The sequence below is a fragment of the Clostridium folliculivorans genome (assembly GCF_024341905.1).
Classification (GTDB): Bacteria; Bacillota; Clostridia; order Clostridiales; family Clostridiaceae; genus Clostridium_AR; species Clostridium_AR folliculivorans.
Genome location: NZ_BQXY01000008.1, coordinates 1 through 115,343 on the forward strand (window position 1 = coordinate 1; position 115,343 = coordinate 115,343).

The following is a 115,343-nucleotide window of genomic DNA, read 5'->3' on the forward strand; positions in this document are numbered from 1 at the left end:
GCTCTAGCAGCTGTTATATTCGGTAACTGGAAACCAAAAGGAACGCTACTTGCATGTTTACTATTTAGTTTTGCAGATGCATTCCAGTTAAAATCACAGCTACTTGGACTTAAGCTTCCAACAGAAATATATTCAGTATTCCCTTATGTAATTACAATGATAGCCTTAGCAGGATTTGTAGGTAAGACACAAGCTCCAGCAGCTGATGGTGTACCTTACGAAAAGGGACAAAGATAACTAATTTTAATGACGATATTAAATATATGAAAAAATCACTGAAGACCACTTTCTTCAGTGATTTTTTTGCGCATCTGCCTTTTTTGAACGTAGTTAAGAATCTTACAAGCTACAAATTTGTATTTTTATTCTTTAAATCATATTATGTTTTAAGTCTTTACTAATATTTATCCAAAGATATAATTTAGTATGAATTCCTAAAGAATAAAAAAAGCATCTCATATAGTCAAAGCCTAGATACGAGATGCTTTTTGGATTGAAGTATTTAATCTTTATGATCCTATAGAGTAACTTAATATATTCTTTACCTTAGGAACTAGATATTTAGTTCCACCAATTGACTTGGCATCTTCCATTATCATAGATACAACGATTTTTGGGTTATCTACATTCATACCTACAAACCAAGAATTTTCTTTGCCAGTTGTATCATTTTGGCTTGTTTTTAGTTCAGCGGTTCCTGTCTTTCCTCCTATGTTTACTCCATTTATTTTAGCTAGGTTTGCTGTAGCAGAAGGACTATTCACAACAGCTACTAAATCATCTTTTAAAATAGATATGTTTTCTTTTTTTATTGCTCCTTCTTTCCAAACCTTCCCTTTGTTCTTATCATTAAGTTCTAGAACTGGAGTCATTATATTACCATCATTAACAACTGGACTGTATAGAAAAGCTGCTTGGAGAGGGGTTATAAGCAGTTCGCCTTGACCATATCCAGTATCTGCAAGAAGTTCTTCATTCTTTATATTGTTGTCATTTGCTAGTTGATTTTTTGACATAGGATATGCAAATGGAAAATCTTCTCCTATGCCAAATGCTTTGGCACCTTCGATAAATTTATCTTTTCCTATCTTTAAAGCTTGTTGTGCAAAATATATGTTATGTGAGTAAATTAGAGCATCTCTTAAATTTACAGGCTTTCCAGGGTCTACAGTTGTAGTAATTTGTTTACCTCCCCAAGAACTATCTTTTTGCCAACTTGTACCTTTAATATCAAGTGCTTCATCAGGGTTAATTATTTTGTTGTTTAATCCTATTGAAGCTGTAACTAATTTGAAGATTGATCCAGGAGCATAAGAATTATTAAACCTGTTGTCAGACATATCCTTCCATGAAGAATCGAGTTTACTTTTTATGGTGTTTGTCTTATATGTTACAAATATATTTGGGTCATAAGATGGAGAGCTAACGAGAGCGAGAACTTCACCTGTCTTTGGATTTATTGCGGAAGCTGCACCTTTTTGGCCGCTCATTTCAGTATAAGCTTTTTGCTGTAAGGTTAAATCAATAGAAAGTTGAATGTTTTCACCAGCAACAGCATCTTTCTTGGTGATTATAACTTCTGTATCCTTGTCGTTAACTTTTCTAGAAATATAAAGTTTTAAACCATCTTCACCTTTTAATCTTTTTTCAAAAATTTGTTCTAAGCCAGCTTTACCTATATAGCTAGAGTTGCCATAACCATTTCCTTTATTTTTTTCTAATTCTTCTGAAGTAATTGGTGCAACATAACCAATTAATGAGCCAATGGCTTCTCCACCATTATATACTCTAGAGGATTTTTCCAAGTACTTAACACCAGGTATTGATATAGCTTTTTGAAGTTTATCTTTTTCGTTTAAGGAAACATCTACTAATGGTATAAACTCATCTAGTTTATTTTCGGCCCCTTTAATTTTAGCATTTATAAAATCAACGCTTAAGTCTAGAGTTGAAGCAAGAAGTTGAATGCTGGAATCTTTTGAAGGAAGGAACTTCCTTGGGTGAATTCCAAGAGAAGCAACTTTATCGTTGTATGCTAATTTAGTCTGAGATCTATCAGTTAATTCACCTCTAGCAGCGGTGATTCTTTGGATTTTAACTTTTTCTCCCTTTTCCATCTGAGGAAATATAAGTTTTTCACTCCACTGAATTTTCCAAAGATTATCCTTATCTTTCTTATCAGAGCTTTTTATTAGGCTTAGATTGTAATCCTTAATATCTAGTTTTCCAAAGCTGCTGTCCATTGATAAATCAAAGGGGATGTTAATAGTTGAATCTTTAGATTTATCTGCTTGCGATAAATCTTTAGCAGTAATAATAATATTATCGCTGTCAAGACTTTTATATATACTGTCATACTTGTCTGTAAAATCTTTTTCTGTTATATAACTTTTTGATTTATCGTCTAAAAGTGAATATAGGGTTTTATAATCTTTTTTTGTTAATGATTGCTTAAACTTATTGAAAGTATCAGATGGTTTTTCTTGCTTAGAGCAACCAAGAATAGACAATGGAATTAATAGCATAATGAACATTAAAAGAATTTTATTAAGTTTTTTCATAATAATTACCTCCTCGAAATTATTAATAATTCTTTATGTAAAATACTGAAATTTAAAAAGTTTAATATTAATATGGTAAGACAACTGAGTGATGTAACTGATAGTCAATAAAATTATAACATAAAATTCCTTTACAGTATTAATATGTAATAATAATTCATTTAATTTACTAGAATAATAAACTTATATTGTCGTAAATTATATGTATATAGATAAAGCACTTCGCTAATGAATTAGTCATAAGATTAATTTTAAACTAAAAGTTAATCTACATAATTGAAGGGATTTATCTTGATTTTTAATCCATCATCTAAGTTTGGAGGGGTTAATGTGAAAAAAAGGATATTTAATTTTCTATTAAGTATAATTGTAATATCTAGTATGTTAAGTGCATGTAGCAAGAAAGAAGACTCATCCAAAGGTGGGAGTAGTAAATCTAAAGTAAAGATATCTTTAATAACCGATGAGGGCGGAATAAAGGATAGATCATTTAATCAGGCAGTTTATGAGGGAGTTGAAAAAGCTTCTAAAGATTTAGGGATAACAGCAAATGTAATAGAATCAAAAAGTAAGAATGACTTTCAAAAAAATATAGATAAAGCAGCAAAAGATAGTGATTTAACCTTCGGAGTAGGATATGGTATGGTAGATGCTATAACCAAGGCAGCCAAGAATAAAAGTGACAAGAATTTTGTTATTGTTGATGCTATGATTGATGCGCCTAATGTAAAATCAATAACCTTTAGCAATGAAGAAGGGGCATTTTTAATGGGAATTATAGCTGGTAAAATGACTAAAACCAATAAAATAGGTTTTGTTGGAGGTACTGAGACTCCTATTTCAGAAAGCTTTGAAGTTGGATTTGCATGTGGAATAAAAACTGTTAATCCGTCAGCTTTTGAACCTATAATAAGCAAAAAGAATGTTAGGTATGTAGGGAATTTTACTGATAAAGATAAGGCATATAAACTTGCTAAAGAGTTATATGATAGAGGGTGTGATATAATATTCCACGCAGCTGGAACTGCAGGAGAAGGAGTTTTTAAAGCCGCAAAAGAAACCAAGAAGTTTGCAATAGGTGTTGATACAGACCAAGGCGAGATATATGAAAAATATACCGATGTAATTTTGTCTTCAATGGTGAAAAATCTAGATAAGGTTGCATACCAGGCTTGTCAAGAAACTATAGATGGAAAATTTAGAGGAGGGGAAAACAACGTTGTAAAGTTAGGATTGTCTGGTGGAGGAATAGAAATGGCAAAATCTACTTCAAACAATACTCCTAAAGAAATAATAGAACTAGCAGAAAAATATAAAGCAGAAATAACAAGTGGCAAATTTAAGATACCTACTAGAACTGAAGAAGCAAGAGAATTTAATCCTCCTCTTATACAATGATTATTAGTGTAAAATAAAAATTCTAATATATTGATTTGTATAGAAACTTTTATAAAGATGAATCACTTCAATCTGAAATCTATTTCTTAAACTCTCACGGTTTCTGGTGAGAAAATTTTAAAATATAAACTTTATTACGAAGTGGTTCGTCTATAGATGTTAAAATTCTATTATTAAACAAACACACAAATAAGCAAGTTAACTATTAATGGTATTTAACTCGATTTATATCTTTATAAATATAAATTTTAATAAAATGATGATTATATCAACATCAGCGCTCTTAATACTTGTTATTTTTATGATTTTAAAATAGAATAAAATTATAGGATTTTTAGTTTGGATATGGCTATTAATTAGTTAAAGATACTAATTTTGGGGATGTTTTAACTTTAGAGCTTTAATATATGAAATGATGAAGAGGTATTTATATGGGGATGGAATTATCGTTTAAATTAACTCAAGAACAAAGATTAATTTTAACTCAAAAAATGCAGCTTTCAATAAAAATACTTCAAATGTCCAATATAGATTTAGTTCAGTATATTGAAAGAGAGTATTCGGAAAATCCTGTTCTTGAAGCTGAGTATAATAATAATTATCAGGAAAAGACTGAAATTAATGATAGAATAGATTACAAAGAAATTATAAAGTATCTGGAATTTGATAACTATGGTGCTCAATCTTCTTCTAGTTATGATGAAGAAGTATCACCATTCATGTTTATTTCTTCTAAAAAGTCATTAAAAGATCATCTTCATGAACAAGTTTTAATCTTAGACATAGATGAATATATGAAAAATATATGTGATTACATTATTGAGAGTATAGACAGTAAAGGTTATTTGGATATAAGTTTAGAAGCTTTGAGCAACGAAATAAATATATCGGATGACTTAGCAGAAGACGCACTTTATTTAGTGCAGAATTTAGATCCAGTTGGTATAGGTGCAAGAGATTTAAAAGAATGTCTTAAAATACAGCTTATGCATAAAGGCATACTAGATGAGATTCTAGAAGTGATTGTAAACGAACACTTAGAGGACATTGCTGAAAATAAATACAATAATATAGCAAAAAAACTTGGAATAAGTGTACAAGATTCTCAAAAGTATGGAGATCTTATTAAAACATTGGAACCTAAACCTTCAAGAGGTTTTTTTACAGGTGATGAAGAGAAGTTCATAATACCAGATGCTGAGATAAGAAAATTAAATAATGAATTTATAATTATTATGAATGAGAAAGTTCTGCCTAGCCTTACAATCAATCCTTTATATAAGGAAATTATTTCACAAAGTAAGGACAAGGATGCTGAGAGCTATGTAAAAGATAAGATAGACAGTGCTATGTTCTTAATTAAGAGCATCGAACAAAGGAAAAGTACTTTGCATAAAGTTTTGGAACGTATAGTGGATAAACAAAAGGAATACTTTGAAAAGGGTGAACAATACTTAAGGCCGATGACTTTAAAAGAGATAGCTGAAGAATTAGATATACATGAATCAACTGTAAGTAGAGCAATTAAAGAAAAGTATATTTTAATTTCTAGAGGTACTATAAAGATAAAAGATATGTTCACTACTGGAATACAAACACAAGGTTCAGGGGAAGATTTAGCTGTTATAAATATAAAGAACGCAATTAAAGAGTTAGTAGGTGCAGAAGATAAAAGTAAGCCACTTTCAGATCAAGCCATATGTGATGAACTGAATAAGAAAGAAATGAATATTTCTAGGAGAACTGTAGCAAAATATAGAGAGGAAATTGGTATAAAGTCTTCTAGTAAAAGAAAAAGATTTTAATATACATAAAATAGAATAATTTAAAGATATAAAACTACTTTAATACCGAAAGGTGGATAATTTATTTAAGTATAAAATGTTATTCTACCTATGGTTTTAAAGTAGTTATTGTTTAATGCTTTTTACTGAATAGGAAATTATATAAGTTTCATCTGAAATGAATTTAATAAATTCATGTGATTAAGAAAATTTTTTGGGAAATATAGTGAAAATAAAACTTATTCGCCTGTAAATTTCCTCATGTACATTCGGAAAGGCAGATGCGTGAAAAAAAGCTCACTGAAGAAGAATGCTTTAGCGACTTTTTTAGTAAATATTTTCTAAATCAACTTTTAAAATATGAAATGTTGGTTTATAATATTATTTGTGGGACATAAAAGTATTTAGTGGGACGTTGAAGGGCCAAAGGAGTGTTTTTCTTGCAAGAAATATTGAAGCTACAAAAAAAGATAGTACCTGAACTAGTGGAGCTACTTGAGAAGAGATATAGCATACTAAGAGCTATATACTACAATCAACCGATAGGAAGAAGAATATTAGCTAACATGTTAAGTTTAGGAGAGAGAATAGTAAGAACAGAGATAAATTTTTTAAAGTCTCAAGGATTAATAGAAATAAATACTCCAGGTATGACGGTAACAAAAGATGGAGAAGAAATCTTAGAAAGTTTGAAAGATTTTATACATGAAATAAAGGGATTGTCAGATGTAGAAGAGTTCATTAAAAAGTCTCTTGGAACAAAGAAAGTAATAGTAGTTCCTGGAGATATGGATATTGATAATTCAATAATAAAAGAACTAGGAAAAGCAGCTGCTAATTATGCAAAATCCATTATAAAGAGTGGAAACATAATAGCTATCACTGGAGGAAGTACAATAAAAGAAGTTATAGATAATTTTCCTAAGATGAATAATATTCATAATGCAATGGTGGTTCCAGCTCGAGGCGGTATGGGGAAGAAAGTTGAAACACAGGCGAATACACTTGCCGCTAGGCTAGCAGAAAAATTAAATGGAAGCTATAAGATGCTTCACGTTCCAGAGAATTTAAGTGAAGAAATATTAGAAACTATTATCCAAGAAAAAGAGATAAAAGACGTAATAGATACTATTCATAAAGCCGATGTACTGGTATATGGTATTGGAAGAGCAGATAAAATGGCTATAAAAAGAGGTTTGTCACAGGAACAATTTGATAGACTAACAAGCTTAGGTGCTGTAGGTGAGGCTTTTGGATTTTATTTTGATAAACAAGCTAAGGTTATAAGTGTAAATCAGACCTTGGGAATAAATATAAATGATGTAAATAAAATATCTACTCATATTGCAGTAGCAGGTGGGAAGAATAAAGTAGAGGCCATTCTTGCTACAGAGTTAAACAAAAGCAATGGTGTGCTTATTACAGACGAAGGTGCTGCAATGAAAATCATAGAATATTTAAATGGATTCAATACCCAGGAATAAAATAAAACTATTTAAAAAAACTATAGTAGTATATTTGGTTAGTTAAAATGTTAATGCTATAGTGATCTTTATTTAATAATCTAAATTATATGAGGTTACAATATTTGATTAATAGCGATAATAATTTAATATATGGTTTAATTTATAACAATTTTACCATTAAAATCGCAATGTTTTCTTAAATAAAGTAAAATTTACAGTTTTTTTTGAAAATACTATTTAAAAATTCTTATAAATATTCTATAATAGACATGTGGGACGAAATAATATTCACTGGGAGCATTAGTGACCAGGTTGTTATTTTGGCTTAGCTGACAACTGTAAAAATGTTATAAAGTATTTTTACAAATATTTTAAATAAAAATTATATCTTTTAGGAGGTACTTTCAATGGCAAATATTAAAGTAGCAATTAATGGGTTTGGACGTATTGGACGTCTTGCATTCAGACAAATGTTCGGTGCAGAGGGATATGATGTTGTTGCAATCAACGACTTAACAGATCCTAAGATGTTAGCACACTTATTAAAATATGATTCATCTCAAGGTAGATATGACGGAACAGTAGAAGTTAAAGAATCTTCTATAGTTGTAAATGGTAAGGAAATTCAAATATATGCAAAAGCTGATGCTTCAACACTTCCTTGGGGAGAAATCGGAGTAGACGTAGTACTTGAATGTACTGGTTTCTATGTATCTAAAGCAAAATCTCAAGCACACATCAATGCAGGTGCTAAGAAAGTTGTTATATCAGCTCCAGCTGGTAACGATCTTCCAACAGTTGTATTCAATGTAAACCAAGATATATTAACTGCTGATGATCATATAATTTCAGCTGCATCTTGCACAACTAACTGTTTAGCTCCAATGGCTAAAGCTCTTAATGACTTAGCTCCAATTCAATCAGGTATAATGTCAACAATCCATGCTTATACTGGAGACCAAATGGTATTAGATGGACCACACAGAGGAGGAGACTTCAGACGTGCTAGAGCTGCTGCTGTAAACATAGTTCCTAACTCAACTGGTGCTGCTAAAGCTATAGGATTAGTTATTCCAGAATTAAACGGAAAATTAATCGGTTCAGCACAAAGAGTTCCAGTTCCAACTGGTTCAACTACAATCTTAGTTTCAGTTGTTAAGGGTAAAGACATAACTGTTGAAAGCATCAACGCTGCTATGAAGGCTGCTTCAAACGAATCATTCGGTTACACTGAAGAACAATTAGTATCTTCTGATATCGTTGGAATGAGATTTGGTTCATTATTTGATGCAACTCAAACTATGGTTTCAAAAATCGGAGAAGATTTATACCAAGTTCAAACTGTTGCATGGTATGATAACGAAAATTCATACACTAGCCAAATGGTTAGAACTATAAAGCACTTCGCTAACTTCTTAAAGTAATTTAAGTATTTAGTTAAAAGTATTTAAACATCAAAAATAGGTCTGGTTTTGTAGTTATGGCTATAAGGCCAGACCTTTTTAAATTATAAAATTAAGAGGTGAAAATCCATGAGTTTCAATAAGAAAACAATTGAAGATATCGAAGTTAAAGGTAAAAGAGTATTAGTAAGATGCGATTTTAACGTTCCATTAAAAGATGGGGTTATAACAGATGAAAACAGATTAGTTGGAGCACTTCCAACAATAAAATATTTAATAGAAAATGGTGCAAAGGTTATACTTTGCTCACATTTAGGAAAAGATGCTTCTAAGTCATTAGCTCCAGTTGCTAAGAGATTAAGCGAAATGCTAGACAAAGAAGTTGTTTTTGCTGCGGATGAACAAGTAGTTGGCGAAAATGCTAAAAAAGCTGTAGCAGAAATGAAAGAAGGAGACGTTGTTCTTCTTGAAAACACTAGATTTAGAAAAGAAGAAAGCAAAAACGGAGAAGAATTATCAAAGGAATTAGCTAGTCTTTGTGATGTATACGTTAATGATGCTTTTGGAACTGCTCATAGAGCTCACTCATCAACTGAAGGAGTTACTAAGTTTGTTGATACAGCTGTATGTGGATACTTAATTCAAAAAGAATTAAAGTTCTTAGGAGAAGCTGTAAACAATCCAGTTAGACCTTTCGTTGCTATATTAGGTGGAGCTAAGGTTTCAGATAAGATAGCTGTTATAAACAACCTATTAGATAAAGTTGATACTATAATTATAGGTGGAGGAATGGCTTACACATTCCTAAAAGCTCAAGGATATGAAATCGGAAGCTCACTAGTAGAAGCTGATAGATTAGATTATGCTTTAGAAATGGTTGAAAAAGCTAAGGCTAAGAATGTTAATTTCTTATTACCAGTAGACCATAGAATAGCTGCAGAGTTCAAGGATGTTGAACCTAAGGTTACTGAAGATCAAAACATCGAAGCTGGATTTATGGGATTAGATATCGGACCAAAGACAGAAGCTTTATATGCTGAAGCTATAAAAGATGCTAAAACTGTAATCTGGAACGGACCAATGGGAGTATTCGAATTCGAAAACTTCAACAAGGGAACAGTTGCAGTTGCTAAGGCTATGGCTGATGCAGATGCTACAACAGTAATAGGTGGAGGAGACTCAGCTGCTGCTGTTAACATATTAGGATTTGGAGACAAGATGACTCACATCTCAACTGGTGGTGGAGCATCACTTGAATTCTTAGAAGGAAAAGACCTTCCAGGAATATCAGCTTTAAACGATAAATAGTAGATTTTATTAGTGTGGGGGGCGGCTTTTGTCGCTCCTTATAAACTAGTATATATATTATAAAAAAAAAATTAAAATATAACTTTTTATATTTTTAACAATATAAAAAGTTAACAATTTATTGATTTTGTGGGGCTTAGGCTTTCGAGAAGTTAATAAAAAAACTAAAACAAATATAATTTAGAGGTGAAAGATATGAGAAAAGCAATAATCGCAGGAAACTGGAAAATGCATTACACTGTTGATGAAGCAGTTAAGTTTATAGAAGAATTAAAGCCATTAGTGGAAGGTGCTGCTAGTGAAGTAGTTGTTTGCCCAACATTTGTAGCTTTAGATGCTGTTAAAAAGGCAGTAGCTGGAACTAACATAAAAGTTGGAGCTCAAAACATGCATTGGGAAGAAAAAGGCGCTTTCACTGGAGAAATAGCTCCAGGAATGTTAGAAGCTTTAGCTATAGATTATGTAGTAATAGGACATAGTGAAAGAAGACAATACTTTGCTGAAACTGATGAAACAGTTAACAAGAAGTTAAAAGCTGCTTTTGCACATAAGATAGTTCCAATACTATGCGTTGGTGAAAGCTTAGAAGAAAGAGAATCAGGAAAGACTAATGCAGTTATAGAAGCTCAAATAAAAGTTGACTTAGCTGGATTAACTAAAGAACAAGTTGAAGAATTAGTTATAGCTTACGAACCAATCTGGGCTATAGGAACTGGTAAAACAGCTACATCAGAACAAGCTAACGAAACAATAGCTGCTATAAGAAAAATGGTTGCTGATATATTTGGAGCAGAAGCTGCTGATAAGACTAGAATCCAATATGGTGGAAGCGTTAAGCCTTCAACAATAAAGGAACAAATGGAGCAATCTGACATAGATGGTGCTTTAGTTGGTGGAGCAAGCTTAGTAGCTACTGATTTCGCAGGAATCGTTAAATATTAAGATATAGCTGTGATTAATAATTGTATTGAAATTAAGGTGTCAAACATCTGGTACTTTAATGATTTTCGCAATAACACTTTAATTTAAGCAATAATATTAAGCTGAGCTTGAAATTTAAGCAATAGTAACAGGCAACTAATACCAATTGTTTGTTGCTATTGTTTTTTATTTTCTTGCATATTATAATTGTGATTGTAGATGTAGTACTTCAATCAGAAAATTATTTTCAAAACCCATATAGGTTCTGGGAGGAGAATTTGAAAATATAAGTTTTATTATGAAGAGGTACATTCATAGAACATAGTCATAATAAAAAAATAAATGCCATTATGAAGTGGCACATCCAAAACAAAATGTTTATAAATACGGAGGGTAATATGACTAAAAAGCCAGTAATGTTAATGATATTAGACGGATTTGGAGTAGCTCCTAAGTCAGACGGAAATGCTGTAGAAGCAGCTAACAAGCCGAATTTTGATAGATTCTTTAAAGAATATCCAAACACAACAATTCAAGCAAGTGGTATGGATGTAGGACTACCAACAGGACAAATGGGTAACTCAGAAGTTGGTCACTTAAATATAGGTGCAGGAAGAATAATATACCAAGAACTTACAAGAATAACTAAAGCTATTGCAGATGGAGACTTTTTTGATAATGAAGAGTTAAATCTTGCAGTAGATAACGCTTTAAAGAATGATAGTGCATTGCATCTATTAGGTCTTCTTTCTGATGGTGGAGTTCACTCACATATAGATCATATAAAAGGATTATTGTCTTTAGCTAAGAAAAAAGGATTAACTAAAGTTTATGTTCATCCTTTCATGGATGGAAGAGACGTTGCTCCTTCATCAGGTAAGGGTTTTATAGAAGCTTTAGAAAGTTACATGAAGGAAATTGGAGTAGGTAAGATCGCTACAGTTAGCGGAAGATACTACGCTATGGATAGAGATAATAGATGGGAAAGAGTTCAATTAGCTTATGACGCAATAGTAAATGCTAAAGGCGAAACAGCTAATAGTGCAGTAGAATGTATGGAAAGCTCATACCATGACAACAAAACTGATGAGTTCGTTTTACCTTGTGTTATTTTGGAAGATGGACATCCAACAGGAAACATTAAAAACGGAGATTCAGTAATATTCTTCAACTTCAGACCAGATAGAGCTAGAGAAATCACTAGAGCAATAAACGATAAAGAATTTGCTGGATTTGAAAGAGAAACTTTAAATCTTACTTATGTTACTATGACTCAATACGATAAGAGTTTGGAAGGAGTACATGTAGCGTACAAGCCACAAACTATCACAAATACATTAGGACAATATGTTGCTGATAAGGGGTTAAACCAATTAAGAATAGCTGAAACTGAAAAATATGCTCATGTAACTTTCTTCTTCAACGGGGGAGTTGAAGCTCCAAATAAAGGTGAGGATAGAGCTCTTATACCTTCACCAAAGGTTGCAACTTACGACTTGAAGCCAGAAATGAGTGCTTATGAATTAACTGAAGAACTTTTAGCTAAGTTAGATTCAGATACTTATGATATGATAATACTTAACTATGCTAACCCAGATATGGTTGGACATACTGGAGTTTTCGAAGCAGCTAAGAAAGCTATTGAAGCTGTAGATGAATGTGCTGGTAAGGTAATAGCAAAGGTTCTTGAAAAAGACGGTACAGTATTTGTAACAGCTGACCATGGTAATGCAGAAGTTATGATAGATTTCTCCACTGGTGGTCCTATGACTTCTCATACAACTGAACCAGTTCCATACTTATGGATAGCAAACAATGCTAAAGGTAGAGAACTTAGAGAAGGTGGAAGACTTTCTGATATAGCTCCAACAATGCTTGAAACTATGGGCTTAGAAGTTCCAGCTGAAATGACAGGAAAATCACTTATAAAGTAATGATATAAGATTAAAATAAAAAGGCTTCTCTTAAAGAGAGGTCTTTTTATTTTGTGTATAACTAAATCCTGTGTTGAAATTAAGGGGGGGCTTAATCTGATAACTTAAAGAAGTTTCTCATAGATTATAAGTTGGAATTAATACAAGTTTTGTTTTGTAAGAAGTTATAAAATAATTTTAAGTATCAACTTAATAGTAACTATACAAGTTAAAAAGTATGGTGAATTACGAATTTGTTAATAAAAGTATTTAATTTATATTTGATAATATAAAAAAGTTTGCAAGTTATACGAAAATGTTCTAGAAGTTAAGGAATTGTAAAGAATCTGGTGAAACATGTATTTGCAAAGTAATAAAATAGAGAAAGGTATAATGCTATTTTCGTAATGTAAAGGTTTTGCGTGGAGGTAAATATAGAACAATGATAAAAAAATGCAGGAATGAATCTATGATTATGCAAAGTTTTGAATATTTATTGACTAGATAACTTTAACTTGATAATATATAAATAGGTAAAATATTTAGTTTTTATACGAATTATTATTAAAAAAATAATGATATTTTTGATATAACGATAAAAATACAGTGAACTTAATGACGTTTTTAAATTTGGGGAATTAACTAAAAGGGGGACTATTATGATTAAACTTGAAAGAGTAAACAAGCATTTTGGAAAGCTACATGTATTAAAGGATATAGATTTAACAGTAAATGAAGGTGAAAAGCTAGTAGTTATTGGACCAAGTGGTTCTGGAAAAAGTACTTTAATAAGGTGTATTAACTTTTTAGAAGTACCGACTTCAGGAAAGGTTATAGTAGACGGGGTTGACCTTACCGAACCTAGAGCACCTATAACAAAAGTTAGGCAATCAGCGGCCATGGTATTTCAAGGCTTTAACTTATATCCTCACAAGACTGTGCTTGAAAACTTGACACTTGCACCAATTAAGATACAGAAGGTATCTAAAGAACAGGCAGAGAAAACTGGACTTGAATATTTAGAAAAGGTTGGGCTAAAACATAAAGCAAATGCATATCCATCACAGTTATCTGGAGGGCAACAGCAAAGAGTAGCAATAGCAAGGGCTCTTAATATGCATCCTAAGATAATACTTTTTGATGAACCAACATCAGCTCTAGATCCAGAAATGATACAAGAAGTTCTAGATGTTATGGTTAACTTATCCCATGAAAAGATAACAATGGTAGTTGTTACACATGAGATGGGCTTCGCAAGACAAGTTGCAGATAGGGTTATATTTATGGATGGAGGAGAGATAATCGAACAAGGGACGCCGGAGCATTTCTTCAAAAATCCAACACATGATAGAACAAAAGCTTTCTTAAGTAAAATTTTAAGATAATTAGGGGGTAAAAAAATGAAAAAGATAACTTCAATTCTAGTCCTTGCACTTACACTTACTTTAGCTGGATGCTCATCGGCTCCAAGTAAGACTTCTTCAAACAGTGGTACTAGCGGTAAACCTGCGGATATACAAAAGATTATAGACAGAGGAACTCTAAAGGTTGGGGTAAAAGTAGATGTTCCAAAGTACGGTTATAAAGATCCTAGTACTGGAAAGATAGAAGGATTTGAAATTGATATAGCAAAAGCTGTAGCAAAGAAAATACTAGGTGATGAAAATAAGGTTGATTTTCAAGCTGTAACGGCTAAAACTAGAGGGCCACTTTTAGATAGTGGAGAAATAGATATGGTAGCTGCCACATTTACAATAACTGATGAAAGAAAGAAGAGTTATAACTTTTCTGATCCATATTTTACAGATGGAGTAGGTTTGTTAGTTAAAAAAGATGCAGGAATAAGCAGCTTCAAGGATTTAAATGGTAAGAAGATAGGTGTTGCTCAAAGTTCTACGACAAAGAAAGCATTACAAGAAGAAGCTGATAAGCAAGGTATTAAGGTAACTTTCTCAGAATTTGCAAGCTATCCAGAAATAAAAACAGCTTTATCTTCTGGAAGAGTTGATTGTTTCTCAGTAGATGGTGCTATATTACTTGGATACTTAGATGATAATACTAAGATATTATCAGATAAATTTAGCCCTCAAAACTATGGTATAGCTTCAAAAAAGGATAATACTGAGCTTGCTAAAGTTATTAATGAAACCATCACAGAAATGAAATCGTCAGGAGATTTACAAAAGTTAATCGACAAGTGGGGGCTTAAATAATGAATGGTCCTTTCGCTTGGTTTAAATGGCAAGCAGTATTCACTGATTGGAGAGTATTTTTTGATGGTTTCGCCATGACTCTTAAAGTGTCTATTTTAGCATTGTTGCTAGCTTTGGCTGTGGGAGTGTTGTTTGGAATATTCTCAAGCTCTAAGATAAAAGTACTAGAGATAATAAGTAGGATATACGTAGAGTTTATACAAAATACTCCATTACTTATACAGGTATTCTTTTTATACAATGGCCTTCCACACTTAGGTTTAGTTTTGTCAGTTTTCGTAATAGGTGTGTTGGGAATTGGTATGTATCATGGGGCATATATTGCAGAGGTTGTAAGAGCCGGAATAGAGTCAATAAATAAAGGACAACTTGAAGCGGCTTACTCTCAAGGGTTCTCTTACTGGGAAGCTATGATATATATAATACTTCCTCAAGCTAAAAATGTAATGCTTCCACCTATGACAAACCAAGCTGTTAATCTTATAAAAAATACATCTATACTTTCAATAATCGCAGGTGGAGATTTAATGTATCAGACAGATTCATGGTCTAGTGCTAACCTATACTATGGACCAGCATATGTTATTACAGGTTTACTATATTTAGCATTATGTTTCCCATTAACTAGCCTTGCTAGAAGTTTGGAGAATAGAGAAAGTAAAATGCTTCGTAGAAATGATGTTGAAGAAGCTCCGTTAGATTACAAAGAGGAGGCAACTGCATGATGAATGAATTGTTTTCTTTTGCCAATATAAAGTTCATACTTCAGGGGTTTGGGCTTACTCTGTATATTGCTCTCGTAACTATAATTCTAAGTATGATATTTGGTACAATACTTGGAATACTTAGAAGTACTTCCAAAGGGATACCTGGAAAATTAGCAGCTTTATATATAGAGATTGTTAGAAATACTCCAGCGCTTTTATGGATTTTAGTTACCAGGTTTATTGCAAATATGAAACCTGTAAATGCAGGAATATTAGCATTGACTATATTTACATCCTCTATAATAGGTGAGATTGTAAGAGGTGGGCTTAATTCCATTAAGAAAGGTCAATGGGAAGCAGCGCATTCTCAAGGATTTACTAATATCCAGACTCTTAGATATATTATAATACCACAAGCCTTTAAGAATATGATTCCTGCTCTAGTATCTCAGTATATTACTGTAATAAAGGACACATCATTTTTATGGGGTGTTGGAATAGAAGAGGTTACAGGAAAAGGAATGATTCTCATGGGAATGTACGCAAGTACAACACAAGTGTTCCTTATATTTGGTACAATTGCGGTTATGTATTTCGTAGTGAATTATATCTTATCTGTGGTATTTAGAGCTCAGCAACAAAGATTAATATTGCAAGTATAATTTTCTCATAATGGGTAATAATATGAATATGTTAAGCTTTCAACTATAATATAAAGATATTTTATGAGAAATATGTTATAAAGATAAATCACTTTATAGGATAGATATTAGAAATTCAGTTGGGTACTGATGAAGGGTTCCTTTACAAAAAATTAGGCTTGTTTGAAAAGCGAAACTTTTAGGCTTTCACACATAAGTTAATTGTTTGAGATGGAACTTCATATGTCTAAGAATAATATGTTAAATATATATAAAGTGATTTATCCATACATATTAATGATCAAAATTAAATAGTAATTTACTTAATGTTTGTTTGAAAATGCCAGCTTAACGGTATTTTCAAGCATACATTTTAATAGTGGTGCTAAATCTCTATGTCCCCCATAGAGTTGCCTCCTGGATTTATTTCTAGGAGGCTTTTATTTTTTGTATATATATGTGGATGACTAGCTCTAAATAAAATAAAAAGTTATTAGCTAAATTATCATCAAGAGTTAATGTAGCTTCAAAAGTACATTATTCAATAGAATAGGAATATCTATTCCTCTGAGCAGATAGACTACTTCAATGATCTTAAAATAGAAAAGCAAAAGATGCTATTTTAAAAACATAAAAAAGAATAGAAGTTACAGTAAAAGATAAAGATATAAAGGTCGGAGTAAAGGAAGATAAATTGGATAAGTTTAGAATTCTTTTAAAATATTAAATATATTAAATATATTAAATATATAAAATTTGTTATAGAAATATAATAAACATTACAGTAAATTAGAGAAAACTCAATAGAAATTAAGTTAAATTATTAGAAAATTGCCATTTCAATGTGAATTGTAATGAAAATTATTATCAAATGATTGAAAAAGTTAATAATAAGGCTTATAATAAATTTAACCAAATGAGGAAATGCAATAATAATTTACTAAAATAAAGAATAAAAATATTATTAATGCACAAACTTGTAATAGTTAAATACTTTTTAGAGATAATACTATAGGTACTTATTTACCTATGATAATAAAGGAGGAAATAATAATGAAACAATATGTTGAAATCGTAGATGTGCTTGCAAGACAAATTTTAGATTCAAGATGCTTCCCAACTATAGAGGTAGAAGTAGTTCTTGAGGATGGTACAATAGGAAGAGCAGCTGTTCCATCAGGTGCTTCAACTGGTATTTATGAAGCTGTTGAGTTAAGAGATGATGATAAAACTAAATATCAAGGCAAAGGTGTTTTAAAAGCTGTTCAAAATGTAAATGAAACAATAGCAACAGAGCTTATTGGAATGAATGTTTTTGATCAAACATTAATAGATGAAAGTTTAATAGTATTAGATGGAACTGATAACAAAGGTAAATTAGGAGCTAATGCTATACTAGGTGTTTCTTTAGCAGTTGCAGAGGCTGCAGCTAAGTACTTAGGACTTCCATTATACCAATATATAGGTGGAGTTAATGCTAAAGTTTTACCAGTGCCTATGATGAACATAATCAATGGTGGAAAGCATGCTGATAACTCAGTAGATTTACAAGAATTCATGATAATGCCAGCTGGTGCTGAAAGTTTTAGCGATGCATTAAGAATGAGTGCAGAAGTTTATCATACATTAAAGAAGATATTAAATGACAAAGGATATGCTACTGGTGTAGGTGATGAAGGTGGATTTGCTCCAAACCTTAAATCAAATGAAGAAGCTTTACAAGTTATTATAGAAGCTATAAATAAAGCTGGCTACAAACCAGGTGAAGAAATCTTCATAGCTATAGACTGTGCTTCATCAGAATACTACAAGGATGGTAAGTATGTTTTAGAACATGAAGGAAAGACTTTAACTGCAGCAGAAATGGCTGATTTCTTAGCTGCTTGGGTTGAAAAATATCCAATAATCTCAATTGAAGATGGTATGGCTGAAGAAGATTGGGAAGGATGGAAGATACTGACTGATAAGTTAGGTGGAAAGATTCAATTAGTTGGTGATGATTTATTTGTAACTAACACTGAAAGATTATCAACTGGAATTCAGAAGAAGGTTGCGAACTCAATCTTAATTAAGCTTAACCAAATCGGTACTTTAACTGAAACTTTAAATGCTATTGAAATGGCTAACAGAGCAGGTTATACTGCTGTAATTTCTCATAGATCAGGTGAAACTGAAGATACAACTATAGCAGATCTTGTTGTAGCTGTTAATGCAGGTCAAATTAAAACTGGAGCTCCAGCTAGATCAGAAAGAGTTGCGAAGTATAATCAATTACTTAGAATTGAAGAAGAATTAGATGAAATTGGAGAATATAGAGGATTAGGCGCATTCTTTAATATAAAGAAATAATTTCACTTAATCATAAAAAAGCAGTTATCTTATAGGTAACTGCTTTTTTACTGTAAAGAAAAGTATAAAGTCTTCAAGTTAGCTAAATCTAGAGATTTAAATAGCTTTAGAAGTTTTTATGGTTATGCAGTAAAAGATAAAATTTATTCACCTATAAATTTTTTATTATACATTCGGAAAGGCAGATACGCAAAAAAAAGTGGCTTCATCCACCTTTTTAATTTGCTTTGTAACTAATTATTGTAAATAATATTATGGTATGCTATTATAAAGTCATATGTGTATAGTTTTATAATCTATACAGCCGCAATATTTTAATTTATAATTATATTATATAAGTTAACCTAAGGTTGAAAGTATAGTTAAATTATGCAAAAAGATGAAAAGCTAATGAATGCAGGAGGTGACTATAATGCATAACGTTTTAACAGCATTAGAAGTTATTATCGGAATAATCATAATAGTATCAGTATTACTACAACCAAGCAAAGCTGATGCACTAAGCGGATTAATCCAAGGTAAAAGCGAAACTTTTTACTCTAAAAATAAAGGAAGAACAAAAGAAGCTGCACTTAGAAATGTGACTATAATTGCATCAATATTATTTGCTCTAAATACAGTTGCTCTAAACTTTATATAATAAGTTTGATATAAAGGCTGGCCAGATTTGGTCAGCCTTTATATTTTAACAATTTTCACTAAGACTATATAGTTTTTTCGCATCACTGTATCTGAAAAAGTTATTTAATTTTAAAAGCTTGCTGTTAGAGGATCTCCTGTATAAACACTTCGTTTCAATAATAGTATTAAAAAAATCCTAAATATAAGAATAATTCTATAAATTTATCTAGAGTATTAAATATATTTGAAGCAAAAAACAAATAATTTAATTAGATGACTGAATATTCAGAAATTTGGCCTTAAATACATAGGAAATCAGTTTTATATATGTTATAATGTATTTGATAGACTTAAATGGAGGAATTTGTATGAATTATCTAATAGTTTCTGTCCTTACAGGTCTACTCGCTTTAGCCTTTGCTTTTATGCTACGCAGTAGTATAGTTAAGAAAGAGGTAAAAAACGAAAGAATGAAAGAAATAGCTGGATACATTGAAGAAGGGGCGATGGCTTTTTTAAGAAGAGAATATAAATACTTAGCTGTATTTATATTAGTTGTTGCTATCTGTCTCGGAATATTTGTTCATATACAAACTGCAATTTGTTTTGTTATTGGGGCCATATTCTCTATAGGAGCAGGTTTTTTTGGAATGAAGGTAGCAGTAAAAGCAAATGTAAGAACTACTGAAGCTGCTACGAAAGGAATAAAAGAAGCTTTAACTATAGCATTTTCAGGTGGATCTGTTATGGGAATGTGCGTTGTAGGTTTAGGAATACTAGGTTTAGGACTACTATCCATAATATTTGATTTAAAAGTAGAATATATCACAGGTTTTGGATTTGGTGCTTCATCTATAGCACTCTTTGCAAGAGTTGGAGGAGGTATTTATACAAAAGCTGCAGATGTAGGTGCAGATTTAGTTGGAAAGGTTGAAGCTGGTATACCAGAAGATGATCCTAGAAATCCTGCAGTTATAGCAGATAATGTAGGAGACAACGTGGGTGACGTAGCTGGAATGGGGGCTGACTTATTTGAAAGTTATGTAGGTTCAATTATCTCAGCAATCACTTTAGGAGCTGTTATTAGACTAACTTCAGGGAAGGAAGGCATACTATTCCCTATAGCAATATCCTGTGTTGGTATAATAGCTTCAATTATAGGTTCAATAGTAGTCAAGAATTTAAAGGGAGATAATCCTCAAAAAATATTAAATACTGGTACGTATACTGCTGGAGTTATTATGATAATAGGTTCTGCTATATTTAGTAATACAATGTTTGGTAGCTTAAAACCCTTTGGAGCTGTAATAGTTGGTATATTAGTAGGGCTTGCTATAGGCAAAATAACTGAAATATATACTTCGTCTGATTACAAGTATGTTCAGGGTATAGCAGATCAATCAGAAACAGGGCCCGCAACTAATATAATAGCAGGGCTTTCAGTAGGAATGAGGTCAACAGTAGCTCCTATAATACTAATATCCTTAGGTATTTTAGTAGCTTACTTTATAATAGGTGGAAGAGATGATTCAATGCTAGGTCTTTATGGTATAGCTCTTTCTGCAGTAGGTATGTTGTCAACCACAGCTACAACGGTGGCAGTAGATGCTTATGGACCTATTGCTGATAATGCTGGTGGTATAGCTGAAATGGCTAACTTGCCTGAAGAGGTACGTAATATCACAGATAAATTAGATTCTGTAGGGAATACTACAGCGGCTATAGGTAAAGGATTTGCTATAGGATCTGCCGCTTTGACCGCATTAGCATTGTTTGCGTCCTATGCTCAAGCTGTAAATTTAAAAGTCATAGATTTATTGAACCCACTCACTCTTATAGGGCTTCTTATAGGCTCTATGATTCCATTTATATTTGCTGCGCTTGCTATGGAGGCTGTAGGAAAGGCTGCAAATAATATGGTAGAAGAAGTAAGAAGACAGTTTAGAGAGCATCCAGGAATAATGGAGGGAACAGAGAAACCTGATTATACTAAGTGCGTAGATATCTCAACTCAAGCTGCACTGACACAAATGGTATTGCCAGGAATAATAGCTGTGGCTACACCAATAGTTATGGGAATGCTACTTGGTACTGAAGCGCTTGCAGGGACCATTGCTGGAGCTGTAGGTACTGGTGTACTTATGGCTGTAATGATGGCAAATGCAGGAGGAGCTTGGGATAATGCAAAGAAGTATATAGAGGCTGGGGCTCATGGTGGAAAAGGAAGCTTTGCTCATAAGGCAGGGGTTGTAGGAGATACAGTAGGAGATCCGTTTAAGGATACTGCAGGTCCTGCGATGAATATCTTAATAAAGCTCATGACTATAGTTTCTTTAGTATTTGCAACAGTGATTGCGAATTACGGGGGAATAATCTCTAATTTATTTTCTAAATAGATTTATTTAGCTACAAAAAGATGTTTGAAGAAAATCAAACATCTTTTTTAACTTATATGAAATTACATGCATTATTAATAGTTATAACTAGTAATATTAATTACCTTGCTAACTTTTTGAGTTATAGAATAAAGGATATTGATATATACTTTTTTTACACATTCTTAAGAAAAGGTGAACGTACAAAAAATCACTAAGGCTAACGCCATAGTGATTCTTTGTTGTGAATAGTATTAAAAGAGTGAGGTCGGTTTTGAATAGGAAGTAAGTATTAATAATCTAGTTCTTCAAACATATCTAAGGGCTCCCCACAAATTGGGCAAAGCCAGTATTCAGGCAAATCTTCAAAAGCTGTGCCTGGTACTATATCTTGAGAACTATCGCCAATAGCTGGGTCATAAATATAACCACATTCTATGCAAACGTATCTTTTCATGACTTCCTCCTATGTAGCTTGTGAATTCATTATAATACATATGAAAATAAATATCAATAGAAAATTATTATTAATTAATGAAATTTTAAGATTAAAGTTAAATTGTCATTTCTCCGATGCTTTAATGAATTTCGCAAAGAATTTATATGATTTTCTACAAGCCTCTTTTTTATGTTTACTATGTTAATTTATCTTTATTTGCTTTAATTAGTATATCCAATTATAATAGAGGTAAATCATAGATTTTTCATAAAATATGCTAATTTTATACTTATCTCAATTAATATAAATAGAATGATAGCAATAAACATTTCTTAATAACTATGTTTTAGTTATGATTTCAAAAGCTTAATTTCAAAGTATTAAAGACATTGAATAGGGAAAAATAGATAATAAAAAATAATATAAATATGGAGGCTGATGCTATGGGAATAAAGCAAACACTTCTTACATTCATGAAAGAACCTGCTTATAGACCAATGGATATTCAAGATTTGGCAACAATTTTTGATATAAATAGAGATGAATATAAGGCTTTTAAAAGAGCAATTAAGACTATGGAGAAAGAAGGACTTATAGTAAGGACTGCTCATGACAGATTTGGACTACCTGAAAGAATGGGACTTGTAGCAGGTAAAATACAAGTACATCAAAGAGGTTTTGGATTTGTTATACCTGATGAAGAAGGGTTAAAAGATGTATTTATACCAAGTTCATCAATGAATGGTGCAATGAATGGAGATAAGGTAGTAGCAAAGATATTAAAAGAAGATGATAAAGGCAAAAAGTGCGAAGGTGAAATTGTTCAAATAACTGAAAGAGTAAACAAAAAGATAATTGGAGTTTATGAAGACTCAAGAAACTTCGGCTTTGTTGTGCCAGAAGATAAAAGAGTACAATTTGATATATTTATTCCTAAAAATGATAGAAACAATGCACAAACTGGAGATTTAGTACAGGTTGAAATTGTGAAATGGCCTGATCAAAGAAGAAATCCAGAAGGTGCTGTGATTGAAGTTTTAGGTAAAAAGGGAGATAAGGGCTTAGATATATTAACAATAATAAAGAAATATGGGCTCCCAGAAGAATTCCCTGATAAGGTAATAGAGTATGCTGAGAATATAGAGGAAGAAATACCAGCAGAAGAATATAAGAGAAGAAGAGATTTACGTAATGTAAGAATGGTAACAATCGATGGTGAAGACGCTAAAGACTTAGATGATGCGGTTAACATAGAAAGACTACCTGGTGGAAATTATAGATTAGGAGTTCATATAGCGGATGTAACGCATTATGTTAGAGAAAAAAATCCTTTAGATAAAGAAGCGCTTAAAAGAGCTACATCTGTATATCTTATAGATAGAGTTATACCGATGCTTCCTAAAAAGTTATCAAATGGAATTTGCTCTCTTAATCCTAAGGTAGATAGGTTAGCTTTAAGTTGCATTATGACAATAGATAAGTCAGGTACTGTTGTAGACCATGAAATAGTTGAAAGTGTTATAAAAACATCAGAAAGAATGACTTATAAGGATGTTTCAGCAATACTAAAAGACGGTAATGAAGATCTTATAAAAAGATATGACTATCTTTACGATGATTTCAAGGCTATGGAAGAATTATGTTTAATATTAAATAAGAGAAGATCAAAAAGAGGTGCTATAGACTTCGATTTCGAGGAATCTAAAATAATTTTAGATGAATTAGGAAAGCCAATAGAAATCAGACCTTATGAAAGAGAAATAGCAAATAGAATTATAGAAGAGTTCATGCTTGTATGTAATGAAACGGTAGCTGAATATATGTATTGGACAAAAACTCCATTTGTATATAGAATACATGAAGAGCCAGATCAAGAAAAGTTAGAGAGATTTAAGAACTTTATATATAACTTAGGATATACAGTTAGATGGAGCCAAGACATCCATCCATCAAATCTTCAAGAGGTACTTGAAATGATTAAAGGTAAGAATGAAGAAACTGTAGTTAGTACTCTTCTTCTTAGAAGCATGATGCAGGCTAGATATGCACCTGAATGTGTAGGGCACTTTGGATTAGCAGCAAAATACTATTGTCATTTTACTTCACCAATAAGAAGATATCCTGACCTACAAATACACAGAATAATAAAAGAACATCTTCATGGAAAGATCGATGAGAAGAGATCAGAAAGATTAGTGAAGATAGTTGATACTGCTTCAAAGCAATCTTCTGATATGGAAAGATTAGCTCAAGATGCAGAAAGGGAAGTTGATGACTTAAAGAAAGCTGAGTATATGTCATATAGAATAGGTCAAGAGTTTGTAGGTGTAATATCATCTGTAACAAACTTTGGTATGTTTGTAGAGCTTCCAAACACAATAGAAGGTCTAGTACGTATAGCAGACTTAGATGATGACTATTATGTATATGACGAAGATCATCTGATGTTAATTGGAGAGAGAACAAAGAAAATTTACAGATTAGGAGATAGTATTTCAGTAAGATGTTCACGAGTTGATATAGATAACAGAGAAGTATACTTTGATGTAATACCAGCAGAAAGTGAAATCGAAATGGATCTTCCTGTACCAGATGTAAAAGGAATGCTCAATGATCTTGATGATGAAGATGAAGATGGTGAAATCTTTGAGGAATTTGAAGAAGGTTATTGGGAAGGTGAAGAGAAATCCCATGATACCCAAAATCTAATTAAAATATAAGCAATTACTTAGCATTAACTACTTATAATTGGATAATAATAAAATTGTAAAGAACCCTTCATAAAAATCTATTTTTAATATTTTGAGTGAAGTGGTTCTTTAACTTTTATCTAAGTCTAGGAGGTTATTGCGATGGGATTTTACGAAGTTATTGAAGAAAGACAAAGTATAAAAAAATACAATGCACAAGGTCCAATAGATAAGGAAAAACTCAATAGAATGATAACAGCGGCTATGATGTCACCATCTTGGAAGAATAAAACTAGTTACAAGATTATATTAATAGATGACAAGCGAATAAAGGATACCATAGCTGATTCAGTATTAAACGACGATGGTCAAGTATCAAGAGGTATAAAAGATGCACCATTACTTGCTGTGTTTTTAGCTTCACCAGACAAATCTGGAGAAATAGACGGCAAGGAATATTATTTGGTAGATGGAGCTATAGCAATGGAACACTTTATATTAGCTGCAACTGCAGAAGGATATTCAACTTGTTGGGTTGGTGCAGCTAATGAAGCTGAAGTAATAAATGTCATAGGAGCACCAAAGAATTACAAGCTTGTAGGTATGACACCAGTAGGGCAAAGTGACGAACAAAAAAATCATAATCCTAAGAAAGATTTTAATGATTATGTTTTCTTAAATAACTGGAATACACCATTCGTTAACAAGTTTTAGATATATATTCTAAAAGCTTATATAATTTAAGGTAGAAGGCAGTATGAATTTTATATTTATACTGCTTTTTTATTTTATAGGAACTGTTTATGAGGTCAAATCATTCACAAAGTATAATAAAAAATGGCATGTCTTTTTAGTAGTAAAGTATATAGATTTTATTCTAGTTAAACCTAGAGGGTTCAATGGTTTTAGCACTTGAATGCTTTTGGCAGGTATTTCTGATATAGCTGATACACCTTAAAACAGATAAATAGAATAAAGTTATTGAAAATGATAACGATTATCAGTATAATATTTTTAATTACATAAAGATAGTTACTATTATTTAAAAAGCTATCTTTAAATTAGGAATAAAAGACGAGGTGTATTATGTACAAGGATGATATAAAAGAAGTTGCTCACTCATCAGAAATTAAGAGTGATTATATTAATGATAGTGTTTTTAAATATTTCTTATTGGCTTTTATAGCAGGGTTTTTCGTTATAGTAGGCATAGCTCTTTCGTACTCAACTGCAGGGATAGTGAATGTTGATGGAAAGCTTTATGGAAAAATGGCTGTAGGCCTTACCTTTTCAATAGCTTTAGGTCTTATATATTTTGCCGGGGGAGAACTTTTTACTGGTAATTGTTTTGTTTTAACTGTAGGCTTATTAGAAAAGACTATTAGTTTAAAGGATACTATCAAGTTATTGGTAGTATGTTATCTTGGAAACTTAGCGGGTTCAATAGTATCTGCATACATATATGTAAAAAGTGGAGCTCCAATAGGTCTTGCTGATACTTATCTTTTAAAGGTTGCAGAATCAAAGACTCATTATCCATCAGATCAATTGTTTTTAAGAGCTATATTATGTAATTTCATAGTCTGTTTAGCGGTTTGGTTATGCTATAGATTGAAAGAAGAAACAGCAAAGTTAATAATGCTTTTCTGGTGTATATTTGCTTTTGCTACAGCTGGATTTGAACATTCAGTAGCAAATATGGCTTTATTTTCAGCAGCACTGATGCTTCCAGATCATGGAGCCTTAACTTTAGGGGCTGTACTACATAATTTAGGTTGGGTTACGCTAGGTAATATTCTAGGAGGATCACTTTTCTTAGCAGTACCATACTGGTATGTTAGCCAAGGTAATACCAGTAAAGATGCGAAAGTAAAATAAATAGATTGCTATGAACTTGTTATTAAATGGGTAATATATTATAATATAGAGGCAATATATTACCATTAGGATGTGATTATATGGCTAGAAAGAATGATAATAAAACTTTAGCTGAAAATAGAAAAGCTAGACATGACTACTTTGTTGAAGAAGCTATGGAAGCCGGAATAGAACTAGTAGGTACAGAAGTTAAATCAATAAGGGCAGGAAAAGCTAATCTAAAAGATTGCTATGCAGATATATATAACGGAGAAGTGTATATAAAGAACATGCATGTAAGCCCTTATGAACAGGGAAATATTTTTAATGTTGATCCACTTAGAGAAAGAAGATTACTTTTGCATAAAGAAGAAATAACAAGACTTACAGGACTTATACAACAGGAAGGACTAACCCTAGTTCCTTTAGCTCTTTATTTAAAAGGAAGCAAGGTAAAGGTCAATTTAGCTGTTTGTAAGGGTAAGAAAAATTATGATAAGAGAGATTCTATGCTCGAAAAAGCTCATAAAAGAGATATCGATAGACAAATGAAGGAAAGATCAAAATATTAAAAAATCATGCTCGTGAAAGAGCATGATTTTTTAATCATCTGCACTAGTTACTTGTAATTCGGATATTATATCAGTTTTTCTATTGCCTACAATATCCCTAAATCTAGAATAAATTTTTAGATTATTCAGAAAATTATCTTCGAAAGCAATCAGTTTCAAGTATTTCTCACCTTCAACAGCTTTTTCTAAACACTGAAAGGCTTCATCTATATGTCTAAAGAGTGAAAAGATTCTACACTTATAATAATAGGCAATATAGCAATCCTTATCTAATTGTATAGCTTTATCAAGTGAAGTTAGAGCACGAAACAAATCACCTTCGTAGAAAAGTATATTTCCAAGTTCATAGTAGGCCCAGGGGAGAGTAGAGTCTACAGATATTATGGATTCATACATTTTTGCGGCTGAACTAAAATCTCTGTTTTCAAAATATAAATCACCAAGTATCTTAAAGGTGTTTATACTTCTCTTATTTATCTTAGTATATTTTAAGAGGTACTTTTCGCATTCAGTATAATCTTTTCTTATATATAGACATATACCTTTGCCATAGAGTGCAGCAGGTAACTCTTTATTTATACTTAAGGCTGTATCAAAATTTTCTAAAGCCTTGTCTAAGTCACCAAGGAGATAATAACAGTTGCCTTTATTTGCATAAGGCGCAGCAAACTTATCATTAAGTTCAATACATTTATCAGCATATTCTAAAGATTTATCAAAATCCTCAGCTTCAAAATAAGCATAGCTTATGTTGTTATAAAGCATACTGCTTTCAATTTTAGAATCTAAAGCTTCTTTGCAAGACTGTAGCATTTTTTCTATATCTTTAGTTTCTACTAGTATCTCTATCAAGAGGGAATAGTAAAAATCTTCGCCTAATAGAACTCTCTTATCATCAAGCAAAGAAATAGTTTTATCATACCGCTTCTTCCTATATAAACTTAATGCTTTTTTCTTCGTCCTTGTCTTTTCGTTGTTTACGGAATAATAAAAAACTAGCGCAAATACAAATACAGTCGCTATTACAAATACCCACTTCATATAGATATACCTCCGTTGTTAATTCATACTTTAGTATATGATGAGAGGTTACAAAGTGGAGACTCCAAAAATAAGAGGAATATCTCGTGAAGCCGCATGTTTACTATATATTTATATAATTTTTTAATGTTATAAAGATTTAATTATAACATTAAATATTTAAAAAATTTTATGAATAAATGATTTTGTGGTGTGCGTTGAAATTTAGGTATTTATACTTACGATACTTGGATGAACTTCGCATAGAATTAATATGATTTCCTCAGATTACATGGCTAAACCTGTATAACTCACTACGTTCGGACAATACAGGTTTTTTACGCCATTACATCTTCAGAAATCATTTAATTCTATTAGCTTGTTCATATAGTATCTACCGTATAAATACCTAAATTTCAAAACTATTAAAAATTGAAGTATACTAATGCTTTTAAAATCAGCAGAATAAGTAATTTCTCTGTACAGTGGGAAAACTGAGAGTAGTATACTATTGTTATTACTAATTCCATATGAATCAGTGATAAACAATTTTGCCATCAATAACTCTGTTGATATAAATTCATTAATGCTGTAATATAATATTTGTGATGAGGAGTTAATAAATACAGCTCACCACCATGAACTTGACAGAGAAATTTATTAGGTTTATAATTAAAATTCAGAAAACTAAATATTTAAAATTATAGCGTTTGCAAATTCATTACCTTATAATATGGGGATGCCTTGGCTTCGACGGGGGTAAGATGGGTTTGATAAGCGAGCCGGGGGAAGCATGGTCCCACGTGATCAACTATGCACTAAATGTAAACGCAGAAGATAATTTTGCATTAGCTGCCTAGTAGCAGCTCGTCAGCCTAAGCTTCCCGCAGCTTAGTGTCTGGCGCCGATAGCGGGGCCCCGAGCCTAGGAAAGCTTTGACCTAGGAACGGAATTTATGAAGCTACTAAAGCAGGAAGCCTGTCTGTAGGCGTCTTGTGGAGGGAATGTTAAAATATAGACTACGCTCGTAGAAGGTCAGGCTGGTCTGCTTTCGGACACGGGTTCGACACCCGTCATCTCCACCATTAAAATCCACGACAAATATGTCGTGGATTTTTTATGCGAAAAACAAAATGAAATGTATAAATATGGTATAATTACCGTGTTGAGTTATAGTGCATTTTTGTTTTGGAGGCATATAATGGCGAGAAGTAAAAAAAGAAGAAAAATGAAAGAAAAGATAAAGAGAATGGAGAATATTAAAAATGGAAAATTAGTAAGGTTTAATTTATCCAATTCTCCAGTGAAGTATAAGGGATTTAAAGATAAATATAATTATCAAACTAATATACATAATTTGATTTACAAAGATGCTAGTTTTGAAAATGTTAAATACCATGCATCAAATATAACTAAATGTAATTTTAAAAATACAAAATTACTTGGAGTAGAGTTTACAAGTTGCAATTTAAAAAGTACATCCTTCAAGAATGCTATATTAAGAGATGTTATCTTCTTTAATTGTAATTTGAAAAATACTGACTTTGAAGGTGTAAAATATGATAATGTAATTTTTATTTCAACTAATCTAGAAAATGCGAAGAACCTTAATTTGACTGATAAATGTGATGTTTTAAGAACTTATCCTAAAGCTATATTAAATAAAGAATTATGTGAAACTGTTTTAAAGTTATCAGAATGTGAAAAAATATATAAATATCATGTATTACATGTTAAGAAGAATAAAATTAATAGATGGAATTTGAGTATACTTCAAAATTACTATGACAATAGATTACAAAGGGCTCTTGAGGCATTATATAGAAGAAAAAGTAAGTATGCATTTTATACGGTATATGCATATAGGAGAATGATTGACTTATATTTACATATATTATATATTATAGTTGTCCTGCTCCGGAACAGGGAAACTTGTGAAAACCATATCGACAATTGGGGACACGTTATGTTGGTTAGTATTCGAGGAGGGATGCCTATGGTAAATAAAGTTTTAACAGTAATTGCTTTTTTAGGTTTTACGTTAGAACAAGTTTTGAATAGTTCAATCCCATTCCGATTACTCGGGGTTAAATGTAAAGATGATATTTTTAATATACAAAATTTAAGGGCGGATTTTAACGGTCATGTATCGTGGCCATCATATAAAAACCTTAGACATTTCTGTCTAAGGTTTTTCACTATTTAATTGAAATAAATCTATCATAAAATTCTTGTTTCTTTTCTAGAAGTTCTTCAGAATATCTACCATTTCTAGGTGTTAAGCTTTTGTATTCATTTATAATCATTGAAGCTCGGCGCTTTTTACTTTTAATGACAAGATAGGGCTCTATCATTTCTAGAAAGCTTATAGCATCATTATACTTCAATATATATGAAAAACAATCTCTATGTTTTTCAGTATCATAATTTTTCTTTCTTTTAATTACTCCGGTATTTGTTTTGTTTTTAATCCATTGCAGAAGTTCTAAGGTTGTAGAAGCTATAGAAACACATGGGGCATGAAATTCATTACTGTGAAACTTGGTTAGCATAATGCTACCTTCGCCATCAATTATTCCAGCAATATAAGCTTTTTCTTCATTTGTCAGCATAAGTACCTCCGAAAGTGGTATGTATTGGAGTTAGTATAATAATAGTATTATTTACATTTGCTTAAAATTTAATAGTATTTTGATTTTAGTATGTGATAGACATAAAATAATAACCCTATTGATTTATACTTAAAAGTGCTTGATAATCTACATTTAATGCTATTTTTGAAATTGTTAAAGGTACTAAAACTTTGACGTTTAAATACAGAATAGACAATGCTCAGTATTAAATTATTATTTAATATTTGAAATCATTATGATTCATTCATCGTTTAAAATAGAGTTCTATAATAAAATAAGTGCCTTATTTATGGCACTCATAAAATCAATAATTAATTCAAATTTTTTATTTTGAAAGATTAATAATGTTTTCCTAAGGTGGGGTAATGGGAATATCTAATGGCTAAGCAACTGTAAAAACAGGAGAAACCCTAAGGGCTTAAAGAACCTATTTAGTAGAATCCATTTTTTTTTGCAATTCTTTTACTGTTTCAGTTGAGTTTATAGCAACTAGGTACTTATGAGGAAATATTATTTTTAGTGATAGCCAGTTCTCATCACCATCTTTAGGTGCTTTATGATTTACTACGGAATACGTACCATTCGAATCCTCTTTAACTATAACAACTAATGGGTTAGATCCTCCAGCGTTTGTATCAGATTCAAATAATGTATACATATATACGTATTTAAGTCCAAATTTTTCATCAATTTCATAAATTTTATGAGCTTCATATTTTTCACTTGTTGATACATTAGACCAATTGAAATAATTATTTTTTATATAATCTGATAACACCGCATCTAAATCTTTTTTATTCAAATTTTGTGAATATACAATATTATGCTTTGATGGTGCATAATATCGTAAAAAAGATAAGGATCCTATTGATGCTATTATAATTAGTAGAATGATAGTTAATGATATTTTAAATTTTTTATTCATAATTACCTCCCAATATTTTATTTTAAGGCATAGATAATAGTGATTTTAGAAGTATATCAAAATGTGGAGTACCTAGGTCAGCAATGAAATGATATCCATATTTTGTATAATATTCACTATTCCCCCATTTAATTATAGCATAAAAATTAGTATGATCTTTGTGATTTTTTGCCATGGAAGTATTGAAGGACTTACTATTTTAATAGTAAGTCCTTGATGAATTGTAGCCTTTCTCATTGCCTTATCTAACATGATTATCTGTAAGAATATTAATTTCACTAATTGGAGAAAACATTCCTAAGAGATAAAAAAAATAATATATCAAAAATATTCACTATTAGACATAAAAATTGCTGTGTTAAAATGCTGAAATAAATGCTTTTTTTCTATATACTTCAATAAAAGTCAAATTTTTTACTTGACAACGCTTTCAAGCAGTATAAAAATAAGGACGTAAATATCAATTAAGAAAAGAACATAGAAAAGGGGGCCGAAAAGTGGTTTCGAAACGCCAAAAAGACATCGTGTTGTCTTTAATGAAGTCAAAAGACCCTGTTACGTCTGAATGGATGGCAAAAGAACTTGGAGTAAGTGACAGAACCATTAGAACTGAGATCAAAGAACTTCAATCACAAAGTGCTTTGTTAGGAATTGTTATTGAATCGTTTCGTGGAAAAGGCTATTTATTAAAAGTAAAGGATTTTGCAACTTTTGAAAAAGAATTTACTCTTAATGAAAAAGACTCCGTGGATGATACTCAATCAAATCTTTACGAACATCAAAATCGGGTTATATATATATTAAGGCGATTGTTATTAGGAAAGGACCTAGTAAAATTAGAAAGTCTTGAGGAATCCCTATTTGTTTCTAAGCCTAAGTTGCAAAATGACTTAAAAATGGTCCGCGAAATATTGGAGAGTTATCATTTGAAGTTAGTTTCGACACCGCATTATGGTATGCATGTGGAGGGCGATGAATATATGAAGCGGATATGCCTTTCAAATTATATTTTAAGTCGAAATAGAAACTTAAACATTGACAGTAAGTCCTTACAACTATTGGATAAAAATCTGTTTGAAAAAATTAGGGAAATCATCATAAAAAAGGTAAATAAATATGAATTTGAAATTTCGGACATTACACTTGAAAATTTGGCAACTCATATTGCCATTGGATGCAAAAGGATTGATGAAGGGTTTGTCATTGAAAATTTCGAACATGATGTAATTGGAAAATATCCGTTTGAAAGTATAATAGCAAATGAAATTGTTAAGGAAGTTGAGGAGTTTACCGGTAAAATTTTTCCGGAAGCTGAAATTAATTATATTATCGTCCATTTGTTAGGTACAAAATTAATTCATAAGAATGTTTTAAATGAATCTAGCGAAAATGATAATTTACGCACCATCATTAATTGTATGCTGGAAAAATTGAAAACCAATTTTAATTGGGATTTTTATGGGGACTCTGAATTCATTCAAGCCATGATTATGCACATAGGACCCGCAATGAATCGATTACGCTATAGTATGAGTATTCGCAATCCATTATTAGACGACATTAAAAGAAAATATCCTAGTGCTTTTCAAGGTGCCGCTATTGCTAGCAGATGTATAGAGCACTACTTGGGGGTTGAAGTAGGAGAACACGAAATTGCTTATATTGCATTACATATAGGTGTGGCATTAGAAAGAATTAAGGCAATCCAAATAAAGACAAAACGAGTAATTGTAGTTTGCAATTCAGGTGTCGGAAGCGCAAAATTATTGTACTATCGTTTAAAAAATGAATTTAAAGATGAAATAGATATTGTGGCCACAACTAGTTACTATCAATTAAATGAATACGATCTATCCTCAATTGATTTTATTATAAGCACGATTCCATTAAAAGAAGATATAGGAGTTCCCGTGCAAGTTGTTCATACTTTTTTAGGAGGGGAAGATATTGTAAGTATTCAGGAGAAACTGAGGTCTGTAAAGGGCTCCGAGGAACGCAGATATCTAGATGAATCCAGAGTTTTTATTCATAAAAACTTTGATGACAAAGAAAGCGTAATCCGTTTTATGTGTGAAGAATTACACAAACAAAAACTTGTTTCTAAGGATTATGTAAATTCTGTATTTGAAAGGGAGGAAATCGCTGCAACTAGCTTTGGAAATTTTGTTGCCATTCCTCATCCATTCGAACCAGAAACAGAGAAAACATTTTGGACTGTGTGCACATTAAAAAAGCCTATAGAATGGGCAGGTAAGAATATGGTTCAATTTATCTGTTTGTTAAACATTGGAAAAAATCCTAAGGAAGACCTGGAAGGGATGTATCGAAGGCTCATTGCTTTAGTTGAAAACAGAACAATGGTCCAAAAAATTCTGAGGAGCGAATCAGCTGAAGATATAGTAAGGCTTGTAAATGGGTGTAAATAACTAAACGTAAGTTAAATTCAATAAACAAAGTATTAAAACTTAAGAGTGCAATATAAAACAGAAGTGGTATTCATAGCAGGATACCTTTTTCCGTTATCAACGGAAAAATCCTTTCTGTAAAACAAATAAGTTTTAGAATAAACTATAAACAACAAGTAATCAAAGCAAAATGAAAAGGTTGTCAATTGATGCAGTTTAGATAGTTGGTTACTTATTTTATTAAAAGGTTTTTTATAGGAGGAGAAGCAATGAATATTTTATTATGTTGTGCAGCTGGGATGAGTACAAGTTTGCTTGTGACCAAAATGGAAAAGGCCGCAGAAAAACAAGGTTTGGAAGGGAAAATTTGGGCTGCTCCGGCAACTCATATCAATGAACACATTGACAAGGCGGATGTCGTTCTTTTAGGACCACAAGTTCGATATCTACTTTCAAAAATAAAAGCATTAGGGGATGAAAAAGGTATTCCAGTAGATACTATTGACCCAACTCACTACGGGATGTGTAATGGTGAAGAAGTTCTAAAAACTGCTATAAAGTTAGTAAATAACAAATAAATTAAGAGGGGGAAGAAGAAAATGAGCAAATACAACGACTTTCTAGAACAAAAGGTAATGCCTGTTGCAGCAAGAGTCGGTGCGCAAAGACACTTATTGGCGCTCCGTGATGGTCTGATTGCCACTATGCCATTCATGATCATTGGGTCATTATTTCTAATCTTAGCCAATTTTCCAATTAATGGATATGCAGAATGGATGAGTTCTATTTTCGGCGCAGGCTGGAAAAATAGTTTAAACTATCCGGTAGATGCAACTTACAATATCATGTCGCTCATTGCTGCATTCGCTGTAGCTTACCGATTAGCTGAAAGCTATAAGGTTGATAAGTTGAGTGCCGGTACTATTTCAGTAGCTGCCTTCTTATTAACAACACCATTTAATTTCCTATTTAAGGCAGCCGGAGCTAAAGATGCTGTTATGGTAACCGGTGCACTTTCAAAAGCATTTTTAAGCAGTAAAGGTTTGTTTGTTGCATTACTTATTGCAATTATATCAACAGAAATTTATCGTTGGTTCGTCCAAAAAGAAATTATAATTAAAATGCCAGATGGTGTACCACCAACTGTTGGTAAATCATTTGCAGCTCTAATTCCAGGATTTGCTGTTATTCTTTTGGTTTGGGGAGTACGTTTACTCGTTGAAACCACTCATTATGGAACGATTAATGGCTTAGTTACCACAATTTTAGGTGATCCGTTAAAAATGGTGGGACTTACTCTTGGTGGATCCCTTGTTGCTGAATTTTTTGTAACATTACTATGGGGTGCTGGATTGCATGGTACAAACATTGTTAAAAGTGTTATGGAACCAATTTGGCTTAGTGCTTCCGGTGACAATGCTGCAGCATATCAAGCTGGCCAACATCTACCACATGTTGCTACTATGCAATTCTGGGATAACTTTATCCACATCGGTGGAACGGGTGTAACATTTGGCTTAGTTCTTGCAATGTTAGTCTTTTCTAGATCAAAGCAAATGAAAAGTCTTAGTCGTTTATCAATAGCTCCTGCTATTTTTAACATAAACGAGCCAGTAATCTTTGGATTGCCAATAATGTTAAACCCGATAATGATTATTCCATTTATCATTACTTCACTTGTTGTCGTTATTGTAACTTTTATTGCAATGAATTTTGGATTGGTAGCGTTACCTACAGGTATTGCAGTCCCTTGGACAACACCACCAATTATCGCAGGCTATCTTGCATCCGGTGGACATATTTCGGGGGCAGTGATGAATGTAGTTGATATATTTATTTCATTCCTAATCTATACTCCTTTCTTCAGAATCTATGATAAGGCGAAGATGAGAGAAGAGGAAGGGCTGAATAACTAAGAAAGTGAGGCAGGTATATATTTGTCTATTGCCTGCCTCCTTAATACAATTGAGAGGACTTTAATTATGAATAAAGAAGAACTATATAATATTGCATTTCAATTAATCCTTCACGCTGGGAACGCAAGAAGCTCGGCAATGGAAGCAATCCAAAAAGCGAAAGAAGGCAATTTTGATGAAGTAGAAGCAAAATTGATAGAAGCAGATAATGCTTTAAATGAAGCACATCATTTTCAAACTAGCTTAATACAAAAGGAAGCAGGCGGAGAGGCATTTGATTTTTCTCTTATTATGGTTCATGCACAAGACCATTTTATGACTTCCATGGCACTTAAAGATATGGCTAGTGAAATCACTGATTTGTATAAACTTATCAAAAAGGCTTAATGCAGATCCATTTTTAGGATTGCCCAACTTATTTTGGGCAGTTTTTGTTTTTTATAAAATCAAAAAAAGTAATGTACTTTAGAAAGGAAATGAATTTCAATGAAAAAAGTTTTTCCAGAAAATTTTTTATGGGGTGGAGCTACGGCTGCAAATCAATATGAAGGTGGATATAATGAAGGCGGGCGAGGTCTTGCAACAAGCGACTTCATAACTAATGGAACTGCAGATCGTCCAAGGAAAATTACAATCCAGTTAAAAGACGGCACAAAAAAAGTGGTAAACCGTCGACCTACTGGTGATCCCAAAATTGACACTATACCAGAAGGTGCAGCAGGCTATATCGATGAATCTGTTTATTATCCTAGTCATAAAGCTGTTGATTTTTATCATCATTTTAAAGAAGACATTGCTCTTTTTGGAGAGATGGGATTGAAATGTTTCCGCCTATCTCTTAGTTGGTCTCGTATTTTCCCAAATGGTGGAATTGAAGGGGAACAACCAAATGAAGAAGGGTTAAAGTTTTACGAAGATGTTTTTAATGAGTGCAAGAAATATAATATCGAACCATTAGTCACGCTATATCATTTTGAAACGCCTGCTTATTTGGCTGAACATTATAATGGTTGGGGTGGTCGTCAAACCATTGATTGTTTTTTAAGAATGTGCAAAGAGGTATTTACTAGGTATAAAGATTTAGTTAAATATTGGATTACTATTAACGAAATTAATGTACTAAATGGCTACGCCTTTATGGGGACCAGAGAAGCTACAGCTCAGATGCGTTATCAAGCAAAGCATCATATGTTTGTTGCCAGTGCGCTTGCTAATAAACTTTGTCACGAAATCATTGAAGATGCACAAATTGGTTGTATGGTTGCTTTAAGTTGCATTTACCCGAAAGATTGTAAACCAGAAAATATATTTGGAGCATTGGATTATCGAAGAGGAGCTTTGATTTACTCTGATATTATGATGAGGGGATATTATCCATCTTACGCAGACCGCTTTTTTGAAAAGATGGGAGTAACCATAAAAAAAGAACCTGGGGATGACGTAATAATAAAGAATTACCCCTCAGACTTTTTATCATTTAGTTATTACCGTAGCAGTGTATATCATACTGAAATCGTTCAGAATACAGACACTGGCGGGCAAATGGGCGATGTAAATCCTTTCCTTAAAAAAACGGAGTGGGGATGGGCTATTGACCCTGTTGGGTTAAGATACACTTTATCTGAACTTTATGATAGGTATCAGAAACCTCTATTTATTGTTGAAAACGGGATGGGAACTATTGATAAGCCTGATGAAAATGGATATGTGGCGGATGATTATCGTATACAATACTTCAAAGATCATATTGCAGAAATGAAAAAGGCAGTTACTTTAGACGGTGTTGACTTAATGGGTTATACACCATGGGGGTGCATTGATTTAGTTTCTGCAGGAACTGGAGAGATGAAAAAAAGATATGGTTTTGTATATGTAGAAATGGATGATGAAGGAAATGGAACCTTAAAAAGAAATAAGAAAAAATCATTTCATTGGTACAAGAAAGTAATAGCAACTAATGGAGAAGATCTTAGTTTCTAGAATTGATAGAATTGTGGAAAAACCTCACTTGGAATAGTTACGGAGAACCGTATCATAAGTAAATGAGGTTTTTTAGCCTTAGGTAGCTATTATAAAATAGAGGCATGGGAACAGCACGATCATTAGCTCTCCAATATGAAAATCACGAACCGCCTGTAGGTGGCTTAAATAGCTGCTTACAAGCGGTTATATTCTTTGAAATATTACATTGTTAATGGATATATTTTTCCTTTAAGATTATCTGTATAGGCTAGTTTTCCATCCGTAGTTATTACAACAGCACCCATCCCTTTAATGCTATTAACTCTACGAATAATTGAAGCAGCATCTAATCCAAACAATTTTGTAGTATATATATCACAGTTTAGGGATTTATCAGCAATAATAGTCAAAGAAGCTATATTGCTTTCTATTGGATAGCCTGTTTTGCTGTCAAATATATGGTGGTATTTAGTACCATCCTTTTCAAACATTCTCTCATATATTCCTGAGGTTACAACGGATTGATCTTTTATTTTCACAAGTGCCACTGCATTTCCCCTTGGTAGAAACGGATTTTGTATTCCGACATTCCAGTCACCGCCGATCGATGGTGATTCTCCAAAAACGAGGACATTACCTCCCATATCTACCATAGCTGAAACAGCTCCATTTTCCTTAAATAATTCCATAACTTTATCAGCAAAATAGCCCTTGGCTATGGCTCCAAGGTCAAGCTCAATGCCTTTTTTCAAAAAATACACGGTCTTTTTTTCATCATCTAGTTGTATATTTTCAGGCTTTAAAAGTTCAAGTACCTTTGCTATAGATTCTTTCTCTGGTACATGTGCCCCCTGAAAACCTATTTTCCATAATTTTATTAATGGACCTATTGCTATATTTAAATATGTATTCTCACATAGACTATGTTCTTTACCTATTTTTATGAGCTCATACAGTTCATCATCTACTTTTTGTGGAGCAAATGAAGCTTCTTTTTTAAGCAGCGCAAGCTGTGAGTTATCACTGTTGGCGCTAAAGACTTGTTCATAATGAATCAGCATATCTTCAGCCTTTTCTGCAAGCTTTTCAGCAGTATCTGCTTTTATATATAGAGAGATTTTTGTTCCCATAAGATATATTATCTTTTTATACTCATTCATTTTGATCTCCTATATTGAAATTATTTTGGCCATGAGTTAGAAATGCTTCTATAAGGTCGGTATCAACGGCAGTTAGTTTTTTTTCACTGTGATATGCTATAAAATAATCTATACTAAGCTCATCAATTGGAACTTCATATATATTGTATTCAGATGGACACTCCTCTACATAGACGCTTTCTGGTATAAAGGTCAGTCCTAAATTACTGGTTGCAAGGTTACGCACAGTATATATTTCGGTACTTTCCATTATAATTTTGGGTTCCACCTTATAAAGGCTTAATAGCTGATCTATCTGCTTTCTTATAGCAGAACCTTTTGAAGTTAGTATCAGCTTTTGACACAATATCTTGTTTATGTCTATAGTTCCTTCTGGAATAATGGCTACGTCTTTCTGATATAGATCACAGCAGCGAGGAATAATAGCACGGTATCTGTGTCTGCCCCAAGTAATGGAGTTTAAGTTGGGAGAAATATTGCTTGAATTTTGTCCAATCCAAAAATCTAATTCACCATTTTGAGTTAGTTTTTCATTTTTTTCTGGTAAAGTCTCTGAAAGCTCTATTTTACAGTTTGGATGCATATCTAAAAATTTCGGTAAAAAAAGAGGTAAAAGAAAGGTTCCAAGGCTAGGAAGCACTCCTATCTTGATAACCTTGCTATCTATATCTGACACAGCTGATATTTCTCTAAGGAGCTTCGCATAATTATTTTCTATTGAAGTTAAATACTGATAATATATCTTCCCTTGCTCGGTTAATCGATATGGCAGATTGCTACGATTGATAAGCTCACAGTCTAACTGACTTTCCACCCTTTTAATAACCTGTGTCAAGTAAGGTTGAGAAATATAAAGTGATTTGGCAGCCTTGCCATAATTACTGTACTTTAAAATGGCATCAATATAATACAAAATATCTTGAGAATAGTATTTTGACATTTAAATCATCCTTTTGTGAAACAATTAGCTTATTTTTTATTGTGTTTGATTATAACAAATATGTTATCAAACTTCAATAAATAACTATTAGATATAATATATTCAACATGTTAAAATTATATCAAAGAATCATTGAAATTATGAAGTTTTCAAATAGAGAGAGGAGATTACTATGAAATATTTAGCAATTGTAGGTACTAACTCAGACGTGTCAACTAATCGTATGCTGCTTCAATTTATGCAAAAGCATTTTTCCAGTGAGGCAGAGATAGAACTATATGAAATTAAGGCTTTACCTGCCTTTAATGAACCAGAGGATTCTGATATTCCTGAAAAGGTAGCAGAATTATCTGATAAAATTCTTAAAGCAGATGGAGTAATAATAGCAACTCCAGAGTATGATCATGCCATACCTGCGGTTTTAAAGAGTGCTCTTGAATGGATTAGTTACACTAGTCAAGCACTTACTGACAAGCCTGTTTTAATTGTGGGAGCTTCCCTTGGTACACTTGGTTCTTCTCGTGCGCAGGCACATCTTAGACAAATACTTGATTCGCCTGAGCTTGCTGCCAGAATCATGCCAAGCAGTGAATTCCTTTTAGGAAGATCACAAGGTGCATTTGATAGCGAAGGAAATCTTATTTATTTAGACAAGCTATCAGAGCTAGATGAAATTTTCAGAGAGTTTCTTCTATTTACAGATATTACATCAAAACTTTTAGCAGAAAAAGCTTTAAATAAAAAAGTTAAAAAATTCACTTGGCAAGAATAGGAGGATTAATATAAATGAAATTTATAGCAATTGTTGGAACTAGCGCAAAAAGATCATATAATCGTAAACTCCTTCAGTTTATGAAAAAATACTTTGAGTCAAAGGCAGAAATAGAAATACTTGAGATTAAAGATGTTCCTATGTTTAATCAATCTGATAATCAGTCCTCAAGTGAAGTGATACAGATGTTCAATGATAAGATTATAGCAAGTGATGGTGTTATTATAGCTACTCCTGAGTATAATCACTCAATACCATCTAGCCTTAAAAGTTTAATTGAATGGCTAAGCTTTGATCTTCATCCACTTGCTGGCAAACCAGTTATGATCCTTGGAGCTTCTCTTGATACTCAAGGTTCTTCTCGTGCACAGCTACATCTTCGTCAAATCCTAGATGCACCAGGTGTTGATGCAAATGTAATGCCAGGATATGAGTTTTTACTTGGAAGTGCAAATAAAGCATTTGACGAGCAAGATAATCTAAACAATGAAAGAACCATAGACTTCCTAGAAATATGCTTCCTACGTTTTATGCGTTTTGCAAAGATTTCAAATCAGCTAAACGAAGAAGAAGAGTTTACCTTCAAACCAGGAGTATATGAGGTAAGTGCAATAGGGCACAGCGGAAGTCTTCCAATGAAAGTATCTTTTAGTGAGAACAGAATAGAAAGTATAGATATAAATACAGAGGGCGAGACAGAAGGGCTTGCAGATGTAGTTTTTGTAAGAATACCAGATAAAATAATCGAAGGACAGACATTAAATGTTGATGCTCTTTCAGGTGCTTCAGAAACTAGTAATGCTGTAATAGACGGTGTAGCAAAAGCAGTTAAACTTGCAGGAGTTAATCCTGACATACTTAAGAGACGTCCAAAGCCTGCTAGTAGCTTAATAAAAGAAGACGAAGAGTATACTTGTGATGTAGTAGTTGTAGGCGGAGGCGGTGCTGGACTAAGTGCAGCTGCAACAGCGCTTCAAAATGGTTCAAGTGCTATTGTTCTTGAGAAATATCCAGCAGTAGGTGGAAATACCATACGTTCAGGTGGTCCTGTCAATGCTGCAGATCCAGAGTGGCAGATGCAGTTTGAAGAAAATCTAGGAGAAAGACATACCATCGAAGCACTACTAGATACAGATGAGAGCTCAATTCATCCAGAATACATAGATGATTTCCGTGCGCTTAGAAAAGAGTTTTCAGCTTACCAGGAGAAATTCGGTACACAAAAGGGACATCTATTTGACTCTCCACTACTTCACAGAATGCAAACATATTTTGGTGGTAAAAGAACTGACCTTAATGGCAACACCATATACGGACAATATGACCTAGTAAAGATACTTACAGACAGAGCTTTAGAAAGTGTTAAATGGCTAGAAGAAATAGGGGTTGAGTATGATAAGAGTATAGTATTTGCTCCTGTTGGTGCACTTTGGCGTCGTGGTCATAAGCCTACCAAAAGCCATGGTTCATCCTTTATACTTGCACTAACAAAATATGTACAAGATAACTCAGGAAAAATCATTACTGATAGCCCTGTAAAAGAATTTATCATAGAAGATGGTGAAATAAAGGGAGTTATAGCAACTGGTGTTAATGGCCAAAAGATAACTGTTCATGCAAAAGCAGTAGTGCTTGCAAGTGGTGGTTTTGGTGCAAACACAAAGATGCTAAAAGAATACAACACTTACTGGAATGAAATTCATGATGATGTAAAAACTACTAATTCCTACGCTATGACTGGTGATGGAATATTACTTGGTAAATCTGTAGGAGCAGCACTTGTAGGAATGGGCTTTACTCAAATGATGCCTGTAGCCGATCCTGAAACTGGTGAATTATTCAGTGGAGTTCAAGTACCTCCTGAAAACTTTGTAATGGTAAATAAAGAAGGGAAAAGATTTATTAATGAATTCTCTGGAAGAGATGTTTTAACAAAAGCTGCTATTGATCAGGGTGGTTTATTCTACCTTATAGCTGATGATGAAATAAAGAAAACTGCAGCTAATACAAGTCAAGAAAAGTTAGACCGTCAGGTAGAAGCTGGAACTCTATTTAGAGCAGATACCCTAGAAGAGTTAGCAGTAAAAGTTGGTATGGATCCTGCAGTTCTTGTGGACACTATTAATAAATATAATTCATATGTTGATGCAGGCTTTGATCCAGAATTCCATAAGGATACCTTTAGCTTAAAGGTTTTAAAAGCACCTTTTTATGCTACTCCTAGAAAGCCAGCAGTTCATCATACAATGGGTGGACTTAAGATAGACACTAAAGCCCACGTATTAGATGAAAATGATAAACCAATTAAGAATCTTTATGCTGCTGGAGAAGTTGCTGGAGGTATCCATGCAGGTAACCGTCTTGGCGGTAATGCATTAACTGATATATTTACCTTCGGAAGAATTGCTGGTAAAACTGCAGTTGAAGAAATGAAATAAAGATGAACAACTTCAATCCGAAGTCTATTTTCAAAACTCCTCTGGGTTCTGAGAGGAGAATTTGAAAATATAAATTCAATTATGAAGTGGTTCATCTATATAGGGTTCCAACTTCAACTATTAATTTATACATGCCCGAAAATCCCCAGATGCCGCGATTTTCGAACAAGTATAAATTAAGTTTTCATAATGGAACCCTATAGTTAATGTTTAGATAATTAAGATAAGAAATTTCACTTCCTAATTCTGGTCTAAACTACTGAATCTATAAAATGTCAAATAGCCAGATACAAAGACGAAGAGCCTATGACACGCATAAGTAAAAATGCGGTTATAGGCTCTTTCTTTTGCACATAAATATTTTGTGGATTGTATTGGTATGGGTTTTGTAAAACGCGGTCTTCCAAATAGAAGCTTTAAATGATTTAGAAATAGTCTAATATTAAGCAGAGAATATATTTAAACTAAATAATTTAAAATTACTTATGTGATTCAAATCACATAAAGTTTCTATATTTATTTATAATATAGATAGTATAAATTATCTATATTGGAGGTAGACGCAATGTCAAGATTTAATGCACAAGTAGATGCACGTATATATCCACCAAGAGAAAAGCATGTTGTAATATTTGATACTTTTAATAAACTAATGAGTGGAGAAGAAATGGAGTTATTAAATGATCATGATCCAAGACCATTACATTACCAATTTTTAGCAGAGTATGATGGACAATTTGAATGGGAATATCTTGAGCAAGGACCAGAGGAATGGCGTGTAGCTATTAAAAAGAAATAGCATCAAGATAACTTTGATATAAAAAGATGAATAAAAGTGTGTAAAGCATTGATAAATAAAGGATTTCAGAGATTGAAAGTAACGATGCCATTTTGTGGTGGTGGGATTTTCAAATTGGGAATCCTTATTTTTGCTGTTGAAAGGAAACAAGTCAATTGCAAAGAGGTAGGGGTCAGTAGGTAAATTAATAACAAATAAGTTGTGGAGATAAAATATAGGAATTATACGATGGCTAGGGGGAGACAGAAAAGTTTAATAGAAATGTTTATGAATGAATAAATAAGTTAATAACTTCAGAAATTGGCGTCCAAATAGTTACATTAAATGATTTATAAATTTATTGGTATATTTCAATGGTTGTGCTTCGACTCCATCATTAAACCCACAAGAATCCAAGAAGATGGATTTTTGTGGGTTATTTATAGTTCTTCAATAAAGTTGTAGGTTGAGAAGGTGTAATATGTATTATAAGTAAATCTTGAATTAGGATGTTTTTGCTATTAATTTGTAAGTTCGTTCAAAATAAGTATTAAGTTTTGTTGAGTTCATAATAGAAGCTAAAACTATTGATATTATACATAGACATCCGACAATTATAAAGGTAGGTATAAAGCCTCCGGCTAATGTTGCGATGAATGAACCAGAAAGAGCTCCTAAACCAAAGCCTTGATATATAACTCCATAATTTTTAGTTTGATTTTTAGAACCGAAGAAGTCACCTATGATGGTAGGAAATACTGTAATATTTCCTCCGAAGCAAAATGCAATTGAAGCAACGCATGCAAAGAAAATTATAAAATTTAAATGTACAAAGCTTAAAACAAATACTGAAGCAGTTATAATCGTAAGGGTAAAGATTATTACGTTTAATCTACCAAGTTTATCTGATAAAGCTCCTAATATAATTCTTCCAGCTGTATTAAATATTGCAACCATAGCTACTGCGTTTGCCGCCACAGCAGGTGTAAGACCAGCTAATTGAACACCTATATCCTTAACAATTCCTATTAAATAAAGACCGCTCATACAGGATGTGAAGAATATCAAAAATAAAAAGTATGAATCTTTAGTTTTAAGCATTTCTTTTACGGAAAAATCTTGTTTAATTGAATTACTATTAGCAGTATTAGTAGTAGAACTTAGTATTGGAGCATCTTTTAATAGCTGTGCACCAACAACAACTAATATCATAGATATAATTCCCCAGTATAAAAATGCTTCTGAAACACCATTACTATTGATTAAACTTCCATTAATATATTTAAAAATTAGACTTCCAGTTCCATAGGCTCCAACCGATATACCTGAGATAAGCCCCTTTTTTTCTGGAAACCACTTAATACAATTGGTTAGTGATGTAAGATATGCGATACCATCTGCAGCACCAACCATTATACCAGCTGTAAGATATAGCATGGTTAATGAAGTTACTTTAGATGTTAATATTAGGCCAATACCTAAGATTAAACCTGCAATTGACACAAGTTTTCTAATTCCTAGTTTTTCCTGAAGTTTACCTCCAGCTAATGTAGAGAATGCTAAAGCAAAACTAGTTATAGAGAAAGTAATAGTTACATTACTTAAGTGCCATCCGAATTTGTCTACTAGAGGCTGATTAAATAAGCTCCAAGTATAAATTGTTCCAAGTCCTAATTGAGCAATTACTGTACCTAAAACTATTAACCAACGGTTTTTAAGTTTTTCTTCCATCGCGTTCATCACTCCTTAATTAATATATTGACAAGCCGATTTAATAAGGCATTTGCAAAACTATTGAAGTTTAAATTTTTATGTTAGTTCTTTCATTACCATAATTATAAATCAGCGTAATATAAAATTATTCTTTATTGAACGAAATGCAAAAAAAACTACACGGGATACATTTATATATTCATAAGCTGTTTAAACTCTTTTATGTTACTTCTACTTACAGGTATTTGATAATCTATATCCTGGAGTTTTAGATTATAAGTGTTATTAAACCAGGGAATTATTTCTCTTATTTTATTTATATTAACAATATAAGATCTATGGCATCTGAAGAAAATATCTTTTGGAAGGCTGTCATAGAATTCAGCTATACCTAGGTTTACTGAATATGCATCTTTTTTTGTGAAAACATGAGTTATTCGTTCCTCAGCAACGCAGTAATATATATCATCGGTATCTACCACTAGTATCTTTTCGTTTTTCCATAAGTTTATCTTATTTTGTATATTAGTTTTGTGTGAGTTATTTTCTTTATGATTATTAAGATTCTCCAATTTTTTCAACATAGATACAATTCTGGATTCTGAATAAGGCTTTAGGATATAATCAAAAGCTTCTATTTCGAAAGCTTCAGCAGCATGTTCCCTGTAAGCTGTTATAAAAACTATGTAGGGTTTTTTAGAAAACTTGCTTATACTTTTAGCAAGTAACACACCATCCAAGGATCGTATATTTATATCCATGAATATAATATCAACTTCGTTATTTTGAATAAATTTAAGTACTTCTATTCCATCTTCAAATTCATCTATTATTTCTATTTCGCTATAGTTTGTAATAAAATATTTAAGTTCTTCTCTTGCTAAAAACTCATCTTCAACTATTATAGCTTTCATATGGATACCTCACCTATGCTCTATTTATGTAAAATTCTATTTTAGTTCCTTTTTCTAATCTTTTTATAATAAGACCTTCTCCATAAATAAGTTTAATTCTCAAATGTACATTGTAAAGTCCTATTTTGTTTTTAGGAACTGCATCATTATAGATATTTTCAATTGTCTCTTCACTTATTCCTATACCATTATCTATTATAGAAATCTTAACTTTTTCAATTTTATCCTCTACAATAATTTGCACTGTGCCTGCTTCCTTATCTTTTAAAATACCATGAATTATAGCATTTTCTACTAGAGGCTGTATTGTAAGACTTGGTATTTTTATATCTACATCATCGATATGATAAATTATATTTAATTTATTTCCAAATCGGGCCTTTTCAATTTCTACATAATCTTTAACTTGCTTCAATTCTTTTTTTATATCTATAAATTCACTGTTTAACTCTAAATTATATCTTAAGTAGCTGGATAGATTTATTATAAGTTCTCTTGCTTTATTTGGATCTATCCTAATAAAAGAAGTTATAGCATTCAGAGCATTAAATAAAAAATGTGGATTTATCTGCCTTTGAAGAGCTTTAAGTTCTGCTTTATTAGCCATTGTTTTCATTTGTTCAACCTTTGATACCTCCATTAAAGTTGATATAATTTGAGATAGTCCAACAGCGAGAGCTTGTAGAGAATAGGTTATCCTATGAGAGGTTTTATAATATATTTTTAGAGCTCCAATAACTTCGTTCTTTACCTTAAGAGGTATTATAATTGCAGATTTTAACATTAAGCTTTTATCTTGTAGACCATTATTTCTTATAATTATTTTATCGCTATTTATGGCTTCTTTAGTTACCTCGGGTATTATTTCGTGTCCAATGTTATAGTTTTCTTTTCCAACTCCAATATAAGCCAATATATTATTTGTATCAGTTATTGATACGGCATCAGCCTTAATATCATCTCTTATAATAGTACATATCTTATTTAGGGAATCACTATTTATATTTCTAAAATAAGGGAGGGTTTTATTAGCTATATCTAGCGACAGTTTTGCTTGTTTAGCAGCTATTCTTTCCTTATCATCCTCTATACTTTGAATTAATTGAACAATAAAGCCTACACTAATTTGTCCTAGTATCATTGGTAATGCAATTTTAGATACTATATCAAGTCCTAAAGAAAGAGGCCTGCTTAATAAAAGTATAAGAAGCATTGTAATGGTCTCAGAAAAGACCCCTGCTATTATTCCAGCTATCCATCTATAGTTCCTTTGAATTCTTTTATTAATATATCCAGATATTATTCCAGCAGTTATACTGCTTATAAGACATGGAATTGAAGTTATACCTCCTATATCTATTAAATATCTATGGACACCAGATATTACTCCAGATACAATTCCGACCACTGGACCAAATATTATACCTCCAGACACTATAGTTATTATTCGAACATTTACCAGCGAGCCTTCAACATTAAGTCCTGTATAATTGGCCAGTATGGCAAGTAGAGAAAATACTATACATACAATTAGGTAGTCTTTTTTGCTATAATTACCACTATGAAATATTTCTCTAAAACCTCTAAGTCTAGTAATAACAAATAAACACATAAGTAGTAGTGCTATTCTATCCACAAATTGAACTAATATGCTATATACATAATTCAACTACGATTCATCTCCGTTCTTTAATTAAAATAAAACAGTAATATCGTTTTAAATTTATTTTAATATATTTCAATATAAAGTGGTACATCCATATTTTGATTTGAATTTTATTATCTTAATATTGACAAATGCTTTTTTAAATATAACATTTACTTAAACGTTTTACTTAGATAATTTAATAGTATTTTATAGAAGTTGGTATGAAATATATGGACTGTGATAAAGAATATTCAATTAGTTAATATAATTAAATAAAATGTTAGGATTGCTACTTTCTTAGAGGCACTACCAAAAAGCAACTATTATTTTGCTTTTTGTGTAATATATAGGGGAGTTTTTTATTTTTAAAAGGAAGGATATGTTTGATATATTTAAGAAGAAAAGAGATAATGATCTATACGCGCCTTGCGAAGGGGAGTTTTCATAAGCCAGAACAATATAAATTTGATTACTCTTAATAAAGTTATCAATGAATTTTCTTATCTACTCATTGATGATTTTTTATTTTAAACAATTTTACTAAATTAATTATATTAGTTTAACTTGCCAGTGGTATATAAGTAAGTAAAAAATAGATATGGATTAGTTGAAATTAATCTAGAAGACAACAGAAATAGAATAGTAAAAAAATCAGGACGGTGGTTTAAAAAATTATCTACTGAAAGATGTTTCGAAGCAAAAAATACAGAAATAGTTTATAAGTAAGGTTTTGTTCAAGGACTGCGTTGAAATTTAGGCGTCACTCTTCCTATACTGGATGAGCTACGCAAAGAATTAATATGATTTTCTCCTATGAAATACCTAAAACTGTATAAACTCACTACGTTCGAACATATCCAGTTTTTTAACGGTATTTCATCTCCGAAAATCATTTAATTCTAATTGCTTGCTCATATGTATCTCCATAGTGCCACAAATTCGTTTTCAGCTTAAAGAAATGAAGAAAAAAGGAGAAAGATACAATATTCAAGTAGAAGCTATTCCTTCTATGGATTATGGTATGTGTAATGGTCCAAGCGTCTTAAAGTTTGCAATGGATTTATTAAATAATAAATAACAAAGAATTTGTTTTAAACTCAAACATTAATTAGATAAACTTATATAATGATAAGAGAATATAATAAACAAGTGACGATATTAATAAATATCACCACTTGTTTATTTAGCTTAAGATAGATTATTCTCCGTCTTCTCCACCAGGGCCATCACGTCTAGGGCGATCGGATTCTGGAAGAGGTTCAACATTTTTATATTTGTTAGAGAATTTGCTTTGCTCGTTAGTACTAAAAGAACCATCTTGGTGCTTTGAGCCTGAGAAAGTATTCTCTAGGTTTACATTGGCATTGTCGGTTTTATTGGTTTTATTAGCCATTATATAATCACCACCTTCTAAATTATTTTGTACATATAATGAGTTTTTATGTTAGAAGTTTTTTTCAATTATTAACTTTATGTTGAAAAGTATTAAGGAAAATTACTAAGAAATAATTTTTGAGGTAAAGAAAATTCATATTTTAAGTGTAATATATAGTATAATATTTGTTGAAATATTTATGTTTAATAATTTTTAATATGATAGATGAGGAATATAAAGATATGACTAAGGAATTAGAGAAACACTACAATAAATTTTGTGAAGATAAAAGATTAACGAGAAGGCATGGGCAAGTTGAGTATATCACTTCTATGAAATATATTCATCAGTGTCTGAAAAATAAGCCTAATGCAAAGATTTTAGATGTTGGTGCAGGAACTGGTAGATATTCTATACAACTTGCAAATGAGGGTTATGACGTTACTGCAGTTGAACTTGTTAAGCATAATCTAGGTGTTTTAAAATCAAAGGGAAGTACAGTAAAAGCATATCAGGGAACGGCATTAGATTTATCAAGATTTTCAGAAAATACTTTTGATATGACTTTAGTATTTGGACCGATGTATCATTTATATAAATTTGAAGATAAAGTAAAGGCTTTACAGGAGGCAAAAAGAGTAACTAAGGTTGGAGGAGTTATCTTAGTAGCTTACTTAATGAATGAATATAGTGTGATAACATATGGATTTAAGGAAAATAATATTCGAACAAGTATTGAAAGTGGGAAGCTTAGCGAAGATTTTCATGTTTTATCAGAGCCAGAAGATCTATATGATTATGTAAGAATAGATGATATAAATAAGTTGAATGAGGAAGTTGGACTGAAAAGGGTAAAATTAATTGCAGCTGACGGACCAGCTAATTATATGAGACCTACTCTGAATGCTATGGATGAAGAAACCTTTGAAATTTTTATTAAATATCATCTTACTACCTGTGAAAGACCTGATTTATTGGGGGCAAGCGCACATACTTTAGATATTTTAATAAAGGAATAATAAAGATCAATAAGATTGATAAACTGTAAAGTGCGCAATAAAACCGTAATGGATTTCCCACTACGGTTTTGTTAATAAGCTATATTAAAAAGCTATTTTGAAGTTATTCTTACAATTAGTTTAGCAAGAACATTTTTATCATTAATATCTGAGACATCCCACATCTCTTTAAGTAATCTTTCTTCTGGATTTCTAGGGTCAACATTATTAGCTAAAAATGTACCTACTTTTTCAGCAACATTAGTTATTGTGTCATCAGACATACCAACATTCTCACCTAATTCAACGGCATTGCCTAAAGTGTTTTTCCATTCAGTCCAATCTTTTAAGATTGCCATGTTATCACTCCTAACTTTTTATATGTATCTTTCCATAATATTTCAATTATATGTATAGATAAACTACTTCATATTAGAATTTATCCAAATAAAGATTCGTAGAATTATCGAAATCTTTATTTGTAGTTTAATGGTTGAAGTAGTTTATCAATTTATCGGAATAGATAGTCCAGTTTTATATAATAAAACTAAGAGATACTTCTGTTAACTAAAAATAATAATAAGATTATCAACTATATGTTTTATTTGGAACTGGATTATCTATAGGAAATAAATGCGAATTATAATGTGCTCATTGTATTTTAAAGTTAGTAGAATGGATTTAAGAGGTTTATTAGAACGTTGGAGGTCAAAAGAGGTAAAAAGATTAAAAAAATAACCGTCTGAAGATATCCTACAGACGGTTATTAGGAGTTGCAAATTACTTACCGCTATCACCATAGTTTGATAGTACTCTAGCGCTAGGATCGTTAACTGCACAACCTTCCCACTCTTTGTTTGGCATCCAGAAATCTTCAATCATTTCTGCTTGGCCAGGGTAGTATTTTTCGAACATTTCTCTGTATAATAATGATTCTTTTGTAAATGGTTTAGCGTGGTATTTATATTTTTCACATAGTTTTTCAAATTCTTTATCAGTATAATATGCTTCTGCATATTCTTTTAAATAGTCTACCATTGAATGTCCTACAGCATCACTAAAAGCTGCTTTTTCACGATATAATATACTGTTTGGAAGATAATCACCTTCAAAGGCATGTCTCAAAAGGTATTTACCCATGTTGTATGTGTTTAATTTCTTTTCAGGATCAATAGCCATAACATATTTCACGAAGTCTAAATCACCAAAAGGTACTCTTGCTTCTAAAGAGTTTGAAGCAATACAACGGTCTGCACGAAGTACGTCATACATAAATAATTCCCTAATTCTCTTTTGAGATTCTTTTTGGAATTCTGCTGCATTTGGAGCAAAATCAGTATATTTATATCCAAATAATTCGTCGGAAATTTCGCCAGTTAAAAGAACTCTAACATCAGAAATCTCATGTATTTTCTTGCAGATCAGATACATTCCAATACTTGCTCTTATTGTAGTAATATCATAGGTTCCAAGGAGTTTAATAACATACTCGAAGGATTCAAGAACTTCTTCTTTTGTCATATAAACAACAGTGTGATCACTATGAATATAATCTGCAACCTCCTGAGCATATTTTAAATCTATTGCATCTTCAGTCATACCTATAGCAAAAGTTTTAATTGGCTTGTCTGGATACATCTTTTGAGCAATTGAGCAAACTAATGAACTGTCTAAACCACCACTTAACAAGAAACCTACAGGAGCATCAGCATCCATACGTTTTTCTATAGCAGTTACTAACTTATCGTGAATATTGCTACAAATAACTTCTAAGTCATCCTTGCAGTAGTCACCTTCTACTTCTGCAATATCAGAGTAGCATGTGAATTTACCGTCAGCATAATAATGTCCTGGTGGAAATGGCATGATCTTGTGTGTAAGACCAACTAAGTTTTTTGCTTCACTTGCAAACATTATCTTACCTGACTGAGAATATCCGTAGAATAAAGGTCTAATTCCAATTGGATCTCTTGCTGCAATGAAAGTGTCCTTTTCTCCATCGTAGATAACGCAAGCATATTCTGCATCTAGCATTGAAAACATATCTAATCCATACTCTAAATACATAGGAAGTAATATCTCACAATCACTATCAGAGATAAACTTATGCCCTTTAGCTATTAAATCCTCTTTAAGTTTACGGAAACCGTAAATTTCACCATTGCAGATAGATGCATCTGTTTTTCTTGTGAATGGCTGCATTCCGCTGAAGCTCAAATCCATGATTGCAAGTCTCTGAAAACCTAAGATACCAGATGGTAGAGTAAGGATTTCAGTCATATCTGGTCCTCTAAGCTCAGTTCTTTGTAATGCCTCTGCAAATTTTTCGTGTTTCATATCATTTCCTGTATAACACATAATTGTACACATATTAATAGTCCTCCCCAATTTGATATTAAAATCGTCCATGCGATTTTGATTATAATAAAATATAATTATTTATAAATTTATCAAAGTTATAATTTTATAAAAAGTAAATAAAAAAAGCCCCTCATCCTATATAAATAGGACGAAAGACTTATACTTCCGCGGTACCACCTAAATTAGCTTAAAAGCTCTCCTTAATCAGTACGGAATTAAAAAAAATAAATTCGATACTGTCCACGCTGTAACGGTTTGGCTCCGTCCAAGACTACTCTTTAAAAAAATTTCGTTTGGAAGCTCCGGGATGTTCTTCATTATTTGCTTCGTACCAGTCTCTCACCACCACTGATTCGCTTTGACTACCTCATAATAACTACTCTTCCCATCAAGGCTTTTATATTAATTGTTTGACACTTAACTTTGAATTTATTTCATTTTACTTCGTATTTTATAATCAGTCAATAGGTTTATGAAATATTTTTAAAAATAAAAATCACTTTTTCGGCTATTAGACAAAATTTAAATTTTTGTGAAACTTTAAAAATAGTATGGTTTTTAAAATATATTATTATTCTATATAGTGAAGATATATTAAATAAAAATAAATTAATAGTTGTGCTAAGGACTCTATAAATAATATTAATATGGAGAAGAAATATGGAAAAAAGGCAAAGCAATAGCTCAGGCTTTAAGTTTTTAGTTAAACAATATTATTAGATTTTAGTGATAGATACTTTATTTTTATATTGTGAACAATAAGGACGAATATTATTAGCAAAACAAGTGAAGGTAATGCATATAATACCTTATTTATTGGGTTTTGAAAAAGTTTAGCTATATCAAACTTTAGTAATTGTAATATAACAATATTAATCATTTCTGCAATATACTCTATAATAAATACTAAAATTGTAGTAGATAAAGACTGTTTAATAGAAATTTTATTTATTTTTATGTTTAAATAAATGAGTAGAACAAGTGATAAAATAGAATTTATACCTAAATTAATAGGCAATAATCTTATAATAAAAGTTATAAAAGTACTTATAGAAGCAGTTAGCATTATTTTGGTATATTTCATTGGTGTCTGAGTAAGTAAATATATGGCCCAAACAAACAAAATGGCTTCAGGTAAACCTCTTAGAATAGATTCAATTAAAGTTACTTTAAGCATGATTTTTCTCCTAATCTTTAGTTTATTGTTGAATAAATGTCTGATAGCTCTAGGTTAATTCTCTCTTGTATATTGCTTCGAATCTCACTTGTTTCACAATTAATCTTCTCTGTTTGAATTGAAGGAAGGGTTATAATAAACTCGCTTCCCTTTCCGAGCTCGCTATTAAGTTTTATATTTCCCCCATGAAGCGTTACAAAGGATTTAACTATAGATAAACCTAGTCCAGTGCCCTCATTATTTCTTCTAAATGACTTGTCTACTTGTGAAAACCTCTCAAATATTTGTTCTTTTTTATCAGCTGGTATACCTATTCCAGTATCTTTTACAGAAATGATAACATTATTTTCATCACTGGTTATTGTTATATAGATACTTCCTCCAGGGTCGGTAAACTTTAAAGCGTTTGATAATAAATTTAAGATTATTCTTTCTATCTTCTCTACATCAAAAGCAATTATTTTCTCCTCAGTCTCTGTATCAAAAATGATTTCCACTCCTTTATTTTCAGCATAGATTAAAATTGACATAGTAATATCTTCTACAGCACTAACTATATTTTCATTTTTCATGTGAAGTGTTATATAACCTGAATCATACTTTGTTATATCTAAAAGATTATTTATTAATCTAAGCAATCTATAGCTGTTTTGCTTCATAGCTAAAATATAATTTTTTTTCTTTTTAATTATATCAGCATCAGAACTATTGTTATAAAGATCAAGCATTTGCAAGGAGGAGAATATAATATTTAAAGGTGTTTTTAGTTCATGAGATATATTAGAGAAAAATTCTGTTACCAGTTTATTTTCTTCTATGGTTTCGTTTAACTTCTCTATATTTTTAATTACATCTTTTCTGAGCTTATTTGCTATGACTACTGGACGAATATCTCTCATTACAGTCACGATGGAGGGATGGCCTTTAAATAAGTAATAGGTAGATGTATTTTGAACTTTAACTGCTTCGCCTTTTTTGTTTATAATAGTATCTTCAAATGAAATTTTATATCCTTCATTTTTATATAAGGATATATACTTTAGTTCTAAATCTTTTATATTATCAGATGCTTCAAAGTCAAGAATAGTCTTATTTTGTAATTCTTCTAATGAACAATATCCTAATAGATCTAAAGCATTTTCATTAGCATAAAGAAAACGGTCCTTAGATTGAATAAAGATTGCATCAGGTGAGTTTTCGATTAATAGATTGCTAAGGGTGTCGTCTTTGGAGAGTATTTCCATGATATTCTCATGTTCTTTTAATTGCTCAATTAATTGTTGCTCTAATAATTCTCTTCTTTCTCTTTCAATTTGGACATATTGTCCTAAAACCCATGCTACAACAAAGAAACTAGAAGTAAATGTTAAATCATTTTCGAAATATATATTCACAGCTGAATGAGGAGCAAAGATCAAGTCAATTGCTAGTAAAGTAAAAGATGACACTAAAGCCATGATTATACCTTGCTTTTTACCTAATTCTAAAGTTATAGTGATGACCCCAAAGATTAATAAGTATTTATAATCGCTATCATATGAATTTGAAAACATGATTAGAATTGATGATACTAATAAAAAAACATAGCCTTCTATAATTTGAATTTTTCTTATGTTTTTTAACTGCCATATTTTAAAATAGAGTTGAGATAATAATATATAGATAGAAATTAATAATATGATGATAAAGAACATTAGTAAATACAATTGTTTATTGAAAATAATTGCTGGTTGAGTATGATCATATTGTAAAATCTGATTTATAATTATCATCAATATGAAACCAAAAGAACCTAATTTTATTACGGTAATAAGTTCAATCATATCATTGCTTGTGCTGCTCTTATTGTTAAACATTTTATCTCCTAATTTCTGAAACTATCCTTAAAAATAGATGTCTTAAAATAATTATACGAAGGCTGTAAAATGAAGTCAATATAGGGCATATATAGCGGAATAGATAATTTAATTGAAATAAATCAAATATAAAACCAAAACTTCTTTACTAAAATAAGGGTTTTATTTACATAACTGCATTTATTTTTTTAGCTGTATTGATACAGTTTCTAATTGTAGTGTTTGTGTTATTGAAAAATAAATTTTAAAATTATAAGTAGATTCATGAAAATATTGGGTTTTGCTAGTGGATAAGGTAAACATTAAGGCTTAAAGCTTTTGAATTAAAATAAATTGTAAAGGAGTATAGCAAATGTTACATAAAAAATTAAAGTCTTTTCCAACAGATTTTCTTTGGGGGGCATCAACATCTGCTTATCAAGTAGAAGGGGCTAACTTAATTGATGGTAAAGGGCCATCTTGCCAAGATATTAAAAAAGTACCAGAAGGAACTTCAGAATTAGACGTCTGTGCGGATCAATATCATCGCTATAAAGAAGATGTTGCTTTAATGGCTGAAATGGGATTTAAGGTTTATCGCTTTTCTATTTCCTGGTCAAGATTAATTCCAGAAGGAACAGGAGAAGTAAATCCTAAGGGAATAGAATACTACAATAATTTAATTGATGAATGCCTAAAATATAATATAATTCCCTTAGTTACAATGTTCCATTTTGATATGCCTGCTGCGTTAGATAAGCGTGGTGGCTGGTCAAAAAGAGAATCAATTGATTGGTTTGTAAATTTTGCAAAAGTTATGTATGAGAACTTTGGTGATAGGGTTAAGTATTGGTTGACTATTAATGAACAAAATGTATTAACATTAATGGGTGATGTTATTGGTACTGCGATGATACCAGAAGGTTGCGTAAATATACGCAAAGAGATTTATCAGCAAAATCACCATATGTTAGTTGCTCAAGCAAAAGCTATGGCACTATGCCATAAAATGATTTCTGATGCTAAAATTGGGCCAGCACCAAATATATCGTTAGTTTATCCAGCTAGCTGCAAGCCAGAAGATAACTTAGCTGCTCAAAATTTAAATGCAATTCGTAACTGGTTATATCTAGATATGGCTGTATATGGAAAATACAATAGCTTAGTTTGGTCATACTTAGAAGAGATTGATGCTGTACCTGAAATTGAAGAAGGGGATATGGAGATTCTTGCTTCAGGAAAACCAGATTTTATTGGATTTAACTATTACAATACTGCTACAGTGCAAGCAAACCATATGGAAGCAAGTGTAGATGGTAAAAAGGATCAACAGAAGGCTATGGATGAACCAGGAGTATTTAAAGGTTTTAAAAATCCTAACCTGCCAACTACTCAATTTGGGTGGGAGATAGATCCAGAAGGCTTTAGAGCTACAATGCGCGAAATATATTCAAGATATAGATTGCCATTAATAGTAACTGAAAATGGTTTAGGTGCTTATGATAAGTTAGAAGATGATGGTTCAATCCATGATCCATATCGTATTGAATATTTAAGAAAACATATTGAACAGCTTCGTTTAGCTATAACAGATGGAGTTGAGATGATGGGATACTGTCCATGGTCTGCCATTGATTTGATTTCAACTCATGAAGGTATGGTTAAACGTTATGGATTCATATATGTTGATAGAGAAGAATTTAACTTAAAAACACTGGATCGTTATCGCAAAGATTCTTTCTATTGGTATAAGAAAGTTATTGGTACTAATGGAGAAGATTTAAGTAATTAATAGAGAGTATTATACAGTTGCTTTTAAAAGCTACACTTAAAGATGAAATACTTCAATCCGAAATTTATATTTGGAGTTTAATGATTGAAGTAGATTATCAATTCAGCAGAATAGATAATATAGTTAAACCCGATAAAACTAATTGATACCTATTCTAACTAATAATAGTAATAGTGTTATCAACTATATGTTTTATTTGTAACCGGTTTATCTATAATAACTATAAGAACCCTTAGAAAGAAATTTCTAGGGGTTTTTCTATTTAACTAACCTGAAATGTTATTTAATTCTTTAGTTTGTCGAATTTCCCTCGATAATACTATGGGGTTCTTGTGTCAAAACTTAATTAATACTTGTTCAAAAATCACGGTTTCTGCAGATTTTTGCTCATGCATAGATTAATAGTTGATCTATGAGCTCTATAAAGGTGTACCACTTCAATCTGAAAACTATTTTTAAAACTCTCACGGGTTCTTGTGAGAGAATTTAAAATTATAAGTTTTATTTGGAACTGGTCTATCAATAGATATAATCTTACGGAGGTAAATGAGATGAAATTCAAAACTATCAAGAAAAAACTTATACTAACATTTATATTAATAATATTAGTGCCTATGTGTACTACCGGTATTATTTCAAATGTAATACTCTATAATAATCTAAAGTCTTCTTATGTTAGCTCCATAGAGAAGTCGGTGACAGGTGTAAATAATGTCATAGATGAAAGTTATAATGGCTACGAAGCTGCGCTATCTCAAATTACAGAGGATTCTGTAGTAAAAGCGGCTCTATCAAATCCTGGTGGAACATTAGTAAAAAAAGAGCTTACAGGAATAATTAATAGTAATCCTAAAATACTAAATGCTTATGTTGCAACTGAAGATAAAGGAATGTATATATTCCCTGAAACTAAGCTTCCAGAAGGGTATAATCCAACAGAAAAATCTTGGTATAAAGATACAATGTCAAATGATATGATACTTTGGCAGGATGCTTATAAGGATGTGGCAACCGGTAAAATTGTAGTGACAGCTACAAAAAAGGTGTTAGATGATTCAGGGAAAGCTGTAGGGGTTGCTGGGATAGATATTGATATAACTAATATAGCTGTATTGTTTAAGAGTACTAAAATTGAAAAAACAGGTGAGATATTGCTGTTGGATAGAACAGGAATAGTCTTAGCAACTAAGAATAACGACTTGTTAGGAAAAAACTTAAATCCGGATAGAGTGAATACTAATGCTGATACTAAAGATCAAAAAGTAGAAGATGCTTTTAGTGATAAAACTGAGATGTCTTGGATGAAACCATTATTAGAAGGTAAGTCTAATTTTGTTCAAGTCAAGTTTAATGGAACAAGTAAGTTTATCTATTATATAAGTAATGAAAAGTCTGGTTGGAAGCTTATGGGTATGATGGATACAAGTGAGGTATATTCAAAAATACTTTCTAATGTACTAATACTAGCTGGATTCTTTGTTCTATTTATTGTAGGTGCTTTGATGGTTGGACTATGGATTTCAAGGAGCTTAACAAAGCCGATTAATCACTTGAAAGAAGCTATGAAAAAAGGTGAAGCTGGTGATTTGACTGTAGTAACAAACATAAATAGTTCTGATGAGCTAGGTGAATTAGGAAGTAGATTTTCTAATATGATTAGTAGTGTTAAAAATTTAGTTACGTCAGTGAAAAGTTCTGCTGATAATGTACTAAGTTTTTCAGAAGATCTTACTAAACGAGCAGAAGAGGTTACATCTTCTTCAGAAGAAATAGCGAGAGTTATTGATGAAATTTCAAAAGGTGTTCAAGAACAAGCATATGAAGTAGATAAAGCATCTGAGATTGCAACGGAGTTTAACAATAATTTATCTAAGATTAAAGATTATAATAATAAGATAAATACAGAAAGTAAAGAGATGGAAGCTAGCAGTGAAAAGACAATGGTTGCGTTTAAGGAGCTTAAAACAAAAAATGAAAGCACTATAAACGGAGTTTCTGAGATTTCTGAAAGTATCGGAGTTTTAGTGAAGGAGACTGAGGATATTGGTCAGATATTGAGCACAATTCTAAATATCTCATCTCAAACTAATTTATTAGCTTTAAATGCGGCTATAGAAGCTGCAAGAGCAGGAGAATCTGGAAGAGGCTTTGCTGTAGTTGCTGAAGAAGTTAGAATGCTTGCAGAACAGTCTGGTGAATCTGCTGTGAATATAAGGAATATAATAACTAGAGTTATAGAAACTACTAAAACTGCTGCAGTTAGTATGGACAATATTAAAGCTGATGTAGAAAACCAAAATTCAGCAATGTCTACTACAGAGCAAAGTTTTGTTAGTTTAAGTGAATCCATTGAAAGTATAATAGGAAAAATTATTTCAATGAATGAAAGTATAGAATTAATGTTAACTAACAGTGGGATACTTACTTCAAATATACATAACATTTCCTTCGTATCTGAGCAGTCCGCAGCAGCTGCTGAAGAAGTTAATGCTAGCGTATCTAACCAATTAAATGATATGCAAAACGTAAAAGCGCAAGCAGATGAGCTTTATAATCTAGCTCAAGCATTAGAGACGCTTATAGAAAAATTTCAAGTTTAATTATTAGAGTAATAGTACTTGCTTTTTACCAAAAATCCACGATAGAAATATCGTGGATTTTTAATGTATAGTAAATCATAAAAAGTGGATGAAAAATTGTCAATATAGTCGCTTTAGTAACTTTTTTAATTTATAATAAAAAAGACTTATAAAGCACTATATTATAAACTTAATAATCATCACAAAATAAATACAATATTTATATAAGGAGTTATTAAATGAAATACTACTTAGCGCCAATGGAAGGAATTACTGGATACATATATAGAAATACTTATGAAAAGTTTTTTCATAATATCGATAAATATTTCACACCATTTATTGTTGCAAATAAGGGATTAAGCCTTAAAACTAGAGAATTAAGGGATGTATTACCTGAAAATAATAAAGGAATGAACATAGTTCCTCAAATACTTACTAACGATTATGAAGGTTTTATTAATACTACTAAAAAACTACAACAGTTAGGGTATAATGAAGTTAATTTAAACTTAGGATGTCCTGCTGGAACAGTAGTTAAAAAAAATAGGGGCTCAGGATTTTTAGCTATAAGAGAAGAACTTGATATATTTTTAAGTGAAATATACAAAATGGATGATGTGAAAATTTCCATAAAAACTAGAATAGGAAAAGATAGTCCAGAAGAATTTTATGAGTTAATAAAAATCTATAATAAATATCCTATAGAAGAATTGATTATTCATCCAAGAACACAAAAGGACTTTTATGGAAATAAACCTAATCTAGAGGTGTTTAAAGACGCGTTATCTTCAAGCACTAATCCAGTATGCTATAATGGTGACATTTTTACTGTTAGCGACTATAAAAATATAACTGAAACTTTTCCAGAAGTGAAAGCAGTAATGCTTGGAAGGGGGATACTAGCTAATCCAGGATTAATGGATTTGATAAGAAACAATACTAAGACAGATAAAAAAATATTGAAAGATTTTCATGATGAAATTTTTAAGCAATACATAGAATTATTTAACGAAGATAGAAATGCAATATTTAGAATGAAAGAATTATGGGGGTATATGAGTCACATATTCTCTGATAATAAAAAGTATATTAAAAAAATAAGAAAGTCAGAAAAGTTAAGTGATTATAATGAAGCTGTGTCAAGTTTATTTGAAGAGCAGGAGATTATAGAAGGAGCGGGATTGTTTTATAATCAAGATTAAAAAGTATTATAAAAAGATCAAATTGAGGGAAAATGAATTTTATAGCTATAGATTTTGAAACTGCAAATGAAAAGAGGAATAGTCCATGCTCAATCGGTATTGTAGTTGTTAAAAATGGGCATGTAGTAGAAAAAATACATCATTTAATAAGACCTAAAGAAATGAGATTTATGCCAATTAATATTGGAATTCACGGGATAAGACCCAGTATGGTTGAAAATGAGTCGGAATTTGATAAGGTATGGGAAAGCATTAAGCATTATTTTAATGAAAGTTTAGTAATAGCCCATAATGCGTCTTTTGATATATCGGTTTTGAGAAACAGTGCACAACTTTATGATATAAAGCTTCCGAGTTTTAAATATATTTGTACCATGAAACTTGCTAGAAATTTTTATAAAGGAATTGAAAATGCAAGATTGAATACAGTTAATGATTTTTTAGGATATGAGTTTAAGCATCATGATGCACTATATGACGCGCTTGCATGTAGTAATATATTGCTCAATATATCGGAAGAATTAGGATGTAAAGCTATTGATGAAATATCTAAATTGATAGGAGTAACTATAGGAACTGTAGATAGCAATGGATATACTCCTTCATCAATCAAAACAAAAGTTTTTAAAACTTCTAATAGAAAGTATCAACCTAAGATGGAGAGCATATTTGAAAAATTAGATAGTGATTTGTTTAGAGATGAAATGGTTATATTTACTGGGAAATTGACTTCTATGTCTAGAGATGAAGCAATGAGGTTAGTTAAAAAACTTGGTGGTAATACGGGGAGTTCGGTTACTAGAAATACAACAATCTTAGTTACTAATATGAAAGACATAAAGGACTTACGTAGAGAAGAAATGAGTGTTAAGCTGAAAAAGGCATTGGACTTAAGTTCAAAAGGGCAGGATATAAAGTTTTTAAATGAAGAAGAATTTTTGCAACTAAAATAATTAAATAAAAATTCTTACTTCTATAAAAAAATAATAAAAAACACTGATTATTAGATATCAGTGTTTTTTTTGGATATTTTTATGATATAATTAAATAAAGTTAAAAAATTAACTATTTTGTAATAAGTACTTGCGTTAATATGGTTATTGTTACATAATTAAAGTAGATAAACTTTTAATACAATATTACGTAATAGAGGTTTATATAGTGTCGTAATTTTATATATTATTCATAATGTAACACTAGTTTCAGTAGCAATACTGATGTCAATATGTTTTTGGAGGACAACAGATGATAAAAAAGATATTAGCTATTGGTTTAAGCCTGTTTTTAATCATACCGATGGTTTCTTGTTCAAAAAAAGATGAAAAAGTTGATAAGTATGCTACTAAAATGGACACTATTATGCATTTAACAGCTTATGGTCCTAATGCTAGCGAAGCAATAGATGAAGCTTTTAAAAGAGTAGATGAAATCGAAAAGATAGCAAGCAGTTCAATAGAGACCAGTGATGTAAATAAGATTAATGAAGCTGCAGGTAAAGAATACGTAAAGGTACATCCTGAGATTGTTAAGATTATAAAAACTTCAATTGAGTATTCTAAGATCAGTAATGGAGCTTTTGATATAACAGTAAGTCCACTTATAAAACTGTGGGGGATTGGTACAGATCAAGAGAGAGTTCCAGCTGATTCTGAAATTAAGGATAAATTAGCACTTGTAGGATATAAAAATATTAGTATTAATGAGTCAGACAATAGTGTTAAGCTTATGAAAGCTGGTATGGCTATAGATCTTGGAGGAGTTGCTAAAGGATTTACAGCAGATGAAATAGTAAAGGTTTTTAAAAAATATGGTGTCAATAGTGCTATTATAAATCTTGGTGGCAGTTCCATATATACACTTGGAGTTAAACCAGATAAAACCCAATGGTCTGTGGCAATTCAGAACCCAAGGAAAGAAAAAAATGAAGGTAATATTGGTATTGTTAAACTAAATCAAGGCGCACTTTCTACCTCTGGAGATTATCAGAGATTTTTTATAAAGGATGGTAAGCGCTATCACCATATACTAGATCCATTCACTGGATATCCGGCAGATGCAGGGGTAATGAGCGATACTATACTTATTGATAGTAGTATAGCTGATTGCAATATGCTTGCAGATATTCTTACAAAAGTCACTTTTGTAAGTGGTGTGGATAAGGGAATGAAAATTATTGATAGTATAAAAGGAATATCCTGTATGGCTGTAACTACAGATTTTAAAATATATAAATCCTCTAAGTGGGATACAAAAATAGAAGAGCTAAGTCCTGATTTTAAGATGGCGAATTAATTAGCTTCTATTATTTATACTAAACAGTTTTTTAAATTTGTGAAATACAATTACGATGAAATGAGTGATAAGTTTGTCAATCAGTAAATTTTTTGAGTTAGTGGAAATAAAAACCAAACTAGCAAGCGTGATTCCATTTTCTTTAGGTTCAGCTTTTGCTATTTATAGATATAAAAGCTTTAACTTAAAGAATTTTATAATAATGTTTATTTCATTGATTTGCTTTGATATGGCTACTACAGCAATTAATAATTATATTGATAATACAAAAGCAAAAAATAGCTCTGAAAATAATAGCTTACTTACTAAATATGGAGCAAATAAGTCAAAGGTATTATTGATAATCTTTATATTATTAGCAATTGCAACTACAGCAGGAATTATGCTTACTTTGAATACAAACATTATAGTTTTATTGATAGGTATTATTTCCTTTATAGTAGGAATATTTTATACTTTTGGTCCTATTCCCATTTCAAGAATGCCATTAGGAGAAGTATTCTCCGGATTTTTTATGGGGTTTGTAATTATATTCCTGTCAGTGTATATTCATATTTTTGACACTAATATAATATCATTTACATATCAAAACAATATTTTAAGTGTTGGAATCAATCTGTTGGAGATTGGTTGTATATTTTTGTTTTCCATACCTGCTATAGGAGGCATAGCAAATATAATGCTTGCCAATAACATTTGTGATGTAGAAGAGGATATTAAGAATAATCGATTTACTTTGCCATATTATATAGGAAGGCCAATGGCTTTAAAGCTTTTTAAACTATTATACTATATTGGGTATGTAGATATAGTGTTACTTGCACTACTTAAAGTGATTCCATTAGCTTCATTGTTTGTGCTCATAACATTAATTAAAGTAAATAAAAATATTAAACTCTTACAAGATAGGCCGATTAAAAATGAAAATTTTGTCGTATCAGTTAAAAATTTTTTATTGATAAATACTTCACAAGTTATTATAATGATATTCATAGTAATGGCATCAAAATAATAGGAGAAATATGTGGAAAAATGTAAAAACATGTGAAAAGGTGTTTATGAAACTGATTCTATGATAAAATATACTTAATTATGAATAGAAATAAAAATCTTTTATTAATAAAAGGTTTTAATATAAATTATTTAAATTATCCTTGAAACAATATAAAATCATGAGGGCTCTAGATTGAAAACCTTTTCTTTAGAATTGGTTAACATATATTGATAATTATGGAGTTTTGATGAGTAAAAATAAAGAATACGGGGTGGTAAGTGGTGTCAAAAAAGAATATCGTAATTTTAGGAGCAGGTTATGGTGGTGTACAAGCTGCGAAAATTTTAAGTAAGAAGTATAAAAAAAATAATGACGTAGAAATTACATTAATTGACAGAAATCCAATTCATACACTAATGACAGAGCTACATGAAGTAGCTGGGGGAAGAGTAGAACCTGATTCAGTACAAGTTGATTTAAGAAAAATATTTTATAAGACTAAGGTTAATATTATCACTGAAGAGGTAAAAACTGTAGATGTTAACAAACAAGCTTTAACTACAGAGTTCAGCGAATATAAATATGATTATTTAATCTTAGGTACAGGAAGTGAGCCAGCTTATTTTGGAATACCAGGAGTTAAGGAAAATGGATTTTCTCTTTGGTCACTAAATGATGCTCTTAAGATAAGACATCACATTGAAGAGATGTTTAAGCTTGCTAGCAGAGAGAGAAATGAGCAAAAGAGACAAGCTATGCTTACTTTTGCTGTTGCAGGTGCAGGTTTTACAGGTATAGAGATGATTGGCGAACTTATGGAGTGGAAAAAGAAGCTTTGTAAGGAATACAATGTAGATCTAAATGATGTAAAATTAATGGTTGTAGAAGCTTTAGGCAATATTCTTAATATTTTAGATGAAAAGATGGCGCTAAAAGCAGAGCAATACATGGTTAGAAATAATGTTGAAATATTAAAAAATTCTGCTATTACAGAAGTTACACCTAATGAAGTAAATCTTAAAGACGGAAGAAAGATTTCAACAAGAACATTAATCTGGACTTGTGGTGTACAGGGAAATTCTTTTGCTAAAGAGTTTGGACTAACTCTAAACAATAGAGGAAGAGTAAGTACTAATGAATTTATGCAATCACTTGATAAAGAAAATGTTTATGTTGTAGGTGATGCCGCTTTCTTAGAAGAAAATTCAAAGCCATTACCTCAAATAGTTGAAGCAGCACTTCAAACAGCTGAAACTGTATCTCATAATATTATTGCAGATATTGAAAAATCAGAGAAAAAAGCATTTAAATCAAACTATCATGGTTTTATGGTTTCAATCGGCAGTCATTATGCAGTTGCAGATGTAGGTGGAATGAAGCTTACAGGATTCTTGGCAACAGCAATGAAACATATGGTGAATTTACACTACTTATTCGGTGTTGGCGGATTCTACTTAATTTTTAGATACTTATTCCATGAATTCTTTGATATTAAGGAAAGACGTTCTATGATAGGAGGACATGCATCAGCTAAATCTCCATCATTCTGGCTAATTCCTTTAAGATTATATATAGGTTCAATGTGGGTACTAGAAGCATTGAAAAAGTTAATTGGTGAGCAAACTTGGGCAAACGCTTCAGGATTTGGTAAAATAACTTCTGGGCTTGGACCAGATAGCTGGTTTAAAGCTGGAAACATTAAATTACCTTTTGACTGGTTATTAGATGGTACTGCTAGTGCGTCTGTGGCAGATTCAACTTCAAATGCAGCTCCACAAGTTACACCTATATTAAGTAGTATGCCAGGATTCTTTAAAGCAATTATGAAGATCATGATACCAAATCCAGAGGTAGCTATATGGTTCCAAAGAATAGTTGTTTGTACAGAACTTGGTATAGGACTATGTCTTTTAGCTGGATTATTTACTTGGCTTGCAAGTGCTGCTTCAGCGTTTTTAACTGTTAACTTTGTATTATCTGCGATGGCTGGATATGACATACTTTGGTTCTTCTTTGGTGCTATAGCTCTTATGGCTGGTGCTGGAAAATCAGTAGGTCTTGATTATTTTGTAATGCCATGGCTTGGTAAACATTTAGGAAACTTCTGGCTTGGAAAACAAAAGCCAATATATAAAAATGAAACTTCAGTATACAGCAATGGAACCTCAGCTAAACTTTAAAAAAGGTGATGAAAAGAGGTAATAATGAAAAAGTGGGATGTAATCATAATAGTTGCACTAATTATAATCTCATTCATTCCTGAAGGTGTAATGCTTATTACAAATTTAAATAAGCATGACAGTTTATATGTAGAGGTATATTCACAGGGGAAGTTATTTAAAAAACTTCCTCTGAAAAAAGATTCTGAAAAGGTAACCTTTACTGTAAAGAATGAAATAGGGGAAAATGTTGTTGAAATAAATAACGGACAAGTAAAAGTCATTGATGCAGATTGTTATGATAAAATATGTGTAAAGGCTCATGCTATCAGCAAACCTGGTGAATCATTAATATGTTTACCGCATAAGGTAGTTGTGAGAGTAACAGGTGAAGGAAAACAGGAGACGGATGAACAATCCTTTTGAGGTGATTTAAATGAGAAAAACTCGAAAGATGGTATTCTTATCATTGCTTGTATCTCAAGCGCTGGTACTTCATATAGTTGAATCCATGATACCAATACCCTTTATAACTCCAGGAGCAAAACTTGGCTTAGCTAATATTGTGACTGTCGTATCACTGTATTCCTTTGGTGAAATCGAAACTCTCTTAGTTATTATAGTTAGATTGCTGCTTGCTTCTATGTTTGGCGGAAGTATATCTAGTCTATTATATAGCATCGCTGGGGCATTATTCAGCTTTTTTATAATGGTAATAATAAAGAGAATAGGTAAAGATAAGGTAACTTTAATAGGGGTTAGTGCTGCAGGGTCGGTTTTTCATAACATTGGTCAAATTACTATGGCTGCATTGGTAGTTCAAAATGTAAATATAAGTTTATATCTTCCCGTTTTAACAATAGCAGGAATAGGTACAGGCTTTTTTGTTGGGTTAACTTCTAGATATACTTTAAACCATCTAAATAGGCTAAACGCAACTACTAAACTATTTGACGATAAAGGGTGATTACATGGATAAATTTTGGAGTGAATATCCAGTTGTGAATAATGATTTAGAAGAAGTCATTAAAATAATAAAAAAGAATATTAAGTGTAAAGAAAAACTTGTTGAAAATGCAATTTTAGAACTAGTAAATTCAGGTGGTAAGCTGCTTAGACCAGCCTTCTTAATTATTGCTGCAAGATTTGGTGAGTTTAAGGAAGAAGACATTTATCCGCTGGCAGCTGTACTTGAGATGTTACATATGGCTACTTTAGTTCATGATGATATAGTAGATGATTCCAAACTTAGAAGAGGAACTGAAACTGTTCAGTCTAAGTATGGTAAAGATTATGCAGTATATATAGGCGATTTTTTATTCTGTAGATGTTTTAAAATCTTATCTGAACATTCTACTTTAAAAAATATTAATGCAGACTCAAATGTTATGTCTAGAATCTGCATGGGAGAAATAGAACAATTCTCCTCCAAATATAACAAACAAGTATCCGTAAAGAGATATTTAAAGAGAATATCTTCAAAGACTGCAGAGCTTTTTTCATTAAGTTTTTATAGTGGTGCCACTGCAAGTAGATGTGATGAAAGGTTATCTAGAAAGCTTTCTAACATCGGACATAATATAGGAATGGCATTTCAAATAATTGATGATATTTTAGATTATACTGGTAGTGAGGAAGTAGTTGGAAAATCAATAGGTACTGATATAAAACAAGGTCTTTATACTTTACCTCTAATATATGTACTAGAGAAGAAAAATCCTAATTTAGCCTCAATTCTTGATAAAGAATCTGTCGATGATAAGGATATTAGGGAGATTGCTGATATAGTGAAGAGCTGTGGAGGAATTGAAAAATCTAGAGCATTAGCTGAAAGATACACTAATAAAGCTTTTAATTTAATTAATACTCTACCAGAAGGTGAAAATAAAAATATCTTATTAAAGACAACAGAAAAGTTATTAGTAAGATTTTATTAGATAAAGATTGCAACTTCTCAAATAAATTTAAAAGAATTTGGTGTTTATAATTATAAGGATAAATTGTGGTGTTTCGATGTCACTTTATCTATTATATTATAATAAATTTAAAAACAATTTAAGGGGGATTTTTTTATGAAAATCAAAGCATTATTATTATCAACTGTTATGGCAGCAGCACTATTAGCTGGATGTGGTTCTAAGGAAGCTACAACAACTAAAACAACAGAACCAGCAAAAACTACTACTACAGATGCAGTAGCATCAGCATCAGTAACAGACAATGCAGACGTTTTTGCTAAAACAATAGGCAAGGATGGAAAATGGATCATCGCTATCACAAAGGATATGACAGTAGACAAAGACCTAGTATTAGATGGTGAATTTAAGAACGGTAAGAAAGATGCTGCAGGTAAAGAAACTTTACAAAGAAAGATAGCTCTTTACACTCAAGATGCTAATCATAAAGTAACAGCTAGATTTACATTAACAGCTCCAAAAATAACTATAAAGAGCCCATTAGCTAGTATCCAACACGGAACTTTCAAAGGTGATGTATATGTTGAAACTAACGACTTCCAATTAGTTGATGCTAAGGTTGATGGAAATATCTATTTCAAAGATGATGCAGCTAAAGCTGGATTCAAGATGGATGCTACATCTTCTGTAACTGGAAAGCAAGAAGTTAAGAAGTAGTATCATAGTCTTTGATCTTTAAAGATTTTAACTTATAGAAAGAAAACGGTTAATCGATTGATTGACCGTTTTTTTATTGCATTAAAAAATATAAAACCTTTAGGTTAGTGTGAGTTAGCTAGTTAAATTATTTTGTTCTGTGTTGTATGAATGTTTATCCATTGTAGTATTTCAGGCAGAACATCGTCTTCCTTTGGATTCTTAATGGAGGGAATAAAATCTAGCATAACTTGTTCTATAATATCTATTAAGAGAGATGTAAGATTGTAGTTCACACTTTGCTTGGTGTAATAGGCCGATTGTGATTATTAAAGACTTAATTAATTAGTTGATGTAGAAAAGCAAATTGTGCCGGTACAATTTGCTTTTTTTATTTTATGTGGTATCTTATTAATATTAAATAGTGAGCTAAAGAGTTCCTATATCGAAACTTAATTTATACTTGTTCGAAAATTACGCACCTATGAATTTTAGCATGTACAAATTAATAGTTGAGTTAGGAACTCCATAAAAGAGGAGGTATCTATAATGAATGATAAATTTGTATATGCACCAGGGCCTACCAGTATAAGGGAAAATGTGAGATTGGAAAGAGCTAGGACAACTACTAATCCTGATGTTGATAAAGACTTTATAGAGTTCTATAAAAGTACTTGCGATAAGATAGGTAAGATAATAAAAACTGAGAATCCAGTTTACATATTGAGTGGCGAAGGTATTTTAGGACTTGAAGCAGCATGTGCATCTCTTACTGAATTAGGTGATAGGGTTCTTGTATTAGATAACGGAATTTATGGAAGAGGCTTTAAAGATTTCGTTGAAATGTATGGAGGAGAAGGAGTATACTTTTCTGACGATTACAACAAAGCTATTGATACAAACAAGTTAAAGGGATTTTTAGAGAAGGACCATAACTTTAAGTATGCAACAATAGTGCATTGTGATACACCAACAGGAGTTTTAAATGACTTATCTAAGATATGCCCAATACTAAGTGAGTATGGAATTTTAACTGTTGTTGATTCTGTTTCAGCGATGGCTGGAGAAGATATAAAAGTTGATGATTGGAAGATTGATATAGCGTTAGGAGGTTCACAAAAAGCATTTTCAGCACCAGCAGGATTAACTATGGTAAGCATCAGTGAAAAAGCTAAAGTAGCAATGAAGAATAGAAAAACTCCTATTATAGGCTTCTATTGTAATCTAACTATTTGGGAAAATTATTATGAAAATAAGTGGTTTCCATATACAATGCCAATAAGTGATATCATGGGTTTAAGTAAAGCAGTAGACAATATCTTAGATGAAGGGGTTCAAGAGGTACTTGATAGACATGAAAAGATTGCTGGCGCAACTAGAGAAGCTATAAAGGAATATGGACTTGAACTATTTTTAACAGACGGATATTCTAATACGGTTACTGCCGTTAAGGTACCAGAAAGTATAGGTGCATTACAGCTTAAAGAGCATATGTTAAAGAAATATAATACTTTAATAATAACATCATTGAAACCATATGATAATGAGATTTTAAGAATAGGACATATGGGAGAAAATGCTCGTGAAGATAAAATCATTTACGCGTTAAATATAATAAATAAAGGACTAAAAGATTTAGGCTTTAATAGCGAAGAGAATTTAGTGGGGCTATTTAATAAATACTTAGCTAGATAGAATTGGATAATTAAGTGCTGTTAAAGCACTGTACTTAAATTAAGTGGTTAGCTATCCGATGCTCTAATTAGCTTACGCAAAGTGTAAACAATATTCTTAAACATAACAAAGTAACTATTATATAAAATAAACTTTAAAAATAAATAAAGGTGGGGCAAGAAATGGAAGTAAATAGAGACAAAAGTAGATTTAAAACAAAAGATATGGTGATAACAGCACTATTAACCGCATTAGTATTTGTAGCAACAGCATTTATTAACGTTAGATTACCGTTTTTATCTAATGGTGGATTAGTTCACTTAGGAACTGTAATGCTATTTATTACAGCAATTGTATTTGGAAAACAAAAAGGAGCTATTGCAGGGGCAGTTGGAATGGCGATTTTTGACTTATCTTCAGGATGGGCACTATGGGCACCGTTTACTTTTGTGGTAAGAGGAATAATGGGATATATGGTTGGAACTATTGCTTGGAGCAAGAATAAATCTGGTGATAGCTTTATACTAAATACAGTTGCAATGATATTATCTGGTATATGGATGATATTTGGATATTATGTTACTGAAGGAGTCCTTTATGGAAATTGGATAACGCCAGTAGGATCAATCCCTGGGAATGTAGCACAAATTGTTATCGGATTGGCATTAGGTTTACCTATGGCGAAAGTTCTTAAGAGATATGTGAAGTATATATAAAGGTATATCACTTAAATTCGTAAGATATCTTCACAATCATATCAGAATTTATTGAGAGAATTTAAGAATAGACTCAGGTGAGTTGTTCATCTTATGTAATAAACCCTTGATGATAAGTATATTTATTTATCATTAAGGGTTTATTTATATAAAAAAGATTTTTAAATTGTATTTATCTGAATGGTCAACACTTATCACATTACTCAGCTGTATTGTTAATTATAATATTACCACATACTATCGTATGATTCTGGTTGATCTAATAATAAGTCTTCATAGGTACAAAAACCGTTATTTAATGCATTTCTACGTAATACTAAATATAATTCAGTATCTGTAGCATTTTGATAAGGAAGCACAAATAGTATACCTATTCCTAAAGCTAATGCTCCTAAGAGGTACCAACCTATAAATGATAAGTCTAATACAAACATATCAAATTTATGTCCTCTAGTCATTTCATTACTTAAAGCAATTGCCCTCTTAACTCCGATATTAGGGTTATCAGCAAGTATATATGGAACCATGCTGTAAGCATAGGATTTTATTATACCAGGAATTATTAACAACAAAGTCCACAAGAAGATTAAGATTTTTGTTACTAGCATTGTTTTTACTATACCACCATAGTTATATCCATTAAATCCAAAACTAAAGCATCCCTTGTTATTTTTATATTGAGCTGATTTAATAAAATATCTTCTTCCTCCTACTTCAAGAGAATAGCCAAGGAATATACGAAGAGCAACTATTCCTAAGACTGCTATAAGCCCAAATAGTAAAAATGGGAAAAGGTAGTGAATTGGAAAAATATTAGGGAAGCTTGAATGAAAATTAGTCGGTGAATTATTTGAAAAACCATTAGTTATGTCTGAGTAGAAATCGTTTCTTGCATTTCTTGAATGAGAACCGCCTCCGCTTCCACCACTCCAGCCTCTACTTCCTCCTGCTAGGGCAATTACTATACTAACACCAAAGGCACTCCAATAAATACTTCTTAGAACTGCTTTAGCTCTGTCTTTTAACTCTTTTCTAGACCACATGATATCCTCCACTAAAATTATTAATTTAACTACATTGCATAATATACAAGTTGTATTTCTTAAATACGTTGTTAAGTGATTACTATAAAAATATTATATGGTATTTATTACTGTTTAACAAACTTATTATATTATTATATCTGCCCATATTTATTGATTTAATGCTTCGGTTAAATACAGCCTTGCTATTTCATGTAATTACTTTAATTTTCTAGTGATTCCTAACCTATATGAATTTTAGTTACGAGATGGAATTATAAAGATAATATAGCCAATATGGTTTGAGGATATAGGATGTTGCTATTATAGTTTATTAAGATAAAATGAGGCATAATATACGTTAAAAATATAACAAAGTATTCTTTATGACCATAATTTGTTTTTAAAGTTTATAATATTTTAATGTTTAAAGGATGATGTTATTATTTGTACATAGCAAACGATTACAAGAATTTGATGTAAGGCAATGTTAAAGAACTGCGTTAAAATTAAATGGTTAATCATCCGATGCTTTAATGAGCTTACGCAAAGAATTAATATGATTTTGTCATATTCCATGGCTAAAACTGTAAACTCACTACGTTCGAACAGTACAGTTTTTGACGCCATTCCATCTGAAAAAATCATTTAATTCTAATAGCTCGCTCATATAGCATCTCCTGTATAACCATTTAATTTTAACAAAAGTCATAGACATAGCCCAATATAAGTGAAAGGTAGGTAAAATAAATGAATTATTTTGAAGAAAGTTTAAAATTACATGAGAAAAATATAGGAAAGATAGAGGTAGTATCAAAGGTAGCAATTGAAACAAGAGAGGATTTAAGTTTAGCGTATACTCCTGGAGTTGCAGAACCATGTAGGAAAATTCATGAGGATGAAGAAAACGTCTACAAGTATACTTCCAAAGGAAATCTAGTTGCTGTAGTAACAGATGGAACAGCAGTACTTGGGCTAGGAGATATAGGTCCTAAGGCAGGACTACCAGTTATGGAAGGTAAGGCGATTTTATTTAAAGCTTTTGCAGATGTTGATGCATTTCCAATATGCTTAGATACAAAGAATGTAGATGAGATAGTAAAAACTGTGAAGCTTATAGCTCCAGGCTTTGGTGGGATAAATCTAGAAGATATAGGAGCACCAAGATGCTTTGAAGTTGAGGAAAGATTAAAGAAAGAGCTAGATATACCAGTATTTCATGATGATCAACATGGAACTGCCATAGTTGTTCTTGCTGGTGTGATAAATGCTTTAAAGGTAGTTGAAAAGAAAATAGAAAATATAAAAGTTGTTGTAAATGGCGCTGGAGCTGCAGGAACTGCTATAGCTAAGTTACTACTTTCATTAGGAGTTAAGAATCTAATTGCTTGTGATAAGGTTGGCATTCTATATAGTGGAATAGAAAATGTAGATGATGCAAAAAAAGAACTTGCCAAGGTAACTAATCCAGATAATATTAAAGGAACTTTAGCTGATGCATTAGTAGGTGCTGATGTATTTATAGGGGTTTCTGCACCAGGAATAGTAAGCCAAGATATGGTAAGAGCAATGAATAAAGACTCTATATTATTTGCAATGGCAAATCCAACTCCTGAAATAATGCCAGATGAAGCAAAGGCTGCAGGAGCGAGGGTAATAGGTACAGGCAGATCTGATTTTCCTAATCAAGTTAACAATGTACTAGCTTTCCCAGGGATATTCAGAGGTGCATTGGATGTTAGAGCAAAAGAGATCAATGAAGAGATGAAAATAGCTGCAGCTTATGCAATAGCTTCTATGATAAAAGATGAAGATTTAAATGAGAATAATGTAATTCCAAATGCATTAGATAGAACCGTTGCAGCTAACGTTGCTGAGGCAATAAAGAAGGCAGCAAGAGAAAGTGGGGTAGCAAGAGTTTAAATCAGTAGTTTGTTCATAGGATATCATTCAAAAAGACAAATTAAACTTTTAGGTACTGTTAAAGTACTGTATCGAAATTAAAGGGTTAGCTATCCGATACTTTAATGATATTAAAGTTTTAACAGTGGTTTTAAACATAATCAATTTTGAAAATATCAAATAAATATAAAAATAGATGGAGGTATAAAAATGCAAATTCCAATTAAGAAGACACTTGATAAAATACCAGGCGGTATGATGGTAGTGCCATTATTTCTCGGTGTATTAGTTAATACGTTTTTTCCACAATTCTTAAAAATTGGTGGATTTACAACTGCACTATTTGGTCCAGCAGCATCATCAACAATATTAGCTTGTTTTATGTTTTTGATTGGTTCACAAATCAACTTTAAGTTAGCACCAAAAGCTTTGAAGAAAGGTGCATTACTGATAACAGGAAAGTTTATAGTAGGAGCAGGAATAGGTATATTCGTAGGAAAAGTTTTTGGAACTGCTGGAGTATTAGGTTTATCACCACTAGCAATTCTTGCAGCATTAACAAATTGTAATGGTGGTTTATATGCATCACTTGCTTCGCAATATGGTGATGAAACTGATGTAGGCGCATATGCTTTATTATCTCTAAAGGATGGTCCATTCTTTACATTGGTAGCATTAGGAGCTTCAGGGCTTGCTCAAATTCCTTTTAAAGCACTTTTAGCAGTATTGATACCAATAGCAATAGGTATGATTTTAGGAAATATTGATTCTGAAATGAGAAAGTTCCTTGGAAGCAGTAAGTTATTATTAATCCCATTCTTCTCATTCCCATTAGGAGCAGGTATGAATCTTGAAACTATTGTGAAAGCAGGAGGCCCTGGAATAATACTAGGCATTGTAGCAGCATTTACTGGAATAGGTGCTTACGTTCTTCTAAAATTATTTAAGGAAGAGCCTATAATTGGACTTGCAACAGGATCAACTGCAGGAAACGCAGTTGCAACTCCAGCAGCTGTTGCCGCGGCAGATCCAACTCTAGCTGCAATTGCAACAGTAGCTACAGCTCAAGTTGCAGCAGCATGTGTAGTTTCAGCTATAGTTTGTCCGTTTGTTGTATCATATGTATTTAAAGTACTTGGAAATAGAAAGCTGAAAAATATGAATAACGAAGTTGCCACAGGATAATAGTAATTGTAAATTTGAAAAATTAAAATATATACCCACATATATATAATAGAAAAGCGGTAAATTTTTAAGGTTAGATAGAATAAATTGAACACTTTGGATTGATATTAAATTAAGTGCAGAAAAGTGGAAGACGATAATTAAAGAAGTATTATATAATGGGAGCAAAGTAGTTATTCCTGTATTAATTCTTCTATGTTATATAAATGTTCTTCTATAATTCTGTACTTTTTAATTTATAATTATAATGAGGTTATTTTGGATGTATGAGTAAAAGTTATAATAGAGGTTATATTATTTGAGTCACTGAGTATAATCAAAATCGGCTTTTAAAAATAATTTATAACTTAAAGTGGAGTATATTTATTGAGGTGTATTTATAAAAATAAACAATGAAAATTAATATTCCATTTTTATGGACTTGGTGACAGTAATGTATAAATAAATTAAGTGTTTTTAGGTTAGGTGATTATATATGAAAAAAACGATGAAACTACAAACAAAGATTACTTTATTAGTTATTACAGTGGTTTGTGTTTCTATATCTATAATTATATCTTTTGTAGCCTCATGGATGACAGGCAATATTGAAAGTAAGGCTAGAACTAATATTATGAATGTTGCTGAGATGGTAGCCCACTCGAGTGAAATAGTAGATTCATTAAAGATTAAAGATCCAAATAAAAAGATAGGGCCATACGTTAATACGCAATTAAAAAGCTTAGATCAGATTGAGTATATAATTGTTGTAGATATGGATGGTATTAGATATTCTCATCCTAATCCTGATATGATAGGAAAAAAGTTTGTAGGAGGAGATGAACAAAGGGTAGCACATAAAGGAGAAACCTATATATCTGAAGCTACAGGAACCCTTGGAAAAGCCTTAAGAGCTTTTGCGCCAATATATGACCCTATAAGTAAACAAGAGATAGGATTTGTCTCTGTTGGTACTCTCACTCACAGTATTGAAACTGCTAAACATACTGCAATTATATATATAGTCTTAATTACACTTGGTGGTCTCACAGCAGGGATAGTAGGGGCGTTTTTACTAGCAAATAGCATAAAAAAGACTTTACTTGGACTAGAACCTGAGGAAATAACAAAGCTTTATAATGAAAAAATGGGGATTCTTGATGCAATTCATGAAGGATTAGTGGCTGTTGATCAACTCGGTAGGATTACGCTAATAAATGATTCAGCATTGAGTATATTGCATTTCGAAGATAAAATAAATAAAGACAATATTATAGGTAAAAACATAGAAGAATTTATTCCCAACACTAGAATGATTACTGTATTAGAAACTGGTAAATCTGAGTTTGAAAAGGAACAGAGAATAAATAATACTATAATAGTGACAAATAGAATTCCTATAACAGATAGAGGTAAGGTTGTAGGTGTTATCGCAAGCTTTAGAGACAAGACAGAGTTAACTAAATTGGCAGAAGAGCTTACTGGTGTAAAAAAAATGGCTTGGTCCTTAAGAGCTCAAAATCATGAATTTATGAATAGGCTTCATACAATTTCAGGATTGATACAATTAGAAGAGTACGAAGAAGCACTGCAGTTTATATCAGATATCGCAAAGGTGAGAAATAATGTAAGTAATATATTAACAGAAAAAATAAAAAATCCATCCTTATCAGCACTTTTGCTTTCAAAATATAGTAAAGCTGAAGAAAATAGAGTTAAACTAAAAATAGATGAAATTTCGAATCTTACAAATCTGCCTAAATATATGACTTCCGAAGAATTAGTATCTATTATAGGAAATTTAATAGAAAATTCTTTAGATGAAGTTAAAAATGATGGTACAGGATTAATATATGTGAAAATAGTTGAGAATGAAAGACTTCTAAATATAATAGTTAAAGATAATGGTGGAGGAATCCCAGTAGAATATAGAGAGAAAATATATGAACAAGGTTTCTCAACAAAGGATGGACAGCGTGGTCATGGAATGTATATTGTAAAAAAAATAGTTGATGAATATAACGGAGTTATAACCTTTAATGTAGATGACGGAGTTAGTTGGAATATAACTATACCTATGGCAAGGAGTGAAGAGCTTGATTGAGGTAATGATTGTTGAAGATGATCCTATGGTTAGGGAAATAAATTCTAAGTTTCTAAAAAGGATAGAAGGCTTTACTTTGTATGAAGCAGTTTCTAATCTTGAAGACGCTAAAAAATATATAGATCTTAAAAAGCCTGATTTAATATTATTAGATGTATATCTGCCTAAAGAAAATGGTATTGATTTCTTAAAATGGATAAGAGCCCAAGAGATAGATATAGATGTTATTTTGATTACAGCAGATAAATCTATCGAAAGAATACAGGATGCTTTCAGATATGGAGTTATAGACTATCTTATAAAGCCTTTTAGTTTTGAAAGATTTAAAGAAGCACTTATACAATTTAAGAGCAGGTATTACAAGTTCAAGAAAAATGATGAGATTGAACAAAAAGATTTAGATCAGCTAATATCTAGTTCAAATACTTCTCAAAGTGAAGATGATTTTACTAAGGGACTCAATAAATATACTTATAGAGCTATATGGGATGAAGTAGAAAAAAGTAATTATGGAGATGTTACAGCAGAAGAGCTGGCAGAGAAATTAGGTATAGCAAGAGTGACTGTTAGAAGATATCTTGAGTACATGGAGAAAGAAAATAAGATAGAGAAGTTAGTGGAATATGGTAAGGTTGGTAGACCACAATATAAATATCATAGAGTTTAGCTAACATATTTAAATCTAGACATTAAAGAAGCAAGATATAAAAGTTTTAAGTGAAAGTTGTGAAGTTGTACCAGTAGCATTTAAAACAAGAGCAGGAATAATAGGAGCTGTAGCAGTAGCTATTATGGAAAGTAAATAAGATTGTAGAATATATGTAACACTTGTTAAAGAGAGTAAGCTGGTATGAATTACTGTGGGATATGTTGTAAAATAATATGCATTATGTTATACTTACATCAACTATCTCAACCCTTAACACGCGTATAAAGGAAAAAGTATGAACACAGAGGCGTTACAATATTTCATCAAAGTTTACGAGAAGAAAAGTGTTTCTTTGGCAGCCAAAGATCTATTTATTACTCCTCAAGGATTAAGTAAGACAATAAAACAGCTAGAAATGGACTTGGAAGCTGAGTTGTTCTGTAGAGGATCACGTGGAATGGAAGCTACAGAATGTGGTGAATTGTTATATGCTCGAGCTAAACATATCTGTTATCTGATGGAAGACATAAAAAAAGAAATTAGTATAATAAACGGTAGAAAAAATATTTTATTGAATGTTGTTGTTACATATGCCACAACATCTGCAGTTCCTCCTGATATGTTATTTGGCTTTTCTAGCGTTTATCCAAGCATAAAAATGAAGTTAAGAGAATTTCCAGATGAATATCCTATTGATAAATTGTTTGAAGAGCAGGCTGATGTTGGCTTAGTTCTTGGACATGAGGATATCGAGAATTGTGAGTATGAGCTGGTTGTACCAGGTGAAGTAGTAATAGTAGTTTCTAAAAAACATCCATTGGCAGTAAAAAATGAAATTTCTATATTAGAATTGGAAAATATGCCTTTGGTATTAAAGTCTATGGAATTAGGTAAACAGCATAGTTTAGTTGATAAATGTTTAGAATATGGATTTGCGCCTTACGTTAAGCATGAAATGGGAAATATATTAGCTGCGCATATATTATGCGAAGCCAATGGTTATGTGGCAGTTTCAGTTGACTTTATTGAAGACGCAGTTAAAAATGATAAGCTGAAAGTAATAAGACTAAAAGAAAAAATACCTCAAAATATTTATATGGTTACTAGAAAAAGGGACATACAGTCTAAGACGGTAACTCTGTTTCGAAGTTACATAAGACAATACAGCAAGGAAAGAAACAAGTCGTTTTGATGTGCGAAGGTGCATTAAAGCGACTTTTCTTATGCGCAACTAAAAGTTAACATACCGAACTTTTGGTTGATTGAGGTCGCTACCACAATGTGCTAAATTTAATCTTGTAAGGGTGATAAGCTTTACAAAGTAACGATTTGTAAGGGATCATATGAGATTAGTAAAAAATATGGGGGGGAAGAAAACGCGTGATTAAGTTAATGGGAGGTAAATTTTTTTTGCATCATTAATCTTATAATTAGGGGGAATAGAAGGTATGGGAAAGAAAAAAATGAGTAAGAAGAAATCTCGTATAATAACGAGAGCTGTATTGGCAGGTTTACTTGTAATTGTATTCGGGGTAAACATTGCATTATATCAATTTAGAGAAATTATTACATCTTATTTTACTACAATGAACACTACTAGTAAGGAATCTGTTGCAGCACGTGACAAATCAAAAGCTCTTGTTGAGCAGATCGCAAATGAAGGAATAGTTCTTCTTCAAAACAAGGATAATACTCTTCCTTTAAAAACAACAACTACAAATAAGACTAAAGTAAACGTTTTTGGATGGAGCTTTACAAATCCTATCTACGGTGGTACTGGTTCTGGTTCAACAGATACATCTACTGCAGTTACACCAAAAGCAGGATTAGAAGCTGCTGGCTTCCAAGTAAACGATACTCTATATAATGATTATACTGCATTAAAAATGCAAAGACCAATAGTAGGTATGAATGGACAAGACTGGACTATTCCTGAGCCAGAAGCATCATTTTATACAGCTGATAGAATGAAGCAAGCTAAGGATTTCTCAGATACTGCAATTATATTTATTGCACGTTCAGGTGGAGAAGGCGCAGATCTTCCAACAAGCTTAGATGGTGCTGATACTTTTAATGAAAAAGGAAGTCAACAAGGACCAACAGGTCAAAGATTTGGTAATAAGGATGATCTTGATGCAAGCAAGCATTATCTTGAACTTAGCAATAGAGAAAAAGGTATGGTAGAAGCTGTTACAAAGAACTTTAATAAAGTAATTCTTGTTGTTAATAGCAGTAATACTTTTGAACTTAGCTGGGTTAAAAATTATAGCCAAATTAAGAGTGTATTAAATATCGGAGGTCCAGGACAAAACGGATTCAACTCTCTTGGAAAAGTTATTGCAGGTACAATTAATCCATCTGGTAGAACTGTAGACGTTTATGCAACAGATCTTTTAGATTCACCTTCAATGAAGAACTTTGGAAACTATGATTATGTTGTTAAAAATGCAGATGGGTCATACTCACAAGCATTTGATTCAGGAAAAGTTGGATTAAATTATGTTGACTATGCAGAAGGTGTTTATGTAGGATACAGATACTATGAAACTGCTGCATCAGAAGGAGCTATAAACTACGATCAAAAGGTAATGTATCCATTTGGTTACGGATTAAGCTACACAAACTTTAAGCAAGAAGTAATTCCAGATAGTTTATCATGGAATGATAAAGATATATCTGTCAAGGTAAAAGTAACAAACACTGGATCAGTGGCAGGAAAAGATGTAGTAGAGTTATATTACTCCGCACCTTATACTGGAAAACTAGAAAAGTCTTCAATTGTCCTTGGCGCTTTTGCAAAAACAGGTGAAATTAAGGCAGGAGAATCAGAGACAGTTACACTTTCATTTAAAGTAGAAGATATGGCATCATATGATTCTAATAAAGCTTACACTGCAAAAGGTGGATATGTTCTTGAGCAAGGTGAATACAAGCTTATGCTTATGAATAACTCTCATGAAAAGATAGCTGATGTAGCTTCAAAGAATCTTTCTCAAATTGTTTACGATTCTACAGCTCGTTCTACTGATAAGCAAACAGCTGTAAATCAATTAGATGGCAATGTTACAGGAGAAGGAAGTATAGCAACATATCTTTCAAGAGCAAATGGTTTTGCAAATCTTAAGGATATTGATAAGAATCAAACTTATACTGTTAAATCAGCAGATGGTAAGACAACATCTGCAGTAAAAGGTACTTTAGTAGATTCAAGCTTTGTTAAATATGTTAGCAGTAAGAGATATGATGTGCCTTCTGATACCAAAACTTCAGCGCCTACTACTGACGCAAAGAATGGCAAAAAGTTGAAAGACTATGTAGGTGTTGATATTAATGATAAGAGCTGGGATGCCTTACTTGATCAATTATCAGTAGATGATATGGTTAACTTAGTAGTACATGGAGGATATAAGACAGTAGAACTTGCTTCTGTTGGTAAACCGGCTACTCTTGATTATGATGGACCTTCAGCTATTAGTTCATTCCTTGCTAAAACAAAGGTATCTGGTATTTCATTCCCTTCAGAAGTTTTAGTAGCTTCTACATGGAATGTTAAACTTGCAGAGTCTATGGGACAATGCATTGGAGCTGAAGCTAATAGTTATGGTGTTACTGGTTGGTATGCACCTGCTATGAATACTCACCGTACAGCATTCGGTGGAAGAAACTTTGAATATTATTCTGAAGATGGACTTGTTGCAGGTAAGATAGCAGCAGCAGTTACTAATGGATATCAAAGTAAGGGCGGATATGTTTACATGAAGCATTTTGCATTAAATGATCAAGAAACTAACCGTACTTTCGGAGTATTAACTTGGGCTAATGAACAAACAATTCGTGAAATTTACTTGAAACCATTTGAATTTGCAGTTAAAGAGGGCGGTGCTAAGGCTGTTATGTCTTCCTTTAATAGTGTAGGTAACACTTGGGCTGGTGCAAGTTCAGGTCTGCTTAAACAGATTCTTCGTAATGAATGGGGCTTCAAAGGTATGATCGACACTGACTTCTATATGAATGGAGGCGGCATAAGCGCATATCCATACATGGTATTTGAACTTGGTATCCGTGCAGGAAACGATACTTACCTTACTGGTGTAGCACCTATGGGAGTACCTTCTGCTAATACTAAGAGCAATGATACTTTATGGTCGCTAAGAGAAGCTTCTCACAATATGTTATATACTATTGCAAATAGTGGAGCTATTACAGATGGTTTAAGTACAGATACTCCAGTATGGGTTAAGATAACAATTGGTGTTGATGTTGTACTTGTTCTAGCTATATTAGCAGGTCTAGTTGTTAGCTTTAAAAAAAGCAATAAGAAAGAAGAAGTTGAAGTTTAGAATTTTATAAATTTTTGATATAAGAGAAACTTAAACAGCCAGACTGCCTCAAGGCAGTCTTGGCTAAAGATGAAACACTTCAGTCCAAAATGTATTTTCAAAACTCCTCTAGGTTCTTAGAGGAGAATTTGAAAATATATATTTAATTATGAAGTGGTTCATCTAAAGATGTGTCACTTTGATCCAAAATCTATTTTTAAAATTCTCACGGGTTTTGGTGAGAAAATTTAAAAATAACAAATTTTATTACGACGTGGCACATCAATATATATATAGAGGTGAGATATGAAATATGCAGAAATAATAAGTCGCATGACTTTAGAAGAAAAAGCATCACTAACATCCGGTAAGGATTTTTGGCAATCCATGGATATTGAGCGTTTAAACATAGGTAGCATGTTTCTGTCTGATGGTCCTCATGGTATTAGAAAACAGGCTGCAGCTGCAGACCATCTTGGACTTAATCCCAGTATTCCAGCAACTTGTTTTCCAACTGCGGCTACTGTAGCAAATAGTTGGAATGAAGCTTTAGGAGAAGAGGTTGGAGAATATCTTGGTAGAGAAGCGGTTGCGCAAAAAGTTAATGTACTTTTAGGGCCAGGGATTAATATGAAGAGGAATCCTTTATGTGGAAGAAACTTTGAATATTTTAGTGAAGATCCATATCTTGCTGGTAAGATTGCAGCAGGATACATAAGAGGAATTCAATCTCAAGGAATTTCAGCCTGTGCTAAGCATTTTTGTGTAAACAATCAAGAAGAGAGACGTATGGCAATTGATACAGTTGTGGATGAAAGAACCCTTAGAGAAATCTATTTAACTGCATTTGAAATTGCAGTTAAAGAAGGTAAGACTAAATCTATAATGTCTTCTTATAATATGCTAAATGGTGCCTATACAAATGAAAATACTCATCTTATGCAGGATATACTTCGTAAGGAATGGGGCTTTAATGGTGTGGTAGTTACAGATTGGGGCGGAAGTAACGATCGTGTAGCTGGATTAGTAGCTGGTAATGAGTTGGAGATGCCTACAACTGCAGGAGAGACCAATGAAGAAATAATACAGGCAATTAAAAGTGGAAAAATCAAAGAGGAAGTATTAGATCAATGTGTGGATAGATTACTTGAACTTATTTTTACTACAGAAGAAGTTTCTAAGGGATCTAACCGTGAGTTTAGTAAAGAAAAACATCATAGGGTAGCGCAAAAGGTTGCAGAAGAATCAATTGTTCTTCTAAAAAATGATGAAAACATATTGCCTCTAAAAAAAGGAACTCAAGTTGCTATAATAGGAGACTTTGCTGAAAAGCCACGATATCAAGGTGCAGGCTCATCTATCGTGAATCCTACTATTTTGCACAATACATTAGATTGCTTTAAAGAATCAGAATTTGAAAGTGTTGGATATGAATCAGGTTTTGAACGCTATGGGAAAAAGAGTAAGAAAAAAATAGAGAAGGCATGTGAACTTGCTAAAAAAGCAGATGTCATCCTTTTATATATTGGGTTAGATGAGGCTACTGAAGCTGAGGGGCTAGATAGACAAGACATGAAAATTCCAGATAATCAGATAGATCTATTAGATGCTTTATATGAAGTTAATAAAAATATAGTTGTAATTCTATCTTGTGGTTCTGCTGTAGAAATGCCATGGCTCAAAAAAGTAAAAGCAGTATTACATGGTTACTTGGGTGGTCAAGCAGGTACAAGAGCAATGCTTAGAGTTATGTCAGGTGAGGTAAATCCTTCAGGAAAACTAGCAGAGACATATCCAGTACATTACGAAGATACTCCTTCATTCAATAATTTCCCTGGAAAAGAAGTAAGTGTGGAGTATAGGGAATCTGTCTATATAGGATATCGTTACTACGATACAGCTAATATCGATGTTCTTTTTCCTTTTGGGTATGGGCTAAGCTATACAACTTTTGAATATTCGGATATTAAAGTAAACAAAGATAAGGTTACTTTCAAGATAACAAACTCTGGTAATGTTCCTGGGATGGAAGTTGCTCAATTATATGTAGGGTGCAGATCTAAGGAAATATTTAGACCTAAAAAAGAACTAAAGGGATTTGCAAAAATATTTATAAATCCGGGTGAAACAAAAACTGTGACAATACCTTTTGACGATAAGACATTCAGATATTTTAATGTGAAAACAAATAAATGGGAAGTAGAACAGTCAGATTATAAAATAATGATTGGTGCATCAAGTGATGATATAAGGCTGATAGATAGTGTCTTTATTGAGGGTACAGGAGCACCTCTTCCATATAAGAAAGAATTGCTTAAGTCATATTATTCTGGAAAAGCGAACAATGTTGGTAAAGAAGAGTTTGAAACTCTAATTGGACGGAAAGTGCCAGTAGCAACTTGGGATAGAAAGAAACCTCTTGGTTATAACGATACTGTTGCACAGTGCCAGTATGCTAAAGGTTTGTTTGCAAGATTTGCATTTCATATGATTAGTTTTGCATATTGGTTTTTAAGGAAGATAGGAAAAAGAATGACGGCCAATGTAATAATGATGTCTATATATCATATGCCATTTAGAGGTATAGCAAGAATGACAGGTGGAGTAGCAAATATACAAATGGTTGATGGTATTTTGATGATAGCAAATGGTCACTTCTTCAAGGGCTTAAATCATTTACTAAAGGAAAGAAATAAGCTAGTAAAGAAAAATAAAAGCAGTGGAGCAATGGCAACAGTTATAAAGGAGAGTTAAAATGAGCAATGAAAAAGTAAAGAATAAAAGTATATTTTCAGGAGTAATAGACTTATGGACTAAGTATAAGGCAAAACATCCTGGTACAGCTCAATTCTTAGTGTTTTTTATGCTGAGTAATGGAATAACAGTTTTGCAAATGATTTTAATGCCTTTATTTAAGGAGATATTTGGATTAACTACATTAGTAGATACAAATTTTCAAATACTGCAAGTTGGACACAACTTTGATGGTAGTGCTTACTATGTATTTAATTATGCAGCTGGTACAATTTCGTCAGGAGGGGGTGGCGGGTTAGCTTACTTCCTTGCAGTTCAGATAACAATGGCTATTGCACAAATTATTAACTTTTTTGCACAGAGAAATATTACATTTAAATCTAACGGTAATGTATGGAAGTCTGCTTTTTGGTATGTAGTAGCTTATATTGTTATATCTATAGGTGCAGCGGCACTTCAAGGTCTTTATAAAGCTCCTATATATAATTTGTTAATGAATACATTTGGAATGGGATCGGTTGGTGAGACCATAGCTGATTTCATCACAATAATTATAAATTGTGCTATTTCCTTTTGGGTATTTTTCCCTATATTCAAGATTATATTTAAAGATAAGGAAGAAGATAAACTTGCGGGTGCAAGGTAGCATTAACGTAATAATATTTGAAAGTTATATTATGGATGTACCACTTCGTAATAAAATATATCATTTTTAAATTCTCTCACCAGAAGCTGTGAGAGTTTTAAAAATAGGTTTCGGTTCGAATTGGTACATCTATAAAGCGATCCCCTTTGCTTGATAAAATATAGATGTAATTACAAAATAGCTATTTCAACCCAATAGCATATTAGAAGTTTTATCTAAATAAATATGAAAGACAGTTTCAGGTATAACTTGAAGCTGTTTTTCATAAAAAATATAATTTATGAGGTATTAAGAATTATGGAGAGACAGGTATTTAATCCGTACTTACCTAGTCATGAATATATTCCTGATGGTGAACCTTATGTATTTGAGGATCGCCTTTATGTTTTTGGATCTCATGATCGTTTCAATGGACCATTTTTTTGCATGAATGATTACGTATGTTGGTCTACACCAGTAGATGATTTAAAAGACTGGAAATATGAAGGAATCATTTATAAGAAGACTCAGGATCCATTAAATAGAAAAGCAAGGCATAGCCTTTATGCACCTGACGTGGCAAGAGGATTAGATGGAAGATATTATCTGTATTATACTGTAGGTTTTACAGGTGTGATGTCAGTTGCGGTAAGTGATACCCCTGCTGGAAAATATGAGTTTTATGGTCATGTTCACTTTTCAAATGGAAGAGTGTGGGGGAAAGCAAGTGGAGATGTGTTTCCATTTGATCCAGGGGTTTTAGTGGACGATGATGGTAGAGTGTATCTATATTCTGGATTTGCGCCTAAGGTTCCACTTCCAGCAATAGCTACAGGTTTAAAGCAGCACATAATGGATGGTGGATATGTTATTGAACTTGAAAAAGATATGGTGACAATTAAGCGTGAGCCTAAGCTTATTTTCAATAAGGTAGGTAAAGCAACTGGAACAGGATTTGAGAATCATGAATTCTTTGAGGCTAGTTCAATTAGAAAAGTCAGGAGTAAATATTATTTTATTTATTCTTCTGTCCATAACCATGAACTTTGTTATGCTGTTAGTGATAACCCAATGGGGGAATTTAAATATGGAGGTACCATAATAAGCAACGGAGATATATTTTTAAAGGGCAATTCAGATGAAAAAAATGCTTATAACTATATAGGAAATAATCACGGTAGCATAGTTGAAGTGAATAAACAGTGGTATGTTTTTTATCATCGGCAGACAAATAAGCACTCTTATTCTCGTCAAGGCTGTGCGGAACCAATTAGCATTGAAGAAAGTGATATGATAAGGCAGGTAGAAATGACAAGCTGTGGATTAAACCGAGAGCCTCTCATAGGCGTAGGGAGATATAGCACTAGTATAGTCTGTAACTTGATGTCTAAAAATGGTACAGGTAGATATGATAAACTTTTCTCTAGATTAAGTCTACTAAGTCATCCTTATATCACACAAAAGGGAAGGGATAGAGAGGATAATCCTAATCAATATATAGCTAACTTTCGTTCAGGATCAATTGCTGGGTTTAAGTATTTTTCAGTAAACAGCATTAAAAAAATAGCTATTGAAATACAAGGTAATGCTAAAGGACAGGTTGTCATAAGAAGCACACTAGATTGTATGGAGCCAGTTGCACGAATTATTATAAATACATGTAATAAAATCTCTAAGTTTGAATCAGATATACAATTAAATGATGGAAAACAAGCACTTTACTTTGAGTTTAAAGGAAAAGGAAGTTTTGACTTTTTTACATTCGAACTAAAATAATTAAGAATACATTAAAGATAAATACAACCAACAGAAATGCTGATGACATTATTTTCTTTAAGTGTTGATACTTGATGATATAGTTGTTTTAAATTATAATGATTCTAAATGGTACAATTTACTTTAAAAAGCCTCTTTTATAAGAAACTTTTTAAAGTAAATTTAATCTTCAGGTTATAAGAGCTGTGATAAATTATTTAAACCGTCAGAATGTAACATAGCTCTTTTCAAATAGGCTTTTATATTGAATGTTATGGATACTATTATCTGATATTAAGTGCACTTACGATCTTTAAGGTTTTATAAATAAGAACATACATTAGACAATAATTAAAGATGTACCAGTTCGAACCGAAATCTATTTTTAAGGCTCTCACGGATTCAAGTGAGAGAATATAAAAATATAAGTTTTATTACGAAGTTGTACATCCATAGATTTCAAAATTGAGTTAGGTATTTCAGCAGTGTTTGCTTTTTGCTGTAAATGCCAAAAGAGGAATAGAAGATGAAGTATAGAGAATTAATTGAGAAAATGACTTTAGAAGAAAAAGCGTCTTTAATGTCAGGAAAAGATTTTTGGCAGACTCAAGAGATAGAGCGACTTGGAATTAATAGTATGTTTCTTGCTGACGGACCTCATGGTATTAGAAAACAAGCAGTAGCTGCAGATCATCTAGGACTTAATGAGGGGATTCCAGCAACATGCTTTCCAACGGCTGCAACAGTAGCAAATAGCTGGAATGATGAACTAGGAGAAAGAGTTGGAGAGTATCTAGGTGAAGAAGCTATTTCTCAAAAAGTTAATGTACTGCTAGGGCCTGGAGTTAATATGAAAAGAAATCCTCTATGCGGTAGAAACTTTCAGTATTTTAGTGAAGATCCATATCTTGCAGGTAAAATGGCAGCAGGTTATATAAGAGGGATTCAATCACAGGGAATCTCTGCCTGTGTTAAGCATTTTTGCGTCAACAATCAAGAAGAGAGACGTATGGCTATTGATACTATAGTTGATGAAAGAACACTTAGAGAAATATATCTAACTGCATTTGAAATTGCGGTTAAAGAAGGCAGAACTAAGACTATAATGTCATCTTATAATAAGTTAAATGGTACTTATACAAATGAAAATATGCACCTTATGAAGGATATTTTACGAGGGGAATGGAATTACAAAGGATGTGTAATAACTGATTGGGGCGGAAGTAATGACCGTATAGCAGGGCTAATTGCTGGCAATGAATTAGAGATGCCTACAACGGCAGGGGAGACAAACGAAGAAATAATTCAGGCAATTAAAAGTGGAAAAATTAAAGAAGAAGTATTGGATGAGTGTGTTGATAGGTTACTTGAACTTATCTTTAGCACTGAGGAAGTATACAAGAAATCTCATATTGAGTTTGAGGTGGAAAAGCATCATAGAGTAGCTCAAAAAGTGGCAGAAGAGTCTATAGTACTACTTAAGAATGAAGATAATATTCTACCACTTAAGTACGGTAAAAAGGTAGCTGTAATAGGAGATTTTGCAAAGAATGCAAGATATCAAGGTGCAGGATCCTCTATAGTAAATCCAACAATTCTAGATCATACATTATATTGTTTTAATGAATCAGGAATTGTCAGCATTGGTTATGAGCCAGGTTTTGAACGTTATGGGAAGAAAAGTGAGAAAAAAATAGAGAAGGCATGTGAACTTGCAAAAAAGGCAGATGTCATCCTTTTATATATAGGACTAGATGAAGTTACAGAAGCTGATGGTCTGGACAGACATAGTATGAATATTCCTGATAACCAAATGGATTTATTAAATGCATTATACAAAGTTAACTCCAATATTGTTGCAATACTTTCTTGTGGCTCTGCAGTAGAGATGCCGTGGATTAACAAAGTGAAAGCCGTACTACATGGATACTTAGGTGGACAGGCTGGATCTAGAGCTATACTTAGGGTTTTATCTGGGGATGTGAATCCTTCTGGTAAATTAGCGGAAACATATCCAATTCGTTATGAAGATACTCCATCTTATCACAATTTTCCGGGAAAGGAAGTAAGTGTAGAGTATAGAGAAGGAATTTATATTGGTTATCGCTATTATGATACAGCAGATATAGAGGTTCTTTTCCCTTTTGGATATGGACTTAGTTACACTACTTTTGAATATTCAGATATACATGTAAGTAAATATGGAGTAACATTTAATTTAACCAATTCAGGGCAAGTAGCTGGAATGGAGATTGCACAACTATATGTAGGATGCAAATCAGAGGCGATTTTTAGACCTAAAAAAGAATTAAAAGGTTTTACAAAGGTATTTATAAATGCAGGAGAGACAAAGACAGTAACTATACCTTTTGATGATAAGGCTTTCCGCTATTTTAATGTTAAAACAAATAGATGGGAAATTGAAGAAGCAGAATATAAAATTATGGTTGGAGCATCAAGTGCAGATATAAGATTAGAGTCTTCGATCAATATAGAAGGAACTGGTGCACCACTTCCGTATGACAAAGAACTTCTTCCATCTTACTATTCAGGAAAAGCAAATAATGTTAGCGTAGAAGAATTTGAAAATTTACTTGGACGTAAGGTGCCTGTTTCAACATGGGATAGGAGTAAGCCTCTTGGATACAACGATACTATAGCTCAATGTAAGTACGCAAAGGGATTGTTTGCAAGGCTTTCATATCATATTATTGTTTTTGCATACTGGTTTTTAAAAAAGATTGGAAAGAGAAGTACAGCAAATATTATTATGATGTCTATCTACCATATGCCATTTAGAGGAATAGCTAGAGTTACAGGCGGTGTAGTGAATATGCCTATGTTAGATGGAATTTTGATGATAGTTAACGGTAACTTCTTTAAAGGATTGAAACATTTATTAAAGGAAAGAAGAAAGCTTCTAAGTAAGAAGAAGTCAAAAGATAAATAGAAGTTAAAAATAAATTTTAAAACTTATCCTAAAGAGATAATTAGAAAAGGTAGTGTTAGAATGAAATTATTATCGGTAGTAATTCCTTGCTATAATTCACAAGAATATATGAGACATTGTATTGAGTCTCTGTTGCCAGGGGGAGAGTGTATAGAACTATTAATAGTTAATGATGGCTCTATTGATAAAACAGCAGAGATTGCAGATGAATACGCAAGAAAATATCCAACTATCGTAAGAGCGATACATCAACAAAATGGAGGACATGGAGAGGCTGTAAATGCTGGAATCAGAAATGCAACAGGACTATATTTTAAAGTTGTGGATAGCGACGATTGGGTAGATTCTAGTGCATATGAAGAAATATTAAGGGCGTTGAAAAAACTAACTTCAGCTGAAACTCCTGTTGATATGTTTATAAGTAATTTTGTTTATGAAAAAGAAGGTGCAAAGAATAAGAAGGTTATGAAGTATGAAAATGCACTTCCAGAAGGGACAATCTTTACTTGGGATGATATCAAGCATTTTAGAAAAGGGCAGTATATATTGATGCATTCTGTTATTTATAGAACACAATTGTTAAAGGATTGTGGATTAGAGCTGCCAAAGCATACCTTCTATGTTGATAACTTATTTGTATATGTTCCACTTGAACATGTTAATAAAATCTACTATGTTAATGTCGATTTTTATAGATATTTTATAGGTAGAGGAGATCAATCAGTTAATGAGAGTGTAATGATAAAAAGAATTGATCAACAGATCAAAGTAAACAAGCTTATGATAGAGCAAGTACAATTAGAAAATATTAATAATATAAAGCTTCGTAAGTATATGTTTAACTACCTAGAAATTGTTACTGTAGTATCTACTATCTTATTAATACGTTCTGGAACAACAGAAAACTTAGAGAAGAAAAAAGAATTATGGAAGTATATTAAAGATACTGATTTAGAGTTGTATAATAGCCTTAGATACGGATTTATGGGTGGAATAATGAATTTGCCTGGACAAATTGGTCGTAGCATTGCTGTGGGAGCATATAAAATATCACAAAGATTAGTTGGATTTAATTAATCAAGAAGAATCACATAGATAATAGTTTATAAACTTTAGTATAGTTAGATATCTTTCTATGATAAAAATCATAGAAAGATATTTTTATAGGAAAAGAAAAATATATGTTGAGGAGAAAGACTTATATGAATGGTAAATATGATTTTTTAATAGTGGGGGCAGGATTATACGGTGCAGTATTTGCACAAGAAGCTAGAAAAGCTGGGAAAACATGTCTTATTATTGATAAGCGTGATCATGTTGCAGGAAATATTTATACTGAAAGAATTGAAGATATTCAGGTACATAGGTATGGAGCTCATATCTTTCATACCAACAATAAAGAAGTGTGGCATTATGTGAATCAATTTGCAGAATTCAATAGATATACCAACAGTCCTGTAGCAAATTATCATGGAGAAATATATAACTTACCTTTTAATATGAATACATTTAATAAGATGTGGGGAGTTATAACACCAGATGAGGCAAAGAAAAAAATAGAACAGCAGCGTAGTGAAAGCTTTGTTGAAAACCCTAGAAATTTAGAGGAGCAAGCGATAAATTTAGTAGGTGTGGATATATATGAAAAGCTTATACGTGGATATACTGAAAAACAATGGGGACGCCCTTGCAATGAATTGCCTGCATTCATCATTCGTAGATTGCCTGTAAGATTTACATATGACAATAATTATTTTGATGCCAAATATCAAGGTATACCTGAGGGTGGTTATACTAAGATGATTGAAAAAATGATAGAGGGTATTGAGGTAAGGTTGAATGTAGACTATTTACAAGATAAAGATGAATGGGATAGTATTGCGGATAAAGTGGTTTATACTGGTCCTATTGATGCATATTTTAACTACAAGTTTGGGGTTTTGGAATATAGAAGTGTAAGATTTGAAACAGAAGTTTTGGATATGGAAAACTTTCAAGGTAATGCTGTAGTAAATTATACAGATAGCGAAACTCCATATACCCGTATCATAGAACACAAGCACTTCGAATTTGGAACACAGCCTAAAACTGTTGTTAGCCGTGAATATAGCGCAGAATGGAAACTAGGAGATGAACCTTATTATCCTGTAAATGATGAAAGAAACAGTGCATTGTATGAAAAGTACAAGTTAGCCGCTGAATCTCAAAGTAAAGTTGTTTTTGGAGGACGTCTAGGAGAGTACAAATATTATGATATGGATAAAGTTATAGAGGTAGCATTACAAAAAGTTAAGGAAGTTTTGAGTAAATAAGCATCATATATTTAAGAAACTACTGCAATTAGTTTATTCTAATTGAAGTAGTTTCTTTTAATTTCTACACAGTACCTTAAGATAGTACTTACAAATAACACTTTTCTAAAGTTCATTTTGCTCTTTTATCAAGTTAATGGTTGAAAATCTTGGATCTATTTCTTTTGAAATATTAGTCTTATATTCTAGATTGAAATTGTAATTAATCTTGAATAAGCAAGAATATAGAATGTCTAAAATTAAATGAATAGAATCATTGCTTGAATATGTTGCAATCTTTGAATAAAGTTTTTCTCTTGTAGATATAGAAAAAGCACAATCACCAAAGGATCTTAAGGTGTTCTCACCAATGCTTGTAAGTACAATTGTAGGTGTGTTTTTATTTTTTAACATCTCTGCAATTTTTAAAACCTCTTCGTTTTCTCCTGAATAAGAAATTAATATAGCACAATTTTTAGGTGAGGAATTTGAAGCAACCACCATTTGCTCACCAGGTAAATTCATAATTTCAACATGGCGATTTATTCTAAGCATTTTATGTTTGAAATCATATGCCATAAGTAGTGAATTACTGCTGCCATATACATTAATCATTTGCGCTTTATTAAGTAGATCCACCGCCTTTTTTAACTCATCATTCTTTAAAAGAGAAAGCGTATCTTCAATACTATTAGCTGCTAAATGTGCAACCTTTGAAGCAACATTTATAAAAGAATCGTGAGCTTCAAATGGAAAATTTGGATCAACATCAGAAAAATGGTTGTTTAAGTATTGAAGTTCTTCAATATACTTTTCTTTAAGTTCGTTCCACCCACTGAAACCAAGCTTTTGTGATAGTCGGACTACTGTCGAGGGCGAAGTATAAGTTGCGTTTGCCAAATCTTTAGTGGATAGATTTTCAATGTTTTCTTTTTCATTAAGAATATAATTGGCAAGAACTTCTTCAGATTTTGATAGAGAATCTATAGATTCAAGTTTATTTGAGATAAGCATAAGTACAGTCCTCTTTTCAATATATGTAAGTGATAAGGATGCATCACTTCGAACCAAAATCTATTTTTAAAACTCTCACAGCTTCTGGTGAGAGAATTTAAAAATGATAAGCTTATTACGAAGTGATACATCAATAGGAATAGGATTTCATCATTCTATAGAAAATAGCTAAAAAAAATGAAATCACATTCTAATATGTAATCAAAATGTTTAAATTGTAATGTTTCTTATATATGATTATATCATAAGAAAAAAATTTATTTAAAGATATACCAGTTAGATAAGCAGTGCTGCCAAAGCACAGTGTTGAAATTATAAGTTGGTACACCGATTATTAAGCGTTAACTGAAAATGTACAAACATACTTGGATTAAAGAGAGGAGATAATGAAGATGGGATTTAGAAAAGGTTTTCTATGGGGAGGAGCTACAGCTGCTAATCAATTTGAAGGGGGATACTTAGAGGATGGTAAGGGCCTAAGTACTGCTGACGTAATGACTAATGGAAGTCACACTTCAGCTAGGAGAATAACTTATACTATGCCAGATGGAACAAAGAAGTCTCAACCAACTTTTCCTTTTAAATCAATTCCGGAAGAAGCTGTATTAGAATGTCATGAAGGAGAATATTACCCAAGTCACCAGGCTATAGATTTTTATCATCATTATAAAGAAGATATAGCATTATTTGCTGAGATGGGATTTAACTGCTTTAGATTATCTATAAATTGGGCAAGAATTTTCCCAAATGGGGATGATGAGCTTGCTAACGAAAAAGGTCTAGAGTTTTATGATAATGTGTTTGATGAATTACTTAAATATAATATTGAACCAGTGGTAACAATTTCTCACTATGAAACACCTCTTGCTTTAACAAACAATTATGGTGGTTGGTTAGATCGTAGAGTTATAGATTTCTATGTAAGATACTGCGAAACTATATTTAATAGATATAAAGATAAGGTTAAGTATTGGATGACTTTTAATGAAATTAATATAATGGATCATATGCCTACTTTTGCAGGTGGAGTTATTAAAAATGATGATCAATCAAGAGCACAAGCAGTTTATCATCAGTTTTTAGCAAGTTCAAAGGTTGTACAATTAGGTCATGAAATTAATCCAGATTTCAAGATTGGTATGATGACTGCATATGGGTCTACTTATGCACTTACTTGTAATCCTGAAGATGAATTGAAATTAATGAAAAGCGATCAACAAAGACACTTTTTCTCTGATGTTCAATGTCGTGGGGTTTATCCAGAATATAAATTAAAAGAGTATGAGAGATTAGGTGTAAAATTAGAAAAGCAAGATGGAGACGATGAGCTATTAAAGAATGGTACTGTTGACTATATAGGATTCTCTTATTACTCAAGTTCAGTTGTGAGCTCTGATAAAAATAAAACTGTGACTGATGGAAATATGTCTACTTCAATTTTAAATCCTTATTTAAAGGCAACTGATTGGGGATGGCAGATTGATCCAGTTGGATTGAGACTTGCACTTAATAGATTGCAAGAAAGATATAACTTACCTTTATTTATTGTTGAAAATGGAATGGGAGCTATTGATAAAGTGGAGGAAGATGGATCTGTCCATGATACTTATCGTATGGAATACCTAGCTAGACACATTGAGGCAATGAAGGAAGCGGTAGAAGAAGATGGAGTTAACTTAATGGGATATACTCCATGGGGATGCATTGACTTAGTTTCTGCAGGTACTGGAGAGATGAGAAAGCGTTATGGATTTATCTATGTAGAGAAGGATGATAACGGCGATGGACCTCTTACAAGAAGCAGAAAGGATTCTTTCTATTGGTATAAAAAAGTAATTGGTTCAAACGGAGAAGACTTAAGCTTCTAGAATTATATAATGAGTGGTATCAATTGATATCACTCGTTTTTTCTTATTTAGAAAATATTAAGTTATAACATAATTTTTTGTATACAATAAATACAACGGGAAATGAAAGAGAGGAAAATTGATATGGGATATAAACTAATTGCTTGTGATATGGATGAAACCTTATTAAATGATGATCATGTAATTTGTGAAAAAAATATTGAGTTTATTAAAAGGGCCAAGGAAGAGTTTGGAGTGAAATTTGTTCCAGCCACAGGAAGAGGCTATAATTCTATTCAGACAGATTTAAGAATATTAGATTTATATAATGAACTGGGTGAGTATGTTCTTTCTTTTAATGGAGGTGCATTAACTGAAAACAAAGAAAATAAGTTGCTACAGTTTAAAGGTTTAGATTTTAATAAAATGAAAGAAATTTTTGAGTATGGATTAACCAAGGATGTTTGTATTCATGTTTACACAAAAGACAAGCTATACATATACAATTTGTCAGATAGTGAAAAGTTAAGAATTGGGAATCAAAAATTTGAATGCACTATTATGGAAGAAAACACTGTAGATTTTTTAGAAAATGAATTAATAGCTAAGATTTTATATCAAAATATAGATGTACCATATTTAATGAGCTTAGAACCTGCTATGAAGGATATAGTACATGGATACTGTTCCGTTAGTTATTCATCAAATCGTTATATGGAGTTTAATTCTTTAGGTGTAGATAAAGGACAAGGATTAGCAGATTTAGCGAGGATACTAAATATAGATATGAAGGATACAATTGCAGTAGGAGATAACTATAACGATATGGCTATGTTAAAAGTTGCAGGTTTATCAGTAGCGGCAGGAAATGCTGTGGAAGATGTAAAAAAGGCTTGCGACTACACCACAAGTGCCGATAATAACGAAGGCGTTGTTGCAGAACTAATTGAGAAGTTTATTTTTAAGACAAGTAGTATATAGCATCTCCTGCATAACCATTTAATTTAAGTAATATTGTTAAAGTCAGCTCGTAAATTTAATAAAAGTGCTTTATAAAATAAAGGCCGTATATAATGAGGAATAGAAATTTCCTTATATGTACGGCTTTTAAATATTGACGGCTCTAGACTTAAAACTATTATTAAAATATTGAATCAAAGATTAAAGTCACACAATACAGGAAAGTGATCTGAAGGATATACTCCAGATCTATTATCTGGTAGCACGCCATATTGAGTAAACTCAATTGAACCATGGTAAAATACATGATCAATAGCTCTAAAGATTCTATCATGTTGTCGCTGTAGGGATTCCATATTTGACTTATATTCACTCATCATAAAACGATGATAGGTAAAAGGTAAACTATAATAAATAGTTGTTTCTGTCTTCGAAGCATCTATGAAGCCTTGGGATAGAATCTCGTCATAGGCTGGAGCTTGTTCGGAGGAGTTGAAGTCTCCACATAGAATTACTGGAATGTTCTCATTAAATAGTGAAAGCTGTTCTTTTATTACATGAATACTTTTTGAATTTGCTGCCTTGCCGACATGATCATAATGAGTATTTGCAATAATGAAAGTATTATTTGAGCTTTTATGTTTTAATTGTTTCCATATAACAGTACGAGGGCACTTGGCATCATAGCCAATGGAACCAGCAATAGATGGAGTTTCTGATAACCAAAAACATCCCTGATCTTCTAAATCAAACATATTTTTACGATGGAAAATAGGTACCTGCTCTCCAGATAGATTTCCATCATTACGTCCTATACCAAAGCAGGAGTACTCAGGAAGATTTTCTTCTAAATAAACCTTTTGGTTCTCTAAAGCTTCTTGGATACAAAATATATCTGGATTATAGTATTTCAATATAGATAATATCTGTTCACGTCTATATTCCCATGAATATGGCTCATCAGTTCTACGATCAACAAGTATATTGAAAGTCATTAGTCTTAAATTTATAGATTCTTTCATACCTCTACCTCCTGGTATAACAATCCAAATATTCAAATCATAACTATAATTTTATCATGAATTTAGAGCAAATTCATCTATAGTAAACAACTACCGGTATGCGTAGTTTATTAATATAGGATAAGATATAAAATTTGTAGCAAAAGTATACAAAAGTAATGAATAGTGCAAATACAGTATGAAAACGTTGTGATACAATTTTTTTGTAGAATGAAACGGAATAAGAGTGGTCAGTAACTAATATTTAAATTATTTAATGATGAAATTCAGCGTAGTAGGACAGTAATGCCAATAATACTTAAAAAGGAGGTGGATTTAAGGAGTTTATAAAAGTTAAAAAATCTTAGAATATAGATAGGGGGATAATGGGATTTGAAAAGAAATAAGTATAATAAGTTTATGAAGATGTTATCAATTATAATGACTTTTCTTTCTGTGTTAACAGTTAATCCAAGTTTAACTAAAGCAGTAACAATTGCTCAAGCTGAAGAATTATCCTATCATGGATTAAAAGGTGACTATTATAAATGTAGTTCTACAACTGCTGCAGATTTTGCAAGTTTAGTATCTACCAATATAGATGAAAATATAAACTTTTATAGTGCTTTTACTGATGTACTTAAAGCACGTACTGGACAAACTGAGGGATGTGCAGTGAGATGGACAGGAAAGATACAGCCTAAATATAGTGAAGATTATACTTTTTATATGATTGGTGATAACGGCTTTAGGCTATGGGTAAATGGTAATTTAATAATTGATCATTGGGTAAATGATTGGGAGGTTCCTCAAACAAGCAGTAAAATTAGCCTTAATGCAGGAGTTCAATATGATTTTAAACTAGAGTATTTTCAAGCTACTGGTGGAGCGGACCTAAAGCTTCAATGGTCTAGTACAAGCCAACCAAAGCAGGTTGTACCAGTAGAATGCTTTTATCAACCAGAAGGTAGTCAAGTACCTATAGTAACGGCTTCTGTAGAACCAGTGACAGGAACTTGTCAGCAATATGCACATCCAAATCTACCAAGTACTGTAACTGTAGATTATAGTGATGGTACAAAAAGACAGCTTCCTGTAGCTTGGGATTTTGGTGATGCATCATTATTTTCTGAGGTTGGAAATGTAGTAGTGACTGGTACAGTGTCAGGCACAACAGCAGAAGCTATAGCTAATGTAAGTGTGACACCATATGTGCAATGGGAAAAGCAACAGGCTCCTTTAATGACAAAATGGTCAGCAGATGTGACTACTGATAATGCTCTTCCTGATTATCCAAGAATGCAGATGCAAAGAACTGAGTGGCAGAATCTAAATGGATTATGGCAATTTCAAGAAGGAACTGCAAGTGATCCAGTACCGACAGGAAGGAACTTAACAAGGAAAATACTTGTTCCATATCCTATGGAATCAGCTTTATCAGGAATTATGGCTCATTATGATTATTCTTGGTATAGAAGGATTTTCACTTTGCCTCAAAATTGGAATGGTAAGAAAATAATCATAAACTTTGGTGCAGTGGATTGGCAATCTGAAGTATTTGTAAATGGTACAAGTGTAGGTATTCATAAAGGTGGTTATGATCCATTTAGCTATGACATCACTCCATACTTAAAAGCAACAGGAGAACAAGAATTAATTGTAAAAGTTTATGATCCAACAGATGCTGCTGGAGAGCCAAGAGGAAAGCAGACCTTACATCAAGGTGGAATTATGTATACATCAACTAGTGGAATTTGGCAAACTGCTTGGCTTGAGCCAGTTGCAGCATCTTCAAGTATAGATAATTTAAAGATTGAGCCAGATGTGGATGGAGGAAGACTTAAACTTACAGTAAATACAACAGGAGTAGCTGATGGAACTGTAGTTACTGCTACAGCTTATGATGGAGCAACGATTGCAGGTGAGGTAGATGGTAGTCCAAACACATCCTTATATATCCCAATTACAAACGCTAAGTTATGGTCTCCAGACAATCCGTTCCTTTATGATCTTAAAGTAGATTTAAAGAAAGACTCAACAGTTATAGATACAGTAAAGAGCTATTTTGGAATGCGTAAGATATCCATGAATCAAGTAAATGGAGTAAATAAGATATTTTTAAACAATAAGGAAACCTTCATGATGGGGCCTTTGGATCAAGGGTTCTGGCCTGATGGACTTTATACAGCTCCTACCGATGCAGCTTTAAAGTCTGATATCGAACAGGAAAAAGCTTTAGGTTTTAATATGGTAAGAAAACACATAAAGGTAGAGCCAGCTCGTTGGTATTATTGGGCTGATAAATTAGGGATTTTAGTTTGGCAGGACATGCCATCTGCTGACTCCTATATGAGCAATCCTCCTCCAGTAGATAAACCACAGTATGAATTGGAACTACAACGTATGGTGCAGACCCATTGGAATAGCCCATCAATCATCATGTGGTGTGTATTTAACGAAGAGCAAGGCCAGTACGATCCAGCACGACTTGTAGGACTTGTGGCAGGTATTGATTCCTCTAGATTAATAAATCAAGGAAGTGGAGGACCATATGCAAATGCAGGAAACATTTATGATGTTCATAGCTATCCACCTCCAGCATGCCCAAATAGTTCAACTCAAATTAATGTTTGCGGAGAATATGGCGGTATAGGATTTAAGATTCCTCAGCATCAATGGAATGAAGCTCTCTCAGCAAGTTATATTATGGTAAATAATGCTGATGACTTAACTAACTTATATGATACCTATGCAAATAACCTTCTATCTTATAAGACAAATAATGGATTAAGTGCAGCAGTGTATACTGAGATAACTGATGTAGAAAATGAAGTGAATGGTTTAATGACTTATGACAGACAGATGAAATGCGACGTAAATAAGATTAAGACATCCAATGAAAAGGTTGTTAATAAACTTTCTTATTATAGTGAAGTATTACCTACTTCAAAATCACAAAAGCAGACTTGGAAGTATACTACAGCAAATACAGCATCAGATTGGTATTCTTCAGGTTTCGATGATTCTACATGGACTTCAGCTCAAGGTGGCTTTGGTACAACAATGACTCCAGGAATCGCTATTGGAACAAATTGGGACACCTCAGATATATGGATGCGTAAGAGTTTTAATCCTGGAAACATCACAAATGACGAAATAAATGGCCTATGCTTTAATCTATTCCATGATGAAGCTAGTGAGATTTATATAAATGGAGTACTTGCAGGAACAGCAACAGGATATTCAACAGATTATGTATTGCTAGATATGAATGATGCTGCTAAGAAGGCAATTAAGATTAATGAAAATAATGTTATTGCAGTTCATTGCCATCAGACAACAGGAGGACAAGGGATTGATGTAGGGATAGGAAAGAGAGTTCTTACTGACAAACCTATAACTAGCACAAGCTTTAGTGACAACTTTGATAATGGAAATGCAAATCAGTGGAATACCTTTGGAGGAAGCTGGTCTGTAGCAGATGGAAAGTATGGAGTTTTAGCAAATAGTGGCGGAAAGTCTATAGCCCAAAATACTAATTTTTCAGACTTTACCTATGAGACAGATATAACCTTAGGGAATATTCAAACTAACAACAATGCAGGAGTATTATTTAGGTTAAGCAGTCCAGGGGTAGGAGCTGATAACTATAAAGGGTATTATGCTGGACTAGGAAAGAATGGAGATGTTCCTGGAGTAGTACTAGGTAAATCAAACGGTTCTTGGACATTTTTGGCTACTGAACCAATGACTATTGAAGCAGGAAAAAGCTATCATATGAAGGTAGTTGCTATTGGATCAAGTATAAAAATTTATGTAGATAATATGGATACCCCTATAATAGATAAAGTTGATACAAGCTATATTTCTGGATCTATAGGTTTAAGAACTTGGAATGTTGATGCTAGGTATGATAATATTTCTGCAGCGGCTTATGTTCCAAAGCATACAGAGGCAGCTTTAAGTGATTTAAAGGTTGGTGGGACAACAATAACAGGCTTTGATGAAAATATCACTACTTACAATGTAGAACTACCAGCAGGTACAATAGCAGTACCAGAAATAAATGCAGTGGTAAAGGATGCAGGTAAAGCAGTAGCTGTGGTAACAAAACCAGAAGCATTGCCAGGAACTGCTAAGATAGTGGTAACAGCAGAAGATGGAGTAACAACTAAGACTTACACCATTAACTTTACAGTGCAGATTCCAAAGGATACAGATGCAACCTTGAAGAGTATAAGTATAGATGGTAAAAATTTAGAAGGCTTTGATCCAAGTAAAAAAGAATATAGTGTTACACTGCCTTCTGGAACAACAAAGATTCCTGTGGTTTCTGCAGAAGCAGTAAAGGCTGTGGAAACAGTAAATATAACTCAAGCAGATACAGTAAATGGATCGGCTACTATAAAAGTGACAGCAGAAGATGGAGTTAATATTAATGCTTATACTGTTAAGTTTGTAGTTGCTTCTAAGAATGATGCTACCTTAACTAAGATAACTGTAGATGGCAAGGCAATTCCTGAGTTTAAAGGTGATTTAATTACTATAGTGACTATTCCATATACAACTAAGGAACCTGTTATAACTGCAACTACAACTGATGCCAATGCAAAGATAAATATAAAACAAGCTGGTTGCTTGAGTTCTTTTGCAGCTATTCACGTAACTTCTGCAGATGGAAGAAATCATAGAACCTATACATTGTACTTTAAAATGCTGCCAAATACAGATGCATCTCTAAGTAGAATATGTGTAGGAGATAAGGAAATAGGTAATTTCAATCCAGATGTTTTGGAGTATACCTACAAGCTGACTTCAGGAACTAATAGAGTACCATTTGTTACTGCAAAGGCTAATGATCATAGAGGGATAAATGGTGCACAACTCACTATTAAACAAGCTTGCAAAGTAGGAGAAAAAGCAGTAATAACCGTAACAGCAGCTGATGGGAAAACAATAAGGAAGTACACTGTGACCTTCATTGGAGCGTAGTAACTAGAACTAAACAAAGATTTATAAGTAATCTTTGAGACATCAATAGATTTTTAGATAATTTATAATAAATTAATTAAGGAGTATGGATATTTTAGTTAGGCTAAAATGTCTATACTCCTTTTAATGTAAATAAGATTGCTTTAGCTATTTTTATATATCATAAATTGAACAATACAAGAGGTTTAAGAAATTAAAGTATTGAGCTATAATAAATAGGTATGTATTATTCAGTTCTATGACCTTATGTGGCTAAATAAAAATAGATTGTTGCATTTTACTAGTTTAAGGTACTGTGTCGCAATTAATTGACTTGAATATAAAAAGTTTATATATAACAAAATATTTAAGGAGAAATATTCGATGATTAAGAGATACTCAGCTATATTGAAGAATATATTATTAATTTTACTGGGAAATACAATATATGCTATGGCAGTTACTATGTTTATACTTCCAACTGGATTAATTACAGGTGGGACAACCGGGCTAGCACTGCTATTTTATCATCAGCTCAATGTGCCTATTACTATATTTGTTTCTATATTTAATATAAGTATGTTTGTATTAGGAGCAGTGATTCTCGGAAAGAAATTTGCATTTACTACACTTATTAGTACTTTCTATTATCCTTTTATTTTAGGAGTTTTGCAGACTATTCCTGAATTAAAAAATATGACTTCTGACCATCTACTTGCAACAATCTATGCAGGAATAATGATCGGATTTAGTATAGGGATAGTAATAAAAGCAGGTGCATCTACAGGAGGGATGGACATACCTCCTCTTGTATTAAACAAAAAACTTGGGTTTCCAGTATCAGCGGTAATGTATGCATTAGATTTTACTATACTTCTGTCTCAAATACTTTTTGCTAATAAAGAGCAGGTTCTATATGGAATTTTATTAGTGTTAATTTATACAGTAGTGCTCGATAAAGTCTTATTACTTGGTCAGTCAAGAACTCAGGTTAAGATTATAAGTGATAAGTATGAAGAAATTAATCAAATGATTATTAAGTACCTTGATAGAGGATCTACTTTAATCCAAGCTGAAACAGGTTATTGTCATAATAACAATTTGGTTGTACTCACTGTAATCTCAAATCGTGAACTTTCTAAGCTAAATGAACTTGTTAATTCTGTAGATCCTAAAGCCTTTATGATTATTAATAGGGTTAATGAAGTAAAAGGCAGAGGATTTACTATGGAGAAGTATTATATATAAATATGATTTGCAGCAATGACATACCTTCATAATTAAGAGAAGCTAATATTACTTATATTTAGAAAAATAAAAATCATGTATGAAGTTGATTAATCCTTCACACATGATTTTTTAATTAAGTATAATTTAACTTTTTATTATTCCTGAAATACCTCTAATATCTCTACGTTATAATTTTCACCAGGAGCATTAACTTCAACAACATCTCCAGCCTTCTTACCGGATAACGCTTTTCCTAAGTCAGATTCGATACTTATCATCATATTATCAGGATCTAAATCCATTGTAGTTACTAAGGTTACAACAGTCTCAAAATCATCTTCTATGAATTTAACTTTGGCTTTACTATTAAGTCCTAATACTGATTTATCTATGCTTTCATCATCTACAATAATGGCTGTTGAAATCATAGTCATTAAGTATTGAATTCTATTGTCATTTTCTCTATAGTTAGCACAAGCTTCCTTGTACTCTGCATTTTCCGATCTATCACCATGTGCAGCTGCTTCTAACTTTTCTCTTGCAATTTCAGCTCTTTTTGTAGTGAGTCTATATTCTAATTCTTCTTGTAATTTTCTCATGTTTTCAGCTGTTAATGTGTTGTTCATAAAATAAGTTATCCTCCAATGAAATTATTATATTAATATTATATAACAAAATAGAAAAAACAAAAGATACTATGCTAATAATATCAATTTTTGCTATCAATCATTTGATATTATTTTTACCTTCAAACTTTTCTAATGAATTGGTACATCCATAAACTGATTTAATCCAAAACCTATTTTCAAAACTCCGCTGGGTTCCGGGAGGAGAATTCGAAAGCGCAAATATAAAAGTACTATCAAGTTAATTGACTATTATTGGTAAAAGCAATATAATGATCTTATCATTATAAATTAAACGCTTACATGAAATTGTTGGATTGTAACTGACTTGATCAGGCGAGACCTTCATTAATAAGAAGCAGGATGAAACCTATCTTTTTATTAATAGAGGTCTTTTTTACTATATAGGAAAATATAAAATTTTAATACAAAATTATTTATAGATATAATGGGGGGATATTAATGAGATATACAAATGAGATTATAGATACGATAGGAGAAATTCCGGTTAAACTATATATTGAAAGCATTAAAACCTCAAGTTACTACTTAAATCCAAAGCTAATTTTGATATTTGTTATTAAAGGTGAAGTTCTTATAAAGCAAGGAGACAAAGGTTATAAACTAAGAGAAGAAGATATTATTTTAATTAATCCAAACATAATGTACAGTATTGATAGTTCAAGTACTAATCAAATCTATATTTTAGAAATAGACTCTAAATATTTTAATAATTTATATAGTAACTTTAGTGATTTGATACTTGAAGTAAACTCCTTAAATATTGATGAAGTCAATATGCAAGATTATAAAAATATTAAAGGTATAATTATAAAGCTACTAGAGGTATGTTTAAATAAACAAAATGGATATTTATTATTAGCAAAACATTTAATAATGGAACTCATAGTACTACTAATTAATAAGTTTACCGTTGATAAAATAGAGAATACATTTTCTATAAATCATGATGATGAAAGGATAAACAGTATTATAAAGTTTGTACTTACTCATTATAAAGAGAAAATAAGTTTACAGGATATTTCACAATATATGCATTTAAATTCTCAATATATATCTAGATATTTTTCAAAACAAATGGGCATTCCTCTAAACGCTTTTATTAGTAATGTACGATTAGAAGAGTCTATAAAGGATTTGGTACTATCGGATAAAAAAATTACTTTTATTGCATTAGAAAATGGATTTCCAAATTTAAAATCTTACTTTAAGGCTTTTAAAGAAATCTATGGCATGACTCCTTCAAAATATAGAAATATTTACTTAAATGAAATAAAAGAAAATTTACTGGAATTAGATTTTTCTAAGTTTAATTTACAGAATATATCAAACAACGAAAACGATAAACTTAGGTTATTACCTGAAAAAAAACAAAGCTATGTAATTGACTTAAATTCTTCAGTGAGTACCTTGGATAAGAGTTGGAAAAAGATTTTAGCTTTTGGTAGGGCTGCAGAAGGTATGAGGGAAGAGCTAAGAAATCAATTGAGATTGGTTCAAAAAGATATAAGCTTTGAATATGTAAGGTTTCATGGAATACTTTCTGATGAGATGCGAGTTTATAGTGAAGATGATCAGGGGAATTCAGAATATAACTTTACCTATATTGATGAACTTATAGATTTTTTATTGGAGATAAAGCTTAAACCATTCATAGAACTTGGATATATGCCTGATCAACTTGCAGCTGAAAAGAAATATATATTTGCATGGAAAGCTAATATTAGTTTTCCTAAAAGCATAAAGAAGTGGAATAAATTAATAAGAAGTTTTGTGAAACATCTTATAGAAAGATATAGTATTAATGAAGTAGAAAAGTGGTATTTTCAAATTTGTGACCAGTGGAGTTACTTCAATACTGAAGATCAGAAGTATTTTGAATTCTTCAAAGAAACTTATAGTAGTGTAAAACAGGTTGAAGCCAAGCTAAGAGTTGGAGGGACATTTGATTTGCAACTTTTAGATAAGTATAGTTGCTATTTAAAAGATGAAAGGATAGCATTAGACTTTATTGCTGTAAGAACTTATTCATTATTGCCAATTGGAAAATCAGATTCACTTGAACTTATTAATAAGTTTGGAAAGGTGTCAGACAATGAATTAATACTTCAGAATTCTTTAGATTATTGTTTCTACGCTAATGAAAGATTTATTAGTGAGTATATAGATAATTTTGTTAATAAAATAGATAAGTATAAATTAGATATAAAAGAGTTTTTTGTTACTGAATGGAATACCACTCCAAGTCAAAAAGACTTATTACATGATACATGCTTCAAGGCTTCATTCTTCGTAAAAGATATTGTTGCTAATTTTAATAAAGTTGATGGTATGGCATACTGGTCCTTTAGTGATATATTTGAAGAAACTAAAGCAAGTAACAATATCTTTCATGGAGGACTTGGCTTTATAACTAACAATGGAATAAAGAAGCCAATCTATTATGCATATCAACTTATGAATAGATTAGGAAATAGCATAATAAGAAAAGAAAATGATTTCATAGCCACTAAGAATATCAATAATTCTATTCAGATTTTAACATTTAACTATTGTCATTTTATAGATGATAAAAAGCAATGCCACTCAAAAGATATTACTTTAAAAAATAGATACCATGTTTTTGATGAAAAAAGTAAAAATATAAGTTTTGTTTTAAAAGGATTGTCTGGAGAAGTAGTGGTGAAAATATATAGGATTAATAAAGAAAATGGATCAGCTTATGACGAATGGCTTAGAATTGGCGCACCAAAGTCCATGGAAACTGATGAACTTAATTATATTAAAAATAAATCAATATTCGGATATAGAATGAAGAGTATTGATATCAACGGTGATTTAATAATAAATGAAAAGATGGAACCACATGAAGTTATGTTAATTGAAATTATACCTGTTAAAAATAGCTAAATATATTGGAACTGTTAAAGTAACCTGTTGAATATAGCCAATACATTAATTAAATAATTAGAAAAAAGTATATAAAATGTTGAAGAAATAGAGTGTTGAAAAACGCTCTATTTTTTTACTGGAGAAGAGGTGTGTAAACTTGTTCCATTTTTTGACTTTTATGTAGTGAAAATAATTTAAATTTCTTAGTTTATAAAAAATAAGGCAAGAAACAATAATAAAACGGTATGTAAAAATCTATAAATGGAAAGCTTTACAATTGTATGAAATATATAATTAATTTGCTGAGAAGTTATGAAGGCTTGGCATTTCAAAATGGGGCAGGAGACATATATGGTTAATAATGAAAAAGGTGGGAAAGGTAAATTAAATAAAACAGATTTTAAGAAGAAAGCTTCCTTTAGCAGCTCTCTAAAAATAATTATGGTATTAATTTGTGCAGGTGCTTTTTTATATTCTGCCTATAGTTTATACATCATAGGGAGTGAGTATAAGAAAGGTACTGATGAATACAAAGATTTACAAAGGTATGTTGAGAAGGTTCCTAATAACGGCAAATCCACAAAAGCTTCGAAGATAGACTTTGATAATCTTAAAGCGATAAATAGTGATATTGTTGCATGGATTCATTTTGAGAGTATTGGAATTGACTACCCTATTGTAAAAGGTACAGATAATAACTTTTATTTAAAGCATACCTTCAAGAAGGAGGAAAACAAAGCAGGAAGTATTTTTATGGATTATGAAAATAATAGCCAGTTTAAAGACTTACATACCACAATATATGGTCATAATCTGAAGAATTCATCAATGTTTAGTGCATTAATGAAGTATAAAGATAAAGATTTTTATGTGTCCAATCCTTATTTCTGGATTTATACTCCAAATGGAGATTTAAAATGTGAAATTTTTTCTTGCTATATAACAGGAAGTACTAGTGAGAGCTATAATAAGAGTTTTAGTACAAAGGATGAATATGATAAATTCTTAAAAACTTTAAAGAAAAGTTCTATTTATGACACTAGGGTAGAAGTTACTGTAGATGATAAAGTATTGAGTTTATCAACTTGTACAAATTCAGATAAAGATAGTCGAATAATTGTACATGCAAAGGTTTTAAAACAGCAATCATACAGTTGAATACATCTATTATTTGTTCAGATTAAAATTATATTAGTTTTAGTAGTTAGAAAAATAATATTGACTATAGCTAAAAATTAACAAAATAAGCTAGTTATTAAATGAGTACTTTATGATCATTGATATAGATTTTAAAGTAAAAAAAGGTTTAAAAGCCTGAGATATGGGGGGTAAAAATGGCAAGTATATTTAAACGTGGTGGAAAGCTAATGCTTGCAGTTATTTTAGCAAGCGCAATGGTAGCTTCTCCAGTGAGAAGTGTTTTTGCTGCAGAAGCTCAAGCAACATCTTACCGTACAGTTACTGAGGTGTTTGACTGGGGATCAGCAACAACAAAGGTCATTGTTGACTTAGGTAAGAAAGTAGATAAAGGCTCAGTTGGTACAGATACTTTTAAAGTACATGTATTGAGAACTGATACTAGACCAAATACTGCGATTACTGGTGCTGCAGAAGGTGATCGAACTATCACTAAAGCATATGTTTCAGATAAGGACGGTAATGCTGTTGACAGTGGCAATTATGCAGTGCTCGAAATGAGTGTTGGTCCTGATGATACTTTAAGTTCTCCAATTAATTTCAGTATGACAACATTCATGAATGGGTGGGTTAAATGCGATTACACGATAACTCAACAAAAGGATATTGCATCAAGTTCAGGGACAATCTCAGGACTAGTTGTTAATACTTCTGCCGGAGATACTAAACCTATTGTGGATAGTTTTAAACTTGGACAAGCAACCTATGACAATGTTACTTTACATTATTCAAATTATACACCTGAAAAAGATAATAACAAACATCCATTAGTTATATGGCTTCATGGTATGGGAGAAGGCGGAACAGATGGATTACTTCCTATCACAGCAAATAAGGCAGATAACTTTGCTTCAAAGCAAATGCAAGCATATTTTGGAGGAGCTTATGTTCTAGCACCTCAAACTCCAACCTTCTGGATGGAGGGCTTTAATGGCTTTGGAGATGGAACTTCAAAATACGAAAATGCACTTATGTCATTAATTAAAGATTATGTTGCAAGTAATAAAGACATTGACACAAGCAAAATTTACATCGGTGGAGATTCTAACGGTGGATATATGACAATGCTTATGGCAAGAGATTATACAGATTATTTTGCAGCTGCATTTCCAACTTGTGAAGCTTTAAAGGATACTTTAATAAAGGATTCAGATATTGAGAAGATGAAGAACCTTCCAATATGGTTTACTGCAGCTAAAACAGATACTACAGTTCCAATAAATGACTATGTGGTTCCAACTTATAATCGTTTAGTGAAGGCTGGAGCTAAGAATGTTCATTTCTCATTATTTGATAAGGTAGTTGATACAACAGGTTTATATAAAAAGGCAGATGGATCACCATATGAATATATGGGTCACTGGTCATGGATATATGTCTACAATAACCAATGCACAGATACAATTAACGGAAAAAATACAACAATAATGGAATGGCTAGCTAGTCAAGCTAAAGTTAAGTCTACAAGTTATTCAACAGTTACTGAAGTACAGGACTGGGGTCCAGCAATCACAAAAGTAATCGTTAACTTGGGTCAAAAAGTAGATCAAGGCTTAATAGCTACTGACACATTTAAGGTTCATGTTCTAAGAACTGAAAATAGACCAAATACTTTAATGCTAGGTGCTGCAGAAGGAGACCGTAAAGTTACAAGGGCATATGTTTCTGATAAAGATGGAAATGCTGTGGCTAGCGGTAGTTACGCAGTTCTTGAAATGGAAATTGGTCCAGATATAGCATTAGGTTCACCAATGAACTACAGTTTATCCAATGGATTAAATGGATGGGTAACTTCTAATTACACAATTACAGAGCAAAGAGATATAACATCTGGTTCACAAACAATCAGAGGTTTAGTAGGAAATGTATATGCAGGTGGAACCAAGATACTTGCAGACCAATTTACTACTTCACAAGGAACTTACGATAATAGCACACTACATTATGCAAGCTTTGCACCAGCAAAGGATAGTAAAAAACATCCATTAGTAATTTGGTTACATGGTGCAGGAGAAGGTGGAACTGATGGTTTTCTTCCAATCATGGGAAATAAGGCTGTAAACTTTGCATCACCTGAAATGCAAAAATATTTTGAGGGAGCATATGTATTAGCACCACAGGCACCAACCTTCTGGATGGACGGGTTAAATGGTGGCAGAGGAGATGGAACTTCAAAATATGAAAAAGCTCTTATGTCTTTGATAAAAGAGTATGTTGCTAATAACAAGGATATTGATACAAATAGAGTATACATTGGTGGAGACTCTAACGGTGGATATATGACAATGGTTATGGCTAGAGACTATACAGATTACTTTGCAGCTGCATTCCCAACTTGTGAAGCTTTAAAAGATACATTAATAACTGATGCTGATATACAAAAATTAAAAAATATTCCATTATGGTTTACTGCTTCAAAAACAGATACAACAGTTCCTGTAAATAGCTTTATGGTTCCAACTTACGAGCGTTTAGTAAAAGCAGGAGCAAAGAACGTTCATATGACATTGTTAGAAAAGGTACTTGATACTACAGGTTTATACAAAAAAGCTGATGGTACACCATATGAATACATGGGACATTGGTCATGGATATATGTATACAATAATCAATGTGTAGATACAATCAATGGAAAGAGCACAACAATTATGGAATGGTTAGCTGCTCAAGAAATAAGTAAAGCAGTACCAACAACACCAACACAAACAACACCACCAACTCAAACATCATCAACTTCAACAAATACTAGTGCAACTTCAACATCAGTAAGCAGCACAAGTACAACTTCACCACAAACTGGTGATTCAGCACCAATACTACCATTAGCATTACTAATGGCTGCTTCTGTAGCAGGTGGATATGTGCTACTAAGAAAAAAAGGTGTGAAACAACAATAATATATATGTAAAGCAAACAAGAAGAGTGAACTCTGTACTGCAGAGTTCACTTTTTTGCTGTATAGGAATTTATAAAGTTTTAAAGATAGCTAAACTTTGATATTTCAATGCTTTAAGGAGCTTTTTATCTCTATACAGTAAAAAAATAAAACTTATTAGCCTGTAAGTTTCCTCATATGCATTCGGAAAGGCAGATGCGTTAAAAAAGCTCACTGAAGAAGGCCGCTTCAGTGACTTTTTTACTGTATGAGAAAGTATAAAGTTTTCATATTAGTTATTTAACTAAAAATTATGATTAAAAATACTAAAAGCAATTGAAACTAGCATTTTAGGCATAACTTTTTAAAAAGTTATATATTTAAAAAGTTTATGGATTAAAAATTCACAACTTACTGTAGTACTGCGATGTTAATCGTATCAGATACTCAGTGAAATACAAAAAGGAGGGTTTGTTATTATACAATAGTGAAAGACTAACAGAATAAACAAAGAATTTACTATTACATTTTACGGAGATAGTATTGACTTAGAGTTTACTGTAAGGGGTATACTTGAAGTATAAAAAGTTAAAGATTGTAAAGATTTGTGCATTAATAGGAGGAAGAAAAGATGGATAATTTTAAGTTTAATGCTTATACTGAAATGCTATTTGGTAAAGGTCAAATTTCTAACCTTCCAGAAGTATTGAAAAGACATGGAAAAAATGTATTGCTTGCTTATGGTGGTGGAAGTATAAAGAAGAATGGAATATATGATAATATTCTGGAATTACTAAAAGATTTTAATATAGTAGAACTTAGTGGTATTGAACCAAATCCAAGAATTGAAACTGTAAGACGTGGAGTAGAGCTTTGCAAAGAAAATAAAATTGATGTTATACTAGCTGTTGGTGGCGGAAGTACTATAGACTGTGCGAAGGTTGTAGGAGCTGCTTACTACTATGATGGAGATGCTTGGGATATAGTTACTGACCCTGCTAAGATAGATAAAGTTTTACCTATAGTGACTATCTTAACACTAGCTGCAACTGGATCAGAAATGAATAAGAATGCAGTTATTTCTAAGATGGATACAAATGAAAAGATTGGAACAGCATCTTGGAATATGATACCTCAAACATCAATTCTAGATCCTGAATACTTATATACTTTACCAGCTATCCAAACAGCGGCTGGTTGTGCAGATATAATGTCTCATATTATTGAAAATTACTTTAAGAAAACTACTGATGCTTTTGTACAGGATAAGTTTGCAGAAGGATTGTTACAAGCTTGTATAAAATACTGTCCTATAGCATTAAAAGATCCAAAAAACTATGAAGCTCGCGCTAACATGATGTGGGCTAGCTCAATGGCACTTAACGGTCTCACTGGAAGTGGTAAGGCAGGAGCATGGACTTGTCACCCAATTGAGCATGAATTAAGTGCATACTATGATATAACTCATGGAGTAGGTCTTGCTATATTAACTCCAAGATGGATGAGATATATATTGAGTGAAGAAACAATTGATAAATTCGTTGATTATGCAATAAATGTATGGGATTTAGAACCTAAGGGAGATAAATTTGCTCTTGCAAATGAAGCAATAAATGCTACAGAAGACTTCTTTAAAGCTTGCGGAATTCCAATGACTTTAAGTGAATTAGGAATAGACAAAACAAACTTTAAGGAAATGGCAAAATCAGCTGTTGAGAATGGTGCTTTAGCATATGCTTACGTTGCTTTAAATGAAGAGGATGTATATAAGATTTTAGAGATGTGTATTTAAAAAAGATATCAAAGGCTCCACTGTTATTTGAAAATGGAGCCTTTAATTAAAAAATAAATAATTATATTTATTGACTATTAAGACTATCATAAATATAATTAAGGTATATAAACGCTTACATATAGTTGTAGGATTGTAACTGATTTGATCAGGCGAGACCTTCATTTAGTAAGAAGTGAGACAAACTCTCTCTTTTTATTAATTGAGGTCTCTTTTGTTTTTATTTATTAGTTCATTGGATAATGACAATAAGTAGTAAAAATATACTCAGTAAGCGATATTGTTGAAACTTAAAAAGGTCGTAATCGCTACAAGACTTTTCATTAAGTTTTGGGTTGAAAAAGAATAAAATATATTTTTGGAGGTATAGAAATGTCAATTAATACAAATAAATTACCACAAGGATTCTTATGGGGCGGAGCTACGGCTGCAAATCAATGTGAGGGTGGATATTTAGAAGGAAATAAGGGATTATCTACAGTAGATGTAATTCCAGCAGGAAAGGATCGTTTTCCTGTGATGCTTGGAAAGATGAAGATGTTTGAGTGCGATGATAAGCATTTGTACCCAAGCCATGAGGCTATTGATTTCTATCATCATTATAAAGAAGATATAGCATTATTTGCAGAAATGGGCTTTAAGTGTTTTAGGATGTCTTTAGCTTGGTCTAGAATATTCCCTAATGGAGATGATGCAGAACCAAATGAAGAAGGATTAAAATTCTACGATGATGTATTTGATGAATGTTTAAAATACGGCATTGAGCCATTAGTTACTATAACTCATTTTGATGTACCTATGAACTTAGTAAAAACAATCGGTTCATGGAGAAGCCGTAAGATGGTAGATTATTATGAAAGATTATGTGAAGTTATATTTAATAGATATAACAACAAAGTAAAGTACTGGCTTACTTTCAATGAAATAAACATGCTATTACATCTTCCATTCATTGGAGCAGGTTTAACATTTGAAGAAGAAGAAAATGTAGAAGCAGTAAAATATCAAGCTGCACATCATCAATTAGTTGCAAGTGCTAAAGCCACTAAAATAGCTCATGAAATAAATCCTGAAATTAAGGTTGGATGTATGCTAGCAGCAGGTAATACTTATGCTAATACTTGTGCTCCTGAAGATGTATGGAAGTCAATGGAGAAGGATAGAGAAAACT

The 115,343-nt window shown here is 31.9% G+C and carries 81 protein-coding genes, 1 other RNA gene, 1 pseudogene and 1 other annotated feature (1 of these 84 running past the window's edge); of the genes and pseudogenes, 64 read left to right on the top strand and 19 right to left on the bottom strand.

Translation table 11 applies throughout. The annotated features are described in order from the left end of the window. Positions 1–237: pseudogene (locus OCU55_RS18765) on the top strand (ABC transporter permease); the annotation flags it as partial. A 272-nt stretch (positions 238–509) separates the two neighbouring features. Here OCU55_RS18765 and OCU55_RS18770 read toward each other — a convergent pair. Continuing rightward, positions 510–2,561: a penicillin-binding transpeptidase domain-containing protein gene (locus tag OCU55_RS18770; protein ID WP_261853828.1), complete on the bottom strand. Its 2,052-nt coding sequence runs from the start codon at positions 2,559–2,561 to the stop codon at positions 510–512. 330 nt (positions 2,562–2,891) lie between these two features. Between OCU55_RS18770 and OCU55_RS18775 the strand changes: the two genes are divergently transcribed. The 14 genes from OCU55_RS18775 to OCU55_RS18840 all read left to right on the top strand — a co-directional run bounded on the left by OCU55_RS18775 (position 2,892) and on the right by OCU55_RS18840 (position 21,681). Continuing rightward, entirely contained in the window at positions 2,892–3,959 is a 1,068-nt protein-coding gene (locus tag OCU55_RS18775) for a BMP family lipoprotein (protein WP_261853829.1), read from the top strand. Positions 3,960–4,396: 437 nt separating this feature from the next. Then, positions 4,397–5,764 (top strand): RNA polymerase factor sigma-54, encoded by a 1,368-nt coding sequence (rpoN, locus tag OCU55_RS18780; RefSeq protein ID WP_261853930.1) that lies wholly within the window; start codon positions 4,397–4,399, stop codon positions 5,762–5,764. A gap of 419 nt (positions 5,765–6,183) precedes the next feature. Continuing rightward, on the top strand, positions 6,184–7,227 hold the full coding sequence (locus OCU55_RS18785) for a sugar-binding transcriptional regulator (protein ID WP_261853830.1): 1,044 nt from the start codon (positions 6,184–6,186) through the stop codon (positions 7,225–7,227). A 389-nt stretch (positions 7,228–7,616) separates the two neighbouring features. After that, on the top strand, positions 7,617–8,633 hold the full coding sequence (gene gap / locus OCU55_RS18790) for a type I glyceraldehyde-3-phosphate dehydrogenase (protein WP_261853831.1): 1,017 nt from the start codon (positions 7,617–7,619) through the stop codon (positions 8,631–8,633). A 108-nt stretch (positions 8,634–8,741) separates the two neighbouring features. Further along, positions 8,742–9,920, top strand: coding sequence for a phosphoglycerate kinase (locus tag OCU55_RS18795; protein WP_261853832.1), 1,179 nt, complete (start codon positions 8,742–8,744; stop codon positions 9,918–9,920). Positions 9,921–10,115: 195 nt separating this feature from the next. Next, positions 10,116–10,862: a triose-phosphate isomerase gene (gene tpiA, locus OCU55_RS18800; protein ID WP_261853833.1), complete on the top strand. Its 747-nt coding sequence runs from the start codon at positions 10,116–10,118 to the stop codon at positions 10,860–10,862. 377 nt (positions 10,863–11,239) lie between these two features. Further along, positions 11,240–12,775 (top strand): 2,3-bisphosphoglycerate-independent phosphoglycerate mutase, encoded by a 1,536-nt coding sequence (gpmI, locus tag OCU55_RS18805; protein WP_261853834.1) that lies wholly within the window; start codon positions 11,240–11,242, stop codon positions 12,773–12,775. A 638-nt stretch (positions 12,776–13,413) separates the two neighbouring features. After that, a complete protein-coding gene (locus OCU55_RS18810) occupies positions 13,414–14,139 on the top strand; it encodes an amino acid ABC transporter ATP-binding protein (RefSeq protein WP_261853835.1) in 726 nt (241 codons plus the stop codon). Positions 14,140–14,154: 15 nt separating this feature from the next. After that, positions 14,155–14,967, top strand: a complete 813-nt coding sequence (locus OCU55_RS18815) for a transporter substrate-binding domain-containing protein (RefSeq protein ID WP_261853836.1) — start codon at positions 14,155–14,157, stop codon at positions 14,965–14,967. Beyond that, positions 14,967–15,692, top strand: coding sequence for an amino acid ABC transporter permease (locus OCU55_RS18820; protein WP_261853837.1), 726 nt, complete (start codon positions 14,967–14,969; stop codon positions 15,690–15,692). Before OCU55_RS18815 ends, OCU55_RS18820 begins: the two co-directional genes overlap by 1 nt. Next, complete coding sequence (locus OCU55_RS18825) at positions 15,692–16,336, top strand: amino acid ABC transporter permease (protein WP_206870758.1); 645 nt, start codon at positions 15,692–15,694, stop codon at positions 16,334–16,336. The genes OCU55_RS18820 and OCU55_RS18825 overlap by 1 nt, the downstream gene beginning before the upstream one ends. Before the next feature lie 1,032 nt (positions 16,337–17,368). Further along, on the top strand, positions 17,369–18,664 hold the full coding sequence (eno, locus tag OCU55_RS18830; protein WP_261853838.1) for a phosphopyruvate hydratase: 1,296 nt from the start codon (positions 17,369–17,371) through the stop codon (positions 18,662–18,664). A 412-nt stretch (positions 18,665–19,076) separates the two neighbouring features. Beyond that, positions 19,077–19,304, top strand: coding sequence for a preprotein translocase subunit SecG (secG, locus tag OCU55_RS18835; protein WP_183275958.1), 228 nt, complete (start codon positions 19,077–19,079; stop codon positions 19,302–19,304). A gap of 349 nt (positions 19,305–19,653) precedes the next feature. Further along, a complete protein-coding gene (locus OCU55_RS18840) occupies positions 19,654–21,681 on the top strand; it encodes a sodium-translocating pyrophosphatase (RefSeq protein WP_261853839.1) in 2,028 nt (675 codons plus the stop codon). Between the two features lie 271 nt (positions 21,682–21,952). Here OCU55_RS18840 and OCU55_RS18845 read toward each other — a convergent pair whose 3' ends face one another. Continuing rightward, positions 21,953–22,117, bottom strand: coding sequence for a rubredoxin (locus tag OCU55_RS18845; RefSeq protein ID WP_261853840.1), 165 nt, complete (start codon positions 22,115–22,117; stop codon positions 21,953–21,955). Positions 22,118–22,542: 425 nt separating this feature from the next. Between OCU55_RS18845 and rnr the strand changes: the two genes are divergently transcribed. The 4 genes from rnr (at position 22,543) to smpB (ending at position 27,218) form a co-directional block, all read left to right on the top strand. Beyond that, positions 22,543–24,819 (top strand): ribonuclease R, encoded by a 2,277-nt coding sequence (gene rnr / locus OCU55_RS18850; protein WP_261853841.1) that lies wholly within the window; start codon positions 22,543–22,545, stop codon positions 24,817–24,819. A 132-nt stretch (positions 24,820–24,951) separates the two neighbouring features. Next, on the top strand, positions 24,952–25,503 hold the full coding sequence (locus OCU55_RS18855; protein ID WP_261853842.1) for a nitroreductase family protein: 552 nt from the start codon (positions 24,952–24,954) through the stop codon (positions 25,501–25,503). A gap of 372 nt (positions 25,504–25,875) precedes the next feature. After that, complete coding sequence (locus tag OCU55_RS18860; RefSeq protein WP_261853843.1) at positions 25,876–26,667, top strand: formate/nitrite transporter family protein; 792 nt, start codon at positions 25,876–25,878, stop codon at positions 26,665–26,667. A gap of 80 nt (positions 26,668–26,747) precedes the next feature. Further along, positions 26,748–27,218: an SsrA-binding protein SmpB gene (gene smpB, locus OCU55_RS18865; protein ID WP_261853844.1), complete on the top strand. Its 471-nt coding sequence runs from the start codon at positions 26,748–26,750 to the stop codon at positions 27,216–27,218. A gap of 30 nt (positions 27,219–27,248) precedes the next feature. Here smpB and OCU55_RS18870 read toward each other — a convergent pair whose 3' ends face one another. Next, the gene (locus tag OCU55_RS18870) at positions 27,249–28,259 is read right to left on the bottom strand and encodes a tetratricopeptide repeat protein (protein WP_261853845.1); all 1,011 of its coding nucleotides are present in this window, start codon (positions 28,257–28,259) and stop codon (positions 27,249–27,251) included. Positions 28,260–28,973: 714 nt separating this feature from the next. Here OCU55_RS18870 and ssrA point away from each other — a divergent pair. Together ssrA and OCU55_RS18880 are read left to right on the top strand one after the other, a co-directional pair. Beyond that, positions 28,974–29,323, top strand: a transfer-messenger RNA (tmRNA) gene (gene ssrA, locus OCU55_RS18875). A gap of 116 nt (positions 29,324–29,439) precedes the next feature. Continuing rightward, positions 29,440–30,444 carry a pentapeptide repeat-containing protein gene (locus tag OCU55_RS18880; RefSeq protein WP_261853846.1) on the top strand — a complete coding sequence of 335 codons (1,005 nt, stop codon included), beginning with the start codon at positions 29,440–29,442 and terminating at the stop codon, positions 30,442–30,444. Here the strand turns inward: OCU55_RS18880 and OCU55_RS18885 are convergent. Continuing rightward, positions 30,437–30,847: a hypothetical protein gene (locus OCU55_RS18885; RefSeq protein WP_261853931.1), complete on the bottom strand. Its 411-nt coding sequence runs from the start codon at positions 30,845–30,847 to the stop codon at positions 30,437–30,439. The two genes, OCU55_RS18880 and OCU55_RS18885, sit on opposite strands and share 8 nt — an antisense overlap. 451 nt (positions 30,848–31,298) lie before the next feature. Beyond that, positions 31,299–31,796, bottom strand: coding sequence for a hypothetical protein (locus OCU55_RS18890; RefSeq protein WP_261853847.1), 498 nt, complete (start codon positions 31,794–31,796; stop codon positions 31,299–31,301). A 497-nt stretch (positions 31,797–32,293) separates the two neighbouring features. On the opposite strand from OCU55_RS18890, the gene OCU55_RS18895 reads away from it, so the two are divergent. From OCU55_RS18895 to OCU55_RS18915, 5 genes are all read left to right on the top strand, one after another. Continuing rightward, positions 32,294–34,222 carry a BglG family transcription antiterminator gene (locus OCU55_RS18895; protein ID WP_261853848.1) on the top strand — a complete coding sequence of 643 codons (1,929 nt, stop codon included), beginning with the start codon at positions 32,294–32,296 and terminating at the stop codon, positions 34,220–34,222. 248 nt (positions 34,223–34,470) lie between these two features. Further along, a complete protein-coding gene (locus OCU55_RS18900) occupies positions 34,471–34,779 on the top strand; it encodes a PTS sugar transporter subunit IIB (RefSeq protein ID WP_183275968.1) in 309 nt (102 codons plus the stop codon). A 21-nt stretch (positions 34,780–34,800) separates the two neighbouring features. Further along, positions 34,801–36,117 (top strand): PTS cellobiose transporter subunit IIC, encoded by a 1,317-nt coding sequence (gene celB / locus OCU55_RS18905; RefSeq protein WP_261853849.1) that lies wholly within the window; start codon positions 34,801–34,803, stop codon positions 36,115–36,117. Positions 36,118–36,183: 66 nt separating this feature from the next. Next, positions 36,184–36,504: a PTS sugar transporter subunit IIA gene (locus OCU55_RS18910; RefSeq protein ID WP_183275970.1), complete on the top strand. Its 321-nt coding sequence runs from the start codon at positions 36,184–36,186 to the stop codon at positions 36,502–36,504. A 99-nt stretch (positions 36,505–36,603) separates the two neighbouring features. Continuing rightward, on the top strand, positions 36,604–38,097 hold the full coding sequence (locus OCU55_RS18915; RefSeq protein ID WP_261853850.1) for a family 1 glycosylhydrolase: 1,494 nt from the start codon (positions 36,604–36,606) through the stop codon (positions 38,095–38,097). Between the two features lie 203 nt (positions 38,098–38,300). On the opposite strand, the gene OCU55_RS18920 is transcribed toward OCU55_RS18915, so the two are convergent. Next, positions 38,301–39,239, bottom strand: coding sequence for an FAD:protein FMN transferase (locus OCU55_RS18920; RefSeq protein ID WP_261853851.1), 939 nt, complete (start codon positions 39,237–39,239; stop codon positions 38,301–38,303). After that, positions 39,232–40,179, bottom strand: coding sequence for a LysR family transcriptional regulator (locus tag OCU55_RS18925; RefSeq protein WP_261853852.1), 948 nt, complete (start codon positions 40,177–40,179; stop codon positions 39,232–39,234). The genes OCU55_RS18920 and OCU55_RS18925 overlap by 8 nt, the downstream gene beginning before the upstream one ends. Positions 40,180–40,351: 172 nt before the next feature. Here OCU55_RS18925 and OCU55_RS18930 point away from each other — a divergent pair, with 172 nt between their 5' ends. The 3 genes from OCU55_RS18930 (at position 40,352) to OCU55_RS18940 (ending at position 44,188) form a co-directional block, all read left to right on the top strand. Next, on the top strand, positions 40,352–40,951 hold the full coding sequence (locus OCU55_RS18930) for an NADPH-dependent FMN reductase (protein WP_183275974.1): 600 nt from the start codon (positions 40,352–40,354) through the stop codon (positions 40,949–40,951). Between the two features lie 14 nt (positions 40,952–40,965). Beyond that, entirely contained in the window at positions 40,966–43,389 is a 2,424-nt protein-coding gene (locus OCU55_RS18935) for a flavocytochrome c (protein WP_261853853.1), read from the top strand. A 565-nt stretch (positions 43,390–43,954) separates the two neighbouring features. Beyond that, positions 43,955–44,188 carry a DUF2249 domain-containing protein gene (locus tag OCU55_RS18940; protein WP_261853854.1) on the top strand — a complete coding sequence of 78 codons (234 nt, stop codon included), beginning with the start codon at positions 43,955–43,957 and terminating at the stop codon, positions 44,186–44,188. Positions 44,189–44,671: 483 nt separating this feature from the next. Here OCU55_RS18940 and OCU55_RS18945 read toward each other — a convergent pair whose 3' ends face one another. The 4 genes from OCU55_RS18945 to OCU55_RS18960 form a co-directional block, all read right to left on the bottom strand. Further along, on the bottom strand, positions 44,672–45,898 hold the full coding sequence (locus OCU55_RS18945) for an L-lactate MFS transporter (RefSeq protein ID WP_261853855.1): 1,227 nt from the start codon (positions 45,896–45,898) through the stop codon (positions 44,672–44,674). A 173-nt stretch (positions 45,899–46,071) separates the two neighbouring features. Continuing rightward, the gene (locus OCU55_RS18950) at positions 46,072–46,794 is read right to left on the bottom strand and encodes a LytR/AlgR family response regulator transcription factor (RefSeq protein WP_261853856.1); all 723 of its coding nucleotides are present in this window, start codon (positions 46,792–46,794) and stop codon (positions 46,072–46,074) included. A gap of 13 nt (positions 46,795–46,807) precedes the next feature. After that, on the bottom strand, positions 46,808–48,463 hold the full coding sequence (locus OCU55_RS18955) for a sensor histidine kinase (RefSeq protein WP_261853857.1): 1,656 nt from the start codon (positions 48,461–48,463) through the stop codon (positions 46,808–46,810). Between the two features lie 1,177 nt (positions 48,464–49,640). Then, the gene (locus OCU55_RS18960; RefSeq protein ID WP_261853858.1) at positions 49,641–49,835 is read right to left on the bottom strand and encodes a hypothetical protein; all 195 of its coding nucleotides are present in this window, start codon (positions 49,833–49,835) and stop codon (positions 49,641–49,643) included. A 224-nt stretch (positions 49,836–50,059) separates the two neighbouring features. Between OCU55_RS18960 and OCU55_RS18965 the strand changes: the two genes are divergently transcribed. Further along, positions 50,060–50,836 carry a class I SAM-dependent methyltransferase gene (locus OCU55_RS18965; RefSeq protein ID WP_261853859.1) on the top strand — a complete coding sequence of 259 codons (777 nt, stop codon included), beginning with the start codon at positions 50,060–50,062 and terminating at the stop codon, positions 50,834–50,836. 92 nt (positions 50,837–50,928) lie between these two features. On the opposite strand, the gene OCU55_RS18970 is transcribed toward OCU55_RS18965, so the two are convergent. The 4 genes from OCU55_RS18970 to OCU55_RS18985 form a co-directional block, all read right to left on the bottom strand. Continuing rightward, positions 50,929–51,174 (bottom strand): DUF3243 domain-containing protein, encoded by a 246-nt coding sequence (locus tag OCU55_RS18970; protein WP_261853860.1) that lies wholly within the window; start codon positions 51,172–51,174, stop codon positions 50,929–50,931. 421 nt (positions 51,175–51,595) lie between these two features. Continuing rightward, on the bottom strand, positions 51,596–53,185 hold the full coding sequence (asnB, locus tag OCU55_RS18975) for an asparagine synthase B (protein ID WP_261853861.1): 1,590 nt from the start codon (positions 53,183–53,185) through the stop codon (positions 51,596–51,598). A gap of 132 nt (positions 53,186–53,317) precedes the next feature. Beyond that, positions 53,318–53,577: a binding site (T-box leader), on the bottom strand. A gap of 302 nt (positions 53,578–53,879) precedes the next feature. After that, entirely contained in the window at positions 53,880–54,353 is a 474-nt protein-coding gene (locus OCU55_RS18980) for a hypothetical protein (RefSeq protein WP_261853862.1), read from the bottom strand. A gap of 17 nt (positions 54,354–54,370) precedes the next feature. Then, the gene (locus OCU55_RS18985) at positions 54,371–56,209 is read right to left on the bottom strand and encodes a sensor histidine kinase (RefSeq protein ID WP_261853863.1); all 1,839 of its coding nucleotides are present in this window, start codon (positions 56,207–56,209) and stop codon (positions 54,371–54,373) included. 352 nt (positions 56,210–56,561) lie between these two features. Here OCU55_RS18985 and OCU55_RS18990 point away from each other — a divergent pair, with 352 nt between their 5' ends. From OCU55_RS18990 to OCU55_RS19050, 13 genes are all read left to right on the top strand, one after another. Next, positions 56,562–57,980 (top strand): glycoside hydrolase family 1 protein, encoded by a 1,419-nt coding sequence (locus OCU55_RS18990; RefSeq protein ID WP_261853864.1) that lies wholly within the window; start codon positions 56,562–56,564, stop codon positions 57,978–57,980. A gap of 551 nt (positions 57,981–58,531) precedes the next feature. After that, positions 58,532–60,580, top strand: a complete 2,049-nt coding sequence (locus tag OCU55_RS18995) for a methyl-accepting chemotaxis protein (RefSeq protein WP_261853865.1) — start codon at positions 58,532–58,534, stop codon at positions 60,578–60,580. A gap of 218 nt (positions 60,581–60,798) precedes the next feature. Beyond that, positions 60,799–61,764 carry a tRNA dihydrouridine synthase gene (locus OCU55_RS19000; RefSeq protein WP_261853866.1) on the top strand — a complete coding sequence of 322 codons (966 nt, stop codon included), beginning with the start codon at positions 60,799–60,801 and terminating at the stop codon, positions 61,762–61,764. Between the two features lie 32 nt (positions 61,765–61,796). Further along, positions 61,797–62,717, top strand: coding sequence for an exonuclease domain-containing protein (locus tag OCU55_RS19005; protein WP_261853867.1), 921 nt, complete (start codon positions 61,797–61,799; stop codon positions 62,715–62,717). A gap of 292 nt (positions 62,718–63,009) precedes the next feature. Continuing rightward, positions 63,010–64,056 carry an FAD:protein FMN transferase gene (locus OCU55_RS19010; RefSeq protein WP_261853868.1) on the top strand — a complete coding sequence of 349 codons (1,047 nt, stop codon included), beginning with the start codon at positions 63,010–63,012 and terminating at the stop codon, positions 64,054–64,056. Between the two features lie 73 nt (positions 64,057–64,129). Beyond that, positions 64,130–65,068: a 1,4-dihydroxy-2-naphthoate polyprenyltransferase gene (locus OCU55_RS19015; protein ID WP_261853869.1), complete on the top strand. Its 939-nt coding sequence runs from the start codon at positions 64,130–64,132 to the stop codon at positions 65,066–65,068. Positions 65,069–65,331: 263 nt separating this feature from the next. After that, on the top strand, positions 65,332–67,230 hold the full coding sequence (locus tag OCU55_RS19020) for an FAD-dependent oxidoreductase (protein WP_261853870.1): 1,899 nt from the start codon (positions 65,332–65,334) through the stop codon (positions 67,228–67,230). 24 nt (positions 67,231–67,254) lie between these two features. Then, positions 67,255–67,635: a NusG domain II-containing protein gene (locus OCU55_RS19025; protein ID WP_261853871.1), complete on the top strand. Its 381-nt coding sequence runs from the start codon at positions 67,255–67,257 to the stop codon at positions 67,633–67,635. 10 nt (positions 67,636–67,645) lie between these two features. Then, a complete protein-coding gene (locus OCU55_RS19030; protein ID WP_261853872.1) occupies positions 67,646–68,176 on the top strand; it encodes a Gx transporter family protein in 531 nt (176 codons plus the stop codon). A gap of 4 nt (positions 68,177–68,180) precedes the next feature. Continuing rightward, positions 68,181–69,146, top strand: coding sequence for a polyprenyl synthetase family protein (locus OCU55_RS19035; RefSeq protein WP_261853873.1), 966 nt, complete (start codon positions 68,181–68,183; stop codon positions 69,144–69,146). A 135-nt stretch (positions 69,147–69,281) separates the two neighbouring features. Further along, complete coding sequence (locus OCU55_RS19040) at positions 69,282–69,842, top strand: hypothetical protein (protein WP_261853874.1); 561 nt, start codon at positions 69,282–69,284, stop codon at positions 69,840–69,842. 528 nt (positions 69,843–70,370) lie between these two features. After that, positions 70,371–71,516, top strand: a complete 1,146-nt coding sequence (locus OCU55_RS19045) for a pyridoxal-phosphate-dependent aminotransferase family protein (RefSeq protein WP_261853875.1) — start codon at positions 70,371–70,373, stop codon at positions 71,514–71,516. 161 nt (positions 71,517–71,677) lie between these two features. Beyond that, positions 71,678–72,211: an ECF transporter S component gene (locus OCU55_RS19050; protein ID WP_261853876.1), complete on the top strand. Its 534-nt coding sequence runs from the start codon at positions 71,678–71,680 to the stop codon at positions 72,209–72,211. 227 nt (positions 72,212–72,438) lie between these two features. Here OCU55_RS19050 and OCU55_RS19055 read toward each other — a convergent pair whose 3' ends face one another. Further along, complete coding sequence (locus OCU55_RS19055; protein WP_261853877.1) at positions 72,439–73,254, bottom strand: DUF975 family protein; 816 nt, start codon at positions 73,252–73,254, stop codon at positions 72,439–72,441. Between the two features lie 729 nt (positions 73,255–73,983). On the opposite strand from OCU55_RS19055, the gene OCU55_RS19060 reads away from it, so the two are divergent. The 12 genes from OCU55_RS19060 (at position 73,984) to glf (ending at position 93,767) form a co-directional block, all read left to right on the top strand. After that, a complete protein-coding gene (locus OCU55_RS19060; protein ID WP_261853878.1) occupies positions 73,984–75,156 on the top strand; it encodes an NAD(P)-dependent malic enzyme in 1,173 nt (390 codons plus the stop codon). A gap of 189 nt (positions 75,157–75,345) precedes the next feature. Next, entirely contained in the window at positions 75,346–76,320 is a 975-nt protein-coding gene (locus tag OCU55_RS19065) for a 2-keto-3-deoxygluconate permease (RefSeq protein WP_261853879.1), read from the top strand. A 475-nt stretch (positions 76,321–76,795) separates the two neighbouring features. Continuing rightward, entirely contained in the window at positions 76,796–78,403 is a 1,608-nt protein-coding gene (locus tag OCU55_RS19070; RefSeq protein WP_261853880.1) for an ATP-binding protein, read from the top strand. Then, positions 78,396–79,070 carry a response regulator gene (locus tag OCU55_RS19075; RefSeq protein ID WP_261853881.1) on the top strand — a complete coding sequence of 225 codons (675 nt, stop codon included), beginning with the start codon at positions 78,396–78,398 and terminating at the stop codon, positions 79,068–79,070. The genes OCU55_RS19070 and OCU55_RS19075 overlap by 8 nt, the downstream gene beginning before the upstream one ends. Before the next feature lie 277 nt (positions 79,071–79,347). Further along, entirely contained in the window at positions 79,348–80,244 is an 897-nt protein-coding gene (locus tag OCU55_RS19080; RefSeq protein WP_261853882.1) for a LysR family transcriptional regulator, read from the top strand. A 256-nt stretch (positions 80,245–80,500) separates the two neighbouring features. Further along, positions 80,501–83,392, top strand: coding sequence for a beta-glucosidase (locus tag OCU55_RS19085; protein WP_261853883.1), 2,892 nt, complete (start codon positions 80,501–80,503; stop codon positions 83,390–83,392). A 285-nt stretch (positions 83,393–83,677) separates the two neighbouring features. Next, on the top strand, positions 83,678–86,125 hold the full coding sequence (locus tag OCU55_RS19090; RefSeq protein ID WP_261853884.1) for a glycoside hydrolase family 3 C-terminal domain-containing protein: 2,448 nt from the start codon (positions 83,678–83,680) through the stop codon (positions 86,123–86,125). A gap of 1 nt (position 86,126) precedes the next feature. Next, complete coding sequence (locus OCU55_RS19095) at positions 86,127–86,771, top strand: hypothetical protein (RefSeq protein ID WP_261853885.1); 645 nt, start codon at positions 86,127–86,129, stop codon at positions 86,769–86,771. A gap of 297 nt (positions 86,772–87,068) precedes the next feature. Next, entirely contained in the window at positions 87,069–88,526 is a 1,458-nt protein-coding gene (locus OCU55_RS19100) for a family 43 glycosylhydrolase (RefSeq protein WP_261853886.1), read from the top strand. A gap of 505 nt (positions 88,527–89,031) precedes the next feature. Continuing rightward, on the top strand, positions 89,032–91,455 hold the full coding sequence (locus OCU55_RS19105) for a beta-glucosidase (RefSeq protein ID WP_261853887.1): 2,424 nt from the start codon (positions 89,032–89,034) through the stop codon (positions 91,453–91,455). 60 nt (positions 91,456–91,515) lie between these two features. Continuing rightward, on the top strand, positions 91,516–92,532 hold the full coding sequence (locus OCU55_RS19110) for a glycosyltransferase family 2 protein (RefSeq protein WP_261853888.1): 1,017 nt from the start codon (positions 91,516–91,518) through the stop codon (positions 92,530–92,532). 125 nt (positions 92,533–92,657) lie between these two features. Continuing rightward, positions 92,658–93,767 (top strand): UDP-galactopyranose mutase, encoded by a 1,110-nt coding sequence (gene glf / locus OCU55_RS19115; RefSeq protein ID WP_261853889.1) that lies wholly within the window; start codon positions 92,658–92,660, stop codon positions 93,765–93,767. A 105-nt stretch (positions 93,768–93,872) separates the two neighbouring features. Here glf and OCU55_RS19120 read toward each other — a convergent pair whose 3' ends face one another. Further along, positions 93,873–94,760, bottom strand: a complete 888-nt coding sequence (locus OCU55_RS19120; RefSeq protein WP_261853890.1) for a MurR/RpiR family transcriptional regulator — start codon at positions 94,758–94,760, stop codon at positions 93,873–93,875. A 392-nt stretch (positions 94,761–95,152) separates the two neighbouring features. Here OCU55_RS19120 and OCU55_RS19125 point away from each other — a divergent pair, with 392 nt between their 5' ends. After that, positions 95,153–96,628, top strand: a complete 1,476-nt coding sequence (locus OCU55_RS19125) for a family 1 glycosylhydrolase (protein WP_261853891.1) — start codon at positions 95,153–95,155, stop codon at positions 96,626–96,628. A gap of 123 nt (positions 96,629–96,751) precedes the next feature. After that, positions 96,752–97,588, top strand: coding sequence for a Cof-type HAD-IIB family hydrolase (locus OCU55_RS19130; RefSeq protein ID WP_261853892.1), 837 nt, complete (start codon positions 96,752–96,754; stop codon positions 97,586–97,588). 173 nt (positions 97,589–97,761) lie between these two features. Here OCU55_RS19130 and OCU55_RS19135 read toward each other — a convergent pair whose 3' ends face one another. Next, complete coding sequence (locus OCU55_RS19135; protein ID WP_261853893.1) at positions 97,762–98,589, bottom strand: endonuclease/exonuclease/phosphatase family protein; 828 nt, start codon at positions 98,587–98,589, stop codon at positions 97,762–97,764. Between the two features lie 372 nt (positions 98,590–98,961). Between OCU55_RS19135 and OCU55_RS19140 the strand changes: the two genes are divergently transcribed. Both OCU55_RS19140 and OCU55_RS19145 read left to right on the top strand, forming a co-directional pair. Then, positions 98,962–103,560: a PA14 domain-containing protein gene (locus OCU55_RS19140; RefSeq protein WP_261853894.1), complete on the top strand. Its 4,599-nt coding sequence runs from the start codon at positions 98,962–98,964 to the stop codon at positions 103,558–103,560. Between the two features lie 363 nt (positions 103,561–103,923). Beyond that, entirely contained in the window at positions 103,924–104,787 is an 864-nt protein-coding gene (locus OCU55_RS19145; protein WP_261853895.1) for a YitT family protein, read from the top strand. 137 nt (positions 104,788–104,924) lie between these two features. On the opposite strand, the gene greA is transcribed toward OCU55_RS19145, so the two are convergent. Then, entirely contained in the window at positions 104,925–105,395 is a 471-nt protein-coding gene (gene greA, locus OCU55_RS19150) for a transcription elongation factor GreA (RefSeq protein WP_261853896.1), read from the bottom strand. Positions 105,396–105,857: 462 nt separating this feature from the next. Between greA and OCU55_RS19155 the strand changes: the two genes are divergently transcribed. The 5 genes from OCU55_RS19155 to OCU55_RS19175 all read left to right on the top strand — a co-directional run. Continuing rightward, complete coding sequence (locus tag OCU55_RS19155; protein ID WP_261853897.1) at positions 105,858–108,326, top strand: GH39 family glycosyl hydrolase; 2,469 nt, start codon at positions 105,858–105,860, stop codon at positions 108,324–108,326. 333 nt (positions 108,327–108,659) lie between these two features. Continuing rightward, on the top strand, positions 108,660–109,466 hold the full coding sequence (srtB, locus tag OCU55_RS19160; protein ID WP_261853898.1) for a class B sortase: 807 nt from the start codon (positions 108,660–108,662) through the stop codon (positions 109,464–109,466). Between the two features lie 176 nt (positions 109,467–109,642). After that, entirely contained in the window at positions 109,643–112,402 is a 2,760-nt protein-coding gene (locus tag OCU55_RS19165) for a prolyl oligopeptidase family serine peptidase (RefSeq protein WP_261853899.1), read from the top strand. 609 nt (positions 112,403–113,011) lie between these two features. Continuing rightward, positions 113,012–114,172 (top strand): iron-containing alcohol dehydrogenase, encoded by a 1,161-nt coding sequence (locus OCU55_RS19170; RefSeq protein WP_261853900.1) that lies wholly within the window; start codon positions 113,012–113,014, stop codon positions 114,170–114,172. A 372-nt stretch (positions 114,173–114,544) separates the two neighbouring features. Then, a protein-coding gene (locus OCU55_RS19175) for a 6-phospho-beta-glucosidase (protein WP_261853901.1) crosses the window boundary here: on the top strand, positions 114,545–115,343 show its 5' portion. 644 nt of this gene lie beyond the right edge of the window; the window shows 799 of its 1,443 coding nt (coding positions 1–799); the start codon lies at positions 114,545–114,547; its stop codon lies off the right edge, out of view.

What these genes read in the sequence shown, in the direction of transcription:
- OCU55_RS18770 (WP_261853828.1), bottom strand. Translation starts at nt 2,561, where the DNA reads ATGAAAAAACTTAATAAAATTCTTTTAATGTTCATTATGCTATTAATT.
- rpoN (WP_261853930.1), top strand. Translation starts at nt 4,397, where the DNA reads ATGGAATTATCGTTTAAATTAACTCAAGAACAAAGATTAATTTTAACT.
- gap (WP_261853831.1), top strand. Translation starts at nt 7,617, where the DNA reads ATGGCAAATATTAAAGTAGCAATTAATGGGTTTGGACGTATTGGACGT.
- OCU55_RS18795 (WP_261853832.1), top strand. Translation starts at nt 8,742, where the DNA reads ATGAGTTTCAATAAGAAAACAATTGAAGATATCGAAGTTAAAGGTAAA.
- tpiA (WP_261853833.1), top strand. Translation starts at nt 10,116, where the DNA reads ATGAGAAAAGCAATAATCGCAGGAAACTGGAAAATGCATTACACTGTT.
- gpmI (WP_261853834.1), top strand. Translation starts at nt 11,240, where the DNA reads ATGACTAAAAAGCCAGTAATGTTAATGATATTAGACGGATTTGGAGTA.
- OCU55_RS18810 (WP_261853835.1), top strand. Translation starts at nt 13,414, where the DNA reads ATGATTAAACTTGAAAGAGTAAACAAGCATTTTGGAAAGCTACATGTA.
- OCU55_RS18815 (WP_261853836.1), top strand. Translation starts at nt 14,155, where the DNA reads ATGAAAAAGATAACTTCAATTCTAGTCCTTGCACTTACACTTACTTTA.
- OCU55_RS18820 (WP_261853837.1), top strand. Translation starts at nt 14,967, where the DNA reads ATGAATGGTCCTTTCGCTTGGTTTAAATGGCAAGCAGTATTCACTGAT.
- OCU55_RS18825 (WP_206870758.1), top strand. Translation starts at nt 15,692, where the DNA reads ATGAATGAATTGTTTTCTTTTGCCAATATAAAGTTCATACTTCAGGGG.
- eno (WP_261853838.1), top strand. Translation starts at nt 17,369, where the DNA reads ATGAAACAATATGTTGAAATCGTAGATGTGCTTGCAAGACAAATTTTA.
- secG (WP_183275958.1), top strand. Translation starts at nt 19,077, where the DNA reads ATGCATAACGTTTTAACAGCATTAGAAGTTATTATCGGAATAATCATA.
- OCU55_RS18840 (WP_261853839.1), top strand. Translation starts at nt 19,654, where the DNA reads ATGAATTATCTAATAGTTTCTGTCCTTACAGGTCTACTCGCTTTAGCC.
- OCU55_RS18845 (WP_261853840.1), bottom strand. Translation starts at nt 22,117, where the DNA reads ATGAAAAGATACGTTTGCATAGAATGTGGTTATATTTATGACCCAGCT.
- rnr (WP_261853841.1), top strand. Translation starts at nt 22,543, where the DNA reads ATGGGAATAAAGCAAACACTTCTTACATTCATGAAAGAACCTGCTTAT.
- OCU55_RS18855 (WP_261853842.1), top strand. Translation starts at nt 24,952, where the DNA reads ATGGGATTTTACGAAGTTATTGAAGAAAGACAAAGTATAAAAAAATAC.
- OCU55_RS18860 (WP_261853843.1), top strand. Translation starts at nt 25,876, where the DNA reads ATGTACAAGGATGATATAAAAGAAGTTGCTCACTCATCAGAAATTAAG.
- smpB (WP_261853844.1), top strand. Translation starts at nt 26,748, where the DNA reads ATGGCTAGAAAGAATGATAATAAAACTTTAGCTGAAAATAGAAAAGCT.
- OCU55_RS18870 (WP_261853845.1), bottom strand. Translation starts at nt 28,259, where the DNA reads ATGAAGTGGGTATTTGTAATAGCGACTGTATTTGTATTTGCGCTAGTT.
- OCU55_RS18880 (WP_261853846.1), top strand. Translation starts at nt 29,440, where the DNA reads ATGGCGAGAAGTAAAAAAAGAAGAAAAATGAAAGAAAAGATAAAGAGA.
- OCU55_RS18890 (WP_261853847.1), bottom strand. Translation starts at nt 31,796, where the DNA reads ATGAATAAAAAATTTAAAATATCATTAACTATCATTCTACTAATTATA.
- OCU55_RS18900 (WP_183275968.1), top strand. Translation starts at nt 34,471, where the DNA reads ATGAATATTTTATTATGTTGTGCAGCTGGGATGAGTACAAGTTTGCTT.
- celB (WP_261853849.1), top strand. Translation starts at nt 34,801, where the DNA reads ATGAGCAAATACAACGACTTTCTAGAACAAAAGGTAATGCCTGTTGCA.
- OCU55_RS18910 (WP_183275970.1), top strand. Translation starts at nt 36,184, where the DNA reads ATGAATAAAGAAGAACTATATAATATTGCATTTCAATTAATCCTTCAC.
- OCU55_RS18915 (WP_261853850.1), top strand. Translation starts at nt 36,604, where the DNA reads ATGAAAAAAGTTTTTCCAGAAAATTTTTTATGGGGTGGAGCTACGGCT.
- OCU55_RS18920 (WP_261853851.1), bottom strand. Translation starts at nt 39,239, where the DNA reads ATGAATGAGTATAAAAAGATAATATATCTTATGGGAACAAAAATCTCT.
- OCU55_RS18925 (WP_261853852.1), bottom strand. Translation starts at nt 40,179, where the DNA reads ATGTCAAAATACTATTCTCAAGATATTTTGTATTATATTGATGCCATT.
- OCU55_RS18930 (WP_183275974.1), top strand. Translation starts at nt 40,352, where the DNA reads ATGAAATATTTAGCAATTGTAGGTACTAACTCAGACGTGTCAACTAAT.
- OCU55_RS18935 (WP_261853853.1), top strand. Translation starts at nt 40,966, where the DNA reads ATGAAATTTATAGCAATTGTTGGAACTAGCGCAAAAAGATCATATAAT.
- OCU55_RS18940 (WP_261853854.1), top strand. Translation starts at nt 43,955, where the DNA reads ATGTCAAGATTTAATGCACAAGTAGATGCACGTATATATCCACCAAGA.
- OCU55_RS18945 (WP_261853855.1), bottom strand. Translation starts at nt 45,898, where the DNA reads ATGGAAGAAAAACTTAAAAACCGTTGGTTAATAGTTTTAGGTACAGTA.
- OCU55_RS18950 (WP_261853856.1), bottom strand. Translation starts at nt 46,794, where the DNA reads ATGAAAGCTATAATAGTTGAAGATGAGTTTTTAGCAAGAGAAGAACTT.
- OCU55_RS18960 (WP_261853858.1), bottom strand. Translation starts at nt 49,835, where the DNA reads ATGGCTAATAAAACCAATAAAACCGACAATGCCAATGTAAACCTAGAG.
- OCU55_RS18965 (WP_261853859.1), top strand. Translation starts at nt 50,060, where the DNA reads ATGACTAAGGAATTAGAGAAACACTACAATAAATTTTGTGAAGATAAA.
- OCU55_RS18970 (WP_261853860.1), bottom strand. Translation starts at nt 51,174, where the DNA reads ATGGCAATCTTAAAAGATTGGACTGAATGGAAAAACACTTTAGGCAAT.
- asnB (WP_261853861.1), bottom strand. Translation starts at nt 53,185, where the DNA reads ATGTGTACAATTATGTGTTATACAGGAAATGATATGAAACACGAAAAA.
- OCU55_RS18980 (WP_261853862.1), bottom strand. Translation starts at nt 54,353, where the DNA reads ATGCTTAAAGTAACTTTAATTGAATCTATTCTAAGAGGTTTACCTGAA.
- OCU55_RS18985 (WP_261853863.1), bottom strand. Translation starts at nt 56,209, where the DNA reads ATGTTTAACAATAAGAGCAGCACAAGCAATGATATGATTGAACTTATT.
- OCU55_RS18990 (WP_261853864.1), top strand. Translation starts at nt 56,562, where the DNA reads ATGTTACATAAAAAATTAAAGTCTTTTCCAACAGATTTTCTTTGGGGG.
- OCU55_RS18995 (WP_261853865.1), top strand. Translation starts at nt 58,532, where the DNA reads ATGAAATTCAAAACTATCAAGAAAAAACTTATACTAACATTTATATTA.
- OCU55_RS19000 (WP_261853866.1), top strand. Translation starts at nt 60,799, where the DNA reads ATGAAATACTACTTAGCGCCAATGGAAGGAATTACTGGATACATATAT.
- OCU55_RS19005 (WP_261853867.1), top strand. Translation starts at nt 61,797, where the DNA reads ATGAATTTTATAGCTATAGATTTTGAAACTGCAAATGAAAAGAGGAAT.
- OCU55_RS19010 (WP_261853868.1), top strand. Translation starts at nt 63,010, where the DNA reads ATGATAAAAAAGATATTAGCTATTGGTTTAAGCCTGTTTTTAATCATA.
- OCU55_RS19025 (WP_261853871.1), top strand. Translation starts at nt 67,255, where the DNA reads ATGAAAAAGTGGGATGTAATCATAATAGTTGCACTAATTATAATCTCA.
- OCU55_RS19030 (WP_261853872.1), top strand. Translation starts at nt 67,646, where the DNA reads ATGAGAAAAACTCGAAAGATGGTATTCTTATCATTGCTTGTATCTCAA.
- OCU55_RS19035 (WP_261853873.1), top strand. Translation starts at nt 68,181, where the DNA reads ATGGATAAATTTTGGAGTGAATATCCAGTTGTGAATAATGATTTAGAA.
- OCU55_RS19040 (WP_261853874.1), top strand. Translation starts at nt 69,282, where the DNA reads ATGAAAATCAAAGCATTATTATTATCAACTGTTATGGCAGCAGCACTA.
- OCU55_RS19045 (WP_261853875.1), top strand. Translation starts at nt 70,371, where the DNA reads ATGAATGATAAATTTGTATATGCACCAGGGCCTACCAGTATAAGGGAA.
- OCU55_RS19050 (WP_261853876.1), top strand. Translation starts at nt 71,678, where the DNA reads ATGGAAGTAAATAGAGACAAAAGTAGATTTAAAACAAAAGATATGGTG.
- OCU55_RS19055 (WP_261853877.1), bottom strand. Translation starts at nt 73,254, where the DNA reads ATGTGGTCTAGAAAAGAGTTAAAAGACAGAGCTAAAGCAGTTCTAAGA.
- OCU55_RS19060 (WP_261853878.1), top strand. Translation starts at nt 73,984, where the DNA reads ATGAATTATTTTGAAGAAAGTTTAAAATTACATGAGAAAAATATAGGA.
- OCU55_RS19065 (WP_261853879.1), top strand. Translation starts at nt 75,346, where the DNA reads ATGCAAATTCCAATTAAGAAGACACTTGATAAAATACCAGGCGGTATG.
- OCU55_RS19070 (WP_261853880.1), top strand. Translation starts at nt 76,796, where the DNA reads ATGAAAAAAACGATGAAACTACAAACAAAGATTACTTTATTAGTTATT.
- OCU55_RS19080 (WP_261853882.1), top strand. Translation starts at nt 79,348, where the DNA reads ATGAACACAGAGGCGTTACAATATTTCATCAAAGTTTACGAGAAGAAA.
- OCU55_RS19085 (WP_261853883.1), top strand. Translation starts at nt 80,501, where the DNA reads ATGGGAAAGAAAAAAATGAGTAAGAAGAAATCTCGTATAATAACGAGA.
- OCU55_RS19090 (WP_261853884.1), top strand. Translation starts at nt 83,678, where the DNA reads ATGAAATATGCAGAAATAATAAGTCGCATGACTTTAGAAGAAAAAGCA.
- OCU55_RS19095 (WP_261853885.1), top strand. Translation starts at nt 86,127, where the DNA reads ATGAGCAATGAAAAAGTAAAGAATAAAAGTATATTTTCAGGAGTAATA.
- OCU55_RS19100 (WP_261853886.1), top strand. Translation starts at nt 87,069, where the DNA reads ATGGAGAGACAGGTATTTAATCCGTACTTACCTAGTCATGAATATATT.
- OCU55_RS19105 (WP_261853887.1), top strand. Translation starts at nt 89,032, where the DNA reads ATGAAGTATAGAGAATTAATTGAGAAAATGACTTTAGAAGAAAAAGCG.
- OCU55_RS19110 (WP_261853888.1), top strand. Translation starts at nt 91,516, where the DNA reads ATGAAATTATTATCGGTAGTAATTCCTTGCTATAATTCACAAGAATAT.
- glf (WP_261853889.1), top strand. Translation starts at nt 92,658, where the DNA reads ATGAATGGTAAATATGATTTTTTAATAGTGGGGGCAGGATTATACGGT.
- OCU55_RS19120 (WP_261853890.1), bottom strand. Translation starts at nt 94,760, where the DNA reads ATGCTTATCTCAAATAAACTTGAATCTATAGATTCTCTATCAAAATCT.
- OCU55_RS19125 (WP_261853891.1), top strand. Translation starts at nt 95,153, where the DNA reads ATGGGATTTAGAAAAGGTTTTCTATGGGGAGGAGCTACAGCTGCTAAT.
- OCU55_RS19130 (WP_261853892.1), top strand. Translation starts at nt 96,752, where the DNA reads ATGGGATATAAACTAATTGCTTGTGATATGGATGAAACCTTATTAAAT.
- OCU55_RS19135 (WP_261853893.1), bottom strand. Translation starts at nt 98,589, where the DNA reads ATGAAAGAATCTATAAATTTAAGACTAATGACTTTCAATATACTTGTT.
- OCU55_RS19145 (WP_261853895.1), top strand. Translation starts at nt 103,924, where the DNA reads ATGATTAAGAGATACTCAGCTATATTGAAGAATATATTATTAATTTTA.
- greA (WP_261853896.1), bottom strand. Translation starts at nt 105,395, where the DNA reads ATGAACAACACATTAACAGCTGAAAACATGAGAAAATTACAAGAAGAA.
- OCU55_RS19155 (WP_261853897.1), top strand. Translation starts at nt 105,858, where the DNA reads ATGAGATATACAAATGAGATTATAGATACGATAGGAGAAATTCCGGTT.
- srtB (WP_261853898.1), top strand. Translation starts at nt 108,660, where the DNA reads ATGGTTAATAATGAAAAAGGTGGGAAAGGTAAATTAAATAAAACAGAT.
- OCU55_RS19165 (WP_261853899.1), top strand. Translation starts at nt 109,643, where the DNA reads ATGGCAAGTATATTTAAACGTGGTGGAAAGCTAATGCTTGCAGTTATT.
- OCU55_RS19170 (WP_261853900.1), top strand. Translation starts at nt 113,012, where the DNA reads ATGGATAATTTTAAGTTTAATGCTTATACTGAAATGCTATTTGGTAAA.